The sequence below is a fragment of the Polyangium sp. y55x31 genome, assembly GCF_029946505.1.
In the GTDB taxonomy this organism is placed as follows: domain Bacteria; phylum Myxococcota_A; class Polyangia; order Polyangiales; family Polyangiaceae; genus Polyangium.
The window spans coordinates 345,837-461,179 of record NZ_JARZHG010000001.1; the positions used below are offsets into that span (position 1 = coordinate 345,837).

At 69.3% G+C, this 115,343-nt stretch carries 86 protein-coding genes (2 of these 86 cut by a window edge); 45 read left to right on the plus strand and 41 right to left on the minus strand.

All coding sequences use genetic code 11. The features are described 5' to 3' along the window. The 4 genes from QHF84_RS01045 to QHF84_RS01060 form a co-directional block, all read right to left on the minus strand. On the minus strand, positions 1–129 hold the 5' portion of the coding sequence (locus tag QHF84_RS01045) for a hypothetical protein (RefSeq protein WP_281311235.1). Its footprint begins 15 nt before the window's first position; the window shows 129 of its 144 coding nt (coding positions 1–129); its start codon is at positions 127–129; the stop codon falls past the left edge of the window. Positions 130–620: 491 nt separating this feature from the next. After that, on the minus strand, positions 621–2,945 hold the full coding sequence (locus QHF84_RS01050) for a PAS domain S-box protein (protein WP_281311236.1): 2,325 nt from the start codon (positions 2,943–2,945) through the stop codon (positions 621–623). Positions 2,946–3,027: 82 nt separating this feature from the next. Then, positions 3,028–3,453 (minus strand): hypothetical protein, encoded by a 426-nt coding sequence (locus tag QHF84_RS01055; protein WP_281311237.1) that lies wholly within the window; start codon positions 3,451–3,453, stop codon positions 3,028–3,030. 49 nt (positions 3,454–3,502) lie between these two features. Then, the gene (locus QHF84_RS01060) at positions 3,503–4,276 is read right to left on the minus strand and encodes a YoaK family protein (protein ID WP_281311238.1); all 774 of its coding nucleotides are present in this window, start codon (positions 4,274–4,276) and stop codon (positions 3,503–3,505) included. A 277-nt stretch (positions 4,277–4,553) separates the two neighbouring features. Between QHF84_RS01060 and QHF84_RS01065 the strand changes: the two genes are divergently transcribed. Together QHF84_RS01065 and QHF84_RS01070 are read left to right on the plus strand one after the other, a co-directional pair. Continuing rightward, positions 4,554–6,047 carry a HAMP domain-containing sensor histidine kinase gene (locus tag QHF84_RS01065; RefSeq protein WP_281311239.1) on the plus strand — a complete coding sequence of 498 codons (1,494 nt, stop codon included), beginning with the start codon at positions 4,554–4,556 and terminating at the stop codon, positions 6,045–6,047. Positions 6,048–6,069: 22 nt separating this feature from the next. Next, complete coding sequence (locus QHF84_RS01070) at positions 6,070–7,542, plus strand: sigma-54 dependent transcriptional regulator (protein WP_281311240.1); 1,473 nt, start codon at positions 6,070–6,072, stop codon at positions 7,540–7,542. Here the strand turns inward: QHF84_RS01070 and QHF84_RS01075 are convergent. Then, entirely contained in the window at positions 7,532–8,512 is a 981-nt protein-coding gene (locus QHF84_RS01075) for a PAS domain-containing protein (protein ID WP_281311241.1), read from the minus strand. The genes QHF84_RS01070 and QHF84_RS01075 overlap by 11 nt on opposite strands. A gap of 135 nt (positions 8,513–8,647) precedes the next feature. Between QHF84_RS01075 and QHF84_RS01080 the strand changes: the two genes are divergently transcribed. Both QHF84_RS01080 and QHF84_RS01085 read left to right on the plus strand, forming a co-directional pair. Then, a complete protein-coding gene (locus QHF84_RS01080) occupies positions 8,648–9,610 on the plus strand; it encodes an MBL fold metallo-hydrolase (protein WP_281311242.1) in 963 nt (320 codons plus the stop codon). Between the two features lie 141 nt (positions 9,611–9,751). Further along, positions 9,752–10,966 (plus strand): ammonium transporter, encoded by a 1,215-nt coding sequence (locus tag QHF84_RS01085; RefSeq protein WP_281311243.1) that lies wholly within the window; start codon positions 9,752–9,754, stop codon positions 10,964–10,966. Between the two features lie 375 nt (positions 10,967–11,341). On the opposite strand, the gene QHF84_RS01090 is transcribed toward QHF84_RS01085, so the two are convergent. The 4 genes from QHF84_RS01090 to QHF84_RS01105 all read right to left on the minus strand — a co-directional run bounded on the left by QHF84_RS01090 (position 11,342) and on the right by QHF84_RS01105 (position 18,287). Continuing rightward, positions 11,342–13,960, minus strand: a complete 2,619-nt coding sequence (locus tag QHF84_RS01090) for a PAS domain-containing protein (protein WP_281311244.1) — start codon at positions 13,958–13,960, stop codon at positions 11,342–11,344. A 135-nt stretch (positions 13,961–14,095) separates the two neighbouring features. Next, complete coding sequence (locus tag QHF84_RS01095) at positions 14,096–16,135, minus strand: cation:proton antiporter (RefSeq protein WP_281311245.1); 2,040 nt, start codon at positions 16,133–16,135, stop codon at positions 14,096–14,098. Positions 16,136–16,150: 15 nt separating this feature from the next. Then, entirely contained in the window at positions 16,151–17,356 is a 1,206-nt protein-coding gene (gene secF, locus QHF84_RS01100; RefSeq protein WP_281311246.1) for a protein translocase subunit SecF, read from the minus strand. A gap of 412 nt (positions 17,357–17,768) precedes the next feature. After that, complete coding sequence (locus QHF84_RS01105; protein ID WP_281311247.1) at positions 17,769–18,287, minus strand: hypothetical protein; 519 nt, start codon at positions 18,285–18,287, stop codon at positions 17,769–17,771. A 139-nt stretch (positions 18,288–18,426) separates the two neighbouring features. On the opposite strand from QHF84_RS01105, the gene QHF84_RS01110 reads away from it, so the two are divergent. Further along, positions 18,427–19,236: an alpha/beta hydrolase gene (locus QHF84_RS01110; RefSeq protein ID WP_281311248.1), complete on the plus strand. Its 810-nt coding sequence runs from the start codon at positions 18,427–18,429 to the stop codon at positions 19,234–19,236. Between the two features lie 48 nt (positions 19,237–19,284). Next, on the plus strand, positions 19,285–21,384 hold the full coding sequence (locus QHF84_RS01115; protein ID WP_281311249.1) for a hypothetical protein: 2,100 nt from the start codon (positions 19,285–19,287) through the stop codon (positions 21,382–21,384). A 24-nt stretch (positions 21,385–21,408) separates the two neighbouring features. Here the strand turns inward: QHF84_RS01115 and QHF84_RS01120 are convergent, their stop codons facing one another. After that, positions 21,409–21,600 carry a hypothetical protein gene (locus QHF84_RS01120; RefSeq protein ID WP_281311250.1) on the minus strand — a complete coding sequence of 64 codons (192 nt, stop codon included), beginning with the start codon at positions 21,598–21,600 and terminating at the stop codon, positions 21,409–21,411. A 44-nt stretch (positions 21,601–21,644) separates the two neighbouring features. After that, positions 21,645–23,450, minus strand: coding sequence for a S53 family serine peptidase (locus QHF84_RS01125; RefSeq protein WP_281311251.1), 1,806 nt, complete (start codon positions 23,448–23,450; stop codon positions 21,645–21,647). Between the two features lie 97 nt (positions 23,451–23,547). Between QHF84_RS01125 and QHF84_RS01130 the strand changes: the two genes are divergently transcribed. From QHF84_RS01130 to QHF84_RS01165, 8 genes are all read left to right on the plus strand, one after another. After that, positions 23,548–24,099 carry a YkgJ family cysteine cluster protein gene (locus tag QHF84_RS01130; protein ID WP_281311252.1) on the plus strand — a complete coding sequence of 184 codons (552 nt, stop codon included), beginning with the start codon at positions 23,548–23,550 and terminating at the stop codon, positions 24,097–24,099. Between the two features lie 50 nt (positions 24,100–24,149). Further along, entirely contained in the window at positions 24,150–24,539 is a 390-nt protein-coding gene (locus QHF84_RS01135; protein ID WP_281311253.1) for a metalloregulator ArsR/SmtB family transcription factor, read from the plus strand. Continuing rightward, positions 24,536–25,180: an SRPBCC family protein gene (locus tag QHF84_RS01140; protein WP_281311254.1), complete on the plus strand. Its 645-nt coding sequence runs from the start codon at positions 24,536–24,538 to the stop codon at positions 25,178–25,180. Before QHF84_RS01135 ends, QHF84_RS01140 begins: the two co-directional genes overlap by 4 nt. A 240-nt stretch (positions 25,181–25,420) precedes the next feature. Continuing rightward, positions 25,421–26,413, plus strand: a complete 993-nt coding sequence (locus QHF84_RS01145) for a LysR family transcriptional regulator (protein WP_281311255.1) — start codon at positions 25,421–25,423, stop codon at positions 26,411–26,413. Positions 26,414–26,428: 15 nt separating this feature from the next. Further along, entirely contained in the window at positions 26,429–26,833 is a 405-nt protein-coding gene (locus tag QHF84_RS01150) for a hypothetical protein (RefSeq protein WP_281311256.1), read from the plus strand. 99 nt (positions 26,834–26,932) lie between these two features. After that, positions 26,933–28,759, plus strand: coding sequence for a sigma 54-interacting transcriptional regulator (locus tag QHF84_RS01155; RefSeq protein ID WP_281311257.1), 1,827 nt, complete (start codon positions 26,933–26,935; stop codon positions 28,757–28,759). 230 nt (positions 28,760–28,989) lie between these two features. Next, a complete protein-coding gene (locus tag QHF84_RS01160) occupies positions 28,990–31,530 on the plus strand; it encodes a C-type lectin domain-containing protein (protein ID WP_281311258.1) in 2,541 nt (846 codons plus the stop codon). Positions 31,531–31,745: 215 nt separating this feature from the next. Beyond that, entirely contained in the window at positions 31,746–32,018 is a 273-nt protein-coding gene (locus QHF84_RS01165) for a hypothetical protein (RefSeq protein ID WP_281311259.1), read from the plus strand. Positions 32,019–32,023: 5 nt separating this feature from the next. On the opposite strand, the gene QHF84_RS01170 is transcribed toward QHF84_RS01165, so the two are convergent. Further along, complete coding sequence (locus QHF84_RS01170; RefSeq protein WP_281311260.1) at positions 32,024–34,687, minus strand: serine/threonine-protein kinase; 2,664 nt, start codon at positions 34,685–34,687, stop codon at positions 32,024–32,026. Positions 34,688–34,955: 268 nt separating this feature from the next. On the opposite strand from QHF84_RS01170, the gene QHF84_RS01175 reads away from it, so the two are divergent. The 4 genes from QHF84_RS01175 (at position 34,956) to QHF84_RS01190 (ending at position 40,126) form a co-directional block, all read left to right on the plus strand. Beyond that, positions 34,956–35,441, plus strand: a complete 486-nt coding sequence (locus QHF84_RS01175) for a hypothetical protein (protein WP_281311261.1) — start codon at positions 34,956–34,958, stop codon at positions 35,439–35,441. Positions 35,442–35,847: 406 nt separating this feature from the next. Next, the gene (locus QHF84_RS01180; protein WP_281311262.1) at positions 35,848–37,374 is read left to right on the plus strand and encodes a GMC family oxidoreductase N-terminal domain-containing protein; all 1,527 of its coding nucleotides are present in this window, start codon (positions 35,848–35,850) and stop codon (positions 37,372–37,374) included. Positions 37,375–37,579: 205 nt separating this feature from the next. Beyond that, positions 37,580–38,512, plus strand: a complete 933-nt coding sequence (locus QHF84_RS01185) for an NmrA family NAD(P)-binding protein (RefSeq protein ID WP_281311263.1) — start codon at positions 37,580–37,582, stop codon at positions 38,510–38,512. Positions 38,513–38,833: 321 nt separating this feature from the next. Next, positions 38,834–40,126 carry an aminotransferase class I/II-fold pyridoxal phosphate-dependent enzyme gene (locus QHF84_RS01190; RefSeq protein ID WP_281311264.1) on the plus strand — a complete coding sequence of 431 codons (1,293 nt, stop codon included), beginning with the start codon at positions 38,834–38,836 and terminating at the stop codon, positions 40,124–40,126. On the opposite strand, the gene QHF84_RS01195 is transcribed toward QHF84_RS01190, so the two are convergent. After that, the gene (locus QHF84_RS01195; RefSeq protein WP_281311265.1) at positions 40,113–41,117 is read right to left on the minus strand and encodes an NAD-dependent epimerase/dehydratase family protein; all 1,005 of its coding nucleotides are present in this window, start codon (positions 41,115–41,117) and stop codon (positions 40,113–40,115) included. The two genes, QHF84_RS01190 and QHF84_RS01195, sit on opposite strands and share 14 nt — an antisense overlap. Positions 41,118–41,171: 54 nt before the next feature. Beyond that, positions 41,172–41,930 carry a hypothetical protein gene (locus QHF84_RS01200; RefSeq protein WP_281311266.1) on the minus strand — a complete coding sequence of 253 codons (759 nt, stop codon included), beginning with the start codon at positions 41,928–41,930 and terminating at the stop codon, positions 41,172–41,174. A 412-nt stretch (positions 41,931–42,342) separates the two neighbouring features. On the opposite strand from QHF84_RS01200, the gene QHF84_RS01205 reads away from it, so the two are divergent. Then, complete coding sequence (locus QHF84_RS01205) at positions 42,343–43,170, plus strand: hypothetical protein (RefSeq protein ID WP_281311267.1); 828 nt, start codon at positions 42,343–42,345, stop codon at positions 43,168–43,170. Here QHF84_RS01205 and QHF84_RS01210 read toward each other — a convergent pair. Beyond that, positions 43,167–44,189 carry a Glu/Leu/Phe/Val dehydrogenase dimerization domain-containing protein gene (locus QHF84_RS01210; protein WP_281311268.1) on the minus strand — a complete coding sequence of 341 codons (1,023 nt, stop codon included), beginning with the start codon at positions 44,187–44,189 and terminating at the stop codon, positions 43,167–43,169. The two genes, QHF84_RS01205 and QHF84_RS01210, sit on opposite strands and share 4 nt — an antisense overlap. A gap of 114 nt (positions 44,190–44,303) precedes the next feature. Here QHF84_RS01210 and QHF84_RS01215 point away from each other — a divergent pair, with 114 nt between their 5' ends. The 6 genes from QHF84_RS01215 to QHF84_RS01240 all read left to right on the plus strand — a co-directional run bounded on the left by QHF84_RS01215 (position 44,304) and on the right by QHF84_RS01240 (position 51,415). Continuing rightward, positions 44,304–44,951, plus strand: a complete 648-nt coding sequence (locus QHF84_RS01215) for a DUF2267 domain-containing protein (RefSeq protein ID WP_281311269.1) — start codon at positions 44,304–44,306, stop codon at positions 44,949–44,951. Positions 44,952–45,078: 127 nt separating this feature from the next. Then, a complete protein-coding gene (locus QHF84_RS01220) occupies positions 45,079–46,518 on the plus strand; it encodes a serine/threonine-protein kinase (protein ID WP_281311270.1) in 1,440 nt (479 codons plus the stop codon). A gap of 12 nt (positions 46,519–46,530) precedes the next feature. After that, the gene (locus tag QHF84_RS01225) at positions 46,531–47,559 is read left to right on the plus strand and encodes a carboxypeptidase-like regulatory domain-containing protein (RefSeq protein WP_281311271.1); all 1,029 of its coding nucleotides are present in this window, start codon (positions 46,531–46,533) and stop codon (positions 47,557–47,559) included. A 97-nt stretch (positions 47,560–47,656) separates the two neighbouring features. Next, on the plus strand, positions 47,657–48,757 hold the full coding sequence (locus QHF84_RS01230) for a hypothetical protein (protein WP_281311272.1): 1,101 nt from the start codon (positions 47,657–47,659) through the stop codon (positions 48,755–48,757). Between the two features lie 47 nt (positions 48,758–48,804). After that, positions 48,805–50,376 (plus strand): ABC transporter substrate-binding protein, encoded by a 1,572-nt coding sequence (locus tag QHF84_RS01235; RefSeq protein WP_281311273.1) that lies wholly within the window; start codon positions 48,805–48,807, stop codon positions 50,374–50,376. Positions 50,377–50,428: 52 nt separating this feature from the next. Then, positions 50,429–51,415: an NAD(P)H-quinone oxidoreductase gene (locus QHF84_RS01240; protein ID WP_281311274.1), complete on the plus strand. Its 987-nt coding sequence runs from the start codon at positions 50,429–50,431 to the stop codon at positions 51,413–51,415. 5 nt (positions 51,416–51,420) lie between these two features. On the opposite strand, the gene QHF84_RS01245 is transcribed toward QHF84_RS01240, so the two are convergent. The 3 genes from QHF84_RS01245 to QHF84_RS01255 are packed head-to-tail and all read right to left on the minus strand — an operon-like array spanning position 51,421 to position 57,091. Then, complete coding sequence (locus QHF84_RS01245; protein WP_281311275.1) at positions 51,421–52,569, minus strand: acyltransferase; 1,149 nt, start codon at positions 52,567–52,569, stop codon at positions 51,421–51,423. A 58-nt stretch (positions 52,570–52,627) separates the two neighbouring features. Then, on the minus strand, positions 52,628–55,501 hold the full coding sequence (locus QHF84_RS01250) for a TonB-dependent receptor (protein WP_281311276.1): 2,874 nt from the start codon (positions 55,499–55,501) through the stop codon (positions 52,628–52,630). A 12-nt stretch (positions 55,502–55,513) separates the two neighbouring features. Next, positions 55,514–57,091: a serine/threonine-protein kinase gene (locus tag QHF84_RS01255; RefSeq protein WP_281311277.1), complete on the minus strand. Its 1,578-nt coding sequence runs from the start codon at positions 57,089–57,091 to the stop codon at positions 55,514–55,516. A 129-nt stretch (positions 57,092–57,220) separates the two neighbouring features. Between QHF84_RS01255 and QHF84_RS01260 the strand changes: the two genes are divergently transcribed. Further along, positions 57,221–59,512 carry a GH92 family glycosyl hydrolase gene (locus QHF84_RS01260; RefSeq protein WP_281311278.1) on the plus strand — a complete coding sequence of 764 codons (2,292 nt, stop codon included), beginning with the start codon at positions 57,221–57,223 and terminating at the stop codon, positions 59,510–59,512. Positions 59,513–59,526: 14 nt separating this feature from the next. Then, entirely contained in the window at positions 59,527–60,561 is a 1,035-nt protein-coding gene (locus QHF84_RS01265; RefSeq protein WP_281311279.1) for a pyridoxal-phosphate dependent enzyme, read from the plus strand. Positions 60,562–60,587: 26 nt separating this feature from the next. Here the strand turns inward: QHF84_RS01265 and QHF84_RS01270 are convergent, their stop codons facing one another. From QHF84_RS01270 to QHF84_RS01280, 3 genes are all read right to left on the minus strand, one after another. Further along, complete coding sequence (locus tag QHF84_RS01270; RefSeq protein WP_281311280.1) at positions 60,588–62,231, minus strand: acyl-CoA synthetase; 1,644 nt, start codon at positions 62,229–62,231, stop codon at positions 60,588–60,590. Between the two features lie 17 nt (positions 62,232–62,248). Next, entirely contained in the window at positions 62,249–62,581 is a 333-nt protein-coding gene (locus QHF84_RS01275) for a DUF2325 domain-containing protein (RefSeq protein WP_281311281.1), read from the minus strand. Between the two features lie 672 nt (positions 62,582–63,253). Then, on the minus strand, positions 63,254–63,940 hold the full coding sequence (locus QHF84_RS01280; RefSeq protein WP_281311282.1) for a hypothetical protein: 687 nt from the start codon (positions 63,938–63,940) through the stop codon (positions 63,254–63,256). 676 nt (positions 63,941–64,616) lie between these two features. Here QHF84_RS01280 and QHF84_RS01285 point away from each other — a divergent pair. Beyond that, positions 64,617–65,492 (plus strand): hypothetical protein, encoded by an 876-nt coding sequence (locus QHF84_RS01285; protein WP_281311283.1) that lies wholly within the window; start codon positions 64,617–64,619, stop codon positions 65,490–65,492. Between the two features lie 416 nt (positions 65,493–65,908). Here QHF84_RS01285 and QHF84_RS01290 read toward each other — a convergent pair whose 3' ends face one another. Then, positions 65,909–68,437: a serine/threonine-protein kinase gene (locus QHF84_RS01290; RefSeq protein ID WP_281311284.1), complete on the minus strand. Its 2,529-nt coding sequence runs from the start codon at positions 68,435–68,437 to the stop codon at positions 65,909–65,911. A 122-nt stretch (positions 68,438–68,559) separates the two neighbouring features. On the opposite strand from QHF84_RS01290, the gene QHF84_RS01295 reads away from it, so the two are divergent. After that, positions 68,560–68,757 carry a hypothetical protein gene (locus QHF84_RS01295; protein WP_281311285.1) on the plus strand — a complete coding sequence of 66 codons (198 nt, stop codon included), beginning with the start codon at positions 68,560–68,562 and terminating at the stop codon, positions 68,755–68,757. Between the two features lie 134 nt (positions 68,758–68,891). On the opposite strand, the gene QHF84_RS01300 is transcribed toward QHF84_RS01295, so the two are convergent. From QHF84_RS01300 to QHF84_RS01320, 5 genes are all read right to left on the minus strand, one after another. Further along, positions 68,892–69,218, minus strand: coding sequence for a rhodanese-like domain-containing protein (locus QHF84_RS01300; protein WP_281311286.1), 327 nt, complete (start codon positions 69,216–69,218; stop codon positions 68,892–68,894). Positions 69,219–69,337: 119 nt separating this feature from the next. Beyond that, the gene (locus tag QHF84_RS01305) at positions 69,338–70,900 is read right to left on the minus strand and encodes a VWA domain-containing protein (protein WP_281311287.1); all 1,563 of its coding nucleotides are present in this window, start codon (positions 70,898–70,900) and stop codon (positions 69,338–69,340) included. 18 nt (positions 70,901–70,918) lie between these two features. Beyond that, on the minus strand, positions 70,919–72,493 hold the full coding sequence (locus tag QHF84_RS01310) for a hypothetical protein (protein WP_281311288.1): 1,575 nt from the start codon (positions 72,491–72,493) through the stop codon (positions 70,919–70,921). 146 nt (positions 72,494–72,639) lie between these two features. Then, on the minus strand, positions 72,640–73,488 hold the full coding sequence (locus QHF84_RS01315) for an HAD hydrolase family protein (RefSeq protein ID WP_281311289.1): 849 nt from the start codon (positions 73,486–73,488) through the stop codon (positions 72,640–72,642). A 307-nt stretch (positions 73,489–73,795) separates the two neighbouring features. Beyond that, a complete protein-coding gene (locus QHF84_RS01320) occupies positions 73,796–74,398 on the minus strand; it encodes a DUF4142 domain-containing protein (RefSeq protein WP_281311290.1) in 603 nt (200 codons plus the stop codon). Between the two features lie 226 nt (positions 74,399–74,624). Here QHF84_RS01320 and QHF84_RS01325 point away from each other — a divergent pair, with 226 nt between their 5' ends. Further along, positions 74,625–78,104 carry a hypothetical protein gene (locus tag QHF84_RS01325; RefSeq protein WP_281311291.1) on the plus strand — a complete coding sequence of 1,160 codons (3,480 nt, stop codon included), beginning with the start codon at positions 74,625–74,627 and terminating at the stop codon, positions 78,102–78,104. Beyond that, positions 78,101–78,901, plus strand: coding sequence for a dienelactone hydrolase family protein (locus QHF84_RS01330; protein ID WP_281311292.1), 801 nt, complete (start codon positions 78,101–78,103; stop codon positions 78,899–78,901). Before QHF84_RS01325 ends, QHF84_RS01330 begins: the two co-directional genes overlap by 4 nt. A 4-nt stretch (positions 78,902–78,905) precedes the next feature. On the opposite strand, the gene QHF84_RS01335 is transcribed toward QHF84_RS01330, so the two are convergent. Next, entirely contained in the window at positions 78,906–82,913 is a 4,008-nt protein-coding gene (locus QHF84_RS01335) for a M36 family metallopeptidase (RefSeq protein WP_281311293.1), read from the minus strand. 273 nt (positions 82,914–83,186) lie between these two features. Here QHF84_RS01335 and QHF84_RS01340 point away from each other — a divergent pair, with 273 nt between their 5' ends. The 4 genes from QHF84_RS01340 (at position 83,187) to QHF84_RS01355 (ending at position 89,687) form a co-directional block, all read left to right on the plus strand. Beyond that, positions 83,187–84,275 (plus strand): phosphodiester glycosidase family protein, encoded by a 1,089-nt coding sequence (locus tag QHF84_RS01340; RefSeq protein ID WP_281311294.1) that lies wholly within the window; start codon positions 83,187–83,189, stop codon positions 84,273–84,275. A gap of 280 nt (positions 84,276–84,555) precedes the next feature. Beyond that, positions 84,556–87,675 carry a DUF4215 domain-containing protein gene (locus QHF84_RS01345; RefSeq protein WP_281311295.1) on the plus strand — a complete coding sequence of 1,040 codons (3,120 nt, stop codon included), beginning with the start codon at positions 84,556–84,558 and terminating at the stop codon, positions 87,673–87,675. Positions 87,676–87,822: 147 nt separating this feature from the next. Beyond that, positions 87,823–89,064, plus strand: coding sequence for a hypothetical protein (locus QHF84_RS01350; RefSeq protein WP_281311296.1), 1,242 nt, complete (start codon positions 87,823–87,825; stop codon positions 89,062–89,064). Next, the gene (locus QHF84_RS01355) at positions 89,061–89,687 is read left to right on the plus strand and encodes an ABC transporter ATP-binding protein (protein ID WP_281311297.1); all 627 of its coding nucleotides are present in this window, start codon (positions 89,061–89,063) and stop codon (positions 89,685–89,687) included. Before QHF84_RS01350 ends, QHF84_RS01355 begins: the two co-directional genes overlap by 4 nt. Here the strand turns inward: QHF84_RS01355 and QHF84_RS01360 are convergent, their stop codons facing one another. The 4 genes from QHF84_RS01360 to QHF84_RS01375 form a co-directional block, all read right to left on the minus strand. Then, positions 89,688–91,166 carry an RtcB family protein gene (locus QHF84_RS01360; RefSeq protein WP_281311298.1) on the minus strand — a complete coding sequence of 493 codons (1,479 nt, stop codon included), beginning with the start codon at positions 91,164–91,166 and terminating at the stop codon, positions 89,688–89,690. Beyond that, entirely contained in the window at positions 91,132–91,560 is a 429-nt protein-coding gene (locus tag QHF84_RS01365; protein WP_281311299.1) for an archease, read from the minus strand. The genes QHF84_RS01360 and QHF84_RS01365 overlap by 35 nt, the downstream gene beginning before the upstream one ends. 31 nt (positions 91,561–91,591) lie before the next feature. Further along, the gene (locus QHF84_RS01370) at positions 91,592–92,947 is read right to left on the minus strand and encodes a tellurite resistance TerB family protein (RefSeq protein ID WP_281311300.1); all 1,356 of its coding nucleotides are present in this window, start codon (positions 92,945–92,947) and stop codon (positions 91,592–91,594) included. A 91-nt stretch (positions 92,948–93,038) separates the two neighbouring features. After that, positions 93,039–95,084 carry a DUF4139 domain-containing protein gene (locus tag QHF84_RS01375; RefSeq protein WP_281311301.1) on the minus strand — a complete coding sequence of 682 codons (2,046 nt, stop codon included), beginning with the start codon at positions 95,082–95,084 and terminating at the stop codon, positions 93,039–93,041. A gap of 206 nt (positions 95,085–95,290) precedes the next feature. On the opposite strand from QHF84_RS01375, the gene QHF84_RS01380 reads away from it, so the two are divergent. Further along, the gene (locus QHF84_RS01380; RefSeq protein ID WP_281311302.1) at positions 95,291–95,770 is read left to right on the plus strand and encodes a Mut7-C RNAse domain-containing protein; all 480 of its coding nucleotides are present in this window, start codon (positions 95,291–95,293) and stop codon (positions 95,768–95,770) included. Between the two features lie 10 nt (positions 95,771–95,780). Here QHF84_RS01380 and QHF84_RS01385 read toward each other — a convergent pair whose 3' ends face one another. Then, the gene (locus QHF84_RS01385) at positions 95,781–96,356 is read right to left on the minus strand and encodes a hypothetical protein (protein WP_281311303.1); all 576 of its coding nucleotides are present in this window, start codon (positions 96,354–96,356) and stop codon (positions 95,781–95,783) included. Between the two features lie 188 nt (positions 96,357–96,544). Between QHF84_RS01385 and QHF84_RS01390 the strand changes: the two genes are divergently transcribed. Both QHF84_RS01390 and QHF84_RS01395 read left to right on the plus strand, forming a co-directional pair. Further along, positions 96,545–97,327, plus strand: a complete 783-nt coding sequence (locus tag QHF84_RS01390; RefSeq protein ID WP_281311304.1) for a peptidoglycan-binding protein — start codon at positions 96,545–96,547, stop codon at positions 97,325–97,327. 63 nt (positions 97,328–97,390) lie between these two features. Next, entirely contained in the window at positions 97,391–99,028 is a 1,638-nt protein-coding gene (locus tag QHF84_RS01395) for a hypothetical protein (RefSeq protein WP_281311305.1), read from the plus strand. Positions 99,029–99,055: 27 nt separating this feature from the next. Here the strand turns inward: QHF84_RS01395 and QHF84_RS01400 are convergent, their stop codons facing one another. From QHF84_RS01400 to QHF84_RS01415, 4 genes are all read right to left on the minus strand, one after another. Then, positions 99,056–99,772 carry a hypothetical protein gene (locus QHF84_RS01400; RefSeq protein WP_281311306.1) on the minus strand — a complete coding sequence of 239 codons (717 nt, stop codon included), beginning with the start codon at positions 99,770–99,772 and terminating at the stop codon, positions 99,056–99,058. 194 nt (positions 99,773–99,966) lie between these two features. After that, on the minus strand, positions 99,967–101,235 hold the full coding sequence (locus QHF84_RS01405; protein WP_281311307.1) for an acetyl-CoA acetyltransferase: 1,269 nt from the start codon (positions 101,233–101,235) through the stop codon (positions 99,967–99,969). Between the two features lie 177 nt (positions 101,236–101,412). After that, complete coding sequence (locus tag QHF84_RS01410) at positions 101,413–101,895, minus strand: hypothetical protein (protein WP_281311308.1); 483 nt, start codon at positions 101,893–101,895, stop codon at positions 101,413–101,415. A gap of 344 nt (positions 101,896–102,239) precedes the next feature. Then, the gene (locus tag QHF84_RS01415) at positions 102,240–103,724 is read right to left on the minus strand and encodes a multicopper oxidase family protein (protein WP_281311309.1); all 1,485 of its coding nucleotides are present in this window, start codon (positions 103,722–103,724) and stop codon (positions 102,240–102,242) included. A gap of 219 nt (positions 103,725–103,943) precedes the next feature. Here QHF84_RS01415 and QHF84_RS01420 point away from each other — a divergent pair, with 219 nt between their 5' ends. Genes QHF84_RS01420 through QHF84_RS01430 form a run of 3 tightly spaced genes read left to right on the plus strand, consistent with a single transcriptional unit; the run spans position 103,944 to position 108,685 of the window. Next, positions 103,944–105,767: a MopE-related protein gene (locus tag QHF84_RS01420; RefSeq protein WP_281311310.1), complete on the plus strand. Its 1,824-nt coding sequence runs from the start codon at positions 103,944–103,946 to the stop codon at positions 105,765–105,767. A 30-nt stretch (positions 105,768–105,797) separates the two neighbouring features. Further along, positions 105,798–107,624, plus strand: a complete 1,827-nt coding sequence (locus QHF84_RS01425; RefSeq protein WP_281311311.1) for a hypothetical protein — start codon at positions 105,798–105,800, stop codon at positions 107,622–107,624. Then, positions 107,621–108,685 (plus strand): multiheme c-type cytochrome, encoded by a 1,065-nt coding sequence (locus QHF84_RS01430; protein ID WP_281311312.1) that lies wholly within the window; start codon positions 107,621–107,623, stop codon positions 108,683–108,685. The genes QHF84_RS01425 and QHF84_RS01430 overlap by 4 nt, the downstream gene beginning before the upstream one ends. Before the next feature lie 3 nt (positions 108,686–108,688). Here QHF84_RS01430 and QHF84_RS01435 read toward each other — a convergent pair whose 3' ends face one another. Next, positions 108,689–110,119, minus strand: coding sequence for a carotenoid oxygenase family protein (locus QHF84_RS01435; protein ID WP_281311313.1), 1,431 nt, complete (start codon positions 110,117–110,119; stop codon positions 108,689–108,691). Positions 110,120–110,281: 162 nt separating this feature from the next. Here QHF84_RS01435 and QHF84_RS01440 point away from each other — a divergent pair, with 162 nt between their 5' ends. The 4 genes from QHF84_RS01440 to QHF84_RS01455 are packed head-to-tail and all read left to right on the plus strand — an operon-like array spanning position 110,282 to position 114,369. Then, on the plus strand, positions 110,282–111,601 hold the full coding sequence (locus tag QHF84_RS01440; protein WP_281311314.1) for a MoxR family ATPase: 1,320 nt from the start codon (positions 110,282–110,284) through the stop codon (positions 111,599–111,601). 2 nt (positions 111,602–111,603) lie between these two features. After that, the gene (locus tag QHF84_RS01445; RefSeq protein ID WP_281311315.1) at positions 111,604–112,818 is read left to right on the plus strand and encodes a VWA-like domain-containing protein; all 1,215 of its coding nucleotides are present in this window, start codon (positions 111,604–111,606) and stop codon (positions 112,816–112,818) included. A 4-nt stretch (positions 112,819–112,822) separates the two neighbouring features. Then, positions 112,823–113,806, plus strand: a complete 984-nt coding sequence (locus QHF84_RS01450) for a hypothetical protein (RefSeq protein WP_281311316.1) — start codon at positions 112,823–112,825, stop codon at positions 113,804–113,806. Beyond that, a complete protein-coding gene (locus QHF84_RS01455) occupies positions 113,803–114,369 on the plus strand; it encodes a hypothetical protein (RefSeq protein WP_281311317.1) in 567 nt (188 codons plus the stop codon). Before QHF84_RS01450 ends, QHF84_RS01455 begins: the two co-directional genes overlap by 4 nt. Positions 114,370–114,381: 12 nt before the next feature. Here QHF84_RS01455 and QHF84_RS01460 read toward each other — a convergent pair whose 3' ends face one another. The 3 genes in view from QHF84_RS01460 to QHF84_RS01470 are tightly spaced (at most 27 nt apart) and all read right to left on the minus strand, a layout consistent with a single transcriptional unit that may run on beyond the window. Beyond that, entirely contained in the window at positions 114,382–114,684 is a 303-nt protein-coding gene (locus QHF84_RS01460) for a DUF5985 family protein (protein ID WP_281311318.1), read from the minus strand. A gap of 27 nt (positions 114,685–114,711) precedes the next feature. Beyond that, entirely contained in the window at positions 114,712–114,975 is a 264-nt protein-coding gene (locus QHF84_RS01465) for a DUF5985 family protein (RefSeq protein ID WP_281311319.1), read from the minus strand. 9 nt (positions 114,976–114,984) lie between these two features. Then, positions 114,985–115,343 carry the 3' portion of a hypothetical protein gene (locus QHF84_RS01470; protein WP_281311320.1) on the minus strand. 82 nt of this gene lie beyond the right edge of the window, so the window shows 359 of its 441 coding nt (coding positions 83–441); its start codon lies off the right edge, out of view; it ends in the stop codon at positions 114,985–114,987.

Consider the following 115,343-nt stretch of genomic DNA (forward strand, 5'->3'; position numbering starts at 1 on the left):
CCGACACGCAAAACACTTGTACGCCTGCTGTCCGGACAGCGCGTCGAAATGCCGGTCGTCGATGAGCACGTTCGCGGGCTCGTACCGCGGCAGCCCGAGATCGTCGCCGACCTTCTGCGCCGGGCGCATTCGGCGTGAAGGCGAGCGGGGAGCCGCTGTTCACGCCCGAAGCGCGCTGACGAGCTCACGCAAGGAGCTGTCATCTGGGAGGCGTCGCGCTGGGGCGTTGCCCCAGGCCCCACCAGGGGCTATCCGCCCCTGGACCCGGACCAGCGCAAGCGCTGGACCCGGGGTCGATGAACTGCGCGCTGCGCAGTTCATCGAACAGCCGATTCAAGACCGGCGAGCGGTCCTGCCCATCAAGACCGCCGCGCGGACGCCTCGAGGGGCAACGCCGTCTCTGGCCTCGCCACCGGCCTGTGGGAAGAACTGCGCATCGCGCAGTTCTTCCCCAAATGGTCCAGCGCTTGCGCTGGTTCGGGTCGAGGGGCGAACAGCCCCCGCGGGGCCCGGGGCAGCGCCCCGGCGCGACGCCTGAGGGCGATTTCCGTCAGGCTCATCGCGTCGAAATCGAGCTTCCTCGTGGGCCGAAGCAGGGTAGCCCGAAAGATCCGTCCCGCCTAGGTCTTTGGGGGGAGGCGCGCGCCGGAGTTCGCTCCGACCGACCCGAGGACCGCCTCGAGCGCCACGAGATCCACCGGCTTCACCAGGTGGGCGGAAAAACCTGCTTCCTTCGTGCGCCGGCGATCCTCCTCGTGGCCATAACCCGTCAGCGCGACGAGAATCGCCTGGCTCTGATCGGGGTCCTGGCGGAGTTGCCGGGCGACTTCGTATCCGTTCATTCCGGGCAAACCAATATCGAGGAGCACGACCTCGGGCCGGAACGTCCGCGCCGCTTCCAGGGCGGCGCTGCCGTCGTGCGCCGTGTGGACCTCGTGCCCCGCGATGCGCAGCAGCATGGAGAGGCTCTCCGCGACGTCGGCATTGTCGTCCACGACCAGGATGCGGCGGGGCGCCGCGGGGCGACTGCCCGAGGCTCGACTCGCGTCCGCCTGCGGCTCCGTCTCCGGCAAGACCGGCAGGCGGACGATGAATTCGCTCCCCTTCCCTCGCCCCTCGCTGTGGGCTTCGACCGTGCCGCCGTGCATTTCGGCGATGTTCTTCACCAGCGTCAGCCCGATTCCGAGCCCGCCCTCCGACCGCGCCAGCGAGCGATCCACCTGCGTGAAGAGGTCGAAGACCCGCGTCAGCATTTCCTTGGGAATGCCGACGCCGGTGTCCCGCACGCGGATCGACACCGTATCCCCTGTGCGTTTGACGGCAATCGTGATCTGCCCTCGCTCCTCGGTGTATTTGGCCGCGTTCGTCAGGAGGTTTTCGACCATCTGCGTGAGCCGCGTCGGATCGGCGTAGACCCAGACCGGCTCGGGCGGCAATTCGACCGAGACGTGGTGCTTGCGGGCGTCGAGCAGCGGCCTCGCCGTCTCGAGGGCCCGGAAGACGATCGGCGCGACGTCCACCCGCCCCTTCTGCAGCTTGATTTTCCCGCTCGTGATGCGACTGACGTCGAGCAGATCGTCGACGAGCCGGGTCATGTGCTGGACCTGGCGCTCGATGATCGCCGTGGATCGCTCGATCCGCGGATCGGCGATGCCGACGAGCCGGAGGATCTGGGCGGCGTTCCGGATCGGCGCGAGGGGATTGCGCAGCTCGTGGGCGAGCATGGCCAAGAATTCGTCCTTGCGGCGATCGGCCTCGCGCAGCGCCTGCTCGGCCTCCTTGCGGGCCGTCACGTCCATGAAAATGCCTTCCCACATCATCTCGCCCGTCGGCAGGGGGCGGACGCCCGAGCGGCAATGAATCCAGACGATGCTGCCCCAGCGCGTCCACAATCGATATTCACAATCGAACGGGGCGAGGCCACGGACGGCAGCGGACTCCAGCTCGACCATGCGGGCGCGATCGTCCTCGTGAACGAGGTCGTAGAGGGCGGAGGCGTCCGCCAGGATCTCCGCCGGTGTGACGCCGAGGAGCGGCTCGACGCCCGCGCTGACATAAAGAAATCGCCTGCGCCCCGTGGTTTCGGCGAGGAGCTGGTAGATGGCTCCCCGCGGCAAGTTGTCGCTGAGGGTCCGCAGCCGCTCCTCCGTCTCGCGCAGGGCCTTCCTCGCCCGCTGGGACTCGGTCACGTTGACGATGGCCGCGACGAACCCCGTGACGTGGCCCTCGTCGTCGACCTCCGGGTCGTACGCGGTCCGCATCATCTGCAGGCCCTCGCCGTCTTGAGAGACCTCGACCTCGAACTCCACCCGCTCGCCGCGGAGGACGGCCTCCACGCGCGGCGCGATGGAGGCGTATGCAGCTTCGCCGAGCACGTCGCGGATACGTCGACCGAGCAGCTCGCTCGGCGTCCGACGCAAACGCGCGGCGTAGGGCCTGTTCACGTACTTGTAACGACCCTCGGTGTCGCAATGGGCGATGAGGACGGGGACGTGGTTGGTCAGGAGCTCGAGCTGCCGTTCGCGCTCGTGCGCCGCTTCCTCGGCCCGCTTCATCTCGGTGCGGTCGCGCATGATCTTCGCGAAGCCGCGAAGCCTGCCGCCCTCGTCCCGAAGCGGCGTCGCGCTCCCGCTCGCCCAGAACCTCGTGCCGTCCTTGCGGACGTGCCACCGGTCGTCGCTCCCTCGGCCCGTGGCCAGCGCCTCGTCGAGCTCGCGCTGGGGCACGCCGTTCCGCGCGTCCTCGGGGGTGAAGAGGAGGGCGGACGGCTGGCCGAGGACCTCGTCCTCGCGATAGCCGAGGAGCCGCTCGGCTCCCTTGCTCCAGCTCAGGATGGTGCCGCGGGAGTCGACGATGAAAATGGCGTAATCAACGACGTTCTCGGCCAGGAGCCGGAACATCTCGCCCTCCCACGACGCCTCTTTCGCTCGCTCGTGCCCGGTCACGAAGCCCCACGTCGAATCTAGGTGGAGCGGCGTGAACTGTCAGGACGCCGCGCGGAAGGAGCACGCGGGCGGGCGCGGCGCTTCACGTCTCGGCGTCGAGCGCGTCCTCTCCGTTCGCGCCCTTCGCCCGGAACGCCGCGGTCCTCGCGGTCGCCACGCGCTGCACGGCGTCCTCCGCCAACCCCTGCGCGCGCGCCGTTCGTTCGATTTCCTCACGAAATGCGCGCAGGGCGAGGATCCGGCTCGTCACGGACACGATCACGGCGAGCGCGAGGAAGACGATCATGAACGTCGTCGAGATCTGCCAGACGGCGAGCCCCGTCGCGACGAAGAAGCAAACGGCCGAGAGCAGGCGCGATTGCTGGATCATCTGGTCGTGGACGCCCTGGGCGCGCGCCGCCACGAGCTCGGCATTCACGAGCGTGGTCGGCTTCTCCCTCTTCGCCGCTCGCTCGGGGCGCGCGAATGAAAGCTCTTCCCGCGTCTGGTAATTCGGCAACGTCGTCATGAATTCCTCGTTCGTGCCATCGTGGCAGTTCTCACGCGAAAGCTGATTTCTATGCGATGCGGTGATCTCGGCTCAGCGCCGGTTCCCGCGTCGAGGGGATGTCGACGCTGAGGCCGGGGATGAAGCTGAGCACGGTCGCCGTCAAGATGAACGCCCCGGGGATCAGGAACGCGAGATAACCGCCTGCGCGCACGGCGGGCACCATCAGGGCCGCGCCCGACGCGAATGCGATGATCTTTCCTCCACGCAGCATCACACCTTGCAATGCCACGCGCCGGGCCTCGCCCTGCGTGGCAAACGAGCTCCCGAGCTGCACCCCGAGCTCCGTCGCCGGGCCCGTCATGTGCGTCGTGCGGACGGCGCCCCCCGTGGCCGTGGAGACCGTCGCATTCTGCAGCCCCATGGCGAAGCTCAGGAGCGACAGGAGCAAGAAGTCCGAGGGTTGCTCGACGGACGCGCCAAACTGCCCGAAGAGCCCCGCTTGGCCCGCGACCGCGACGCCCGCGAGCATGACCGACACGAGGATGAGCGGCGCGGCGTGCAGCGGCTGCTTGCCGCGTTGCGCGCGCCGCTGCAGCGCGATCACCGACGACATCGCGCCTGCGATGAAGCAGAGCACCACGAGCCCGTATTCGGCCATGAGGCTCCATAACCCCGCATCGATCCCGAGCTGGGTCGTCAGGCCCGTGACGTGCGTGACGAAGCGCTGGCAGGCGAGAAACGCGCCTGCATTGACGCTGCCCGCGGCGAGCGCGAGCAAGAGCCAGCTCGGCGCGTGGCGCATCGAAAAAATCGTGGGAGGCGTGTGAAGCGCGACCGACATCAAAATCCTTTCTTTTGATGGAGGATCACTCTCGGACCCGGCGCAGATGTTCATGGAACGTGCCAGCGCCGATCTCCCGCAAAAACCGGGGTGCTCGGGGCGCGATCGTGGTCCCTCGTCGGGGCGCGCCGACGCCGGATCGACGGCCCTCACCGACAGTGTCGGGAATCAGCGACAATGGCGCGGCGCCGCGCGCCGTGTCAGCTCATGCCCGGCACGATCCATCACGATCCACGATTCCCGGTTCTCGCCCTCTTCCATGTCCGGAGCTCCCTCGATGCGGCTCGTTTCGCGGCTCGTCCTCTCGCACGCGCTCCCTGTCGGCCTCATGGTCTGCGCGCTCGTCGTCATGCTCGGCTCGCTCGCCCAGATCAGCTCGTCGCTCAAGGAGGTGCGTGACGCCGAGCTCGGCTCGCTGAACACGGAAGAGGCCGTCCACCGCGCCGCATGGGCCGTCGAGATCGCCGTGCGTCACGGCGCCGTCGACTGCGAGAACGGACAGTCCTCCGAGAACGCCGCGCGCGTCATCCAGCAGCGCCTGCGGGATCTCGACGCCGTGCTCCAGGCCGCGGAAAAACCCGTGCGCGAGATCATGCTGGAGCCGGTCCGCGGCTACCAGGCGCTCGCCACGCGCGTCTCCACGGGCGACACCTGCGCCCACCTGGTCACGACCACCACGCGGCTCGAGCGCGAGCGGCTCGACGAGAAGCTCACGGACGCCTGGATCGCGCGCATGTTCGAGCTCCACTCGGCGCTGCTCCGCAAGGACGAGGAGTCGGGCCGCGCCGCCGGTTCGGCGCTGTCGAGCGGCATCGTGCTCGCGCTCGTGGCGTGCGTCGTGGCGGTCCTGCTCGCGCAGCGGATCTCCCGCACGGTGACGCAGCCGCTCGCCTCGCTCTCGTCGAGCGTGCGCAGCGTGGGCCGCGGCGACTTCACGGTCACGATCGAGGCGCAAGGCCCGCGCGAGGTGTACGAGCTCGCCGAGGAGATGGAGGTCATGCGCCGCCGCCTCGCCGAGCTCGAATCCCTCAAGCAAGGGTTTCTCGCGTCGGTCTCGCACGAGATGCGCACGCCGCTCACGAAGATCCGGGAAGCGCTCGCGCTGCTCTCCGACGGCGCGGGCGGCAAGCTGAACGAGCGGCAGGCGCGTATCGTGCAAATCGCGCAGCTCGCCTGCGAGCGCGAGATCCGCACCGTGACCACGCTCCTCGATCTCTCGCGCCTGCGCGCCGGCGTGCCCTTGCAACGCAAGCCCGGCGCGTCCGTCGACGAGGTGCTCTGGAGCGCGGTCCGCGACGAGGAATCCGAGGCCCGCGAGCGCGGCGTCACGGTCGACGTCGAGACGCCCGGCCAGGCGGCCAAGGCCTGCCTCGACATGGTGCTCGTCGAGCGGGCGATCGCGAACATCGTGCGCAACGCCGTCGCCGTCTCCAAGAAGGGCCAGCACGTGTACGTCCGCCGCGACCTCGTGCCCGAAGGACCGGGCGGGCACGCTGGGACCTGGGCCCAGATCAGCGTCGCCGATCAGGGACCGGGCATTCCTCCCGAGATCCGTTCGGTCATTTTCGATGCGTTCGTGACGCACAGCGTGGAGAGCTCGCCGAAGCGCGTGGGCATCGGGCTCGGCCTCGCGCTCGCTCGGGAGATCGCGCGGGCGCACGGGGGCGACATCGAGGCCTCGGACGACCCGTCGGGCGGGGCGGTGTTCCGCATGTGGCTGCCCCTCGACGAAGAGCCGCCGTCGCCGCGCGCCCTGCCGGCGCACGTGTGATAAAACCCGACGAACCAGCCCCATGCGGAAGGACGAGCTCGACACCACCCCGCGCCCGCACGTTCTCGTCATCGACGACGAGCCACACCTCTGCGAGCTGCTCGCCTACCGGCTGGAGCACCACGGCTACCGCGTGAGCACCGAGCTCTCGGCCCGCGGCGGGCTCGAAGCGCTGGAGCAAGGGAGCATCGACGCGATCATCCTCGACCTGCGCCTCGAAGACGCCGACGGCATCGAGGTGCTCGGCGAGGTGCAAAAACGCTCGCCGGATCTGCCGGTCATCATCCTGACGGCGCACGGCACCATCGAGACGGCGGTGCTCGCGATCCAGCGGGGCGCATACGGGTTTCTGACGAAGCCGTTCCAGGACTACGAGCTGCTCCAGAAGCTCGCGCACGCCATCGAGAGCGGGCGGCTCAAGCGCGAGGTGGCGGGCCTCCGGCGCATCGTGGGGGACACGTCGAGCGACAACCGTCTGCTCGGGACGAGTGATGCGATCGCGGCCGTTCGCGAGCGGATCACGCGCGTTGCGCCCGCGGACGCGACCGTGCTCCTGCTCGGCGAGTCCGGCACGGGCAAGGAGCTCGCGGCGCGGTCGCTGCACGCGCTCTCGGCGCGCAAGGGGCGCCCGTTCATCGCCGTGAACTGCGGGGCGCTGCCGGCGGAGCTTCTGGAGAGCGAGCTCTTCGGACACGTGCGCGGCGCGTTCACGGGCGCGAATCGCGACAAGGACGGGCTCTTCGCGGCGGCGCGCGGCGGCACGCTCCTGCTCGACGAGATCGGCGAGGCCCCGGCGCCGGTGCAGGTAAAACTCCTCCGGGTGCTTCAGGAGAAGCGTTTTTCGAAGGTCGGATCGGCGACCGAGGAAGACGCGGACGTGCGTATCGTGGCCGCGACGAACCGCGATCTACGCGCCGAGGTCGCCGCGGGCCGCTTCCGCGAGGACCTTTTTTACCGGCTGCACGTGGTGCCGATCGTCATGCCGCCGCTCCGCGAGCGCAAGGACGACATCCCGCTGCTCGCCGAGCTCTTCTTGCGCCGCTCGGCCGCGCGTTACGGCCTGCCCGAGCCGTACCTCTCGTCCGAGGTGATGCGCGTGCTGCTCGCCCATTCCTGGCCGGGCAACGTCCGCGAGCTCGCGAACGTCATGGAAGGCGCCATTCTGCTTTGTCAGGACGAACGTATTCGCCCGCAGCACATCCTCGCGACGCTGGCGACGCCCGCCCGGCCGCCCGCGACGATTTCGAGCGAACCGCAGGCCGAGCCGGCCGAGGAGGAGCCGCCGCTCGGCCTCGCGGTCCTCGGCGATCCCGAGGCCCCGTTGCCGCCGCTCCGCGCCGCGCGCGACTCCTTCGAGCGCGCGTATCTCGTCGAGGTGCTCCGCCGCGCCGGCGGCAACGTCAGCGCCGCGGCCAAGCTCGCCGGGCGCAATCGCACGGACTTCCACGACCTGCTCCGCAAGCACGGCCTCTCGGGCGCCGACTTCAAGGCATGATCCTCGCGCGGCGGGGGTAAACGCCGGACGACGCGCTCGCCCGCATCCCCGAGGGTCGCTCGCGCGGCGCGCTGCGGCCGAGCGCATACTCGACGCCGCTGCGCAAGCTGCCGAGGAGCACGATCGAGCCGAGATCCGCGCCGATCTCCACGAGCGTCCGCGCGACCTCGGGCCGCACGCCTGTGATCACGACCGCGGCGCCGAGCAGACCCACGGCGCGGGAGGCGCGGACGAGCGCGTCGGCCACGGCGGCGTCGACGACGCGGACGCCGGTCACGTCGAGGATCACGGTCTTCGCTCGATGTTTTCCTACGCCGGCGAGCAGCGTCGGGAGGAGGTGCTCGGCGCGCGCGGGATCAACGGCGCCGATGAGCGGCAGGAGCACCACGTCCTCGGCGATGGGGATGAGCGGCGTGGAGAGCTCGCGCAGCGTCGCGCGCTGGGCCTCGATGAGGCTCTGCGACAGGCGCGCGCGCTCCTCCTCCATTTGCTTGCGCTCGGTGATGTCGCGGAGCGTGCCCGTCATGCGGATGGGTTTGCCCTCGGCGTCGTGGGCAAACACCTTGGCGCGGCTCATCACCCACACCCAGCCGTTCGATTTGTGCCGCATGCGATACTCGAGGTGGTAGATCGGGATGCTCCCGTCGAGGAAACGTTGCAGCGTCTTCCACACCGCCTCGGCGTCGTCGGGGTGCATGAGCGAGCTCCACGTCTCGGCGTTGCAGGGCATCTCGCCGGGCGCGAGGCCGAGCATCTCGAACCAGCTCGGGCTCATGAAGGCCTCGTTCGTCCGGAGATCCCAGTCCCAGCCGCCGTCGTCGCTTCCATCCACCATCCAGCGCCAGCGCTGTTCGCTTTCCCGAAGCGCCTGCTCACGCGCTCGGGACGCCGCGAGCTCGCGCTCGAGCTCGGCGACGCGCGCTTCGAGCCGTGCAATGTCCGATCGCACAGCGGTCTCGGACCCATCCATGGCCACCTCCCCCCGTTTGCCCCGGAGCCATGAAATGCGTTCTCGGGCGGGAGGTCAACGGGAATACGATTGCGAAACACCACGAAACACGTTCCGTCTTGCACGGCGTCCCGCGATATCGGATACCCTCCGCCCATGCGTCTTTCCCGTTCCGTCTCGAACCTCCTCTGCGTGCTCTTCCTCGGCGCGTCCCTGACGGCTTGCGGCGGCGCCGCGTCCACGTCGGAGACGGCCGCGTCGGGCCGGGCCAAACCGACCAGCAAGATCACGCGCATCGAAGCCGATCCGCGCATCGGCGTTTACACGTCCGTTCCGTGGGGTTTCGAGACGAACTCGTTCTGGATCGAGGGCCCGAAGGGGCTCATCGTCATCGATACCCAGTTTTTGCCCTCCGCCGCGGCGGAGCTCGTCGAGCGGGCCGAGGCCCTCACGGGCAAGAAGGTGGAGCTCGCGATCGTCCTGCACCCCAATCCGGACAAATTCAATGGCACGTCCGTCTTCCAGAAACGTGGCATCCGGGTCGTGACGTCGGCGCAGGTGCTCGCGAAGATCCCGCACGTCCACGAGATCCGCACGCGTTCGTTCGCCGAGCGGTACGCGCCCGATTACCCGACGGAGCAGCCGAAGCCGGAGAGCTTCGGCGACGCCGCGCAGGAGCTCTCGGCCGGCGGGGTGACGGTGAAGGCGCACGTCCTCGGCGCAGGTTGCTCCGAGGCGCACGTGGTCGTCGAATACGACGGGCACGTATTCGTCGGGGATCTCGTGGGACAAGGCACCCACGCCTGGGTCGAGCTCGGCGAGGTGGAGGCGTGGATCGAGCGGCTCGGGGAGATCGCGGCGATGAAGCCGAAGTTCGTGCACCCGGGCCGGGGCAAGACGGGCGGGGCGGATCTGCTCGAATGGGAGACGGGATATCTGCGCCGGCTGCTCGAAGAAGTGGCCAAGGAAAAACCCACGATGCCGCCGCCGGCGGGGGCGATCGATCGGATCAAGGACCGCATGATGAAGGCGTATCCGGGGCTCGATTACGACGTTTTCCTGGACGTCGGCCTCGAAGAGGTCTGGCGGAAGCAGGCGGCAAAGGCGGCCGCGAAATAGCCGTCCGGGAAACGCGGCGGCAGGGCAGTCCTACAAGGACGTACATGTGCTGGGCGACGTCTCTCCGTCCCAGCCGGAGAGCGCGCATCATGACGCACCGCGGAAACATTCGCGAAACATGCGTGGGTGTATCGATCGAGCATGAAGGTCGATACGGGCGACACCGCCTGGCTCCTCGTCTCCACGGCCCTCGTGCTTTTCATGACGCCGGGCCTCGCCCTCTTCTACGGCGGGATGGTGCGGCGCAAGAACGTGCTGTCCACGTTGATGCACGCCTTCGCCGCACTGCCGATCGTGACGCTGCAGTGGGTCCTCTTCGGCTACTCACTCGCGTTCGGGCCGTCCATCGGCGGGCTCGTGGGCGGCCTCGGATACGCCGGGCTCGCCCCCCTCGCGACCGAAGCGCGCGGGACCGTGCCACACCTCGCGTTCTGCGCATTCCAGATGATGTTCGCGGTGATCACCCCGGCCCTCGTCGCAGGCGCCTTCGCCGAGCGAATGCGCTTTCCAGCATACGCCGTGTTCGTCCTCCTCTGGTCGACGCTCGTCTACGATCCCGTCGCGCACTGGGTCTGGAGCGAGAGCGGCTGGCTCTTCAAGATGGGCGCACTCGATTTCGCAGGCGGCACAGTCGTGCACCTCTCGGCCGGCGCCTCGGCGCTCGTCTGCGCGGTCGTCCTCGGCAAACGCGTCGGCTATCCACACGAGCGCCACCAGCCGCACAACCTCACGATGACCCTGACGGGCGCAGGCATCCTCTGGTTCGGCTGGTTCGGCTTCAATGCCGGCAGCGCCCTCGGATCCGGCGCGCTCGCCGCACTCTCGCTCGTCACGACGCACGTCGGCGCAGCCGCGGGCGCGCTCGGATGGCTCGCAGTAGAATGGTGGCAACGCGGCAAACCCACGGCACTCGGCGTCGCCTCGGGCCTCGTCGCAGGGCTCGTCGGAATCACGCCCGCAGCCGGATTCGTCTCGCCCGCCGCCGCAGCGATCATCGGCGCAGCCGCAGGCGCAGCGTGTTATTTCGCGGTCGTAGGAAAAGAGCGGCTCGGCTACGACGACGCCCTCGACGCCTTCGGCGTGCACGGCGTGGGAGGCGCAATCGGCGCGCTCCTGACAGGCGTCTTCGCGCAGAAGGCCTTGAACGAATCCGGCCGAGACGGCGTGATCGCAGGCAACGTCGCGCAGCTCTGGCCGCAGTTCGCCGGCATCGTGGTCGTCGGCCTTTATGCGGCCATCGTCACATGGCTCCTGCTCAAGGCCATCGACAAGGTCATCGGCCTGCGCGTCGCCGCAGACGAGGAGCGCGAGGGCCTCGACGCGACCGAGCACGGCGAGACGGGCTACGCGTCCTGACTGGCTCGCCGTTGAGGCGTTTCGCTGGGGCTTTGCCCCAGACCCCACCGGGGCTGTCCGCCCCTGGACCCGGACCAGCGCAAGCGCTGGACTCGGGGTCGATGAACTGCGCAATGCGCAGTTCATCGAACAGCCGGTGCAAGACCAACGACGACCCTGCCAACCAAGACGGCAGCGCTGACGTTTCAACCGACAACATGCCGCTGCGTGCGACGACCTTCACGGTCTTGCCACCGGCCTGTGGGAAGAACTGCGCATTGCGCAGTTCTTCCCCAAATGGTCCAGCGCCTGCGCTGGTTCGGGTCGAGGGGCGAACAGCCCCCGCGGGGCCCGGGGCAGCGCCCCGGCGCGGCGCCTCCCCGATGAGACCCACGCTCAGCGCGAGAGGGGCAACGTGAATGCGAATGTGCTGCCCCTCCCCATTTCGCTCTCGACCCAGATGCGTCCCCCGTGCGCCTCGACGAGCTGGCGGGCGATGAAGAGCCCGAGCCCGAGGCCCTCGATTTTTTTGCCTGTCCTCGCGCGGTAGTACCGTTCGAAGAGATGGGGGAGCTCCTCGGGCGGCACGCCGTAACCGTGATCGCGCACGGCCACGACGAGCTCCGTGTCGTGCGCCTTGATGTCGATCGTCACGTGCTCCTCGGCTGGTGAGTATTTGAGCGCGTTGCCGACGAGGTTGACGAAGATCCGCTCGAAGCGCGCCGCGTCGAGGAGCACGGGCGGCAGCGCCTCGGGTGGGCGCTCGATCTGCAGGCGCGCCTGGTCCTGCGTGGTCCATGCGCGCGAGACGATGTCCTGGATCAGGGCCAGGAAATCGCAGGGCTCGGTATGCAGGAGGAGCTGGCCCGAATCGAGCCGCGCCGAGTCGACGAGGTCGTCGATCATCGAGGCCATTCGCTTGGCGCTGCTGACGACGCGGTCGACGATGCCCACCTCGTGATCCATTTTGGCGCGGGAGAGCGTGCGCCGCAGCATTTGCGCGGCCGACATCATCACTGTGATGGGCTGGCGCAGGTCGTGCGAAATGGCGTGCAGCACGTCCTCCTTCGCCTTCTCCAGCCGCCGGAGCTCGGTGATGTCGCGCCCGACCACGACACCCAGGGCAATCGTGCCTTCGCCGTCCTGGACCGCGCTCGTGCTCACGAGGAAGTGATGGCGGGAACCGTCATGGCATTCGACGAGGTATTCGATGTCCGTGATGACCTCGCCTCGGAGCAGCCTCTGGGAAGGGTATTCTTCCCAGCGCAAGGGCGCTCCGCCGAGCGAGAGCAGGCGCATGTGGCGCAGCACCTCGCGGACGTGGGTCCGGATGTGGCCGCTGATTCCACGGCTCGCCTGGTTCTGCAGGATCACGTTGCCATCGCCGTCGATGACGAGCACGGATTCGGCCATGCTCCGGAGCAGCGCGCGGAGCTCCGCCGCCTTGCGCTCGGCCTCCGCGCGCGCGGTCGCGAGTGCGTGCTCCATTCGCTTTCGCTCGGTGATGTCGGAGAACACGCCCACGGCCGCGGCGATGCGCCCTTCGCGATCCAGGACCGGCGCCACGCTCATGCTGAGCTCGATCTTGTCGCCGCTCGGGCGGACGAAGACGTATTCTTCGTCTTGCAGGGTTTCTCCCCGGAGCGCGCGCATGAGCGGAAACTCCTCCACGTGACATAACTTCCCCTCGTGGAAAAAAGCGGCGCCTTCGCATTCGGCGAGGGTCGAGGCCTCCTGCGGGAAGCCGGCGATGTGCGTGCTCTTTTCATTGGTGAGGAGAAACCTGCCCTTCGCGTCGACGATGTTCACGCCGGAGGGCATCTGGCGCAGCACCGCTTCGAGGAGCCCGCGCTCGGTTTCGATACGCTCGAGCAGCCGCTCGCGCTCCGAGGCGGCTTGCCGCTCGGCCGTGACATTGCGGACGACCGCGATCACCTGGTCCTCGACGAGGGGCAACAAGCGCGCCTCGAAGGAGCACGTACGCTCGGCCAGCGTGAGATCGTATTCCAGCGTGGCGGGGCTCTGGGTGGAAAGTACCTCGTGAATCGCGGCCTCGCAACGGCGGGCGATCTCGGGCGGCAGCACCTCTCCGACCCGCTTGCCGAGGACCTCGTCGGGAGGCACGTAGAGATCGGCCATGCGTCCCGCCCTGCAATCGAGGTAGGTGCCCGTGGAATCGAACCGGAAATAAAGATCGGGCAACGCTGAAAAGACCGCCTCGAGCTCCTTCGTCTTCCGGAAGAGCTCTTCCTCGACCTTCTTGCGCTGCGTGACCTCCCGGGCAAACGCCGCGACCCCGATGATCCGCCCGTCGGCGTCGCGATGCGGCTCGAAGAACGTGTCGAAGCAGCGGCGCTCGTCGCCGAGCAGGAGCCAGGATTCGATCCGCGCGCCCTTCCCCGTCGCGAGGACCGCCTTCTTGACCGCCGTGAGCTCCTCGGCCGAGTCCGGCGGAAATACGTCGAAATCGGTCCGGCCGATCACGTCCTCCCGACGGATGGGCGGATAAGGATTGTAGACCTCGGTATAACGGAGCTCGAGGTCCTGATAAAATACGACGTCCGGGAGCGCGTCGACGACGTGGCGGAACCGTGATTCGCTCTCGCGCAGCGCCTCCTCGGCGCGCAGGCGGCGCGTGACGTCGCGGAGGAGCACGTAAGCGCCGGCGAGCTCGCCGGCTTCGTCCCGAATGGGGCTCGCCGTCACGGCGATCAGGCGCTCCCGAGCGCCCGGGACATCAAACGAGAGCACCTCGTCGACCACCGAAACGCCGCCGAGCGCCCGCGCGAGGGGGGTCTCCTCCCAGGCCATGGTTCGACCGTCCGGGCGGCGCACGGTCGTTTGTTCGACCACCTGCCGAATGTCCTCACGGATCACGAGCGGGCGCTGCGTGAGCGCTCGTATGAGGCCGCTCGCGAACCCGACGCGGAGATCGGTATCGACCACCAGCACCCCATCGGCGATGGGCGCGAGCGCGACCCCCAGGGAAGACAGGTGTTCGATGGTTCTTGGCAAGGCCCCCCCGTCCCGCGAGGCCCCTCGGGCACGCCCGCACGAAGCCCGCGGGAGCCCCAATACTTACCAGGTAAACCATCCGGCGAGTAGTCCGATTGGGAAGTCCCCCGTGCGCCGAGGGCTCGTATCGAGCGTTCAGGGCGAGAGCTCGCCTCCGGCCGCCGGCTGCGCCGCGGGCGAGGGCGGGCCCGTCAGCATTTCGAGCGCTTTCTTGACCGAGAAGACCGCCCCGGCGAGATACACGACGTCGCCGACCACGAAAGGCTCGTTCGGGTCCGTCTGTTCGAGGAGCTTTCCCCCGCGCCGCACGGCCACGATGAGCGCGCCCGTTTGCCTTCGGACCCCGAGCGCGGCCGCGGATCGCCCGACGGCCGCGCTCGCCTCGGTCACGAGCGCGCTCTCGATCTTCAGCTCGGCCAGATCCGCGTGCTCGCCGAGCGCACGCCGCGGAATCGTCTTGGCCCGCTCGGTCGTCTGCGTCGAGGCCCGCACCTCGTCGATTCGCTCGTCGATGACGTTGCGAGGGACCTCGAGCCAGCGCAAGAGCCGCGCGAGGATCTCCACGCCGCCCTCGACCTCCTCGGCGACCACGTCGGTCGCGCCCATGGCGAGCAGCGGCTCTTTTTCGAGGATGTATCGCGCCCGCATCAGGATCGGCACGTCCTTCGCGACACGTTTGGCCGTGTCCACCACGCGCTGGGCGGCTTGCGGATCGTTCATGAGGAGCAGGAGCGCGCGGGCTTTTTCGAGGTGCGCGTGGCCGAGCGCCTCCTCGCTCGTCGCGTCGCCGTAATACACCGGCTCGCCGGCCGCGCGCGCGATACGCACCGTCTCCGCGTTGAGCTCCAGCACCACGTACCTCGCCCCGCACGCGGCGAGCGCGCGCGCGACGAGCTTGCCCGCGACGCCGTACCCCACGATCACCACGTGCCCCGCGAGGGAATGCTCGTCGCCTCCGTCGGCCTCGTCGATGCTGCGCACCCCGATGAGCCGTTCGAGCGGCAAGAGCAGGCGCTCGCCGGCCGTCAAATGCGGCGCGACGCGCACGACGACCGGCGTGAGGAACATGCTCGTGATGCCGGCGGCGAGCAGCGGGCGCGTCGCCCCCGCGTCGACGACGCCCGCGCTCTCGCCGAGCCGCGCGAGCACGAAGCCGAACTCGCCGAACTGCGCGAGCCCGACGCCCGCGAGCCACGCGACGCGCGCCGGGAAACGCATGGCGAACGCCGCGAGCGTCGCGAGAAACCCCTTCGCCACGAGGAAACCCCCGAGCAGGAGCAACACGAGGAGCGGCTGCTCCAGCACCACCCGCGCGTCGAAGAGCATGCCGAGCGAGACGAAAAAGACGCTCACGAACGCGTCGCGCAGCGGCAACATGTCGCCCATGGCGCGGTGCCCGTATTCGGTATCGGCGACGACCATGCCGCCGAGGAAGGCGCCGAGCGCGAGCGAGAGACCCGCTTTCGCCGTGAGCCACGCCGTGCCCACGCAGAGGGCGAGGACGGCAAGCAGAAAGACCTCGCGGCTGCGCGCCGCGGCGACCCAGCGGAGCGCGCGCGGGACGACGAGGCGCGCGACGAGGACGGTCGCAATGACGAGGGCCGCCGCTTTTCCGAGCGCAATGCCGATGGATCGGGCCATGTCGCCTCCCGGCGCGGCCGTCCCGAGCATCGGCACGATGAGGACCATCGGCACGACGCAGAGGTCCTGGAAGATCAACGTGCCGACGATGAACCGCCCGTGCGGCGCGTCGAGCTCGCGCCGCTCCGCGAGGGCCCGGAGCACGATCGCCGTGCTGGAGAGCGCGAAGACGAACCCATAAAAGACGCTCCGCCCCGGGGTTTGCCCGAGCGCCGCGGCCACGCCGGCCACGACGCCCGTGGTCAAACCCACCTGAAGAATGCCGCCGAGCGCGACCTGCCGAAAGATGCTCTTCAGGCGCGCGAGCGAGAACTCGAGGCCAATGGTGAAGAGCAGGAGGACGACGCCCACCTCGGCGAGGATCTCGATCGAGTGGATCGAGTGGACGAGCTTGAAGCCGAACGGCCCCACGAGGGCGCCCGAGAAGAGCAAGCCCGCCACGGTCGGCAAACGCAGCCGCGAGAGGATGACCGTGACGAGCACCCCGAGCGCTGCAATGACGGCAATTTCATCGAGGAGGGGAATCTGTTCCATGGGCCCGTCTCCTTTTCATACGACCGCGTCCGGACGCTTCTGCAGTTTCGCGCGCGAGACCACGCGACGCTGGACCGCGCTGGAACCGAAGAACCGCTTGTCGATCCACTCCGTGAGCGGGGCGGCGATGTAAATCGACGAATACGTCCCGACGCCGATGCCGACGAGCAGCGCGAAAGCGAAGTCCTTGATCATGCCCGTGCCCCACCAGAGGAACGCGAGCATCGAGAGGGCCGTCACGCCCGACGTGATGATCGTGCGGCCGAGCATCTCCGAAATGGAGAGGTTGATGATCGCCGAAAACGAGAGCCCGCGGTGCCGCGGCAAATTCTCACGGATGCGGTCGTAGACGATCACCGTGTCGTTGATGGAGTAGCCGACGATCGTGAGCATCGCGGCGACCGTCGAGATCGTGATCTCGCGCTGCGTGACCGCCATGGCGCCGAGCGCGATGCCGACGTCGTGGACGAGCGCGACGATGCCGCCCGGCGCGAAGCGCAGATCGAAGCGGAACGCGATGTAGGCCATGATGAAGACGATCGCGATGAGGACGCTCTTGATGGCCGCGTCCCGGAGCTGCGCGCCCGCCTTCGGGCCGATCCACTCGACGCGGAGCGCCTGCGCGGGGACCTTGTCCGCGCCGAGCTCCTGGCGGAGGCCGTCGAGGAGCAGATCACCCTTCGATCGAAGGTGGATCTCGACCTTGTGATCCCGCTCGTTCGCCAGGACCACGCCTCGCTCGCGCGATTGCAGCGTGATCCCCTCGATGCCTTCGATCTGCTTTTCGATCGCGGCGAGGTCGGGGGCGCTCTCGTAGCGGAGCGAGATCTTGTCGCCGCCGGGGCTGAAGCGGATCTCCGTGGGGACGAGCGCGTTCGCGCAACGCGGATCCACATGGGCCGCGCCCTCCTCCGCGACGCAGAGGTGCTGCCGCAAGGCTTGCTTTTGCTCCTCCGAGAGCGCGTTGACCTCGAGGACACGAATCATCACCCGGTTCGGTGTTCCGGGGCTCGTGACTTCGATCACTTCGGGTGATTCGAATCCCGCGCGTTCCACGGCGGCCCGGATCTCGGTCGTGGGGACGCTCTGCATGAGCGCGACCTCGATCTCGGTGCCGCCTCGGAAGTCCGTGCCGAGCCGGAGGCCGGGGGTGAAGTACGTGACGATGGAGAGGAGGAGCAAGAGGACACTTCCGCCGATGAAGTATCGGCGCTTGCTCATGAAATCGAACTGACGTCCGGGTTTGATGAACTCCATGGCTCATGCCCCCGTCGGGGGCTCGGCCCCGCGATGCTCGAAAACCGCGCGGCCGAGACGGTCGGCCACGAGCCGGATCCCCACACCCAGAAACAGGGGGACCGACGCAAACAGGAGGAGCAAGAGCTCCGAGCGCATAACGACCGCAACCAATGTCGACATCTCTTCCTCGAACCCAAGCCTTTTGGGCACACGAAGGCCAGCACACGCCCGGGCACACGCGTCCCGAGGGCGTGCGTCATCGAAGGAGCCAGGCCAAACACCGCCCGATCCGCATTTCGGAGGGCACGCAGGGCCTTGGTTTCCGTGGCGATGAACGAGAAGGCGGAGCGGCGGCGACGCGAGGACGCGCGAATTCGCCGTTTTGCTCCGGCCTTCAGGCGTGGGGAGGACCGCGGGCTGGATTGACGGCCAGGTAATCGGAGGAGCGGAGCGCCCGCTCGGGGAGCTCCAAGGATTTTCGCCGCAAAGCCGGCGAACCCGCGAGCTCACGCGCGGCGGCGTCGCGGGCGACCCCCGCGGGCCAGCCGATCGTGCCGGGATCCAGCGACGTATCCCATCGAATCGGGCCACGCGGCCGCGCCCACGAGGGCGACGAGGGTCGGGAAGGACGATCCGCTTGATCACCCGGGCCCTCGGGCACGGGACGAACCCGGGTCTGCGCGGGGACGGGCGTCGCGACCTGCTGCAGGACCTCGACGACCGCGCCCATGGTCCGCAGCGCGGAAGGCGCTCCTGCCCCGCCCGGGCGCGCCTGCGCGAGCCCGAGCGAGCTCAGCACCAGCGAAACGAGGACGAGCAGACCCGCGACGACGCCGCGCGGAAGCGCGCGACCTTCGGGCGGGCTCCGATCACGGCGCCCTGTCGGGTCGTATGCCATCGAGGGGCGCTTCATGGAAGGTCGCGGGACGATTCTTCTCCCTCGGATCGTCCAGAAACTCAAGCCCAAAGATCACGAGGGCACGATTTGACCTGCAACGATGCACACGCGCCCCTCGACAACCGGGAGACCTCGGATATCCTCACGGCCTCGGATGTCTGCGTCGAAAACCGCACCGATCCACGGCGCGCGCCTCGAATACCTTCACCTTCCCTCGGCCGCGCCACGCGCGGGGGCGCCTTCCCTCGTGTTCCTGCACGAAGGGATTGGCTCGGTCGCGATGTGGCGGGACTTTCCGCAAAAGGTGGCCGATGCCACCGGATGCGAGGCCGTGGTGTACTCGCGCGCCGGGTATGGTGGATCCGATCCAGCGAGGCTGCCGCGCCTGCCGAGCTACATGCACGACGAGGGGTTTTTCGTCTTGCCCGCGCTGCTCGAGACGCTCGGAATCGAGCGGCCGATCCTGATCGGGCATTCGGACGGCGGATCGATCGCGCTGCTCTGCGCCGGCGGCACCGAGACACCACTCGCGGGCCTCGTCGTGATGGCGCCGCACGTGCTCGTGGAGGACATCTCGATCCGGAGCATCGAGAAGGCCAAGGTCGCTTATACGACCACGGATTTGCCGGCGCGGCTCGGCAAGTATCACGCGGACGTGGACCGAGCCTTCTGGGGCTGGAACGACATCTGGCTGCACCCGGATTTCCGCGCCTGGAACATCGAGGAATACCTGCCGCGCATTCGCTGCCCGATCCTGGCAATCCAGGGCGTGGACGACGAATACGGCACGATGGACCAGATCCACCGAATCGCCGCGCAGGCAAACGACGTGACGCTCGTCGAGCTCGAAGCCTGTCGCCATTCCCCCCAAAAGGATCAGCCGCAGGCGGTCCTCGACGCGGTGCGGACCTTCGTCGGGCGGATCGCGCCGAATGCGCTTGACGGTGCGGGGCCGCCCACGTAGCGAAAAGGAATGCGAGCGCTCGGGACCACGGCTTTCCTCTTCGCCTCTGTGTCGATCGTTTCGTGCGGCGGAGCCGAAGTCCCGCCGCCGAGCGCCCCGCCGGCGCAGGCTGCCGTGGCGACGACGCAGACCCCGGCGCCCGAGCGAAAGCCGCCGAGGCCGCCGAAGCCGGTCGCGGATACGTGTGCTCTGCCGACGACGCCCATCGAGGAGCTCACCACGGCCGAGGGCGCCGCGGTGTTCACGACCGACGGCGCGCACCTCGTCTGGTCCGACGGGCGCGCCATCGTGCGCGCCTCGCTGAACGGCGGGGATCGCAAGACGCTCGTCACGGAGGTCACGAAAACCGCGGTGGTCCGGGGGCTCGTTTTATCGAAGGGCGAGGTGTGGTTCCGGGCGGCGGAGCGGTACGATCAGGGCTGCGCGGGGCTCGTCGGGTTCGTCGGGCAAAACGGCGGGGCGGTCACGTCGGCGGCGCCGGAAGGGTGCATCACAGGGTTTGCCCTGACGCCCGATCGGGTCGTGTTCACGCGGGAAGAGTCGGTCCCGACGGTCACCGGCATTTCGGACGGGCTCTACGTGGCGCCCCGAAAAGGAGGGCCCGGAAAAACACTCCTGCGGCCGTTCGGCGGAGGGCGCGGCGTCGCGACGGACGGAGAATTCGTTTATTTCCAGGGCGGTTACGACAGGCTTCACCGCATGCCGCTCGGCGGCGGTGATGCCGTGGAGGTGTCGGACGGAAAGATCGGCAACACCTTCGGCGGGTACGACGGGCACCGCTTCACGGTCGACGGGGGCGACATTTTTGCATTGCACGGGCACCCGAACCTCGGCGGCATGAAAATGGCGCGGCTCGCGAAGGACGGCAAGGACCCGCGGCTCCTCGGCCCCGCGGTCCCCGAGCACCCGAGCGGCGGTACGCTCCCCGCAGGGCCGCTCGTCACCGACGCGCAATTCGTGTACTGGGCGTCGCCCCTTCGCGGCACGATCTTTCGGGTCCCGAAGGATGGATCCTGTTTGCCGTACGCCCTTGCGACGGAGCGCGAAAAGCCGGACTGGGTGGCGGTGGCGGGCTCGTACGTGTACTGGCTCGAGCTCGACGCCAAACCCCCGCGGATTGCCCGGCGCAAGCTGTACGAGGATCCCGAGCCGCCCGTGGACCCGGTCGTGAATGCGGCGCCGAAAGACGTCGCACCCACGCCGTCGCCTGCGCCACCCGAGCCCAAGCTCGCCGCGTCCGAGCGGCCGTTCGTCCTGGCGGGGGAATTCGCGGAGCCGACGACGCTCGCCTTCGCCGGCGGGAAGGTGTTTGTCCTCCTCGTGGAGGAGAGCCCCCAAAAAGGCAGGGACGAGGACGCCCCCTCTCCCTACTGGATTCACGTTCTCGAATTGCGCGGGACGAAGTTCCATCCCATCAAGAAGCACAAGATCGAAGGCCACCTCCTCGCCGAGCGTGTGGCCGAGAAAAACGGAAACCTTTATCTCGTGGTGCGAGACCCCAACGCGCGAGGCGAGGCGCATTATTACGAGCCGATCGCCGGGGGAAAGCGGCTCCCGGGGTACGACAGCGAGTGGGAGGAGCCGACGGGCCCGCACATGCCGCCCTCGTGCGAAACCTCGCCCCCGCCGGCCTCGAAGCTCGCGCCGATGCGTGATCTCTACGGCTGGCCGAAGCACGAGGGGGCGCGCTTCTTCATCGGGACGTCCTGCGACGGCAAACCCAAGATTCAGGTCCTTTACCAGGACAAATCACAGATGATCCCCATCGAGCCTTCGGACGAGCTGATGCACACGCAGCTCGGGATCGTCTGGAAGGGCGCGGCCGGTGTGTCGCTCTTCGAGAATGGGGCGTTCCGTCGAATCGCGGCCTACCTGCCGAAGCGCACGTGGGACCTGCTCCGCGCGCCCGACGGCACGATCATCGCGCGCGGCGAGGAGAACTTCGCCCTGCGCGGCGAGGAATGGGCGCCCTTTCGGCTCGAATTCGGGAGCGCACGGTTCACCATCGTGTCCGATGGCGTGGCGCTCTGGGCTTACGTCGGAGATTCGCCGGTCGTGGCGACCGACCTGCATCGGTACGCGCCCGGCGGCGCGAAGGACGTGGAGCGTATCGATACGAGCACGGCGCGGCTCCCCAAGAAGCGCTGAGGAGACGTCGCGCGGTCGCGTCGCTCAGAACCGGATCCCGTTCTCCGCCCGGTGCTTCCACCACTTCCAGCCGAGCACGGCCGCCGGGACCGCGGCGACGGTCGCGAGGACGGGCATGCCCGCCACGGCCAGAGCCACCGTGCCAGCCGTCACGACCCCCGCCTTGACGGCGTTCTTCTTGGACTCCTCGAGGACCTCTTTCCGGGACTTGCTCATGTCCGGATCATGACACGGGGCAGGCTGGATAGGTAGCCCCGCCGCTAGTGGCCCTTCCCCGCCCCCTCGTGAGGCTTACCCAGCGCGACGAGGTGCTCGACGAGGTTCGTCACGTGCGGCACGCCGAGGCCCGTCACCGGATCCCAGTCGGAGCACGCGCTGTAGCCGTCGACCCGCTGCACGACGGCCTTGCCCACGCTGTTCGCCACGCGCACGCAGACGTCGGTTTGTCCGATCGTGATGTCCCGGAACGCCGGGGGCTCGGCCTTGCGGAGCGAATACAGAGCGGGGTTCGCGAATCCGACCCGGCCCTTGCCCGCCCGGCGCCGGCCCTCGTTCGCGAGCGCGATGATCGCGGCCCAGATCGGCGCGGCCATGCTCGTGCCGCCCGCGTAATCGATCCAGTTGCGGCCGATCACCGCCTGATAACCGAGCGCCGAGAGCACCTCGCCGCGCTGCACCGAGGGGCCCGAGGCCATCAAGGCGACGTCCGGAAAACCGCGGCCATACGGGACGACCGCGGGGGTATTCGCGCCGCGCGCATACCATTTGCGCAGGCTGTCGCGCTGCCAGGCCGGAATGGGGACGTCCTCGCTGAAGCCGCCGCTCGAAGCGAGCTGCGTGAATTGCACCATCTTGGCGACGGCGACCGGCGGCGGTCCGCTCCAGGCGAGCTCGGTGAGCGGATCCAGGCAGGTGATCATCGTCCCGCCGACGCCGAGCACGCGCTCCTCGACCGCGGGAAAAACCCCGTGGGGCCAGGGCGCATCGCTCACGGCATACCCGTCGACCATGCGGCGCGGAATGCCGTCGAGCGCGCCCCAATCGCCCGCCGCGCTGACGACGGTGATGCCGAGCGCCGCCGCTTGATCGAGCAGGCCCGTCACGACGCTCGATCCGAAGATGCGATAATACCGCCGCTCGGGCGTGATCCAGCTCGTCGAGGCGACCGTGACGTCGCGCTCCTCGTCGCCGATGACCGCGAGCAGGAACATCGACCAGGGATCGGCCACGACCTCGGGGTCGACGAAATACACGACGAGGCGCGCCCCGGGCGCCATGGCGCCGGCCCAGGCGACGGTCATCGTGGCTTCGAGCCGATGAAGGGGATCGACGAGCCGGCCGCCGCGCGTGGGCCCGAGATCGATCATCTCCACGGCGGGCGGCGTGATGCCGTGGGAGCGCCAGAAAAGATGCAGGTCGCCGATGTCGATGGATCCGCCGAGCATGAGGAGCGCAATGGTCTCGCCCTCGCCCGTGAGGTGGTTCGGGAACGAATAAATGCGGCGGATGTCCGCGGGCGTGACGCCGGCGAGGCCGGGCGGGGGTTTTCCGGGTTCGCTGCGGACCGAAAAGGGAAATCCCTCGCGAAGCTCGAGCGGGACTTCCTCTTGCCTGGCGCGGGAGACCATGGAGCTGCGGGCCTCGGGGGCGTTGCGCAAGCCGTGGACGGCCTGGATGTAGCCGGCGAGATCGCGGGGGACGGCCGTGTCGACGCGCGGGGCGCGGTGCCCGGCGGGCTCGCGTAGCCAATCGGCGAGGTGGCGACCGAAGGCGCGGCGGATCGGCTCCTCGGGCGCGCGCACGACGATGAGCTGCCGGCCGACGGGCCCGGACCGGAGGGGTTCGAGGCCGGCACGCCGGAGCCACGTGTGCACGGCCTCGATCTGCACGTCGTGGAGCGCCACGAGGCCCGCGAGCTCGGCGCGCGAGAGGTGGCGGCCGTAACGCGAGCTCGCCGGGTCGGAGCACTCGCTCACGAAGTCCAAGAGCTCCGCGCGCGAGCGCTCGTGGAGGATCACCGTGATGTCGATCGGCTCGTTCGGGCCCGGCGGCGGCGTCATGGACATGCGGCGAGCCTACCCGAGCGGGCTCGTGTGAGGCAAACGGGGCTCGTGCGCCGAGGGACGGCTCGTGTTTGGCGCGGGCGGATGCTAGAGAGCCGGGATGTCCGAGGCCCGAACGCCCTCCCCCAGCGAGCGCTTGCACGAGCTCTTCCTCAAGCTCGACTCGTTTTTCGCGCGGGCGGTGAGCCGGAGCGGCGAGGCCATCACCTGCGCGGCGGGCTGCGACGACTGCTGCCGGCGGCGATTCTCGGTGACGACGATCGAGGCGGCGGCGGTGCAGGAAGCGCTCGATCGGCTGCCGGCCGAGGAGCGGCAGCGGGTCGCGGCGCGGGCGGCCGATGCCGCGGGGACGGCTTGTCCCGCCCTCGGCGAGGACGGCCGCTGCGCCGTGTACGAGGCGCGGCCCACGATCTGCCGGACGCACGGCTTGCCGATTCGTTTTACCGAGCGAAAGGGCGGGCGGTCGCTCCCGGTCGTCGATGCGTGCCCGAAAAACTTCGTCGGGCAGGATCTCGCGTCGCTCGATCCCTCGACCGTGCTCGATCAAGCGACGCTCTCCACGGTGCTCGCGGCGCTCGACGCGGCGTATGCGGACGCGGCCGGGCTGCCGCGCGGGCAGCGGATCGAGATGACGACGCTGTGCTCGTCCTGACAAGCACTTCAGTCTTGACTAATATAAGCAGACGATGATACTCATCCGTCGTGGAAGCGTTCGATGTCCTCGGGGATCCGGTCCGCCGCCGGATCCTCGAGCTGCTCGCCGACGGTGAGCAAAGCTCTGGGGCGATCACCGAGGTCATCCAGAGGGAGTTCGGGATTTCGCAGCCGGCGGTATCGTTGCACCTCAAAGTGCTGCGGGATAGCGGGTTTGCCACGGTCCGGGCGGAGGGGACTCGCCGCTTGTATGCCGTCGACGTCCGGCCTTTGCAGGAGGTCGACCTGTGGCTCGATCGCTTCCGCCGATTCTGGGAGCAGCGCCTCGACGCGCTGGCCACGGAGCTCGCGCGAGGCAAACGAGAACGTCGCTTGAAGGCCGAAGCGCGCGCGTCCACGAACGACGACACGACCACGAGGGAGAAGGACAAACCATGATCGACATCGTGAAAGAGCTCAACGCCGTCCACCGGGAGACCGGCCTCAAGACCATGCCCGGAGGAGAAGGCCGCACGGTGAAGCTACGACGGAGCTACGACGCGGCGATCGAGGACGTCTGGGAGGCGATCACGAACCCCGACCGCATCCGCCGCTGGTTTCTCCCGGTCGAGGGTGATCTGCGCCCCGGCGGGCATTACCAGCTCAAAGGCAATGCCGGCGGCAAGATTCTGCGCTGTGAGCCGCCCCGTGTGCTCGAAGTGACGTGGACGATGGGCCCGAAGGACGACGAGAACAGCAAGGTCGAGGTGCGGCTTTCGGTCGGCGAGGACGAGCAGACGATTCTCGATCTCGAGCACGCGGCCATCGTCCCCCCCGAGATGTGGTCCGACTACGGGCCCGGGGCCGTCGGCGTCGGCTGGGATCTCACGCTCCTCGGTTTGGCCTTGGACCTCCGCGGCATCTACATCGAAGACAAGGACGCCTGGGGACAAACCCCGGAGGCAAGGCAATTCATCATCGGGAGCAGCGTCGACTGGGGCGCCGCGAACCAAGCCGCCGGCGCATCCGCCGCCGACGCCCAGAAGTGCGTCGAGAACACGACCAAGTTTTACGCGCCAGACCCGCCCCCGGCGACCTGAACGCGGCGTCGGCGTAGCGCAGCCCACGCGAGAGCGCCTTGCTCCGAGGCCTCCATGTTTCTGCGCGACCGTCGGCGAGCCCGCCTCTTCAAGGGAGCGGGCGGCACGGGCGGATCGTCGGCGCTCAGGAGCCCGAGCATGTCGACGTCGCGGCGAGAACGGTCGCCCCTTATGGATGTACTTCCATAAGCGGTATGGGATTGGCTCCTCCGCGAGGATCGTGTAGCCCTGTTCGGGGCGATGAATCTTGCAGGCATCGACGTGAACCTCGTCGTCGCCCTGGACGCCCTTCTCCAGGAGCGCAGCGTCACGGAGGCCGCCAAGCGCATCGGGCTGAGCCAGCCGGCGATGAGCCACGCGCTCGCCCGGCTGCGCGAGACGCTCGGCGATCCGCTGCTCGTGCGCGTGGGGCGCGCCATGACGCTCACGCCCCGCGCCGAGGCCCTCGTGCCGCGCGCCCGCGCCGTCGTGGAGGAGCTCGAAGCGCTGCTCGCGCCCTTGCCCTCGTTCGATCCGATGACGAGCCGCCGCACCCTCAAGCTCGGCGCCACGGATTACGTGCAGCTCGTCCTTTTGCCCGCGCTCGAAGAGATCCTCTCCCGCGAGGCGCCGAACCTCACCCTGCACATCCTGCCCATCGGCGTTCCTCCGGCCGCCGAGTCGCTCTGCGAGGGCGAAATCGACGTGGCCGTGGGGCGCTTCGAGCACGAATCGATGCCGCTCGACGTGCGCCGCGTGCCCCTCTTTCAGGACACGTTCGTCGGCGTGGCGCGCGAAGGCCACCCGATTGCGCGCGGAAAGCTCGATCTCGCGACGTACGCAGAGCTCTCGCACGTGCTCGTGTCTCCACGCGGAAAACCGGGCGGGCTCGTGGACGGCGCCCTCGCGAAACAGGGGCTCGTGCGGCGCGTGGCCCTCACCGTCCCGCATTTTCTGGTCGTGCCCCACATCCTTTCGACCTCCAATCACGTGACGACGATGCTCGCCCACGTGGCCGCGACGTTCACCACGCTCCTGCCCCTCGCGACGTTCGAGCTGCCCCCCGAGCTCGATCTCGCGCCCGTCACGATGACGATGGTGTGGCACGAAAGGACGCACGAGGATCCCGGGGCGCGCTGGCTGCGCGACGCGCTCGTGCGGGCCGCGCGGCCGCTCGCCCATGCGCGAGGATCCCGGGGTGATGAAAAGGCCAAAAGCCGGAAAGCCCCGCTCGCCCCCGAGCGCGCCTCGTGACAGAGTAAAAACGTCATGAGCGACGCAAGCACGCAGGAGACGAAGGCGAACCTCCCCGCGATCCCCGAAGTCGAAGTGCCGCCCATGCCGGCCATTCCCGACGTCGAGGTGCCGAAGCTCGATCCGCCCGCCGGCGCAGGCGAAGGCCCGCGCGTCCCCGAGGCGCCGCACCTTCCCCCGCCGCCCGTCCTTCCGCCGTCGCCGCTCGCGCCGCGCCCCCTCGCCGCAGCACCCCCGCCGCCCGCCGCCGCCGCGCCGTACGTGCCGCCCATTCCCCCGGAAACCTATCCGGTGCCGGCCGCGCCCGAGGCCTACGCGACGCCCGAGCCGCCCGCGCCGTATCCCGTCCCCGAGCCGCCGGCCGCATACCCCGTGCCCGAGCCGCCCGCGCCGTATCCGGTCCCCGAGCCGCCCGCCTGATCGCAAGGAACCTCGCTGCGCCGAGCTCTCGTTGTGACACATACGAGATCATCGTTCAGTCGCGAAGAACGATGCTCTACGATGCACGCGAGGACCTTCATGCCCCACCTCGTCGTGCGCAAGCCGGGCCAGATGGCCTATTCCGTGCCGCTCCCGGACGTCCTGCGCATCGGACGGCACGAGCAGAACGAGCTCGTCCTCGATGACCACCAGGTCTCCCGCCAGCACGCGACGCTCACGCGCACCGAAAAAGGCTTCGAGGTGCGCGATCTCGGCTCGCGGCACGGCACGCGGGTGAACGGCGAGCCCGTCGCGGCGCACGCCCTCGCCGAGGGGGACCGGATCCAGATCGGCAACGTGCTGCTCGAGCTCCACGAGGAGGACGAACGGACGATCGTGCACCACCAGGTCACGGCCGCCGGGCCGCCGCCGCGCAAGGCCGAGGCCGATCGGCGCCTGTCGCTGCTCTTCGACGTGAGCCGCGCGATCGGGGCGATGGGCGACACCGAGGTGATGCTCGGCGAGATGCTCGAGGCGATCGTGGACGTGCTCGGCGGCGAACGCGCGCTCGTGGGGCTCGGCGACGCGACCCGCGGCATCGTGCGGCGCTTTTGCCGGGCGCGACGTGGCTCCTCGCCGGACGTGGTCCTCTCGCGCGCGGTGCTCGAAGCGACGCTCGGCCGGCGCGAGGCGGTGATCGTGCGCGACGCGCTGCGGGACGCGGGGCTCGAGACCATGCACCGCGAGCGAATCGTATCGGCGATGGCCGTGCCGCTCGGGCTCTCGGCGAGGCCGGTGGGGCTGCTCTACGTGGACGATCGGCAAGAGGCAGCGCGCTTCCGGCCGGACGATCTCGATTACCTCACGGCCCTCGGGCACCTCGTCAGCGCGGCGCTGGAGAGCGCGGAGCGTTATCAGCGGGCGGAGGCCATCGCGGAGGCGCTGACGGGCGGCGGCGTGACGGACGAGATCATCGGACGGAGCGCTGCCATGGCGCGGCTCCGGTCGCAAATCACGAAATATGCGGCCGCGGGGCACGCGAACGTGCTCGTGCGGGGCGAGAGCGGCTCGGGCAAGGAGCTCGTGGCGCGGGCCCTCCACGAGGCGAGCGCGCGCGCGGCGCGGCCGTTCGTCACCCTGAACTGCGCCGCGATCCCGGAGACGATGCTGGAGAGCGAGCTCTTCGGCTACGAGAAAGGCGCGTTCACGGGCGCGGTCGCGAAAAAACGCGGCAAGTTCGCGCTCGCGGACGGGGGGACCTTGTTCCTCGACGAGATCGGCGATCTGGCGCTGCCGGCGCAGGCCAAGCTCCTGCGCGCGCTGCAGGAGGGCGAGATCCAGCCGCTCGGCGCGGAGCGGACGCAGAAGGTCGACGTGCGCGTGGTGAGCGCGACGCACAAGGAGCTGATGAAGGAGATCGCGGAGAAGCGGTTCCGCGAGGATCTCTACTATCGGCTCGCGGTCGTGGAGATCGAGGTGCCGCCGCTGCGCGAGCGGGAGAGCGACGTCCTGCTCCTCGCCGCGGCGTTGATGCGCAGATCGGCGTCCGCCATGGGCAAACGAATCGAGGGTTTCACGGAGGCCGCGCAATCGGCGCTCCTCCGGCACGATTGGCCGGGCAACGTGCGCGAGCTCCGCAACGAGGTCGAGCGCGCCGTGATCAACGCGGACGGGCCGCTCGTGGACGCGCACGACCTCTCCCCACGGCTCGGCGCGGCGCGGCCCAAGCCGGGGCAGCCGCGCGGCAAGAGCCTGGCCGAGCAATTCGCCGAGCTCGAACCGACGGAAAAAATGCTCGTGGAAGAGGCGATGTCACGGGCGAAAGGCAACGTGAGCGAGGCGGCGCGGCTGCTCGGGATCACGCGCATCATGATGAAGCGGCGCGTGGATCGGCTGATGGGCGGCGCGGGCAAGGACGAGGACTGAGCGGATCGCGGGGGCCGGAGGACGGATGGATCAGGTGATCGATCGGTCGATCGACCGATCGACGATCCGATCGATCATCCGAAGGGCCAGGCGGGGCGACTCCCGAAAAAAACCCTCGATTTTGGCTCGATTCACTCCTGGCACGGTTCACGCAATCGCTCGCCGGCGAACGACGAGCCACCCCGCCCGATGACCGGCGCGGAGGCAGGGCTCCCCGGAGGTCTCTCGCCATGCTCTCGACGACGCGTCTCTACCGCTCCTCGCTCCGCTCGCTGCTCCTCGCCGCCCCGCTCGCGCTCGCGGCCGCGCCCCTCGCCGGCTGCGCCGCCTCGTCCGGCGCCGAGGACGAGAGCTTCACGGACGAGGATTCGCAGGCCCTCGCGACCGAGAGCTGCAATGGCATCGACGACGACGGCGACGATCGGATCGACGAGGACGGAGCCTGCGATTGCCAGACGTACGTGCACGGCGGCCACGAATACCGCGTATGCCAGGACCAGCTCGATCACGCGACCGCGCAGGCGATGTGCGAGGGTCGCGGCCATGGCCTCGCCCGTATCGAGGGCCTCGCCGAAAACGCGTTTCTGCAGCCGTTCGCCGTGGGCACGCAAGGGTTCTGGATCGATCTGAACGACCGCGTCACCGAGGGAAATTATCGCTGGTCGAACGGTTTTTCCCCCTCGTTCCTGAACTGGTCCGCGTACGAGCCCAACAATGCGGGCAACGAAGATTGCGGCATGATGTGGGACACGGGCAAGTGGAACGACCTCAATTGCGCCTGGACGAACAAGACGTTCTGCGAGCTCCAGGATCCCGTCGCCTGGGTCGAGCTCGTCAATGCGACGAACCCCTCGGGGACGCGCCTCGAAAGGGCAGCGGCGGGGGTGGGCGGCGCGCGTTCGTCGGGGAACATCGGCGCCGGGGATGGATTCGTGCAGTTCTCGCCGGGCGAGGTCACGTGGAAAAAGGCCGCGGGCCTCGGCGTGGGGAACACGAGCACGAACCGCAGCGACATCGAGTTCGGCATTTATTTCACGCATGACGCGAGCGGCGCGCCGCTCCTTCGTGTCCAGGAGGGCGCCTACGACAAAGGCAGCTTCGGGACGTACGCCTCGGACGACGTCTTCCGCGTGGAGGTCGTCTCCGGCAAGGTGCGTTATCTTCGCAATGGCCTTCCGTTCTACACGAGCGCCACGGCGCCCACGGCGGGCATGGTCCTCGACACGAGCCTCGAAGGGGCCGGCGCGATCCTCACCGACGCGCGCGTCCACGGCTGCGTGACGGACGAGCTCGGGTGCGTGAAGCCCGGGTTCTGGGACGACGTCGTGTATGCGATGGCGCGCGAGAACAACCTGCGTCGGGTCGGCAGCGCGGTCGCGGGCGCGGTCTCCCGAAAATCGATCCCGCTCGGCTCGAATGGATACGTGGAGTTCTCCACGGGCGAGATCAGCACAAAAAAGGCCGCCGGGCTCGGCGCCGGCAATACGAGCGCGAGCCGCAGCGACATCGAGTATGGCATTTACCTGACGCACGACGCGAGCGGAAACCCGCTGGTCCGCGTCCAGGAGGGCGCGTTCGACAAGGGCAGCTTCGGGACGTACACCGCGAACGACATGTTCCGTGTGGAGGTCCTGGACGGCAAGGTGCGTTATCTCCGCAATGGCGTGCCCTTCTACACGAGCCTCGCCGCGCCGAGCGCGGATCTCCGCCTCGACACGAGCCTCGAAGACGTCGGCGCCACGATCACGAACGCGGCGCTCGAGACGTGCAAGCCGAACGATGTGGCGTGTATCGATCCGGGCATGTGGGACGACGTGCGGTATGCCTTCGCCACGGAGGGCGAGCTCGAAAGCGTGTGGGGGACGAGCGCGATCGGTGGGGCGATCTCGCGCGCGTCGATCCCCTTCGGCGCGGAAGGGTACATGCAGTTCACCGTGATCGACACCGCCACGAAAAAAGCGGCCGGCCTCGGGGCCGGGAACAGCAGCGAGCATCGCAATGACATCGATTACGGCATTTACCTGACCCACGACGCGAGCGGCGCGCCGCTCCTCCGCGTGCAGGAAGGCGCCTACGACAAGGGCAGCTTCGGGACGTACGCCGCGGGCGACGTCTTCCGCGTCGAGGTCCAGGGCGGCGAGGTGCGTTATCTCCGCAATGGTGTGCCTTTCTACACGAGCCGCACCGCGCCGACCACGGATCTGCGCATCGACACCAGCCTGGAGACCCTCGGCGCCGTCTTCATGGACATGGACATCGTGACGTGCGCGGACGGCGATACGAAGTGCATCGATCCGGGCTTCTGGGACGACGTCCGTTACATCTTCGCCGACGGTAACGCGCTCGAAAGCGTGTCCGGGACGAGCAGCATCGGCGGCGCGGTGTCGCACCAGACGATCGCGGTCGGGCAGAATGGGTACGCCGAGTTCTCCGCGGCCGAGGTCGCCGCGAAGAAGGCCGCCGGCCTCGGAGCGGTGAACACGAGCGAGCACCGCAACGACATCGAGTACGGGATTTACTTCACCCACGACGCGAGCGGCGCGCCGCTCGTCCGGGTCCAGGAGGGCGCGTTCGACAAGGGCAGCTTCGGGACGTACACGGAAAACGACGTCTTCCGCGTCCAGGTCTCGGGGAGCACCGTGCGTTACCTCCGCAATGGGACCGTGTTCTACACGAGCCTGACGCCCCGGAGCGCGGCCCTCGCGCTCGATACGAGCCTGGAGAACGTCGGGGCCATCCTCGACGGAATGGCCGTCCTGATCACGCCGTGAAACGCGGGCCCTCGGGTGGATCGATCGAGTGATCGATCCACCTGCATCTTCCGATCGATCAACCGATCGATCGATCTTCCACCTCGCTCCTGCCCCTGCGCGAAACCACCAAGGATTTCCGCGATCAGGTGCCCTCCCCTCCCCTGGCACGCCGCCTGCTTTGACGTCTCCCCGAACGCGGCGCCCCGCATCGGCGCCCCAGAGAGGTCTTCCCCATGCTTCGCTCCACGTCGCTCCTCGGTCTCGTCCTCGTCTCGCTTTCGTCCGTCTTCACGACCGGCTGCATCGCCGAATCGAGCGAGCCTGCGTCTCTCATCTGGTACGACGACGAGTTCAACGCCTGCTATACCACGGGCAAGGATGGCAAGGCTGTCGAGGTGCCTTGCGACGGCGCCCTCGACGCGCCCTTCGAGACGCAGGAGGTCCCGCCGGATCTCGGCTGCACGACGCCCGACGATTGCGACAAATCGGGCAGCAGCGACGATTGACCCGCTCAGCGCGGCAGGAGCGACTCGATCCGCGAAACGCAGCGCTTCTCCCATTGCTCGGTCGCGCTGCACGCGGCGAGCGCCTCCCGCGCGAGCTTCGTTTTCCCCGCGGCGCGATACACGAGCCCTCGCCAGATCGCGTCCTCGCACGATCCCCGCGCCGACAGACGCCCGAGCCATTCGACCGCGGCCTCGGGATCGACCCAGAGATACGCGCCGACCATGGTCTTCGCGATCGACGGATCCGACGTGACCTTCGCGCGCATCTCCGCCTCGATCTCGGCGAGCCTCCGCCGGTGCTCCGGCAAGATGGCCTTGCCCCGGGCCTTTCCGACCCGCAAGAGCCCCCGAATGGCCGCGGCCTCGGCCCACGCGCTGCCGGCGAGCGCTTCGACGTCCGTGATCTCCCGCTCGAACGCCTGTGTCGCCTCGTCGAGCCGCCCGACGCGGAGGAGCACCACGCCGCGCCGGAAATACACGCCCATCTGCTCCGGCGGAATGCCCGCCCGCCGCGCGATCGACCGGGCGCCGAGCCGCCGCTCCTCCTCGTGAAACGCGATCAACGCCTCGGACTTCTTCTCGGCGACGAGCATGCGATCATTCGCCAGCGCCAGGCTGACCGAATACTTGAGCACCCGCCCCGAGAGGCTCCGATCGAGCTCGAGGACCCGTTCGAGCGAGAGCATGGCCTCCTCGTCGCGACACGCGCGATCCTGGAGGCGCGCGAGCGACAGGTACACGTCCGCGAGCGCCGGAGCGACCCCGAGCGCCGCGTCACACGCGGCCTTCGCCCGCTCGATCGAGGCATCCGTGGGTTTGTCGCCGCCCACTTCGAGCGCGACCTGCATGAGCCGGCAGCGCGTGACGAGCGCCGTCGGATCCTGCGGCCGAATCGCGAGCGCCTGCTCGATCCCCGCATTCGCGTCGGCCATTCTCGAAGCCGGCGTCCCCTCCCCCGCGCCCATCGAGCGCAGATGCGCGCGCTCGACGAGCGCCGGGACGAACGCCGGATCGGCGGCGATCGCTCGATCGAGGAGCCGGAGCCCCTCGGAAAAATGCTCTTTCCGGGGCCCGGGCCCCACCATCTTGTAATAATCGAGCAGGCTCTCCCTCGCGGCCTCGTTTTCCGTGCCGAGCGTGGCCCTGCGGCGCTTGACCCAGTGGCGCACGACGAGCCGCGCCTCGTCGAGGACACGTGCGCGCAGGATCTCCAGCGGCCGCGTGACGTCATTTGCGTCGGCGTCGACCTCGACGGGCTCGCCCGGCAATGCCTCTTTTTCGTCGCCCACCGGATCGAGCTGCGCCGAGAGCCGGAGCGTGCCGCCCACGCGCTGCACGCTGCCCCGCACCCAGAAGGCCACGCCCGCCGCGAGCGCCGCGTCTCGATCGGCCGGCGCGCTCTCGGAGAGCCGAACCTCCGGCATCGTGCGGAGCCCCGCCCGCACGACCTCGGGCGCGCTGAGGGACAAACCATTCCACGCCGCGTCGCCCGTGAGGTTTTCGAAAGGAAGAACGACGAGGGTCGCGCGCTCGTCCGCAGCCGAGGGCGACGCGGACGCGCTCGGCGAGGTTTGCGGTCCGAGGTCTTCGTCGCGGGAAAACGGCCTCCAATGGCGAAGATCGCCGCGCGGGAGCTGCGCCAGGAGAAAGAGGCTCAGGAGCAGCAGCGGCGGGACGAGGGAGAGCTTCCACCATTGAAATGGGGCGGGCGCGCGAGAAGGATCCGGCTCGGGTTCGGACAAACCGCGCAACGTGCTCCGGGCCTGCGTCGCGTCCCGCGCCCGCGCGAGCGCGGCCCCGAGCTCGCCTGCGGAGGCGAATCGACCGTCCGGATCCTTGGCGAGCGCCCGCGAAAGGAGCTCGCGAAGGGCCTGGAGAACGGGCTCGGCGAGGCCCGGCACCTCGAGCGTCGCTGGATCGCTGCGCAGGATCGCGGTCGAAATCGTCCCGGGCGAGCCCTGACCGAATGGAGATCGCCCCGTGAAGAGCTCGTATCCGAGGATGCCCAGGGCAAAGACGTCGCTGCGGATGTCGAGCTTTTCGCCCTTGAGTTGCTCGGGCGACATGTACGCGGGCGTGCCCGCCCCGCCCGCCGTCGTGGTCGCGACGCCAATCCCCGGCTCACGCGCGAGGCCGAAGTCGGCGACGAGGCAACGCCCATCCCGCCGAACGAGAACGTTTTCAGGCTTGAGATCCCGATGCACCACGCCGCGCTCGTGGGCCGCGGCGACGCCGTCGACGATCTGCTGGAACATGTCGAGCGCACGCGCGGGCGGTAGAGGCCCGGCAGCGAGCAGGTGCCGCAGCGTGCTGCCGGGGGCGAGCTCCATCGTGAGGAACGTGAGCGACTCGGACTCGCCGAGGTCGAAGACGCGGCAGACGTTCGGATGCGTGATCTTGCGGGCGATCTTGACCTCGTCGCGGAAACGCGCGAGCGCCGCGGGATCCCCGACGCGATCGGGCAAGATGACCTTGAGCGCGACATCCTCGTCGAGCGCTCGATCGTGCACGCGCCACACGGCGCCCATGCCGCCCGCGCCGAGGCGCGCCACGACCTCGTATCGCCCGGCCACGACCTGGCCCACGCGGAGCACGTCCCCAGACGCCGCGGAAATGACCTCCGGCGCTTCGGGCGCCGTGGGCAAACCGGAGAGCTCGGGCTTCACCATGGGACTTTCCTTCCGCTACCGCTATCACTACCGCGACCGCTCCCGCCACTGCTTCCGCTTCCGAAGGCGAAGGCGGACGTATGCGTCCACCACATGAATGGGAATCCAGTCGGATCCAGTGACGCCAGCGTGACGGCGGATGTGCCAGCTCTCGGGGTGACGAGGCAACGAGGGACGCGCTTCGCGTTCCGGGCGGCTGCGGAGCAAGCGGACGCGGTCAGCCGTAGGTGTTGACATCGTCCGAGACGGAAGCGACCATCACGCGCTCATGCAACCGCTGTCGCTGCTCTCCCACGACGACCTCTCCGTGCTGCGCGCGAGCGCGGGCAGAGGCGATGGCGCCGTGCAAGCCCACGAGATCGGGCGGCACTCGCTCATCTACGGCCGCGACGGCGTCTCCACCATGATCTACCGCGGCCGCGTCTCGTGCGACGAGATGCGCAAGATCCTCTCGACCGAGGATCTCTCGAACGTGCCCGACGTCGTGCTCCTGATCTGTGACATGCGCGCGTTCGAGGGGATGGACGGCGAGACGCGGCGGCTCGGCGCGACGAACCCCAAGCCTGCAAAGCGGTATTTCACCGCATACCTCGGCGCCGGCTTCAGCCTGCGGGTCTTCGTGAACATGTGGAATCGGGCAACGAACTTCATCCACGGCGAGAAGTACGTCGCCGCGTTTTTCGATGACGAGGCGTCCGCGCGGGCGTGGCTCCTGGCGCAAAGGGAAGCGTTCGAGCGCGAGGAGAAGCGCTGAACGACCGGTCCAGGTTCAGCGGAAGCGGCAGCGCGCCGCCCCGGCTCGCAGAATACGACCGCAACGCCGGGGCATCACCCGTGTCAATGGCCGCGCGCGCGACGGGGCGATCACGCTCCGATCAGCGCCCCACGAATATCCCGCCGACACATCCATTGTTGCCATTCCGGTATCATCGATTCGACAAATCATTTGCCCAGGACGCCTCGACCGCCCACAACGTTTGACGTCCACCCCATTTCCACACTGCGTCGCGCTGGAAGACCAGGGGATCTACGCCGATCGTCGCATGCCCTCGCGATGCGCGCGTGGTGCGGGTGAGGCGCCGGTGCTAGGGGCGACAACTTGGTTGGATGCTCAGCGCATGCGGCCGTTTTGAACGAACCGTCCCCACGCAGGAGCACACATGAGCCCATTTGAAACCAACTTCGATTATATCATTCTCGGCGCCGGCTCTGCCGGCTGTACCCTTGCCGCCATGCTCGCGGAGCATCTCCCCGACGACCGGATTCTCTTGCTGGAAGCCGGCGACGACATTCCTCCGGATCATGAGACCGTCTGGGATCCCGCCAAATGGTTGCTGATTTCGCGTGATCGAACGCTGGAGTGGGGCTACCGCTCGGTCGCCCAGCCGGAGCTCAATGATCGCGAGATCCAACTCGGCCGGGCCAAGGCGCTGGGCGGCTGCAGCGTACACAATGCCATGGTGTACGTGCGCGGTGGCGCGTACGGCTTCGACCGGTGGGCCCAAGAGGGTTGCGTGGGCTGGAAATACGATGAAATCCTACCCTATTTCAAGCGGGTGGAGGAGCGGATGCACGTCACCCAGGCGGAGGCGGATCCGTTCATCGAGGATCTGGTGGTCGCCTGCAATGACATGGGCATCCCCTACAACCCCAACTACAACGCCTCCCCTCACGCGTTCGGCGTCTCCCCATTTCAGTTCCTCATCAGCCAAGGGGGGCGGCGGGAGACAACGTTCAAAAGCTTCCTCGGCACCCGCAGGCATACCAACCTCCACATCACGAGCGGAGTCCGCTTCGATCGCATTCTCTTCGATCACGAGCGTCGCGCCGTAGCCGTGGAGGCCACCGACTTGCGCACCCAGCGCCAAGTGGAGATTCACGCGAGCCGAGAGATCCTGGTCGCAGCGGGTGCCATCGGCAGCCCGCATCTCCTGCTGCTCTCCGGGGTGGGCCCGGAGAGTCAGCTCCGGGACTTGGGTATCCCCGTGGTGTCAGCGCTCCCCGGCGTCGGCGAGAACTTCCAAGACGACCTCTTTGTCACGGCCATGTTCCTTGCCAGCAAGCCCATGCCAAAACAGCCCTATGGCCTCATGGGTGCGGTGATCTTCACCTCCACGGATCCCTCCACCCTCCCCTACCTCACCGACGTGGAGTGCTCCCTGGCCAGCGGCACCATGGAGGGGTTGGAGTTGCCTCCAGACAAACGGCAGAGCTACTTCATCTACCCGAACCTCCAGCTCCTCAGGAGCCGTGGCACGATCAAGCTCGCGAGCATCCATCCTGCCGAGCACCCCATGATCGATCCTCGCTATCTCGAGGCCCCCGAAGACATCCAGCGCTGCATCTTCTGCATCAAGCTCGCCCGCGACATTGGCCACAACCAAGGCCTGGCCAACTGGTTCGCCGGGGAGATCCTACCCGGGCCAGAGGTGCAAACGGATGCCGAGATCGAAGCCTACATTCGCCGGACAGCCGACACCTGCTACCACTATGCGGGCACCTGCAAAATGGGCGTGGATGACATGGCCGTGGTGACGCCCCACCTCGAGGTCAGAGGCACCCAGCGCCTGCGTGTCGTCGACGCCTCCATCATCCCCACCACGGTCTCCGGAAACACGGCCGCGGCCACCATGATGATAGCGGTCAAGGGCGCTGAACTCGTGCTCGCGAGCCGTCGGAGCGCCTGAGCCCGGTAGGGGCCGGCAGAGGAAAGGTTGGTGACGTCGAGGTCGCGTACGACTGCTCTTGATCATATGATGGTCATCATATATGATGACCATCATACATGTTGCACCCCGCATCCGAGGCTAGCGTCGCCGCACGGTATGGATCGGCGGCAAGGCCCCTCATTGCCAGCCGTTCGAACGGCTTCCCACGACAAGGAGCAGCACCATGACGAGCAAGACGACTTCTCCAGGGATCCTGGTCACCGGCGCCACCGGGCGACACGGCGGTACCGGCGCCCATGTGGTGCGTGCCCTTCGCGCCGCTGGGCGACCGGTCCGCATCCTCGCACGACGAAAGAGCCCGCGGACCGAAGCGCTGGAGGCGCTTGGCGCCGAGATCGCGCTCGGCGACTTGCACGACCGCGCGAGCCTCGTGCGGGCCTTGGAGGGCATCGGCACCGCGACCTTCACCTATCCAATCGGCGCCGGCGTGGTGGAGGCCGCGGCAACCTTCGCGGCCGCAGCCCATACGCACGAGGCCCCATTGCGTGTCGTCGTCAACTCGATGGGCCCGGCCCACCCGGAGAGCCCGAGCCATCTTGGCCGCGCGCAATGGCTCGCGGAGGAGGTGCTCGGCTGGGCGGGTCTCGATCTTTGCGTGCTGCGCATCACGGCACTGTTTTTCGAGAACATCCCCACGCTGCATGGCAGCACCATTCGCCGCGAGGGCGTGATCCGCAACTGCTTCGGTTCCGTCGACGCGCCGTGGATCAGCGGGCTGGACGCCGCCCATCTCGTCGTCGCGGCCGTGCTCCATCCCGATCGGTTCGCGGGCAGCAAGGTCCACCATCCGCCCGGCGCCGAGCACCTGAGCCACGCGGCAATCGCGGAGATCCTCACCCGAGAGCTTTCGCGGCCGGTCCGATTCGAGCCGATCTCGCAGGACGCGTGGATACGCGAGCTTTCCGACCTCGCGGCGCGCGACCCCGATGGCCCCGTCAACCCGGATATGGCGCGGCATATCGCGGCTGTCGGCGCCGCCATCGCCACGCGAGGGCCGACCCGGCGCCCCGACGCCGCGGCCCTGAGGGGGCTCACGGGGAGCGAGCCACTATCGTTCGAGGCGTTCGTACGGCAGGGCCGCGATCTCTTTGCTTGAGCACCAAGGACAGGTCGCGAAATGCCGGATTCGCGGAGACCTCCAGCGGCGCCAGATTGCCTGGCTCGTGCACCGCGCGCAGCCGCCCGGAGCGCGAAGCGCGAGGACGACCACGATGAGGCATGGCCTTGAAGAGCGCGAACACGACGGTGCGATCGCCGTCCCCGAGCGAGATTTCCTGATTACCGCTCCCGCTTCCTCTTCCGCTCGCGCTCCCGCTCTCGCTTCCGCTCCCCTGCCCCGGACGGATTACCGCCGAAAAATGTGCGCGCATTCCGCCATTCCCCACCCTGGGATCCGAGGGTATGCTCCGCGTCCCCCATGGTTACGGCCCTCGAATTTCCCACGCTCGAGGTCGGTGATGCCGGCCTCTCGGCGCTCGCGCGCGGCGTCATCGGCTCCGAGATCTTGAAGATTGCCAGCGAGATCCGGGCGATGAAGGCCAAGGGCGCCCAGATCTGCAACCTCACGGTCGGCGACTTCGATCCGGCCTACTTCCCCATCCCCGCCGAGCTCTGCGAGGGCACGCGCGCCGCGCTCGCCGAGGGCCACACGAACTACCCGCCCTCCGACGGCGTGCTCGTCCTGCGCGAGGCGCTCGTGCGCTTCTACGAGCGCGAGCTCGGCCTCAAGTACCCGCTCGAGTCCGTGCTCGTCGCCGGCGGCGCCCGCCCGCTGCTCTACGGCGCCTACCGCACGCTCATCGATCCCGGCGACGTCGCCGTCTACCCCGTGCCGTCCTGGAACAACAACCACTACGCCTACCTCTCCGGCGCGAGGGCCGTGGAGATCCCCGTCTCGGCCGCGTCGAACTTCTTCCCGACCGCCGACGATTTCCGGCCGCACATCGGCGCGGCGCGGCTGCTCCTCATCAACTCGCCGCTGAACCCGACCGGCACCGTCATCGCCAGGGACGAGCTCCAGCGCATCGCCGAGCTCGTGCTCGAAGAGAACCGAAGGAGGCAGGCGGAGAACCTGCGCCCGGTGTTCCTCGTGTACGACCAGGTCTACTGGATGCTCACGCACGGCGACGCGCGCCACGAGACGCCCGTCTCGCTCGTGCCCGAGATCGCGCCGTACACCATCATGCTCGACGCGCTGTCGAAGTCGTTCTGCGCGACGGGCATGCGCGTCGGCTGGGGGTTCATGCCGCCCGCGGTGCGGCGGCGCATGGCCGACATCCTCGGGCACGTGGGCGCCTGGGCGCCGAAGGCCGAGCAGGTGGCGACAGCCGCGCTGCTCGACACGCCCGACGCGATGCACACGTTCCTCTCGGGCGCGAAGGCGAAGGTGAAGGAGCGGCTCGACGCGCTCTTCGCCGGGTTCTCCGCGATGAAACGCGAGGGTTTGCCCGTGGACGCGATCGCGCCGCAAGGGGCGATCTACCTGTCGGCGCGGTTCGACTGGATGGGCAAGACGATCCGGGGCCGTACGATCCAGACGAACGACGAGATCCGCAAGGTGCTGCTGGAAGAAGCGGGCCTCGCGGTCGTGCCCTTCCAGGCGTTCGGGCTGCGCGAGGAGAACGGCTGGTTCCGGCTGAGCGTGGGCGCGGTGTCGATGGACGACATCCAGGCGGCGTTCCCGCGCCTCCGTTCGCTCATGTCGACCTGAGTTTTCCCGTCTCGCGGAGCCACACCTCGCTCCGCCGCATGCCCTCGCCGAGCGGCACGCGCACCTGCCAGCCGAGCAGACGCTCGGCCTTCGTCGTCGGATACTCGAGCTTGCGCACGTACCGTTCGAGCCGCTCCGCCGTGAGCGGGATCCCGAGCTTGAAGAGCTCGTTCGCGCGGGCGATGAGGTACGCGATGGGCATGGGCACGCGGCGCGGGCGCTTGCCGCTCATCGCGCCGTAGAAGCCGAAGAAGCGCTCCCACGTGACGGCGGCGTCGCTCGCGTTGAACGCCTCGCCCCGGGCCTCGGGCCGCGTCGCGGCGAGGCGAACCATGTCGACGACGTCGTCCACGTAGACGGGATACGCATGGCCCTGGCCGTCCCCGAAGATCACGGGCACGCCCTTCTGCACGAGCCGGAGCATGCCCACCGTCCACCCGCCCGATCGCGGCCCGTACACCATCGCCGGCCGCACGATCGAGATCACGAGGTTCCCCTTCGCAGCCTCCTCGCGCGCCGCCTCCTCGCCGAGCGCCTTCGTCCGGCCGTAGAGATCCGCCTGCGCGACGTCGATCGGAACCGACTCGTCCACGTGGTCCGTCGACGGGAGCCCGTAGGCCGAGATGGTGCTCACGAGGACGAACCGCTCGCACCCCGCGCGCGCCGCAGCCGCGACGAGCGCGCGCGTCGCGTCCACGTTGACCGCATACGCGTCCGCCTCGCCGCCCTTGCCGCGCTCGAGCCACGCGGCGAGGTGGAAGACGACACGTTTGCCCTCGCAGAGCCGCTCCATCGCGCCGGTGTCGCGCACGTCGGCCCGGTGGATCGTCACGCCCGCATCACGCAGCCGCGCCTCGTCCGAAAAGGACCGTCCGGCGCCGACCACGCTCGCCTTGTCCTCGGTCGCGAGGCGCTCGGCGAGGCGCCCTCCGATGAACCCGCTCGCGCCGGTCACGAGGACCTTTGCATCCGTCAACGACACATCACTCATCGGGACGCGAGTCTACTTCCCCGCGCCCCGCCTGGGGAGCGCTGCTCGCTCGCTTCAGGGCACCACGCCGCTCGTCACCTCGAGCGCGACCTCCGGCGAGACTTTCACGGTGGCCTCGCAGCTCTCCGTGCCGTTGCAGGACGCGGCGGCCACGTGGACCTCGGCGTCCACGCGCAGCGTCGCAGGGCCCGGCGGCGAGCCCTGCGGGATCCGCACGACGATCTCCCGGTCCACGACGCTCACCTGCGGCGGCGCCGGCAGCTCGAGCGTCGCGTCGTCGTACGTGAACACGACGTCGATGTCGTCCTCGGCGAACTCGTCGCCGGGCGCAGACCACGCGAGCGCGAGGTCGACGCCGGGCTCGATCTTGTCCTGCGGGTGGCTCGGGGCGATCGTGCGCTCGGCGAGCAGGTCCTCGAAGTCGAGCGCGATGCGGGCCGACTCGTCCGAGACCTCGAAGTGTGTCTTCTCTTTGCCGAGGTTCTCCTCGGCGAGCGCCTTGCGGAAGGTGGGCGCGCCGCAGACCCAGCCGTCTTGCGTGGGCGTCTCGCCGCCGCGGATGAAGAGATCCATCTTCCGATCGTCCACCTTGGCCTTGACGTCGTCCGTGATCGCCTCGCACGTCCCCTCCTTGGCCACGAGCACGAGCGAGACGCGCGGCGATTCGCCGAGCTCCACCTCGACCCGCGCGATGGCAGGGTCGAGGTCGGCGAGGGTGGTCTCGGGCTCGAGCAGATCGAAGAGGCCACAGCCAGAAGATCCGAGGGCGAGCGTCGCGAGAAACGGCAAGGTGAGGATTCGAGGGAGGATCACGCGGGCGGGCATGTTCGGCGCCAAGGGCAAACGGCGTACCCGGCGCGGACAAACGCCCACGACGCGATTTCGCTGCGAAATGACGCGGCGCGCGCAAATGGTTTTTCGCGGCTCGTGACGGGAGCAGGTCTGGATTCGGTCGAGAAGCTGGCCAAACGGGGCGGTCGCGAGCACGCGAGGGCGGATTCGGAGCGACCTCGACATGGAGGCGAGGTGCGTCGGACGGTACGCACGCGTGCGGCACGTGCTCCGCATGCGGCAATGGATCCGCAGGGGGGTGCGCGGCCCATGCGCAGGTCCCCATGGGCGGACGACCGCCGTTCCCAGAAAATTTCGAGCTTTGCAGATTCCTCGCGGGCCGTCCCCAGGCCCGCGTTGACCAACGCGCTCCCCCTCGCCTAACCTTCCCCCGATGGTCCCGGATCCGCGGCTGGGCCCTTTGCACGACGCACGCCCCCGGCTCGTCGCGTTCGGAAACGTCGCGGTCGGCTTCATCGCCATCGGCAACGTCGCCGTCGGCGTCGTGGCCATCGGCGCGAGCGTGGCCGTCGGCCCCATCGCGATCGGCATCAACGCCGTGGGCATCCTGCTCGGGCTCGGGATGAACGCCGCCGGCACGGCCGCAATCGCGCTGATCAACGGGCTCGGGCTCTACACGTTCGCCGGCGTGAACGGACTCGGCGCACGCGCATTCGCCTACGTGAACGTGGGGCAGAGCGTGGTCGTCGCGCTGGCCTGGTTCGGCATCCAGCTCGTCGCCGCGCGCATGGTGAAACAACGGATGCCCGCCGCGAGCGCGGAGGCGCTGCCGCAAACAGTGCCGCTCGCAGAGCTCACGTCAGGCGCGCGCGACGAGGGGCTCATCCGGGCACGGCTCGTCGCGATCACGGAAGAGGGCGTGATCATCGAGGAGGACGCGCCGGGAAACACGCACACGCCGCTCGCCCTCGCAGGCCCAGCGCGCACGTCGCTGGAAGCAGCCGAGCGCGTGCCCAACTCACCCGCGATGCTCGTGACGGTGCGCGCCCTGCGCGAAGCCGAACAGCAAGCGGTGGAGGCAAACTACCGAAGCGCGCCGCAGGTAACGCGCGTGCTCTGGGCCGAGCATTTCGAGGCGATCCCGGCGCCGCCGCCCTTCTGGGCGCGGCCGGGCGTGGTGCACCGGCTGTCGCGCACGAGCATGTTCGTCGCGGCCGCGATCGCGCTGAGCGAGCTCGTGCTTCAGGTCTTTCTGCGCTAGCGCCGCGCCGCCGCGATCCGCGCGAGCGCCCGCACCTCGGCCACGTCCATCGGCGTACGCCCGGTCGCCCTTGCCTCGTCGAGCACGAGCCGCGCCGTCTCGCCGAGCCGATCGATGAGCGGCGTGCGGTCCGGCAGGCCCATCACGGAGAGGCCGATCCCATCGATCACCGCGCCCGCCGAGGCGATCGGATCCGGCACGTGGAGGACGCCGCGCGAAGCGAGAAGGCCCGCGATCTCGGGCGAAGCGAGCGAGTTGTTCGCCGCGCCGCACACGGCCCACGCGCGCATTGCGTGGGCGACCTCGGCCGTGACGACGCCGCCGACGGCGCACGGCGCGACGATGTCGACGTCCTCGACGAGGACACGATCCGCCGGCGTGACCCGCGCGCCGTGGATCTTCCGAGCGACCTCCTCGGCGCGGCGCGTGTCCACGTCCGCGAGTACGATCCGAAGCCCCGCCTCGGCCAGCACCTCGGCCGCGCTCGCGCCGATCGCGCCCGCGCCTTGCACCGCCACCGAGAGCCCTTCGAGCGGTACGCCGCGCACCGCTGCGCAGGCCTCGATGCATCGGAGAAGCCCACGCGCGACGGCCGCCGCGAGGCCACGTTCGTCCGTGTGCACGTACTGCGTGTGCTCGGCCATCACTGCGAGATCTGCGGCCGTCGTCCCGAGATCGCCGGCCGTGCGGAACACGCCGCCGAGCTCCTCGACGACCTGCCCGAGCCGCGCGAACGCGGCCTTCCGATCGAGCCCGTCTGCCAGGAGCACGACGGCCTTCCCGCCGCCCGCGTCGAGCCCGGCGAGGGAGCACTTCCGCGTCATGGCTCGCGCGAGCGCCAGCACGTCGGCGAGCGCCGCGTCTGCCGACGGGTACCGCATCGTGCGCACGCCGCCCACGGCGGGCCCGAGCGTCGTGTCGTCGAGGGCCACGATCGCGCGCAGGCCGGAGCGCGGATCCGCCACGAAGATGCACCGCGGGCCGCCCGCCGCGGCCACCTTGGGGAAGAGTTCCTCCATAGATTGCAAAGACGCACCGATGGCCCCGCGACGCAAGCGTGCGCTTCGCCTGCCCGTGCTGCGCGCGACGTGGCGCGGGCCTCGCATGCCCCTCGGCGCGCGGGAGGTGCGGGCATGGACGAGTCATCCTTCCTGGACGAGGTTGCGTGGCGTGGTGGGCTCGGAGAAACGTCGCTCGCGCGGACGCTGACCGAGGCCGTCTTCCGCTCGTTTGCCGAGACGCTCGTGCCCGACGAGGCCCGCGCCCTCGCGCATGCGCTCCCGGCGCCGCTCGCGACCTTCATCCTCGACGGTCCGCACCTCGGCGACCTCTCCGAGGACGCGCTCTACCGCCGCGTCGCCGACCGCGAGGGCACGCTCATCGGCTTTGCCATCGAGCACACGCGGCTCGTCCTCGGCGTCCTCGGGGATCACTTGCCCGAGACCACGCGCGTCCGCTTGCGCCGCCATCTCGAGCCCGATCTCGGCGAGCTCCTTGCGCCGCACGAGCCTGTCCCGCCGCCTCCGGTCCACCTCCGCCGGCCGCACGAGCCCGAGCTTGGCAAGGGAAACACCCTCGCCACGGGCCGCCCCGGCAGCCGCAAGCCGCTCAGCGAGGCCCGGCCCGAGCGTGCTCATGCGGACTCGGTCGTCCGCGCCGAGAACCCCCACGAGGAGACAAAACTCTCGTCGAGCCGCGGACTCACGCAGGAGCGCGAGCACGAAACCCTCGCCGAGGGCGAACCCGGGCCGCTGCGGCCCGTGAGCGAGAAAGGCCGCTAGAAGCGCGGCTTTCGTGGTTCGTTGGAATCCGGCACGAAGCTACGATCCCGATACGAAATCGTGTACCTTCCGACCGAGCCGCCCTCGGCAATGGCCAGGGACGGCTCGCGCGGAAAGGCTCGGGCGGATGCAGGCTGGCCAGCAAATCACGCCGACGCTTCGGCTCCAGCGCCTCCTCGGAAAGGGCGGCATGGGCAGCGTGTGGGCCGCCGACCACCTCGCGCTCGGGACCCAGGTCGCCGTCAAGTTCATGTCCCCCGCCTACGTCGAGAACCCGTCGCTCGTGCAACGGTTCCGCACGGAGGCCATGGCCGCGGCGCAGATCAAGAGCCCGCACGTCGCGCAGGTCTTCGATCACGGCTTCACCGCCGACGGCACGCCGTACATCGTGATGGAGCTGCTCGAAGGCGAGGACCTGAAGCGCCGCATCCGCCGCGAAGGGCCGCTGCCGCTCAAGGACGTGGCGCTCGTCGTGTCGCAGGCGTCGAAGGCGCTCTCCCGCGCGCACGCGCTCGGGATCGTCCACCGCGACATCAAGCCGGACAACATCTTCCTCTGCAACATCGACGGCGAGACCTTCGTCAAGCTGCTCGACTTCGGCATCGCCAAGATGGGCCCGGACAGCGCGCTCGGCGCCACGACCACGGGCTCGATGATGGGCACGCCGCTCTACATGAGCCCCGAGCAGCTCCTCAGCGCGAGGCGCGTCGATCACCGCTCGGATCTCTGGTCGATCGCGGTCGTCGCCTACCACGCGATCACCGGCCGCGTGCCCTTCCACGGCGAGACCGTCGGCTCGCTCGGGGTCGCCGTGCATACGGGCGCCTTCCATCTCCCGAGCACGCTCCGGCCCGACGTTCCGCCGGCCGTCGACGCGTGGTTCCAGCGCATGCTGCGGCGTGATCCGGCAGAGCGCTTCGGCACGGCGAAGGAGATGGCCGAGGCGCTCGAGCAAGCGATCCTCGGCACGCCGTCGCCCCACGCGGTGACCGGCGGCTTCCCCCGCGGCTCCTTGCACACGCACCCCGAGCCGACGCCCGCGCCCTACTCGGGCGGGCCGATGGCCGCGACGCCGGCCCCGAGTTCCACGCACGGCTACACCTCCTCGCCGTACAGCGCGCAGCAAGGCCCCGCGAGCGCGCCCCAGACGCTCATCGGGACCTCGACCACGGCCGCGCGCGCCGGCGGCGGCAAGAAGCCCGCGATCATCGCGGCGAGCGTGGGCGTGCTCGTCCTCGGCGCCGCCGCCGTGTTCTTCGCCGTCGGACGAAGCGACGACGCCGCCGCCGTGTCCGCCGCGCCCGGCGAGGCCTCGACCGCACCCGCCGTCGCAGCGCCCGCGCCCTCCCCGTCCCCCACGCCCGTCGTCGCCCCCGCGTCCGCGCCGACCACGAGCGCGCTCGCCGAACCGACTGCGCCCGCCTCGCCCGCGACGACGTCCGGGGACAAACCCACGACCCGCAAGACGGCGTCCGCGCCCGCGACGACGCCCCCCCCTCCGACCGCGACGACCACGAAGACCGCGACCAAGCCCCCCAAGGGTGGCAAGGACACGATCGGGTTCTGAACCACGGCTTCCATGCGCCACACGCAAGCTCGACTCGGTGCCACAGCGACGATCGTCGCGCTCGGCCTCTCGCTCTCCGGGGCGGCAGAGGCCCAGGGAAAACAGCCCTCGGCCGCCGCCAAGCAGACGGCGCGGCAGCTCCTCGTCGATTGTCGCGAAAAGCTCGCCGCGAAGAAGCTCCCCGAGGCGCTCAAGGATTGCCAGGGCGCGCACGCGATCATGGGCGTGCCCTCGACCGGGCTCGATCTCGCCCGCGTGCACGAGGCCATGGGTCACCTCGTCGAGGCGCGCGAGATCGCCCTCGAAGTGACGCGCTTCGACAATTCGGCCGGCAACGCCGCCTTCGCCACGGCCATGACCGAGGCCGAGGCCCTCGCGCAGAGCCTCGAGCCGAAGATCCCGTCGCTCGTGATCAACGTGAGCGGCCCGCCCTCCGGCGCCGAGATCGCCGTGAAGGTCGACGCCGAGGTCATCCCACCGGCGGCCGTCTCGCTCCCGTACAAGGTCAACCCCGGCGAGCACACCGTCGTCGTCTCGGCCACCGGCTTCGGCCAGCGGGCGGAGAAGGTGCAGGTCACGGCTGGACAAACCCGCACCGTCGACATCACGTTGCGCCCGGCGTCGGCCGGCGGCGACGTCGTGGATCCGTTCGGCAACGCGGAGTCTCCGGGCGAGGAAGCAGGCGGCCGGCAGATCCCGGTGTGGGCGTGGATCGCGGGCGGCGTCGGGCTCGTCGGGGCCGGCGTGGCCGTGGGCTTCGGGCTCGACTTCGGCGACGCGCAAAAGACCGTGCGCCGCGATTGCCCGAACAACGCGTGCAACGAGAGCTACACGCCCGCGGAAGCGCAAGCCCTGCAGGCGCGGTGGAACCGCTCGCTCGGGCTCACCGTGGCGGGCAGCGTCGTCGGCGCCGCGGGGATCGGCGCGGCGATCTTCGGCATCGTGACGGCGCCGAAGAAGGGCGCGCCTGCGCCTTCCACGGGGTTCGTCCCGTGGATCGGCCCGTCCGGCGTCGGCGCTTCGGCGTTCGGCCATTTCTGACGCGCCGCGATCCGTCGCGCACGCGCGTGCATGTCCTGCATGAAAGCCTGCGCGCGCCGCGCCTCGGCCGCGCCCTTGTGGTACAAACGACGCCATCGTGCTGCTTGCTCGCATCCGCCTCGTCGGCCTCGGCCCCTTCGGCGACATCACGCTGCCCTTCTGCGACGCGGATGGCTCCCCCCGGCGCCTCTGCGTCGTCTTCGGCGGCGAGGGCGTGGGCAAGACGGCGGTGCTCTCCGCCATCGCCACGACCCGCCCGGGCCACGCCGTCGCGCAGCTCGTGAACGCTCGCGGCTCCGGGTCGCCGTCCGGCGCCCTCCGCCCCGAAATTCAGCGAGAACCGCGCCCCGACGCGCCCCCGTTCGTCGTCGCGGACTGGCTCCTCGGCGACGACGACCCCGCCCGCCCGCACCCGCTCTGCATTGCGAGCCCGAACGCGCGCCTCGACGAGCGCGACGACGAGGCGCTCCTTCGCCGCCGTGAGCAGGCCCTCTTCGATCGCCGCGCGGGCGAGCGGGGGTTCGTCCTGGTCTCCCTCTCGGGCGCCCGCTGGTTCTCGCGAACGCCCGTGCTCCTCACGACGCCCGAGCGCACCCTGCTCCGCTACGACGTCCGCGCCTCCACGAGCTTCGACGACGCGAGCCGCACCGACATCGCCCGCGAGACCAAGCAGATCCTCTCCTTCGCCTGCATCACGGCCGCCCTGTCCCGCAAATCGGACGACGCGCCGGCCGTCGCGGCCCGCCTGGAGTCGGCGCTCATGGGCGTCCTCGCCGCGCTGCTCGAAGAGGACGGCGTTGCCTTCGTCGGCGTCGATCCCGTGCGCCTCGAACCCCTCTTCCGCGACGCCGACGATCGCCTGATCGAGTTCGACGACCTGCCTCGGAGCCTGCGCCACCTCGTCGCCTTCGGCGCGCACGCCGTGCGCTCGCTCGCCGCCGCCTTCCCCGACCGGGATCCCCGCGAGGCCGAGGGCGTCGTCCTCATCGACGACGTCGAGATCGAGCAGCCCGCGCATCGCCTGCGCACCCTCGTCCCGCGCCTCCGCCGCGCCTTGCCGCGTGTGCAGTGGATCCTGACGTCGAGCTCCCCCGACGTGGCGCTCGGCTGCGCGCCCGGCGAGATCATCGCCTTGCGCCGCCTGCCCGGCGCCGCGGCCATCGAGCTCCACGACGGCGAGGACGCGGTCCTGCATTAGGGACGCCCCGTCCGGCGGCCTTCAATGGTACGCTCGGGCCCCTGCCCATGCTTGCACGACTTCTCCGGGGAACCGGAATCCTCCTTGGTTTGCTCGTGGCCGGCGGGACCCTCGTCGCCTCCGGCGCATGCTCGCTCGGCAACGTCGCGCAGGACGACTGCAAGAGCGACGACGAGTGTGTCCTCACGATCGGCCCGAACAGCACGTGCGTCGAGGGGTACTGCACCGATCCCCCCGCCTGCTCCACGGGCCACGATTGCCGCAAGATCGGCGGCGGCGGCGCGTGTGTCGACGGCGTCTGCGTCTCGGCGTTCCCCAAGCACCCGCAGTGCAGCACGATCTTCGAGCCGACGGACCTGTCCGACCTGCCCCTCGCCGGCCCCGACGCGCCGCTCGTCATCGGCAGCATCTTCTCGATCGGCGAGACGAAGGACGAGGTCCTCACGCAGTCGGTCCGCGTCGCCGTCCGCGAGATCAATGGCAGCGACAAACTCAACCGCGGCCAGCGCATGGCCGTCGTCGTCTGCGACAACGGCGGCGAGAACAACACCGCGACCGGCGAGGCGCGCGACGCGTTGAACCAGGCCGCGCTCGACTACCTCGCGGGCACGCTCGGCGTCCCGTACATCGTCGGTCCCCTCTCCTCCTCGGACTCGCTCAGGCTCATCGCGCGTCTCAAGGAGAAGCAGTATCCCACGGTGATCATCTCGCCCTCGGCGACGAGCCCGGCGCTCACGGACGCCGACGATCGCCTCGCGATGAACGAGCCGGGGCTCTTCTGGCGCACCTGCCCGAGCGACACGCGCCAGGGCGTCGTCATGGCGAACGACGTGATCGCGCCCGACCCCGTCGTCGCGGGCGGCAATGTCGCCGTGGCCTACGTCAGCGATGCCTACGGCCAGGGCCTCGCGACCGTCTTCCGGGAGGCCTACGGCCTCGACAAATCCCAGCTCTTCCCGATCGACGAGGCCAAGCTCTCGGATGCCGCGGCGCTCGCCAAGCTCGCGGGCGACGTCGACCTGTACAACCCCGCCGGCGTCCTCGTGGTCACGGTTCAGGCAGGACAAACCGTCGAGATCTTGAAGGCGATGGTGGGCAAGCCGGTCGCGGGGCGGAAGTTCTTCTTCACGGACGGCGCCAAGGACGCGACGAAGCTGCTCGATCCCAATCTCTCCGCCGAGGTGAAGCAAATGATCGCGGGCTCCCAGGGCACCGCGCCCGCGAGCCCCTCGGGTCAGATCTACGAGACCTTCCGCGCCAACATGAAGTCGCAGTTCGACACGGATCCGGCCAATTTCTCGTTCACCGCGCACGCGTACGACGCCACGTACGTCGGCGCGTACGGGGTCATCTGGGCCTCGCGCCAGGGGACGGACTACGACGGCCGGCAGGTGGCCGAGGGCATGGGGCGCCTGTCCGCGGGGGACGCGATCGAGATCACCTCGACCGCCTGGCCCAAGGGAAAAAGCACGCTCTCCGCGGGGGGCACGATCAACCTCGCCGGCACGTCCGGTCCGCTCAATTTCGATCCCGCGACGGGCGAGGCCCCGGGTCGCATCGAGATCTGGGCCGTGTCGAACGATCAGTTCGTGACGGTCACGCTCAAAGACCCCCCGTGATCGGACGCCCGCGCGGCTTGCGTTCCCGTCCCGGCCCGCTTACACGCGGCCCATGCGCGCCGTCGTCATTCGTTCTCCCGGGGGACCCGAGGTCCTCGAGCTCCGCGACCTGCCCGATCCCGAGCCGCCTTACGGCCACGTCCGCATCCGCGTCCACCTCGCGGGCGTCAATCGCGCCGACCTCCTCCAGCGCGCCGGCTTCTACCCTGCCCCGCCCGGCGTCCCCGCCGACATCCCCGGCCTCGAATACGTCGGCACGGTCGAAGCCGTCGGTCCCGGCGTCACGCGGTATTCGGGCGGCGAGCGCGTCTATGGCATCGTCGCGGGCGGCGCCTATGCCGACAAGCTCGTCGCGCACGAGCGCGAGGTCGTCCCGGCGCCCGCGTCCCTCTCCGACGAGGACGCCGCGGCCGTGCCGGAGGCCTTTCTCACGGCGCTCGACGCGCTCGTCGTGCGTGGCCGCCTCGTGCCCGGCGAGCGGGTCCTCGTGCATGCGGCGGGCAGCGGCGTCGGCACGGCGGGCGTGCAGATCGCCCGCGCGCTCGGCTGCTTCGTGATCGGCACGAGCCGCACCTCGGACAAACTCGATCGATGCCGCGATCTCGGCCTCGACGAGGGCATCGTCGCCCCGGGCGGCGTGTTCGCGGCCGAGGTCCTCGCTCGCACGGGCGGGGCCGGCGTGGACGTCGTGCTCGATCTCGTGGGCGGCTCCTACGTGCCCGAGACGATTGCCGCGGCCGCGAAAAAGGCCCGCATCGTGCTCGTGGGCCTGACGGCGGGGGCGAGCGCGCAGGTCCCGCTCGGCATGGTTTTGCAGAAGCGGCTGGAGATCATCGGCACGGTGCTCCGATCGCGGCCGATCGAAGAAAAGATCGAGGCGGCGAAATGGCTCGATCGCACGATGGGCCCGTGGCTCTCGCGGGGCATCGTGCGGCCGGTGGTCGATCGCGTTTTTCCGCTCTCGGAGGCGGCCGAGGCGCACCGGTACGTCGCGTCGAACGTGTCGTTCGGCAAGGTCCTACTCGACGCCCGCGTTTGAGCGGATCACGACACGAAGAGCGCGGACGCCGCGGTCGTCGCTTTTGCGCGTTTCGGCAGGAACGGCGCCTCGCACACCCGGAAAAACAGGGCGGAGCAGAGCACGGACAGGACGATGAGCACCAGGATCCGGACAATTCCTGGCAGCCCGGCCGTTGCCTCTGCGCCGAGGGCCAATGCGACGGGGTGGATGAGGTACAGCGAATAGGAAATCAGGCCCGCCCGCGAGAGCGCGACGCCGAGCGGGGTGGGGTTCCACGGCCGGATGACCACGGAGAGCAGGAACATCGCGCAGAACAGCGGCAAGAGCCAGTACCGGACGTGCAGGCGAAGGACGACGATATCGGCGAAGGCGAGGGCGAGCGACGAAATGCCCCACACCCAGGGCGCGGCGCGCGTGGTGAAGAGCGGCGCCCACGAGGGCGCTCGGCCCGAGGCGTAAATCTCTGCCAGCGCCGCGCCGAACGCCCATTGCCACCAGTACACGACGAACAGGTTCTGACCGACGCCCCGGCTCTCGCTGCCGGCGAGCAGCACGGACGCGGCACCGTACACGGCGAGCCCCACGACGAGCAGGGCCGCCGTCGTGCCCATCGGTCCGAGCTTTCGGCGCAGCGCGAGGAAAACGGGATACGCGAAGTAGAAATGAAACTCGATGGCGATCGTCCACAGGACGCCGTTGATGCTGTGGAATGCGACCGCCCACCACGTGTGGACCATGAACACGTGGGCGAGGAACGTGGGCGCGGCCGGCGGATGCACGAGGTTCGCCTCGAAGCGCAGCCCCACGAGCGCCGAGAGGACGAGCGCCGCGTAATGCGTCGGCAGGAGCCTGCGGCACCTGCGGGCATAAAAACCGCCCCACGCGGGCGAACGGAGCTCGCCATGCGCCGCGAGGCCGGCGGCCTGTGGCAGGTGAATGCAGAACCCGCTCAGCACGAAGAAGAGGGCCACGCCCCACGATCCCAGCCACGAAAAGAGCACCTGCACGGGCGAAACTACGGCGCCCTCGACCGTGGGATGGACTTGCCCGATGGCGTGGCCGACGATCACCGACAGCGCGGCCACGCCTCGTAATGCCTCGATCGCCGGGATCCAGCGCACGACGGCCCAGCCGCGAGAAGTCTCCTGAAACGTCGGATCGGGGCTGCCCATCGACCTCGAACTCTCCGTTGCATCGGTCGAGGGCACATTCACCCGCGCGGGGCCCGGATCAGTACGTTCCAACCAGATCCACCAGGAACGTCCGACCATTCTGGGGCATCGTCCGGCTCTGGAACGTGTCCGTCACGGGCACGAGCACGCGGCGGTCGGCGATGTTGTAGACCCCCACGACGTACCGGATTCCGTACGGTTTCACCTCGCCCGACACCGTCAAATCCGCGACGACCTGGGTCCCCGTCGCGCCACCGCCCACGAGCAGGCGCGGCGCCTCGAGCGTCATACGCAGCCCGAGCGACGCGATCGAGGGCACGACCGGAATCACCCCACGAAAGCCGGCGAGGTGCTCCGGCACGTTGCGCACGCGCGGATCGTCGAGCGTGTCGTCGAGGTACGTCGCGTGTTGATACCCGTACGTCGCGGCGAGCATCCATCCTTTGCGCCATTCGCGCCGGATCTCGGCGTCCGCGCCGAGCACGAGCATGCCCGTCTCGCTGTTCGCGTACGCCACCGTCGTTCGTCCGGGAATGGGCTTCGTGAAGATGAGACCGTCGATGTGGCTCCCGTGCACGGCCACGAGCGCCGCCCAGTCTTCGAGGAAACGTTGCGTGTACTCGATCTCGCCCGACCAGATCTTCTCGGCGTCGAGGGCTTTCGTCGGTTTTTCCTGGGACTGGCCGTTGTCGTTGTAGAGCTGCTCGTAAATGCTCGGGGCCCGGAACGCGCGGCCGCCCATCAGCTTGAGGGTGCCGCCTTTCACGGGCCGCGTGATGATCGCCGCCCGCGGCACGAACACCGCGCCGAACGTGCTGTACACGTCGATACGCAGGCCGCCGGAGAGCCGGAGCCACGAGAGCGGCGCGCCCTCCGCGAGCGCATACCCCGCGGCGAACTGATAAGGCCGACGTTCATTCAGGTATCGCACCGTGGTCACGCGATTGACGTCCTCGCGGCCCTGGAGCGTCGCCTCGGGGTGCCATTGCCCCTCGCCGCCCACCGTGACGCGCAGCCGTGGCCCCGGCGAATACACGAGCCGCGCCTCGCCGCCCATCCACGTCCCCGCGAAGCTCTCGACGTTGTCGAGCTCCCCGTCGAACGCATACAGCCCGTCGTACGTGTAGCGGTTCGCGTGCGCGCGCACGAGCAATTGCAGCGAGCGCGACAGGCGCGGCTCGAAGCGCGCCTCCACCATCATGCGCGTATCCGCGAACGAGGTCCGCGGGTTGCCCGCCTGCGTCGCGTACGCGCCCACCGGCGTCGCCTGCGTCCGGTGGTTGACGAACCATTGCAGCGTCGCCGGACCAAAGTACACGCGCCCGGCCGTGCCGCCCGCCTTGAAGGCCTCGACCCCGCGCACCCGGAACGGCTCGGTTTGGCCCGTGATCGGCACCTCCAGATCGAAGCCGTCCGATTGCGCGCCCCACCCGCTCGCCCAGATCCCCTTGTCTTGCCCCTTCCGCAGGTGAAACCCGCCGCGCCCGCGCAAGACCGCGCCGTCGTAGCTCCCGATGCCCACGTGTACGCCCGTGGGCTCCTCGCGCGAGCGCGTCACGAGGTTCACGATGCCCGAAAACGCGCCCGCGCCGTAGAGCAACGAGCCCGGGCCACGCACGATCTCGATGCGATCCACGTCGTGCAGATCGCCCCGCCCGTCGGAGCCGATGTACGAGCTGTTCAAAAGATTGTCGTTGAGCGCCTGCCCGTCCGAGAGCACGAGCACGCGGCTGCCATAATCGTTTGGCTGGCCAATCGCGCGGATCGAGGCCGACGCGTACGCCCTGTCGTTTGCCATGGCCACGCCGCGCACGCCGCGCAGCGCCTCCGCGATCGTCGGATACCCGAACGCCGAGAGCTCGCGCCGATCGATCACCGTGACCGAGCTCGGCGCGTCCTCGATCCGCTCGGCGAACCGCGACGCCGCCGTCACTTCGCGCAGCGGGACGAGGTCGAGCGTGCCGAGATCCACCTGCTCGCCCTGCCGCACCACGATGTCGCGCACCACGGGCGCGTGCCCGGGCAAACTCACGCGCACCTGCCGCGCGCCCGCGGGCACCTCGCGGATCACCGCGGGCGAAAAGCCGGCCGCGCGCCCGTCGATGGTCACGAGCGCGCCCGGCTCCGTCGTCCCCACGACGACGACGCCCACCGGCGGCCGCAACGTGAGGTTCACCTCCGTCGTCTCGTGCGCCACCACATTCACCGGTCGCGCCGGCGCGGAGGCGCCCTCGGCCGACACATAAAGCTCGTGCTTGCCGGGCGGGAGCGCGAGCTCGCACGGCGCGTAACACGCGGGCGGGCCCGTCTCCTCGTCGACCCGCACCGCCGCGCGTTGCGCGCCCGTCACGGCCACCTTCACCTTGCCGACGATACGCACGAGCGAAAGCGAGACACGCGTCTCGCTCCCACGCTTGGCCACGACCTCCTCGCTCGCCTTGGGCTCGTAGCCCGGGAGCTCGGCGATGATGCGGTATTTCCCTTCATTGACCGCGAGCGGCCGCGGCGCGTGGCCGCGCGAGCCGAGATCCTTTCGATCGATGTAAATCGTGGCGCCGGGCGGATCCGTCACGACGTCGAGGATCGCCACGTTCGGCGCGAGGCGCGTGATCGCTGATTTCGAGGCCTCGATCGCCGTGGGATCCGTCTCCCCGGCGAGGGCGTCGACGTAATAGCGGTGCGCGTCGGGCCATTGCCTGAGCTGCTCGAACGAGCGCGCGATGTTGAAGACCACGCGCCGGTTCGGGACGAGCCGGTTCGACAGCAAGAAATGCTGGAGCGCGCCGGTGTATTCGCCCTTCTGGTAATCGGCGGCGCCGAGCTGGAAATGGAGCTCGGCCTCGTCGGCGAGCCCGTCGGCCGAGGCGCGCGCCGCGCCGAGGAGCACGAGCGCGGCGGCGAGAAAGGGTCCGAGGACGCGAGAGGGCCTCATCAACGACACGCGTCACCGGCCCAGGTAAATGTCGCTCTTGCCCGGGGGCTTCGGCGCTGCGGATCCACGCGACGAGGCGCGGGGCCAGGGCGCGAGACCTCGGGAGGAGCCGCTCGCGCTCGGCGCGGCCGTTGCGGCGCTCGGCGCGGCCGCCGCCCCCGTCTCGACCGCCCCCGTCGTGGCCGCCCCCGTCTCGACCGCCCCCGTCGTGGCCGCAGGCTCCGCGACCGGCGTATTCGTGGGCGAAATGCCGGGCGCGGCCTGTCCCGGATTGGTTTGTCCGGCCGGGGTTTGTCCCGTCGTGGTTTGTCCGGTCCCCTCGGGCGACCGCAGCCCCACGAACGCGACGCTCCCGCCCACGACGAGCGCGAGCGCCGCCATGGCCACGAAAACGAGTGCGCCCGAGCTGCGCTTCGGCGGCGTCGCCTGCGTGATCGCCGTGGGCGCCGACGAGGGCGCGCCGATCTGCATGGCCGCCGGCGTCTCGGCCGAGATCCCGAGCGCCGCGCCCGACCAGCGTTGCGTCGGAGGATCCGCCATCGTGTGTGATCCTGCGGCCGAGGCCCCCGGGGCTTGTCCGGGCGGAGCCCCGAGCCGTGGAGGCGGCTCGGAGAGCGTCGCCGCTCCGGTCGGCGGGCGCGGCGCGACCGAGAGCCGCGCCCGCTCCGGCTCCGGCAGCGGCACCAGCATTCGCTCGTGGATCGCGGCGTTCGCCTCGCCGGGCGGGAGCAACGCCGCGAGCGCCGCGTGCATCTCGCCGGCGCTCTGGAAGCGCTGCGTGGGATCGAGATCGAGGGCGCGATGCACGACCGCCGCCACCTCGGGCGGCACCCACGGCGCGAGACGCTCCACGCGCTCGGCCGGCTCGGTGCAAATCGAGATGATGAGATCACCGAGCGCGCCGCTGTCCTGGTGCGGCGTCACGCCCGTGAGGGCCTGGTAGAGCACCACGCCGAGCGACCAGAGATCGGCGCGCCCGTCGATCTGCTTGTGCCCGCGCGCCTGCTCCGGGGCCATGTAAAGCGGCGATCCGAGCATGCTGCCGGTCTGCGTCAAGCTCGTCAGCTCGCCGGCCTCGGCCAGGCTCTCGGGATCGGGGGCGAGCTTCGCGATGCCGAAATCCAGGATCTTGACCGTGCGCTCGCCGAGCCCCGGCCCACGCGCGAGGAACAAATTCGCCGGCTTGACGTCGCGGTGCACGATGCGCTGCGCGTGGGCCACGCCGAGCCCGCGGCAAGCCTGGGACACGATACGCACCGCGAGATCCGGGCGGATCGGGCCGAGCCGCTTGAAGAGCGCGCGCACGTCCTCGCCTTCGAGCACCTCCATCACGAGGAACGGCAGGCCCGAGTAGACGTCGCGCCCCGCGTCGATCGCGCGCACCACGTGCGGCGTGTCGAGGCCTCGCGCCGCGCGCACCTCGCGCTCGAAGCGCCCGAGCAGCACCTCGTTCCGCGCGACCTCCGCGGTCACGACCTTCACGGCGACGCGCGCGCCGCCCTGCGTATCGGTGGCCTCGTACACGGCCCCCATTCCGCCTGCGCCGAGCCTGCGTTCGATCCGGTATCGGCCGCCGATGAGGTCATTCATGCCGAGCGCGAAATCCACGCTAAGGGATCTCGCGCGTCGTCGCAAGGCTCGGGTTGACGGCCCCGTCTCCTTCGTGTTCGCATCGCGCGTATGCGGCCTCGCCTCGCTCGATCCCTCGCGCCCCTCCTCATGATGCTCGGTCTGACGAACGTCCTCGGCGGAACGGGATGCACCCTCGAACCGCAGGACGTGCCTGCGGAGAAGGCGGAGCTCGTCGAGGATCCGCTCGTCTACGCGGATCCGCGTGTCGGCAGCGGCGGCTTCGGCTTCGCGAATGGAAGCGCCTTCCCCGGCGCGGCCGCGCCGTTCGGCCTCGCGAAGGTCGGCCCCGATACCCGCGGCCCCTACGATACCATCAATTTTTTGCATTACTCGGGCTACTGGGCCGGCGACGATCAGGTCCGGGCCTTTTCGCACCTGCACCTGCACGGCACGGGCGCGACCGATTACGGCGTCCTCGGGGTGATGCCGATCGACGCCTTCGAAGCGTCGCGCTTCACGGCCCCCGGCTACGAATCGCACTTCGACAAGGCCACGGAGACGGCCTCGCCCGGGTATTACGCGGTCACCCTCGATCGGGGCTCGATCCGGAGCGAGCTCACGGCGACGAGGCACGCGGCGCACCACCGTCACGGGTATCCGACCGGCACGAAGGAGGGGCACGTCGTCTTCGATCTCGACCATCACCTGAGCGGGGGTGAGGTCACCGAGGCCGAGTTCACGCTGGAGCCCGAGGCGCAACGTATCCGGGGCAAACTGCATCACGTGGGCGGGATGTCGGGCGGCTTCGGGGGCTACGACGTCTTCTTCGACGCCCGGACGCGCGCGCCTTGGAAAGCGGCCGAGGTCTGGTCGAACGGCGACGCGCCCGCCGAGGGGACGACGGGCAGCGGCACGAAGGTCGGCTTCGCGCTCTCGTTCGACCTCGGCGCGGACGCGGCCGTCGAATTGAAGATCGGCCTCTCGTTCGTCTCGCTGGAGAACGCCACGAAAAACCTCGAAGCCGAGATCCCGGACTGGGACTTCGACGGCACGCGGGCGAAGACGGCCGCGGCGTGGAGGGATCTCCTCGGCCGCATGAAGCTCTGGGGCGGCACCGAGACCGAGCGGCGCATCTTTTATTCAGCGCTCTACCGCGCGTTCCTCATGCCCACCGCGTCGAGCGACGTCGACGGGAGTTACATCTACGGCGGCGAGCAGCGCACCGCGGAAGGTTTTTCCTTCCTGACCGATCAATCGCTCTGGGACACCTACCGCACGGTGACCCCGTTTTATTCGCTCGTCGCGCCCGAGGCCGCGCGCGACACGGTCCGATCGCTCCACGCGATGGCCGAGATCTCCGGCTTCTTCCCGAAATGGCCCATCGCCACGGGCGAAGCGGGCACGATGATCGGGGCGAGCGCCGACGTCGTGCTCGCCGACAGCTACATCAAGGGCGTGACCGATTTCGACGCCGAGGGCGCCTACGCCATCGCGCGGCGGGCCGCCGTCGATCCGGTCGATCCGCCCGGCGGGCGTGGCGGGCGCGGGAACGTCGTGCCGTACATGGAGTACGGCTACGTGCCGGCGAGCATCGGCCGCTCGGCCTCGCACACGCTCGAATACGCGCACGACGACCTCGCGCTCGGCCTCTTCGCGAAGGCGCTCGGCAAGGCGGACGACGCGGCCATGTTCACGGAGCGCGCGAACAACCACCGCAATCTCTTCGATCCCGTGACGGGCTTCATCCGCGCCAAGGACGAGGCCGGCCATTTCGTCGAGGACCCGTACAACCCGTACTCCATCTCGGACCATTACGCCGAGGCGAACGGCTGGCACAGCCTGTGGGCGCAGCACGACATCCCCGGCATCGCCGAGCTGCTCGGCGGGCAAGCGCCGTTCGTGGAGAAGCTCCAGCGCTTCCTCGATGAAACCGTCGCCGACCTCGAAGAGCGCCCCATCGAGGACAACTTCGCGTCGGCGGCGCCGCGGAATGCCTACTGGCACGGCAACGAGCCGGACATCCACGCGGCGTATGGATTCGCGCAGGTCGGCCGCGCGGACCTCACGCAGAAATACGTCCGCTGGGTGGCGAACGCCCATTACACGGACAAGCCCAGCGGCCTCGCCGGCAACGACGACGGCGGCACCCTCTCCTGCTGGTACCTCTTCACGGCCGCCGGCTTCTATCCGATCCCCGGCACCGATCGGTACATCCTCGGCACGCCCTTCTTCCCCCGCCTGGAGATCGCCGTGAAAGGCGGCACGATCGTCGTCGAAGCCCCCGCGGTCTCGGCCCAGAACATCTACGTGCAAGCCGTCACCTGGAACGGCGTCGCGCTCGACAAACCCGAAATCCTCCACGGCGATCTCGCCCAGGGCGGCACGCTCCATTTCGAGATGGGCCCCGCCCCCGGCCCCTTCGGCGTCACCACGCCCTGACAACCCATTTCAATATGAACGATTCCCTCCCCTCGGTCTCGCCCCGGCACGTGCTCGCCGCGGCGAAGAGGCTCGCGCCGAGCGGCCTCATTCGCAAAACCCCGCTCGATCCGAGCCTGCCGCTCTCGGCCTCGATCCCGGCGGACGTCTACCACAAGCTCGAGCTCTTCCAGCCCACGGGCTCGTTCAAGGTGCGCGGCGCGGCGAACAAGCTCCTGCGATTGCGCGACGAGGAGCAGGAGGCCTTTCGGCGCGGGTTCGTGGCCGCGTCCGCGGGCAACCACGGCCTCGGCCTCGCGCACGCCGCCTCCGCGCTCGCCGCGCGCGCGACGCTCGTCGTGCCCCGCACGGTTTCTCCCGCCAAGCTCGAATCGCTCTGGCGTTACCCCGTCGAGCTCATCGTCTCCGTGGGCAATTACGACGTCGCGGAGGCCGACGGCCGGCGCATCGAGGCCGAGCGCGGGCTCACGTTCGTCTCACCGTACAACGACGCCGACGTCATCGCCGGCGCGGGCACGGTCGGGCTCGAGATCCTCGCGGACCTGCCCGACGTGGACCTCGTCGTCGTCCCCGTCGGCGGCGGCGGGCTCGCCGCGGGCATCGCGCTCTACGTGAAATCGGTCGCGCCCCGCACCCGCGTCGTCGGCGTGCAAAGCGAGGCCTCACCCGCCATGCACAAGAGCCTCGCCGCGGGCCACGTCACCGAGGCCGAGGAGCTGCCGAGCCTCGCGGATGGTTTGTCCGGGAATGTCGAGCAGGGATCCATCACGTTCGATCTCTGCCGGCGCTTCCTCGACGATCTCGTCCTCGTCACGGAGGCCGAGATCGCCGAGGCCATGCGCCATTTTTTGCGCGAGGAGCGCCTCGTCGTGGAGGGCTCGGCCGCGGTGGGCGCCGCGGCGCTGCTCGCGGGGAAGATCGACCTCGCCCGGACGGGCGTGGCGCGGCCGCGTGTGGTGAATGTCGTCACCGGCCGCAACGTATCGGAGGCAACGCTCCGATCCATTCTTTCCCCTCCGGAGGCAGGCCAAGCGAAGCCCGAGCCTTGACAGGCTGCGCGCCCCCCTCGGAGGCTTCATTCGATCGCGTCCGTCGACCGCGCGCGCTCGCGCAGCAAGAATTTCTGGATCTTGCCGGTCGAAGTCTTGGGGAGCGGGCCGAAGACGACCTTCCGCGGCGCCTTGAAATGGGCGAGGTGCGACCGGCAAAACGTGATGAGATCCGCCTCCGTGATGGCGGCCCCCTCCTTCGTCTCGACGAACGCGAGCGGGGTCTCGCCCCATTTCGGATCCGGCGCGGCCACGACGGCCGCGGCGAGCACGGCGGGGTGCCGATAAAGCGTGTCCTCCACCTCCAGCGAGGAGATGTTTTCCCCGCCCGAGATGATGATGTCCTTCGAGCGATCCTTGATCTTCACATATCCGTCCGGCTGGAGGACGGCGAGATCGCCCGAATGGAACCAGCCGCCCCGGAATGCCTCCTCGGTGGCGCGCGGGTTCTTCAGGTATCCCTTCATGACGATGTTGCCGCGGAACACGACCTCGCCCATGACCTCCCCATTGGCGGGCACGCGCTCCATGACCTCGGGATCCATCACGGTGAGCCCCTCCTCGACGAGGTACCGCACGCCCTGGCGGCCCATGCGCTCCGTACGATGGCTGATGTCGAGCGCCGCCCAGTCCTCGTGCTTCTCGCAGACGGCCGCGGGCCCGTAGGTCTCGGTCAAACCATAGACGTGCGTGAGATCGAAGCCCATCCGCTCCATGCCCTCGATCATCGCCGCCGGCGGCGCCGCCGCGGCCACCATGGCGCTCACGCGGTGCCGGATCCCCTCCCGGAGCGCGGGATCGGCGTTGACGAGCATCGCGTGCACGATCGGCGCGCCGCAATAATGCGTGACGCCGTGCTCGCGGATCGCCTCGAAGACGTGGCGCGCGTCGACCTTGCGAAGGCAAACGTTCGTCCCGGCGTTCGCCGCCACCGTCCAGGTGAAACACCAGCCATTGCAGTGGAACATGGGCAACGTCCACAGGTACGTGGCGTGCTTCGGCATGCTCCAGGTGACGATGTTGCCGATGGCATTCAGGTACGCGCCGCGGTGGTGATACACGACGCCCTTGGGATCTCCCGTCGTCCCCGAGGTGTAATTGAGCGAGATCGCCTCCCACTCGTCCTCCGGCATGCGCGGCGAAAAGGCAGGATCCCCCTCCGCGAGGAAGGCCTCGTATTCGAGCGCGCCGATGCGCTCGCCCGGCCCCTCGTACATCGGATCGTCCACGTCGACGACGAGCGGCTTCGATTGCGCCTGCGCGAGCGCCTGCCGCGCCATCCCCGAGAGCTCCCGATCGACGATGAGGACCTTCGCCTCCGCGTGATCCAGCATGAACGCGATCGTGGCCGCGTCGAGGCGTGTGTTCAGCGTGTTCAGCACGGCGCCGGTCATCGGGACGCCGAAATGCACGTCGAGCATGGCCGGGATGTTCGGCAGGAGCACGGCCACCGTGTCCCCCACGCCGATCCCGCGCCGCGCGAGCGCCGAGGCGAGCCTGCGCGCGCGCTCGTACGCCTGCGACCAGGTAAAACGGATGCGGCCATGCACCATGGCGACGCGCGTTGGGTAGACGGCCGCCGCCCGCTCGAGGAACGTGATGGGCGTCAGCGGCGCGTAGTTCGCCTTCGTGCGAGGCAATTCTTCGTAAGGGTTCGGTCTCGTGCTCATGCTCGCGCGGGAGCCTATCACGTCTCCCACTGTTCGAGCGCGCCTCGTAGCGCCGAGACCGACGCGCTCCGCAGATACACGACGGGCGCGTCGTCGATCCCGAGGTTTTGCACCTGATCCCGGAGGGCGTGCGAGACCATCGTCACCATGATGATGACGAGCGCGACCTTCCCCACGTCGCGACGCACGCCTTTCGGCACGCGCGTCTCGTAGTGCTTGAGGGTCAAGCCGTGCTTCTCGGCGACGTCACGGTACCTGTCCGACATCCCGCCGCTGCCGCCGATCACGAGCACGGTCCGACCACCACGCGAATCCTTCTCGACCTCTCTGGCAAGGGCTTCTCGGCTCATGCCAGACGTCCATCGCAAGCCCCGGGCCAGCGCGGACGATCGCGATTTTCCCGCGATTTGCAGGGGGAGACGCTTTATTCCCGGTCAAAATGTCGACCCGCCCGAAGCGGGGTCTGACAAGCTGGCAAGGAGGATGTCTCCGTGGCGGACGATACGACAGAAGAGCAGGAGGAGGGCGGGGGGTGAAGGGCGGGCGGGCAAGGCGGGCGCGTCGGCCGTCTCGCTGTGCGGCCCTGAGCGCCTCTGCCCCACGGCCCCTGCGCCTCACCCCGCGACACGTCGTACGGGTGGTTCCGGGATGAACGCGCTCTGGAGGCCCTGCACGACAGGCCGGTGCGTTCCTCGGACCTGCCACGGGGCCCGAGCGGCAGCTTCATTTGAAGCTTGGAAACATAAGATCTTCCCCTCCAAGGAATGTGACCTTGCCGCCCGTCAACATTTCAATTCCTCGCACGTCGACGGGCACGCTTCCCATTGCCATGTGAAGCGCTTGCATTGAATCGACCCCCCAAACTTTTCGCTTTTCTCGCCGCTTACCGGGCCCGCGTATCTCGTACACGACGGACCAATCGTTTCCTTCTTTTTGAGGTGCGCCGATTCGCACCCTGACATTTTGGAACTTCGACTCCTGGGACTGACGAAATTCAAGTATCCTCTCGGCAACGACCCTTTTTATCGTGGGCATTTGTCCTTCATCGCCTCTCGTTCGCAAGCGCGCCGACAGTTCGCCCGGTCCTCGTTCGATTGCGCCCAGCAAATGGCCCTGTCCCTCGCACTTCGTAACTTGCGGCAGCGCGCGTTATCCATGTTCCAAATGGCTTCGCACGCATTGTAACATGCCTCGAGTGGGGTATAGGCCGCATTCTTGCACCGTTCCTTCTCGGCTTGCTCGTCAGTATCATCCTTCAACGACACGGCCGCGACCACCACGAGCACCGCGACCGCGACGACGATCATCGTCCCAGACGACCCGACGACCACCGGGATCAACCTGATCACCTGCGGCAGCGCCCACGTGTTCGCCAGCAGGCCTCGCGTAGGCAAGAGGCCGCCGCGCGAGACCAGCTCGTCGCTGTCCGGCGAGAACCCCGCGTCCGTCATCGCCCCCAGTGCTTCAATCATGCACTGTTGGACGCCGGCGTCGTCGAGCCGCGGGCCCTTGGGCTTCACCGCCGTGACGCGGTCGCCCGTCAACTCGACCGCGAACTCGATCTCGTACGCGTTGTGCCGAAGCCGCCGCTCCCCCTCTTTGACGCACGCTTGAAGCGCCTGGACCGTCATCGGAGGGAGCGCGAGCCCGCTGCCCTGCCTGGGCGCGACAGCGTGCTCGTCGCTCGCCCCGCATCCCATGGGCATCATGGACACCGCCATGCACATAGCGACGAAGGTCACCCCCGCCAGTCGCCGCTTCCTCATACGCCCACCTCCCCGCCCGGTGTGTAACCCGTAACGCAGGTGGGGCAGGCTACGGGGGCGCCGATGCTTCCGTCAATCGTGTTCTAGGCGTTTTCCCGCTGTTTCACGCGCCGACATGCCGCAAGTCGTTCCGCAACGGCTCGACGTCCCATTCGAACCGTTCGAACCGCATTCGCCACGAGGCTCCATCCCTGCCTCCGCCCACCCTTCTTCACAGGGAGAGCTCCGCAGGCGCTCTCGGGGGCCGAAACCCGAACGTCGACGCGTCGCCACCTCGCGCGCTTCGTCCCAAACTGCTTTGTGTAGCGTTGGCATGCGGGTTCGAGCCTCGAGCGCCAGAAGGCGAAAAGCGTGCACCGCGCGCCTCCGGCGTCCCGAGCGCCCACACAACCGCTCGCACCCCGGCTCGTGTTGCCCCCGCCGTACCCGTCGACGTTGCGACCCCACTTCCGGCGCCCGAACCACCCCCGCGACGCGTTGCAATGCCACTTCGGCCCCCTCGAACGCCCCCGCAAGCCGTCTCCGACGCGTTCGAGCTCTCCCGCGTAAGGGCCACCGGTGTCCCCGGACGCGTTCCGTTCTTGACGCCCGGTACGGGCCCCCTCTAGCCTCCGCCACCATGACTGGAGTCAAGACCCTCCCCGATACCGCGACCACGCCGACCGGCGAGACACATTTTCGCTTCACGGCGGTCCGCATCCGGCGCAACCCTCACACGCAGGCGCTCGCCGCCGAGGTGGATGCATTCGAGCCACGAATCGAGGCCGCCATCGCCGAGGAGAGGAACCTCCTCGCAGCCGAGGCCTCCGCCGTCGCAGCCGTCCAGTTCGCGGATCACGACCTCGATGATTCAGTCGATTTCGTCTGGGCCAATGTGGAAAAAGGCTCGCTCCTCGCGCAGCGGCTCTTCGGGGACCTCCGACCGAGCGAATTGAAGCGCCCCACGCTCGGCGGTCAGCTCGATATCATGAAGACCTGGCCCGAAGCGCTGGCGGAAGCCAACAAAGGCGTGCTGAAGGACCACGCCCCCGTGGTCGCCGCGCGCGCGCAGGCAGGCATGCAGGCGGCAGACGAGAAGAAAAACGCCACGCAGAAGCTCGTCGATTTCCGGACAATCGGCACGCGCGTCAAGCTGAACCAGGACCACAACAAATTGCGGAAGTCCCTTTATGGCAAGCTGGGCGAGATCCAGCACGAGCACAAGCTCGGCGCCGGCTGGGCGGAGTCGTTCTTCCTGCAAGACTCGGCCGAGGAGCCAACGCTGAGCCAGCTCGACAAGAAGATCGGCGCAGCCACGGCAGAGCTCGACGCATTGAAGAAGCAGCGCGAAGCGCTCGCCGCCCAAGAAGCGAAGATCGCAGCCCAGCGGGCGCAAGCCGCCCAGCAAGAAAAGAAGGCGAAGCTCGAAGCGCTCCAGAAGCTCAAGGCCGAACTCGCGGCGCAAGAGGCGGCGCTCCTCTCCGAGCTCTCCGAGACCGACGCGACGAACTCTTGAGGTCCAGGGCTGGCCCTGGTCCTGAGCATTGGTCTCATCTAGAAGCCGCTTCGCTGGGGCGTTGCCCCAGGCCCCAGCAGGGGCTGTCCGCCCCTGCACCCGGACCAGCGCAAGCGCTGGACCTTTTGTGGAAGAACTGCGCTCCGCGCAGTTCTTCCAACGGGCCGGTGGCAAGACCAAAGACGGCGCTGCCAATCGAAATGTCCGCGCCGCTGTCTTGACTGGCAGGGTCGTCGCCGGTCTTGAACCGGCTCGTTCGATGAACTGCGCATCGCGCAGTTCATCGACCCCGAGTCCAGCGCTTGCGCTGGTCCGGGTCGAGGGGCGGACAGCCCCTCGTCGGGTCCGGGGTGAAACCCCGGCGCAACGCTGTGGAACCCCCTCTTAGAACCCCTCGCCTCGCATACCTCGCCGCCTCAGGGGGCCCCGAGCCATTGCGCCGCGGTTTCGAGCAGCCGCCGGTGGTCCGGCACCTGCTCCAGAAAGCTGCGGCGGAAGCGTCGATCGCCGATCTTGTCGGCCTTCTCCAGCAGGCGCCGCCGCGCCTCGCCGAGGCGGCGTTTGGCGTCGGCCTCCTGGCCGGTGGTGTGCAATGCGAGGGCCTGCACGAGCCGCGTCAATGCCTCGCCTTCCTCGATGCCGCCGATCCGGTCGAGGTGGCTCGCCGCCTCGCTCGCGGGCGCCAATGCGGCGACCGCATGCCCCTCCGCGAGCAGCGAGCTTGCCAGCACCGCGAGCGCATAGGCGCGCTGGGCCGGGATGTCCTCGGCCTCCTCCGCCGCCGTGCGCGCGAGCGTCACCGCTCCGACGTGATCGCCCCGCATCGCCTGGATTCGCGCCGCGTGCACGAGGAGCCCCACCTCGCGGCGCCGATCATTGCGCGCGCGCGACGTCTCGAGCGCCGTCTCGATGAGCGGCAGCCCCTCGGCGTCGCGGCCGAGGTGCGCGAGGCAATACCCGAGCGCGCCCTGCGCGAACGGCACGAAATCGAGCTGCATGGGCTCGGCCACGGCGACGGCCCGCCGCAGGCCGAAGCAGGCCCTGTCGTAGGCGCCGAGGTGCATGTACGCGAGCCCGACGTTCGTGCGCTGCAAGCAGGCGTTCCGGACGTCGCTCGCCTCGGTGAAGCCGTCCACGGCGGCCTCGACGCGGCGCAAATACGCCGCCGGATCCCCCTCGAAGATGGCGATCTCGGCGCGCGCCGCGGCGAGCCACGCCCGCAGGAAGGGGCCCACGGCGCCCGCCCGCGCGACGCGGCTGTGGGCGTCCCGCGCGAGCTTGCGGCCGAGCTGCGGGACACCCGCGCGGATGACGAAAATGGCGAGCCGGCATGCGCTCACGAGGTGCGCCTCGGTCGTGATGCCCTCCTCCTCTTCGAGCTGGACGAGCTCGTCGACGCGCGCGAGCAGGCGATCTTTGCGTCCGAGGTAGCCGTACGCGATGACGAGGTGCCCGAACGCGGCATGCCAGCCGTTCGATCCACGCGCCATGCGGGCCATGGCCTCCTGCGCGGCGCGCGCGGCCTCGCTGTAATGGCCGAGCCACCGGTGCGCGATGGCGAGCACGAGCCAGGCCTTGCCGCGGACATCCTCGCTCTCGCCGGGGACCTCGAGCGCGATCTCGGCCCAGCGAATCGCGTCGGCGAGGGCGTTCACGTCGAGCGCCTCCTCGGCGAGCTTGACGGGCGCCTCGTCCGATGGGCTCCCGCTCCCGGGGCTGCCCCATTCGGTCCGGGACGCTGGCAGCGGGGTCAAGACGGGCACGCGCGGTCGGTGCGGAGCGGCCCCGAGGCGGTGCGGCATCGGCGGCGGAGGACGGTTGACCCGGACGTACCCCCCGCCGTCGTCGTGGTGCTGCGCGGAGAACCCGTCGGCGAGGTCGTGCACCGGCGCGTCGAGCACGGGGTCTTCGATCGGGATCACGTCGACGAGCCCCGGCGCCGCGAGCTGCCCCGGGTGTGGCGCCGCGTGCCCGACGAGAAGGCGCGTGCCGCCGTGGGCCTCGCAGAGGGCGTCGCGAAAATCGAGGATCGAGGCGAAGCGCTCCTTGAGGTCGCGGGCGAGCGCGCGCGCGACGACGGGCGCGAAGGGCCACGCGGCCTTGGGCGCGACGAAGTCGAGCGAGGGCGGCGGCTCGGACGAGACGATCTTCGCGAGCAGCCTGGCGAGGCCGTCGGCGCCGAACGGCTGCACGCCCGAGAGCATCTCGAACGTGACGACGCCCATCGCCCAGACGTCCGCGCGCGCGTCGACCTTCTCGGCGAGGACCTGCTCGGGGGCCATGTACTGCGGCGTGCCGAGCAACATGCCGAGGCGCGTGAGGCTCTGCTTGCCCGGGTCGTGGAGCTTGGCGAGGCCGAAGTCGATGATCTTCGGGATGATCTCGCCCGAGGGCGAGCGCGCGAGGATCACGTTCTCGGGCTTGAGATCACGATGGATGATGCCCGAGGCGTGCGCGGCCGCGATGCCGCTCATCACGGGCACGAGGATCGCGAGGGCCTCGTCCGGTTCGAGCGGCCCGCGCGCGTCGAGGTGCTCGCGCAAGGTCTGCCCGACGAGCAGCTCCTGCACGAGGTAAAACGCGCCGTCGCGGCGACGGCCGACCTCGAGCACGTTCACGATGTTCGGGTGCTGCACGCGCGCCGCGGCCTGCGCCTCGCGGCGGAAGCGGGCCACCATCGAGGGATCGCTGGCGTAGTGCGGGTGCAGGAGCTTGAGCGCGACCTTGCGCTCGATGAGCGTGTCCCACGCCTCGAAGACCGTGCCCATGCCGCCGGAGGCGATGACGCGCTGCAGGGCGAACTTGTCGGCGACGACGGTGCCCAGGGAGAGCGGGATGCTGCTCGGCGGCGCGATGGATCGCGGCTCGGGATCGAGGTCGGGCAGCGCGTCGTCGTGGTGCATCCCCGGGGCTCTTCCGTCCTGCTCGTTCCGATCGTCGCCCACGGACGTGCTCCTCTCGGTTTTCCCCGCGAAACGCGCCGCGTCGTTATACCCACGCCCGAGCGGCAGGGGAAGCGCCCCTCGCTCCGTTGACGACGCGTGATCCGTGCCCCACGGCTCCGTCCATGGGGTGGGAGATCGCATCGGCCAAGCTCATGGCTCTCCTCGCGCAAGAGCCTCCCGACGTGACCGTGGACGCGCCCGAGGACGCGCAGGGCTTCTGGATCTGGCTCGTCGTGGGGCTGTTCTTCGCGGTCGTGCTCGCGTGGTTGCTACGAACCTGGCACGTCGGCCGGGGCAAGAGCGGGCCGTGGACGCGGTGACGGGGAAGAGTCCGTCAGGACGAGCTCTCGATGGGCTTGCCGGCCTTCTTCCAGCCGGCGAGGCCGGCGGGCATGATGAAGACCTTCTTGTAACCGAGCTTCAGGGCGCCGACCGCGCCCTCGTGGCAAGCCGTTCAATGATCGTTTGCGCAATAGAAGACGAGCGTGGCCTCCTTGTCCGCGGGGAGGTCCTCGGCCCGTACGTTCTCGTGATCGACCCATTTCGCGCCGGGCAGGTGGCCCTTGTCGAAGACCTTTCGCGCGTTGTTGTCGATGACGTGGAAGGCGAGCTTGCCCTCCTTCGCCTCCTTCATCTTGGCCTCGACCTCGTCGACCGAAAGCCTCCCGAACGCCTCGGCCTCAGCGCCGTGTTCGCCCGCGGATCCGCCGGGCTTTTTGCACCCGGGCATCGCGAGGAGCAAGGCGGCCGCGAGCGCGACGAACATGTGCCTGTGCTTCATGATCCCTTCTTGCTTGGTTGGGCGCGCCGGAGCGCGCACCTTCGAGCGTAAGGGAAACCGAGGCGCCGCGCACCGGCGCCTCGATCCAGAGGCAGGATTACGCCTGTGAGCGGGCCTGGTCAGTCGGCGGGCCAGGGCGGCGGAGGATCGGCCGGCTCGTAAGGCGTGGTGCTCGCCTCGACGACCTTCAGGTTCTCGATGAAGAGGTCGATGTACTTGAGATCGTCCTGGATGTCCGGGTCGGGGTGCTCGGCGAGCCACGTGTCGACGTTCGGCCGGAGCGCCTCCAGCGTGCGGCGCGCGGTGCGCGGATCGCTGTCGGCCGTGAGCTCGGCGGCGAGCTTGAAGCCGGCGTAGATGTTCAACATGACGAACCCCTTCTCGACGGTCTCGTCCGTGAAGAACTCTTGCGGATCCTCGTACACGTGCGGGGCTTTGATGTCCGTGAACTGGGTCTTCGTCTGGCCCGTGAGCGGATCCTTGAACGAGAGGCCGAGCGAGCCGACCTCGTACGGATCGGGCACGCTGATCGCGTCGGCGCGCGGCACGAGCTCGAGGATCATCGCGCCGCCGCCGCCGCGCCGGCCCTCGGAGATGGGATCCTCGGAGCTCGTGCGGCCGGCGAGGAAGAGGCTCGGAATCGAGATCGTCCCGCCGCCCTCGGCCGTCTGCCAGCCGTTCGTCCCGTAGATCCCCCGCACGACGTAGCCGCCGCCGACGGTCACGTCGATGTTCACGTCGAGCGCGACGGGCACGAGGAAGGTATTCACCTCGTCGGTGAAGACCTCGACGACGGCCTTCGGATCTTCGAGGAAGTAGAAATTCCCCGCGCCGACCTCGCTGAGATCACGCATGACCTCGACGTCGAAGTCCTCGCCGACGCCGATCGTGGTCACGCCGATGCCCTTCTTCGCGTACGCCTCGGCGAGCGAGGTGAGCTTGCTCGGGTTCTGCAGGCCCGCCGTGGCCACGCCGTCGGAGAGGTAAAGGACGCGGTTCTGGTACGTCGGATCGAAATGCTGATCGGCGACGGAGAACGCGGTGAAGAGGCCGTCGTAGAGGTTCGTCGAGCCCGCGGCGAAGAGGCCCTGGAATGCGCTCTCGAGCGCCTGGGTATCGGACGCGCTCACGTGATCGAGGACGAGCTTGGCGCTCGTCGAGTACGTCACGAGGGAGATCCGGTCCGTGGGCTTCAGGGCCGGAATCATCTCGACGAGGCCCGCCTTGACGTAATCCATGGGCTGGCCGGCCATGGAACCGCTCACGTCGACGGCGACGACGAGGTGGAGCGGCGGGCGCGCGATGTTGCCGACGTCGATCGGCGAGTTCATGCCGATCTGGACGAGGGTGCAATTCGAGCCCGTGATCATGTTGCCCATGACGCCGAGCAGGCCGTGCATGCAGACGTCGTTGCCGCAGTTCGGCGCGGCGTAATCGAGCTTGTGCTCGGCGAAGAAGCCGAGGTCGTCGAGCGCGCCGGGGCCCGGGATCTTCCCGTCCTCGAGGATCTGGCGGAAGAGGCCGAAGTCCTGGGCGCCGCCCTGCGAGACGCCGGTCGCGCCGGGTCCCGGCACCTCGGCGCTGCCGAAGCCGCCCGAGTCCGCGCTGCCGTCCGCGCAGCCCGTGAGCACGAGCGAGGCGAGCAGGGTCGAAAGGAGCGCTGTACCGATTCGATGGTCCATGGTGGTTTCCTCCCGAAATCAAGGCCCCGCGGGGATGACGAGGACGGATTCGTAATGACGGCTGGAGCGAGCGTAGGGCGGGCATTCCGTGTCGCGGATGGGCATGGCCTCGGCGCGCACGAGGTGCAGCGTGCCGTAGCCGTCCACGAGATCGATGCTCTTGCCCGCGCGCAGGAAGGTGATCGACGGGACGTGATCGCCGAGCAAGCTGAGCTCGAGCGGGACGAGCAGGCTGCCGCATTCGTCGTGCGCGCCGGCGCAGCCCTCCGCGAGGTCGGACTCGACGGTGGGCTCGCCGAGCGGCGCATCCGTGCCCGTGAGCTCGTACCGCGCGAGGACATTGCCGCGCGTCGCGACCACCGTGTGCGTGCTACTGCTCAGGATGAGGGTCCTGCCCTCGGGCGCCTCGCCGTCCATCTCGGGATAGGAGCCGCCGAGGATCTCCTGCTCGTCGATCATGAGGCTGTCGCCGACCTTGAACGGCATGGCCGCTCCGGGCACGCAGACGTACATCGTCGATTTGTTCTGGAGCACGATGGCGTGGCAATCGTCGGGCGAGGAGATGACGGATTCCACGATCCAGGGCCCGCCGATGGGGACCGGCGTGGACCACTCGATGCCGACGGTCTCCTTGGGCGCGGCGCAGCCGGGGGCGACGGGCGGATCTTCGAGCGCGGGCGCCTTGAAGACGACCTGGTGCGGGCCAAGCGAGAGTTTTCCATTCGAATCGAGCGAGAGCGGGATCATGAGCCGATCGTCCGAGTTCGTCGCGGTGGAGACGAGCTGGGTCGGGAACGCCTGGGAGGACCAGGCGAGGAGGGTGGGCGAGAGGCCGTCGGCGTCGACGAGGTAGGCGACGCAGCCCGCCGTGTCATTGTTCTGGAGGGGCAAACCTCGACCCGGCTGGAGGAGCCACGTCTCGGCGGGCGCGAAGAGCTCGCGCGAGAGCGCGGACTCGGGATCGGCGAGCAGGGTCTCGCAATCGACCTGGACCGAGTCCTTGAGGGGACGCAGGCGCACGAGGCGCTCGCCCTCCGTGGTATTGCCGAGGGAGAGCGCGCCGGCCTCGGTGGGCGTGACGCCGCAGAAATCGGGCCCGCAGGGCGGCGGCGGCTCGACGGGCTCGCTGGTCGCGGCACACGCGAGCGATCCGAAGACGACGGCCGTGCGCTGCGCCAGGGGGCGCTCCGGGAGCGGGCGCTGCATGGCCGGGAGGAGGACACGCCACGCGAGGGCGAGCGCGGAGAGCGCCACCAGATCGGTGGGATCGACGGTGATTTGCCAGGGGAAAGGCGTGAGCGCGGTCAAGGCCTCGAAGGCGCGCGCCGCCGCGGGGAAAAGCTTGATGGCGGCGAAGACGGCGCCCGTGGCGAGGTGCGCGAGGAAAAGGCTCCGGCGGCTCTCGAGTCGGAGGAGCGCCGCGAGGAGCGCAGGCGCCACCACGAGCCCGGCGAAATCACTCAGCTTGCCCGTGAGCGCGCCCGGGAGAATGCCCGCGCCCTTGAGGACGTGGTCGTTCAGGGCGAGGAGGGCGAGGGATCCGAGCCACAAGGGATGGAGCAGCGCGCGACGCGCCGCATAAGGTCGTTCCATCGGCATTTCTTCTCCTGCGTGAGGGAAAGGCGAAGGCTGGGCACGGCCAGCAAACCATGTGCCATACACGTATTCCCGGCATTCGAGAAGGGATCGTGCTGCCAGGGCCAACACGCGGCCCTGACAGCGGTGTCGCGGAGGTGGAATCAGAGGCGAACGCGCTCGATGCGTCGCTCGATCACGTCGAGGATCCCGCGGGCATAACTGGCCCCGGCGGTGCGTGAGAAACGGCGGCGGGCGTCGTCGGTGGCGTTGTCGACCAGGTAACCGTGCTCGACAGCACAGAGCATGTCGACATCCCCCACGTCATCACCGAAGCCAAAAGCCCGGGTGCGCGGGATGCCGAGGCGCTCCAGGACGAAATCGGCGACCTGGCGTTTTCCGACGCCCCGCGGCACGAAATCCACGTCGTAGGCGCCCTCGGGCTCGCCGAGCGCGGGGTGACAAGGATAGACGTGGACGCCGATCCCGTGGCGCTCGGCGACCTTGTGGAGGATCGAGACGATTTCGGGGTGCCGGCCGCGGCCGCTCGGTTGAAACATGTAACTGTCGATGCGCCTGCCCGCTTGCTCGCGGCGGATCAGGTGAACGCCGCGGCGGAGGAGATCGTCGAGCGCGGCGGCGACGCGGGCCCTCGAAAAGCCGCTCTGCGCGACGCGGGCGTCCCATTCGGCGACCGGGCGGCGGCCTTCCTCGCGGGTGAAAAAATCGAGCTCGGCGCCCCAGGAGCTCGCGATGAAATGGGGCACGACGCGCAGGCCGTGGGTGCCGACCGTGGCGGCGACGACGTCGATGGGCCCGTCGGCGACCCAGCCGAAGACGAGGCCGAGCGCCGAGGCGTCTTCGAGGAGGAGCTGCTCGAGCGAGCGCCGATCGCGGCGGCGCTCGGGCGATCCGTCGTGCGCGAGGTACGTCTCGTCGAAATCGGCGAAGACGACCCAGCGCGGGGCCGCGATACGCGGCAGATACATCCGGCGATCACCGAGCGGCGGCATGGCGCGTCCATCGCACGGCCGAGAGGAAATGGCCGGGGTTCGGGTTTTTCAAGACAAGCATGGGATCCATTCCTTCGCGAACGAGGCCAAAGCCGGAAAGAAAAAGGTGGCCCCCGAGGCGCGAGGACGAGAGGCCACGATCGGCCGCGGCGAGCCCATCGGCCCGAGGCTCCCCCGTCCATGACGCCAGCCGTCAGCGAGATTATCATGCAATGGCAGGGGGCCGACGGAAATCGACGCCTAGATCGGACGTATCCTGTCCGATCTAGGCGTCGCACGTCATTTCGTGATTTTCAGGCCGTATCCGTCAGATCCCGCCGCCCGGGGGCGTCGGGAAGCGGCTGCGGAGGCGCCGCGCCTGCGCGAGGTGCTGGGCCAAGGAGCCGCGTATGTCGCGCAGGAAGGTCTCGAGCTCCGTCGAATCGGCGTTCGGGATGAGCTGCGCGTCGAAGAGGGTCAGCGCGCGCTGGTGCATGGCGATCTGCGAGTCGAGGTAGGTGACGTCGAACTTGTTGGCCGGCACGGTCCGGAGCTGCTCGGCCGTGCGGTCGGCCTCGCGGCGGAGGTTCGACTGCATCTCGCTCTCCTCCTGCTTGACCCGGAGCTTGGACTCGAGCTCCTGCAGGCGCGTCTCGGTCTTCTGATGCTCGGCGGCGAGGCGCTCGGCGTACTTCCGGATGTCGTCGTTCGTTGTCCGCTGCCGCGCGGTCTCCGCGTTCTTGATCTCGCCTTGATCGATGGTCGACACGACGGCCAGAATTTGTCCGTGCGAGAGCGGCTCCGAGGGCTCCTCCGTGGCCTGACCCGGACGATGCTGCCCCGCCTCCGTGCCGCAGCCCCACACGCCCGCGGACGCGAGCGCGAGCAACGTGAAAGCGCGGCCGAAGGACCGATGGAATGCGTGAGCCATGCGTCGTCTCCTCCTCAAAGGCGCCGCACGCTCGCTTCGGCCAAAGCCGAGACCCACGCGTCAGCGCCCCCATGGCCATGCAGCCCCACGGCGCGCGGCGAGAGCCGGGCGCACCGTCTCCCGACGTCGGGGAGCCCCGGACGGCAAAATGCTTTCCGCCCGGGTCGTTGTGCCTCCGCGCTGCGTGGTGTAGAGGGGCACGAGCGCGGCGCTCGGGATCCTCCCCGTGCCCGCGGCCCCGCTCTTCCGCATGGACACGACCCCCATCGAGCGAAGCCTGCGAAGCGCAGAGACAGGGACGCTCGTGGTGGACAGCCGCCTCGTCGCCCGCGTGATCAAGCGTCACCGGCGGATCGTGGGCATCGGGCTCCTGGTGCCGCACGCGTCGTGTTACGCGCTCGGGCGAGACGAGCTCCTCGCGCTCGTGCCGGCCGCAGAGCTCGGCGAGGCCGGAAAGAAGCTGCCGGAGCACGTGGTGCTCCTGCCCCGGCCGAAGGGATCGGAGATCCTCGACGCGTCGCCGGCCGAGGTGCTGACGCGGCTCTGGCGTGGGGCGTTCCACGGGCGCGTGCACCTCGCGCTCGAAGCCGCGCGGCGCCGCGGCGCGCTCGACGAGGCGGCGATCCGGGCGCGGATCGATCGGATCGGGCAGACGGAGTTCGACGAGATCCGGCGCGTCTTGCGAGCCGACGATCTGCTCCTGCCGCCGGCCGACGACGCCGAGGTGTACACGGAGTTCGCGGCGCTCTTCCTCGAGCTTCACCACTTCGCCCCGCGCCTCGTGGCGAGGACGTTTCCGACGCTGCGAGACACGTCACGGGCGCTCGCGGTGATCGGCGAGGATGTGGACGCGCGCGCGCTGCTCGCCGCGTGCCGGCCCGAGGGCGCGGCGGAGCCTTCGGAGACGCCGTTCGGCAAGGAGTCGACGACACCGACGTACTCGGCGCTGCCCGCGCTCGACGTGCTGCCCGCGTTCCTGTCGCGGCGCGCGACGACGGTCACGGAGGCGCAGAAGCTCGTGGCCCAGGCCGAGAAGGCGCGCGCCGAGGGGAACCACGTGCGGGCCGCGCTCTCGCTGCTCGCGGCGATGCCGGCGGCGGGCGAGGATCAGCAGGTGAAGCTGCGCGCCCAGGTGCAGCGGGATCTCGACGCGCTCGGGGCGCGGCTCGACGCGGCGCTCGTGGGCCCAGGCGAGAGCGCCGAGGGCGCGCCGCGGGTGCCGTGGACCTCGTCGCTGATGCCGCTCGCGGTGACGGCGAGCGAGAGGCAGGCGCTCCGGTATCCGGTCGAGGCGCGGCTGCTCTACGACCTCCAAAGGGCGTGCGTGGCGCACGAGCGCGGGGCGTCGGCGGTCGACCTCGTGACATGGGCGCTCTCGCTCGGCGATCGCCCGATCGTGCGGAAGCTGCCCGCGACGCGGCCGCTCAAGATCGCGCGGCACCTGCGGAGCGCGCTCCAAAAGCTCAGGCACGTGGAGATGCCGTCCGCGGATCGGCGGCTCATCGCGCGGCTCTTGCGCATGGCGGTGCGGCGGGCCGAGGAGAACGTTCGAAAAACACTGCGGCCGGTCATCGAGGGGACGCTCGACGGCGTGGGCCTCAGGCCCGCGAGCGTGCCCGAGCGCGTGGCGCGGAAGAAGCTCGTCGAGGAGCTCTGCGATCAGGTGGTGGCGCGCGGGTTCTTGAGCATCGGGCAGCTCCGCGACGCGCTCTCCCGGAGCCAGCTCAAGATGGGCGACGTCGCAGGTCCGGGCGAGCTCGTGCGCGGCGATCCGCTGCTGCTCGCCGATCGTGCGCTCGACGTCTCGCTCGACGGCGTCTACCGCCGCGGCGAGGTGTACCTGCGCGCCTTGCAGAAGGTGTCGAGCGTGTTCTTCGGCACGAAGGTCGGCCGGCTCGTCACGCTCTTCGTGATCCTGCCAGCCGGCGGCGCGTTCGTGGTGCTGGAGGGCCTGCAGCACATGGTCGGGCCGGCCGCGAAGGCGCTCGGCTTTTTGCCGCCGCACCTCGTGAGCACGCCGTCGCTCCTCGTGACGACCGTCGTGCTCTTCGGGCTCATCCACAGCGACGCGATCCGCGCCGGCGCGATGCGTCTCCTGTCGATGCTCGGCCACGCGCTCGCGGCCGTCTTCGTGCGCCTGCCGCGGTGGGTCTTCTCGCTCGGGCCGATCCGGCGCGTGCTGGAGAGCGGGCTCGCGCGAGCGCTCGCGCGGTACGTGCTGATGCCGCTCGTGGTCGCGACGATCCTCTACCTCGCCACGCCGCTGCGCGACGTGCCCGGCGTGATCGGGCCCCTCGGCGCGGCCGGGGTGTTCGTGGCGGCGAGCGTGCTGCTCAACACGCGGGCAGGGCTCGTCGCGCAGGAGGTCGTGTTCGACCAGATCGCGCTCGGCTGGGAGGCGCTGAAGGGGCGCGCGCTGCCGGGGCTTCTGCGGCTCGTGATGAGCATCTTCCGGGCGATGCTGGAGCTCTCGGAGCGCACGCTCTACCGGGTCGACGAATTCCTGCGCTTCCGCGAGGGCGACAAGCGCGCCACGATCCCGCTCAAGGCCGCGCTCGGGCTCGTGTGGTTCTTCGTGGCGTACGTGATCCGGCTCTACATCACGCTGCTGATCGAGCCCGAGATCAACCCGGTGAAGCACTTCCCGGTGGTCACGGTCGCGCAGAAGATGCTGATCCGAGAGCTCGCGGAGATGCTGACGGTCATGAACCACGCGCTCGCCCCGCTCGGCCCGGTCATCGGCGGGACGATCGCGGCGACCACGGTGTTCCTCTTCCCGAGCGTGTTCGGCTTCCTCGTGTGGGAGTTCAAGGAAAACTTCCGCCTTTACCGTGAGAACCGCGCGAAGAACCTCGGGCCCGTGCCGATCGGGCATCAAGGCGAGACCGTGGGCACGCTCATGCGCCCAGGCTTTCACTCCGGCACCTTGCCGAAGCTGTACGCAAAACTCCGGCGGGCGGCGCGACGCGCAGATCTCGACGAGTCGCGCGGCATCGAGCGCGGGCACGGCTCGCTGCGCGGCCTGCAGGAGCAGCTCGACGACCTGCGCGAGACCGTGCGGCGCGCCGTCGATCGCGAGGTGAGCGGCCTGCTCGCGGCCTGCCCCCGCTTCCGCGCGGGCGCCATCACCGTGCAGAGCGTCGAGCTCGGTTCGAACCGGCTGCGCCTCGAGCTCGCCTGCGACGCGCTCTCGAGGGCGAAGACCGTGATCGCGTTCGAGGAGCAGAGCGGGCTCGTCGTGGCGAGCGTGACCGAGCCGGGGTTCGTCGATGCGCTCGACGGCGCGGATCGGATCCTCTTCGAGAACGCGATCGCCGGGTTTTACCGCATGGCCGGGGTGGATCTCGTGCGCGAGCAGATCCGCGCCGCGCTCGGCGAGGACGTGCCGTACGACATCGCCGACGAGGGCCTCGTGCTCTGGCCGGGCGAGGGCTACCGAACCGAGGTCGTCTACGCGCTCGACGCCGGGTTCAGCGGCCCGCTCGTGGCGCCCGTGGTGCGCGGCGAGCGTCCGGCGAGCGAGCCCAAGCCGCTCGATTTGCGGAAGATCCTGTTCCGGGATCAGCACATCCCCTGGGCCGAGTGGGCGCTGTCGTGGCGCGAGGAGGTCGCGGGCGAGGCGCCGCGGCGGGTGCTCTTCGGCGCGTCGATCCTGCCGCCGCCGCGACCCGCACGAGAACGCGCCGCGCGCCTGGCCTCGGCATGAACCACGCAAAGCTCGCCGCCCTCGTCGCGCTCGTGCTGCTCGCGCCCGCGTGCGGGCGGGACACGCCGCCCGAGCCTCCGCCGGGCAATGCTGCCCCGAGGGTCGAAACGAAGGCCACGTCCGGGCCGCCGGAGGCCGCGGGGATCCGGTACCTCGAACGCGTGACGGGCGGCGCCGCCGCGACCGAACGGCTGCCGCTCGTGGTGGCGATCCACGGGCTCGGGGATCGTCCGGAGTCGTTCGTTCGGCTGTTCGATCGGATCGAAGGGCGCATGCGGGTCGTCGTGCCCTACGGGACGACGCCGCACGGAGACGGCTTCTCGTGGTTCCCGCTCGCGCGTCGAGATCCTGCGAAGCTCGCGGAGGGCACGGCGCTCGCGGCCGACGGGCTCGCGGCGATGCTGGAAGAGCTCGAACGGACGCGGCCCACGCGCGGCCGGCCGATCGTGACGGGGTTTTCCCAGGGAGGGATGTTGAGCTTCACGCTCGCGGTGAAGCACCCCGAGCGCATCGGCGAGGCGCTCCCCCTCGCCGGCCTGCTCGCGCCGCCGCTCTACCCGAGCTCGTGGCCGATGGGAAAAGTCGCGCCGCCCGTGCACGCGTTCCACGGCGACGCGGACACGATGGTGCCGCACGACAGCGCAACCGAGACCGTGCGCGCGCTCGTCGCGGTGGGCTTCTCGGCGGAGCTCACCACCTACCCCGGCGTGGGGCACACGGTGAGCGCATCGATGCGGGGGGACTGGCAGAAGGCGCTGGAGGCAGCGGCCGCGCGGGCCGCCGCCTCCAGTCCGTGACGGGTTACTTGCGGTTCCGACGACGCAGCCGCGCGAACACCGCGCCGAGCAGGCCGAGCGTCGCCGCCGCCGGCACGACCGGGCTCTTCTGCTCGTCACCGACGACGGCGCAGCCGCAGCCGCCCTCGTCGACGATGATCGGGCCGCCGCCGGAGCCGCTCGTGTTGCCGCCGACGCCCGCGCCGCCGTCGCCGCTGCTCATGCCCGGCCGAACGGCGACCTTCACGAGGTCGCTCGCGAGGCCCTTGCCGTCGGAGACGGTGAGCTGGAACGTGAGGACCGTCTCGGCCTGAACGTCCGGGGCGATGAACGTCGGCTTCGGCCCGTCGGCCGGCATGAGCGCGACCTCGGGCCCGGTCGTCTGCGTCCACTTGTACGTGAGCGCGTCGCCGTCCGGATCGATGCTCTTCGAACCATCGAGCGTGACCTGATCACCGCTCGACACCACGAGATCCGCGCCGGCGTTCGCCACGGGCAGGCCCACGCAGTTCGTGCTGTCCTCCACGATCGACGCGAACGGCTTGTTCACCGCGCCCTGCACGTCGATGTCGTCGATCTCCCAGCCGTACGCGCCGGCCGCCGGATCGGTGCCGATCCGGAAGCGCAGCTTGAACGACTTGCCGGAGAGGGAGTTGCCGAAGTTCAACGTCATCGTGTTGAAGCCCGGCCACGCCGCGTTCTGGTTCGTGAACCCTTGCCGGTTGCCGAGCGGGTTGTCCGAGATGTTCGTGATCGTGCCGGTGTAGGGCACCATCGCGAACTGGCTCGCGTCCTGCCAGCTCGCCCCGCCGTCCGTCGAGATCTCGATGACGGCGCCGTCGTAGTTGACGGTGCCACCCCCCTGCGGCGGCGGACCCACCTCGAACTGGTGGCGGTGCTTGAGGGTGATCGTGACCGGGCCGGGGCCGGCGACGATCATCGGCGACTCGAACGAGGTGTCGCTGAGCGAGCCGAGATCCACGCCGTGGAAGACGTGGTTCGGCGGGCCGTTCTGGATGCGGCTCCAGACGCGATCCGCGTTGTCACCCGACTTCGTCCACGTCTCGAGGTCGCTCTCGGCGCTCTCGATCGTCGCCGAGTCCGGCACGTTGTCGTAGTTGAGGTACGGCACCTCGACGAGCGTCGACTTGGGCTCGCAGGTCTGGGCGCTCGTCACCGCGATGTCGAGCTTGACCGAGCTGATGCCCGCGACCGAGCCGTCGAGCGCGACGTCGATCGTGGCCTTGGCCGTCCCGAAGGGCGGGACCGTGCCGAACTGCACCTGCGTGCCGTTCGGGAACGAGATGCCCGCCTGCTGCGCCGACACGCTCGCGACCGCGTCGGTCATGGGCGCGACGCCCGTGTTCTTGAGCTCGATCGTCACGCGGCCGGCCTCCTGGGCGTCGAGGCGCCCGTCGGAGTCGCAGGACTGGATGGCATCGTCGAGCCCGCCCGTGAGGTCGGAGACGAGTGCTTTGACCTCGAAGCTCTCGACCACGCCGACGTTGTCGTTCGAGTCGCGCGGCGGCGAGACCGCGCACGAGCCCGCGCCGCGCTTGGCGAAGGCCTGGGCGAGGATCTTCATGTCCTCCACGTCGACCGCGGCCGCGGCCGCGAGGATCGCGTCGCGCTGCTCGAGGTACGTCGCGTCCGGCGGGACCATCTTGAGCGATGTGACGATGTAGTCGGCCATGCGGCGGCGAGCCCCTTCGAAGTCGTAGGGCGCGCCCGGCTGCTGGCTGCGCTTGAGGAGCGCGACCGTCGACTCGAACATCATCGTCGCCCACACCTCGCCGGCGTTGTGCGACTCGGAGTTCGGCGCGGGGATCACGACCATCGGGTGATCGGGCAGCGCCTCGCCGTCGGCGATGTGCCGGTAGGTCAGGCCGTTCTTCGTCATGTCGGTCGTGTACGGGACACGCCGGATGCCGTAGTAGCCGCTGTCGCCGAGCGACGCCGTGGCGTAGACGCTCATGGCGAAGACGCCGTCGAGATCGTCGCCCTCGCGCAGGGTCATGTGGAGCGCGACCGTGTCGCCCCAGCCCTCGCCCATGCCGGCGCACATGTTGGCGCCGCAGTACGCGAGCCGGTTGTGCAGGTAGTGGCCCCACTCGTGCGCGACGATGTGGTTGTCGATCGTGCCGTCACGCTCGACGCCTTCGGCCGAGCGGACCATCGTGGCCGTCACGTCGCCGCCCATCATGGCCTGCTTGATGGCGTTGCCCGAGTCGAGCGTGACCGACAGGACGGGGATGTTCACGGCCTGGTTCGGCTGCCCGTTCGGCATGTACGGCGGGGCGGGCTCGTTCAGGTGGTTCGCGAGGATCATGCCGATCGCGCCCGCGGCCTGCGCGTTCACGGCCTTCTGCTTGAACGTGCAGGCGCCGCGATCGATGACGACGATCTTGCCGGCCACGTTGTTCTTGATGGACTGGCAGCCGTCGCCGAAGGTGCCCGGCGTCTCGTTCGTCGTGGTCGTGGACTGGTCGTCGACGAGCGAGAGCGAGCCGGTCGTGTTGAAGACCTGCAGCCCGAACTCGGCCACGTCGGTGCCGTAGTTCTTGCCGCCGGGGTTCGTCGTGAGGCTACGCGCGCTCGCGCCCGACCAGAGGTACATCTGCATGATCGGCGACTCGCCGTCCGCAGGCGTCTGCATGTTCGCGTTGTTGCGGCTCTGGTTGTTGAACGCGTCGTCCTGGGCCTCGGCCCGGAGCGCGTCGCCCTCCTCGCCGCCGCGGCCGTAGTTGCTCTTCTGCGCGTTGCCCGCGGCCTCGTCGAAGCCCGAGTCGTACCAGTAATCGTGCAGCCAGTTCGTCACGTAGAAGAGCTGCGTGGCGGCGGCCATGATCTGGTTCGGGCTCGACGTCGGCGCGGCGTTCACGTCGTAGGTCCGATCGAACGTGGCCGGCGCCGTGACGCTCGGACGCGTGTCGCCATTGCCGAAGCCGTCCGGCTGGTAGTGGTCGGCGTACGCGTCGACGTTGTTGCCGGAGGTCGAGGTCGCGCCCGAGGGCAGCCACGGATCGAACGTACCCTCGGGGTTCTTGTTGAAGCCGTCCATCGAGACCAAAACCGGCGCGATGAACGGGGGCGTCGAGCCGTCGGGCTGGCCCGTCGGGTGCGGGGTGAAATCGGCCTGCGGGCCGTCGAGGGGGCGTTTGTCGCCGTCCGGCTCGGCCCAGACCCTGTAATTGAAGACGGCGTCGTGCGATAGGTTCTGCCGATAGAGGACGCGCCCGTCGTCGGCCGCGATCACGTAAGCGTAGAGCCCCGCGTCCTTCTCGCCGACCTCGCGCGGGCGAATTTCGAGGTAGTAAGCGGGAACGAGGCGATCCGGCAACGGGAAAAACACCTTCTTCACGCGCGCGGGGCCGGCAAACTCGTGATCCTGCGTGGGCAGGAGATCGAAGGTCTGGTAACGGCCTTTTTCGCCGCGCGGCAGGAGGTTCGCCGCGGGGAGATCGGTCCCGTGGAAATCACGGAACGCGCTGGCGAGGGCGCCCTGGGGCGTCACGACGAACGTGCGCGGGACCCGCTTGTTCCCGGCAAACCCGGACGGGTGGAGGTTGTTCGACGCCGCCACGAGGCGATGGCCGCGATCGAGCATGACGCTCGCGCCGCCGCGGAAGACCTCGATGCCGTCGATCTCCTGGCCGAGGCGCACGACGACGCCGCCCGCGCCGCGATCGTGAATTTCACGCACGACCGTGGCCTGGATGGCGGCCTCGGGCAGCTTCAGCATCTCGGCCGCCGAGACGAGCGCCTTGCGCGCGGCGACGTCGGGTTTCGTGGACGCCACGAGCGCCTTCGTGCCGCTCTGATCCCGCGAGGCCCAGAAAAAAGTGGGGGCGCCGGTGTGCGGATGCACCGACGTGACGTGTCCGCCGATGGGGGACCGCAAGACGCGCGCGCCCCCGGCGGGAGTCGGCTGCGCGCGATAATAAGCATCGAAGTTCGGCAGATCCTTCGCATGAGCGAAGGAAGCGCCGACCAGCGCCGTGAGCATGGTGAGACAACGAACGGAGCGCTTCATCGAAATCCTCCACCAACGGAGATACGCCCGCCCCCTCCAATAGCGAAGCGGGCGGGAGACGGGCCAAGACGGAGGCCTACTCGCTTATCGTGCGAGAGGGAAGCAGAATTGCGCAGAATGTTATGGTCTCCCCGCGCACCGGCGCGCGCTTGCGCACGTATTCGGACGATGATGCAAGATTCCGTCGACCACGGCTTGGAATTTCCCGCGGCGCTGCTGTTCTTTCGCAATCCGAGGTGCTCGGCGCGCGACTTGTGCTAATGGCGGCCCCGCATGGTCCGTCGGTTCTTCCCGTGGTTCCTTTCGATCCTCGCCTCCGGGTGCGGCGGGACGCCCCCTGCCCTCGACCATTCGGCGCCGCCGCCGCGGATCACCGCGATCCCCGCGGCGCCGCCCGTCGTGACGCCGCCGCCGAAGCCCGCGGAACCGAGCCCTCCGGGGACCGCTGCTGCACCAAAGGTTCCTGCTCCCACGAATTCGGGTCCTCCTTTTCCGCCGCCCACGTTCCCAGCGCCTCACGCCCGCACCGCCAAACCCGGCGACGGCGTCTTCACGCTCCTCGAGGAGGGCGCCGCGCGCGGCACCGGCGCGATCGCGCGCACCACGGTCCACCCGCACCCGATCAAACCCCACCCGTACGTCGTCGTCGTGGCGATCGATCTGCGGAAGGTCGACCTGCGCCTCGTCGCGGGCACGGAGGAGCCCACGTCGACCGTGGTGTCAACGGATCGACGCCCCGGCCTCGTCCCCGCGGCGGATCTGCCCTCACTGATTGCGGTGTTCAATGGCGGGTTCATGGCGAAGCACGGCAAGTGGGGGATGATGGTCGACGGCGACGTCTTCCTCCCGCCGCGGGAGGACGGTTGCACGGTGGCGCTGCTCGGGGACGGCTCGGTGCGTATCGCGAGTTTTCCAGCGCTCGCGCCCGTCACCTCCGCGCTCCGGTCCTACCGGCAGACGCCGCCTTGCCTGATCGAGGGCGGCGCGCTCCACCCGCGCCTTCCGGCCGAGGATACGGCGCGGCTCTGGGGCGCGGCCGAGGGCGGCGATCGCGAGATTCGCCGCACGGCGATCGGATTGCACGAGGACGGAACGACGCTGCTCTTCGCGATCGGCGAGTGGGTATGGGCGCGTGATCTCGCCGCCGCGATGAAATCGGCCGGCGCCGCGTCCGCCGCGGAGCTCGACATCAACTGGTCCTATACGCGGTTCCTCCTGTACGACCATTCCACCCCGCCCGCGGTCGTATCGACGCTGATCGAAAAGGTCGAATACTCGAAGAGCGGATATGTATCGAAGCCTGCACCTCGGGACTTTTTCTACCTGAAGCAGAAACAATCCGGCGCCCCCGCGCCGCGTTGACCCGGCGCCTTGCGTGCCCCGCCTTGCCCAAGGGGTTGGGTAGGGCAGACCGCAGAGTTCACGGCAAGCGGGAGCATGCGGTGGAAGGAGCGTCCTCCATAGCCCCGAAAACGGCTTGCGGAGGGTGCTTCCGGGCCGATCTCCCCCTTGACCCGTTTTTTCGCATGTGGTGAGGTCTCTCGTTGGCAAACACCGGAGAGGCCGGCGTCCCCTGGGCCGGCGGGCCGCTGAGGTCCCTCGCGCCGGCATGGCGCCGACGGGGAGAAAGGGCATGTCGCCCATGAGTCGATGGAGAAGGTTCGGAATCACAAAGTTCGCCGCGGCGACCCTCGCGCTCCTCGTAGCCGTGAGTGCGGGCGCGGGTTGCGAGGGCACGGATCCCCCGGGCAACGCCGGCGGCGCCGGTGGTGAAGGCGGGACCGGCGGCGCGGGCGCGTGCAGGACGCCCGAGGATTGTCCCGGCGCCGACACGGTCTGCCGGACGCGCACCTGCACGGAGGGCGTCTGCGGCGAGACGTTCGCCCCCAAGGGCACCGCGAGCGATACGCAGATGCCCGGCGACTGCGCCCGCGAGATCTGCGACGGCCAGGGCAAGCTCACGCTCGAGAACGACGACACCGACATCCTCGACGACCAGAACGATTGCACCCAGGACGTCTGCAATGCGGGGCAGCCGGAGAATAAACCGCTCGCGGCCGGCGACGCCTGCACGATGAACGAAGGCAAGCTCTGCGACGGCGCGGGCACCTGCGTGGAGTGCCTCGCGCCTTCGGACTGCGAAGACAATATCTGCACGGACAACGTCTGCGTGCCCGCCGAGTGCGCCGACACCGTGAAGAACGGCTCCGAGACGGACGTCGATTGCGGCGGCGATCTCTGCGCCCCCTGCGCCGACGGCCTCGTCTGCAAGGTGTCGTCCGATTGCCAGAGCGGCGTGTGTGACGCCGGCGTCTGCCAGGCGCCCGCCTGCATGGATACCGTCGAGAATGGCGACGAGACGGACGTCGATTGCGGCGGCGGCACCTGCAGCCCCTGCGGCCCCGGTCTCGGCTGCACGCAGGACAGCGACTGCGCGGGCGAATCTTGCTCGGGCTCGGTTTGCTTGCCGACCTGCACCGACGAGGTCGAGAACCACAACGAGACGGACGTCGACTGCGGCGGCCCGAACTGCTCGCCCTGCGGCGACGGCCTCGTCTGCTCGGTGGACTCGGATTGCGTGAGCAAGATCTGCCCGAACGGCCTTTGCCAAAAGGCTTCGTGCATGGACACGGTCCAGAACGGGAACGAGACCAGCGTCGACTGCGGCGGCACGGACTGCGCCCCCTGCGGCGACGGGCTCGTCTGCAATGGGCCGACCGACTGCCAGAGCAGCGTCTGCACGGGCAACGTCTGCCAGGCGGCGACGTGCACCGATACCGTGAAGAATGGCGCCGAGACGGACGCGGATTGCGGCGGCGGCACCTGCACGACCTGCGAGCTCGGCAAGAGCTGCCTCGTGAACGGCGACTGCACGAGCAACATCTGCGCGGGCAAGGTCTGCGTGCTCTCGCTCTGCGGCGACGGCATCATCACGGGCCCCGAGACCTGCGACGACGGCAACGCGGTGGCCGGCGACGGCTGCGACGCCGCATGCGCCCTCGAGGTGGGCTGGCTTTGCGCCGGCACGCCGAACGTCTGCAACACGATCTGCGGCGACGGCATCATCACGGGCCCCGAGACCTGCGACGACGCCGACACGGACGCCGGCGACGGCTGCTCCGCGACCTGCAAGGCCGAGCTCGGCTACGTGTGCACCGGCTTGCCGAGCGTGTGCAAAACGGTCTGCGGCGACGGCATCCCGGCCGGCAGCGAGCCGTGCGACGACGGCAACATGAACGACGACGACGCCTGCCTGCCCGGCTGCGTGGCGGCGACGTGCGGCGACGGCTTCGTGAACCTCGCGGCCGAGGGCTGCGACGACGGCAACAAGACGCCCGGCGACGGCTGCAATGCCACCTGCCAGGCCGAGCCCTTCTTCGCGTGCTTCGGCGCGCCGAGCACCTGCGTCCTCGTCGAGTCCGAGCCGAACCCCGCGTGCGCGACGGCGAGCGGCCCGCTCAAGCCGCCCTTCGTGGTCACGGGCAAGATCACGCCCGTCGGCGACATCGACTACTACTCGTTCACCGTGCCCGCGGTCGCGGACGTGAAGATCGAGAGCTTCGTCACGTCGGTCGGCTCCTGCGCGACGGGGAACGACACCAAGATCTGGCTCCACGCACCGGACTGCACGACGGTCGTCATCGAGGACGACGACGACGGCATCAACAACTGCTCGCTGATCGATCCGGCGGTCGACACGGCGGCGCGCAAGCTCGCCCCGGGCACGTACTACGTGCGCTTCGAGGAGTACGGCAACAACGCGGCCATCGCTGCCTACCAGCTCCAGGTGCAGTTCATGGCGCTCTGCGGCGACGGCGTGGTCTCGGGCAGCGAGACGTGCGACGACGGGAACAAGGCGGCCGGCGACGGCTGCTCGGCGACCTGCGTCGTCGAGCAGGGCTACCAGTGCACGGGCGCGCCCAGCGTCTGCGTCACGAGCTGCGGTGACGGCGTGATCAACGGCGCCGACGTGTGCGACGACGGCAACAAGACGGCCGGCGACGGCTGCTCGGCGACCTGCACGATCGAGTCGGGGTATAGCTGCCTCGGCAGCCCGAGCTACTGCGCCCTCATCGGATGCGGCAACGGCATCATCGACGGCACCGACGTCTGCGACGACCACAACAAGACGGCCGGTGACGGCTGCTCGGCGACCTGCACCGTGGAGGCCGGCTTCAAGTGCTCCGGCAACCCGAGCGTGTGCGTCCCCTTCGAGACGATCTGCAACGACGGCGTCGACAACAACGGTAACGGCCTCACCGACGCCGCCGACCCCGACTGCGTGCTGCCGGCCTACTTCCCCGCTTGTGCCGCCGGGCAGAAGCTCCACATCTACAGGTCGACGCACGCGGCGATCAGCATCCCGGACTTCAACACGACGGGCATCACGAGCACCCTCGCGGTGGGCAACGTGGGCACCATCCAGCGTGTGGCGCTGCTCCTGAACATCACCCACGGCTGGGACGGCGACGTCGACGTGTTCCTGAAGCCGCCCGCCGGCGCGGAGCTCGACATGACGACGGACAACGGCAGCTCGGGCGACAACTACACGAACACGATCCTCGACACGACCTGCAGCACGGCCATCACCGCGTCCGCGGCGGCCCCGCCCTACTCGGGCTGCTACCAGCCGGAGACGTCGCTGGCGTCGCTCAATGGCACGTCGCCCCAGGGCAACTGGCAGTTGCACGTCCTCGACGACGGGAGCGCGATCACGGGTACGCTCGACAAGTGGGCGCTGATCCTCTGCGCCACGCCCTGACCCTTCCGCATCGGGCCGGCCGCGCTCTCCCCGCGGCCGGCCTCCCCCTCGACATCCCCTGACCTCGCGTATCGTGGGATCTCCGCGCTTCTCCAGCCCGGAGCTCCCCGGTATCCTGCCGCAGCGCGCACACGGAAGGGGCGTGCGATGCGACACCTCGCTCTCGCGAAGATCCTCGTCGTCCTCTCGATCCGCGCCGCTTATCCCCTCGCGGCCCCGCTGCTCTTCGGCATCTTCCTCGTCGCCACGGTTCTTTTCGGCCCCAACGGAATGAGCCCGCCCGAGGCGCTCGTCGTGATGCGCGCCTCCCCCACGATCATGACCGTCCTCTGGGCCGGGTGGCTCGTGCTCGGCTTGCCCGCCGCGCGCGCCGCGCTCGTTCCTCCGTCTGGGACGTATCTTCGCTGGTTGCCCTCCCCGCGCCTCGTGTTTCACCTCGCGGGCGCCACGTGCGCGCTCGTCGTCGAGGCGCCGTGGATGCTCCTGTTCGGGCGCGGCGAGGGCCTCCTGTCCGCCACCACGGCCGGGCTCGCGGCCCTCGCAGGGCACGCGCTCGGCGCCACGCGGCCCTGGGGCGCGCGGGAGGCGTTCGCGGCGGCCGGGGTGGGCCTCGCCGTCTTCGCTCGGGTCCCGCCGCTCGCGTTCGGGGCGGGGCTCGTCGCGGCGTGCCTGGCCGTCCCGGCTGCCTTCCGCCGCGCGCCCGAGGTTTCGGCCGGGGTGAACCGGGGCTTCTCGGGTCGAACCCCGCTCGGCGCGCTCGCCTCGACGTTCCTGCTCGGCGTCCTTCGCAACGAACCAGCGGTCGCCTCACGCGCGCTCGCCCTCGCAGCGCTCGCCGGGCTCGTGCTGCCGCTCGCGGCGCGGGGGCACGATCTCACGGCGGATGCGTCCATCGGCGCGCTCGCCCTCGGCCTCGCCGCCGTCGCGCTCTCGCCGGGCCTCTCGGGGGCCGCGGCGGCCGTCGTGCGGGCGGAGCGCGCTACCGCCTGGCTCTGCGACGCGACCGGGACGGCGCCGGCAACACGCGCGCTCGCCGCGGCCATCGCGGGCGGCGTCCTCGGGGCAACGAGCGGGCTCGTGCTCGCGACCGTCGCGGCCCTCGGCCTGCATGCGCCGCTCGTGCTCGCGGCGCGGCTCGTCGTGCTCTCGGTCGCCTCCGGCCTCGCCACGGGCGCGACCCTCGTCGGCGGCGCGCGCGAGGCCGAGGCCTCTCCACGGCGCGGTGATCGCGGCATGCTCGAGGCGCTCGTCTGGGCTGCGTTCGGCGCGACGGCGGCCTCGTTCGCGGGGGAGCTCTCGCTCGCCGTGATGCTCACCGTCGGAATCGTGCGGGTCGGTTCGGCCGCGCGTCGCGCCGAAGTGCTACGCAGGCTCCGAGGTGCGGCGTGACGCTCTCGATCGTGGACTTGAACAAGTGGCTCGGCGGGCGGCGCGTGCTCGACGGGGTGAGCTTCTCGGCTGCGCGGGGCGAGGTCGTGGCGCTCTTCGGCGACAACGGCGCGGGCAAGTCTACGCTCCTGCGCATCCTCGCGGGCGTGCTCGACGCGGATGGGGGCCACGCGACCCTCGACGGCGCCTCGATCCTCGGCCCACGCGCCGCCGCGCGCGCGCACGTGGGTTACGTGCCCGAGGCCGCGGATGCGCCGGCCCACCTCTCGCCGCGCGAGCTCGCCGCGCTCGTCGCCGCGCTGAAACGTGTCCCGCTCCCGGACGAGGCGCTCCTCGAACGGCTCGACCTCCGCGCGTACTGGGATCGCCCCTTCGGCGGCCTTTCCCTCGGCCAGCGACGCCGGAGCTGCCTGTGCGCGGCGATCCTCGGCGACGTACGTTTGCTCCTGCTCGACGAGCCCACGAACGGGCTCGACGCGGCCGGCGTCCGCGAGCTTGGCGCGCTCCTCGAAGAACGTCGCGCGGCGGGCACGACGATCCTCGTCGCGACGCACGATCCCGCGTTCGCCCAGGCGATCGGCGCGACGCGAATCCGGCTCCTGGCCGGCAAGCTCCAGGCCTGATTACCCTTTCACGACGCCGATCGGCCGCAATCGCGCGACCTTTTTCGCGATCCCCGCCGAGGCCACGACGTCGACGACCCGATCGACGTCCTTGTACGCCGCGGGCGCCTCCTCGGCGAGCTCCGCGTTCGACGCGCAACGAATGACGATCCCGCGCGCTTCGAGCTCCTTGCGGAGCGCGTGCCCCGTCACCTTTTTCTTCGCGGCGGCGCGGCTCATTTGCCTCCCGGCGCCGTGGCAGGTGCTCCCGAACGAGGCCTCGCTCCCGTGCTCGGTCCCCATGCATACGAACGACGAAGTCCCCATGCTGCCCGGAATGAACACCGGCTGTCCGATGTCGCGATAGGCCGCCGGCACGTCGCGGCTTCCCGGCCCGAAGGCGCGTGTCGCGCCCTTGCGATGCACGCACACCTTTTTCCCCTCGTATTTCTCGATCTTCGCCGTGTTGTGACCCACGTCGTAGATCAACCGCAAAAAGCCCTCCCGCGCCCCGAACATCCGCCCGAACACCTCCCGAATGATGTGGGCGATGAGGTGCCGGTTCGCGAACCCGAAATTGGCGGCGGCGCACATGGCCGCGAAGTATCGCTGTCCCTCGGGCGAAGAGAGCGGCGCGCAGGCGAGCTGCCGGTCCGGCACCTGGATGCCATACCGCTGCATCACGCTGTCCATCAGGCGCACGTGATCCGTGCACACCTGATGCCCGAGCCCGCGGGATCCCGAATGCACGAGCACCGTCACCCGCCCGATGGAGAGCCCGAGCCGCCCGGCCAAACCCTCGTCGAACACCTCGTCGACGACCTGCACTTCGAGGAAATGGTTCCCGCTGCCCAGCGTACCGAGCTGATCGGCGCCGCGCTGCCGCGCACGCTCGGAGACCGCGGACGCGTCGGCGCCTTCGAGCGCGCCGCCCGATTCGATGTGCTCGAGGTCGGTCTCGGTCCCGACCTCGTGATCCCGGACGAGCGCCCCCGCGCCGCCTTCGAGGATCTTGTCGAGCTTCTTGCCTGAAAACGACCACCGCCCGCCGCGCCCGGCGCCCGAGGGCACGCTGCGCGAGAGCTCGTGCACGAGGCCCTCCAAGCGATCGCCGATGTCCTTGCGTTCGAGGTTCGAGACGAGCAGCCGCACGCCGCAGTTGATGTCGAATCCGATCCCGCCGGGGGAAATCACGCCGTCGGGCAGCGCCGTCGCGGCCACGCCGCCGACGGGAAAACCGTATCCCTCGTGCATGTCGGGCATTCCGCAGGCGGCGCCCACGATGCCGGGGAGCGTGGTCACGTTCACGAGCTGCTCGACGGAATGGTCGGAGAGCAAGCCGGGCAAAATCTCCGGGCTCGCGAAGATACGCGCCGGGACCCGCATGTCGCTGCGGTAGGACGTCGGAATCTCGTAGACGCAGGGAGCGACCTCGACGAACGGCGGAGGCGGCGCTTTCGGGGGTTCAGATGTCGAGGACGACGTGGACCGAGTAGCCATGCGAATCCTCCGTGATGTGGACGTCGTGCAGGGTGGCCGCCTTGACGAGGGGCCGGAGGTCCGGGACGACCGCGCCGCGAATCCGGGCCACGAGGTGATCGGGGGCGAGCTCGTCGAAATGGAAATCGACGTAGACCCGGCCATCCACCTCAGTGTGAAAGACGAGCTCGTTCAGCCAGTCGACGAGGAGCGCCTCGCGATCGACCGAATGCAGCGAGATCGCGACCGCCTCGCCGGAGGCCTCGGGCAGCGGCCCCTCCCCGACGGCGAGCTCGGCGAGCGCGCGGCCGGCCTCGGCGAAGAGCTCGGGAAAGGTGGGCGCGAAGAGGCCGAGCCGCAGCTCGGCCGTGTGGTCCTCGAAGGAATGGCGCGGGCCTTCCGGGCCGGACGTCATGGAGGGGAATATCGTCGCCGGCGGGACGACGTCACGGGAGGGGTGGAATGCCGAGGCCACCATGCAGGCGTGCGACGTCCTCGGGGCGGAGGCCGAGCATGGACGGCAGGCCTTTGAGGTATGCGCGCTCGGCCTCGGATTCGGTGCCCGCGGAGAGCAGGGAGACCACGTAGAATTGCTCGGCGATCTGGGGAGAGCGGATCTGCCCGACGAGCGCGAAGGGCGGCTGCGGGGCTTCGAGCTCGCGGGCGAGCGCGGCGCGATCCTCGGGGCCGAGGCCGGCGCGCGCGAGGCGATCGAGGATACGCGCGCGCTCATCGGGGTCGATCTGGCCGTCGATGAAGGCGGCGGTGATCATGGCTCGCACGAGGAGCAGGGCGTCGGCCTGGGCGTCCGCCGCGGGAGCGGGCGCGGGCGCGGGAGCCGGCGCGGGCGCGGCGGCAGGAACGGCAGCGACAGCGGGCGCAGCGGCGACCGCATTCGGCGGAGCCCCCCATTGCGCAGGCGGCGCAGGCGGAGCCGCATTCGGCGGAGCCCCCCATTGCGCAGGCGGCGCGGCGGGGGCCGGCGGCGCCGCATTCGGCGGAGCGCCCCATTGCGACGTCGGCGTCGTGCTCGGCTGCGCGTTCCACTGCGTCGGCGCGGGCGGCGCCGCGGGCGGAGGCGCCCCCCATTGCGACGTCGGCGTCGTGCTCGGCTGCGCGTTCCATTGCGCCGGCGCCGGCGGCGCCGCGGGCGGAGGCGCCCCCCATTGTGCTGTTTGCGGCGCGCTCTGCTGCGCGCCCCATTGCGTCGGCGGCTGCACGGGTTGCCCCGGCGGAGGCCCGCCCCATCCCGCTTGTGGCCCCGGGTTTGGCGGAGCGCCCCATTGCTGCGGCGGCTGCGGCGGTCCGCCCTGCGGGCTCCCCCAGGGCGCATGTCCCTGTGCAGGCGCCGCGGGCGCGCTCGTCCCCCACGTCGACGGATCGTTGTGGTAGACCGGCACCCCGAAATTCGTCCCGCCGCCTCCCTGCGAAGCCCCCGGCGGAATCGGCCCGGACGTCGACCCCATCAATTGCCCGAAAAACCCTTGCTGTTGCGGTGTAGGCGCCCCCGGCATGGCCTGCATCCCCGGCGCACCCGGCATGGCCTGCATCCCCGGCGCACCCGGCATCCCCGGCGCCGTCGGCTGCTTGAAGTGCTGATACGCCATGTACGCGAGCCCGCCCGCCGCTGCGACCCCGGCCGCGCCCGCGAGCAACGTGCCTGCGCCGATCCCGCTATCGTCGTCGCGGCGCTCGTACTCGTCGTCATCGCGGTCCCGCCGACGACGGCGCGAATCGCGGAAGCTCCCGCCTTCGACTCCATCCGAGACCAGCGCGCCCAGGATCCTCTGCGCATCGAACATGGACCGCATGTTCGCCGAGGATGCGCGCTGCTTTCAAGACCGGCGGGTGGGCGAGCCTCCACGCCGCCCACCCGCCGCCTCCCGCGCGCCTTCAAATCGACAGATTCGCGATGTAGTCCGCGAGCTCGTCCCGCGCGACACGCACCGCCGCCTCCGCCGCGTCGATCGACCGATCGGTCTCGCCGATCCGATCCTCCGTCGACGCGAGCGCCGTCAGGTACCGCGTGTGCAGCTCACTCCCTTGCGGCGCCGACGCCAGGTTCTTCCGCAGCCGCTCCTGATCCGCCACCAGCGTCTGCCGCTCCGTCCGCAGGAGCGCGAGCGCCTGCTCGCGCGATGCGAGCGTCCTCTGCAGCTCCGCCACGTGCTCGAGCGCGGCCCGCACCTCCGCCGACATCTCCGTCGACGCGAGCAACACCCCGAGCTCCTGCGCCGTGATCGACCCGATCACGATGCTCTGCTCGATCGGCCGTTCGAGCACCGCGTCCAAGCGAACGGTTTGTCCTTTTGGAACCTCCCGCCGGATCCGCACGTGCGTATCCGTCGTCCCGATCACGCCCTCCGTCGGCGCTGCCAGGGAAAAACCCTGGATACGCGGGTGCTCCACGACGAGCACGCGATCCTCGTCCGCCGCGCCCTTGATCGTGTACGTCGTCGTGCGCCGCTCCACGCGACGCACCTCCAGCACGCCCCGCGCGATCTTCGCGCCCGTCACCACCTGCGCGGTCTTCTCCTCGCGATCCACGCCCACGTCGAGGTCCACCGCGTAACTCACGAGCCGATCCTCGCCCGCGGGCAGCGCCCCGAGCCGCGCGTCTCCGACGAACGAGATCGGCTCGTTCGCCGCCGCGTTCTCGTAAATCGACAGGATGCCCGGCGGCAAACCCGTCTCGGTCTCGTTCATGAGCCGCACCGACGCGAGCGGGTTGCGCGCGTCGACGTCGTAGCGGTACCAGGAGACCCGCTCGATCGGGATCGACTCGCTCACGATCGGCACGAGCAGCGATTGCCCGCGCGGCAGATCCACCGGCTCCGGGAAGTGGAACACGACCTGCGTCGCGCCCTCCGTGGGCTCGGCGATCGGCGGCGCCTCGGGCGCCCCCGCCCCCTCGGCCGGTTGCGCCTCGAAGTTCAAGGCGTCCGCGGCCGACGGCGCGGCCATGAAGCCACGATGCATCACGCGCCCGTCTCCGAGCGCGCCGCTGGAGATCTCGGCCTCCGGCACGGCCCCCACGTCGACCGGCGGCAGCCTTCGCCCGAGCACCTCCACCGGCACCTCCGGGCGATTCACGAAATACGCTTCGTAGACCGCTTGTCGCAACGTCACGGGGTTGCCCGACGCCACCGACAGATCCACGTGGTTCCAGTCTTGCCCGCTCATGTTCTCCAGCAAGGCCCACCCTTCGAGCCGCGCCTCGCCCTCGCGCTCGGGCAACACGAGCCGATACGTCGCCTTCCACAGCGGCGCGCCGACCACGTACCCCACGCGCACCGTCCGCTCGCCTTGCCCGTGCACGTCGATCGTGATCGTGCGCCGATCCGCCGCCGCGTGCGCCGCGAGCGCGGCCAGCGCCTGCTCCACCTGGCTGCGCAGCCGCGCGTCCACGATGTCGATCTGATCCGCCTCTTCGAGCACGATCTGCCGCATGCCCGTCGGCGTCAGCAACGACAAACGGTGCCGCACGATCGTCCCCTTCCCTTCGCCGAGCGAGACCGTCTCGTCCGTCACCGAGACGATTCGCCCCTCCACGGTCGCGCCGTGCACCGACACGCGCACGAGCTGCCCGCGCAGCGCGCGCAGCAGCGACACCGTGGAGGACAGGTCCTCCTGCGAGAACGGCAGATCCCGGAAGAACTCGGAGAGCGGCGCGCGCCCGGGCAGGCTCGCTTGTCCGAGCCGCCCTTGCGGATCCACCGCGAGCAGGCTCTTCAGCACGTCGCTCACCTGATCGAGCCGCACGTCGAACGTGAGCTCGGCATCGCCGGAGACTTTTGCTTCGTGCTCGAAGTACCCGACGCCGCCCGTCGACAGCATCACGCGCCGGAGCGCGAGCTCCTCGGCCGACGCGGAGCCCGTGACGAACGACGTGGCGATGAGCCCGAGAGCCCACGCGGCCCCGATCCTCGATTTTCTCATGTGCCCTCCCCTTTCGCGCCTCTCGGCCCTGCCCGTCTCACCGAGCTCCCCCCGGAGGCCCGCGCTCGGCGGCATGCCGCTCGCGCGCTGCCATGTTCGTCGAGCGCGCTGCGGGGCACGTCAATGCGCCCGAGCCCGCCTCCCCGTTTTCCGTGCTGTCCCCCATGGCCTTTCGCTCGGCCGATGCCTGCATACAATCCAGCTTCGTGGAGCCGCGATTCTTCTGCGACGCGATGCTGGGAGGGCTCGCGCGGTGGCTACGCGCCGCGGGCTACGACGCCGCGTTCGAGCAAGGCATCGACGACGCGGTCCTCGTCGCGCGGGCCGGCGAGACCGGGCGCATCCTTTTGAGCTCCGACGGAGGCATCTTCGAGCGCACGCCCGTCCGAGAAGGGCACGTCCGCTCGCTCTTCGTGCCGCGCGCGCTGGGTTTGTCGGGGGAGCTCCGGTTCGTCCTCGGCGCGTTCTCGCTCCCGCTCCTGCCGCCGCGGTGCATGACCTGCGGCGGCGCGCTCCTCGAGCTCACGAAGGACGAGGCGCGCGCCGAGGCGCCGCCGAAGACGCTCGACAGGATCGAGACGTTCTACCGCTGCGAGGGCTGCGGCAAGCTGCTCTGGAGGGGCTCGCACTGGGAGCGCATCGCGCGTGTGCTCGCCGAGGCGGAGGCGGCCGCGCGGAGGCGCTGAGGCGGCGCGATCAAGGCGTGCCCGGGCGAACCTCGACGTTCGTGACCTTCGCGCTCCACGGGCAATATTGCCCGACCTGCGCGATCCACTCCGCCGTGTGCTCCTCGACGTACTCGGGCGTCCCGTCGCAGAGCTCGATCGTGAAGTCCGCGAACGCGACCTTCTCGGGGTCGACGTGGAAGGTCCACTTCGGATCGCAGTCCTGCCCGTCGATGACGACCTCGAAGTTCGGGATGCGCGCCGTGCCCATCTCCTTCAGTTGTTTCGCCTCCTCGATGAAGGCCTGGTTCGTGATCCAGACCGTGAACGGCTGATCCACGACGTCGAACGTCACGAGCGCGCCGCCCGTCCGATCCGCGCAAAGCGCGCTGCCGCCACCCGCGCCGCCCTGCCCTCCGGCGCCGCCTTGACCACCGGCGCCGCCTTGGCCGCCCTGCCCACCTGCGCCGCCCTGCCCGCCCTGCCCTCCGGCGCCGCCTTGACCCCCCTCACCACCCTCGCCACCCGCGCCGCAGGCGGCATCGCACGTTTGCCCCTTGTCGCAGCCCTGGAGGAACGCAGTCGTCGCCACAAGTGAAAGAACCATTGCAAGTGAGTGTATCCGTTTCATGCCCACCCCATCCAGCACGCTCTGTGCCAGCGGAAAAATCGATTCTCGATACACCCTCGCCGCGCTGCGTCTGGCCTCGGCGCCGCGCCTGGCACAACCTGGGCCGGAGCGAAGGCATCTCGACGTCTTGCGGTGCGGGCGGGGGTTTCGTTTAGAATGCGCTCATGCACCCCACGCTTCGGCTCTCGGCAGGTTACGCCGACAAATCCCCGCACCTCAGGGACGAGGTGAAGATCCTCCAGCGCGCGCTCGCGGGCTGGGGGTTCGACGTGAAGCCCGACGGGCAGTTCGGCCCCGGCACCGAGAGGGCCGTGCGCACCTTTCAACGACGCCAGGGGCTCGTCCCCGACGACGGCATCGTGGGACCGAAGACGTGGGAGGCCCTGCTCCAGAAGAAGGCCACGCCCGTCGGCACCTCCGTGCGCGACACGCCCATCGTCACGGGCAGCGAGTGCTTCCCGTTCAGCAAGCTCCCCACGGTGAACTGGACGAGCTCGCCGCGATCGTTCGGATCACGCCGGAGCGGCGGCACGCGCGCGCATGCGGGCTGCGACCTTTACGCCTCGCTCGGGACGTGGATCCACGCCATCGCCGACGGCGAGGTCATCCAGGGCCCGTACCCGTTCTACTGCGAGACGTACGCGCTCGAGGTGCACCACGGATCGTTCGTCATCCGGTACGGCGAGATTCAGAGGTTCACGACGGTGAAGGCCGGCGACAAGGTCAAGGCGGGGGACCGAATCGCCAAGGTCGGGCACCTCGTGGGCATCAAGGTGCCGAGCGACATGCTCCACCTCGAGATGTACAAGGGCAACCTCTCCGGGCCCCTCACGCAACGCTCGGGCGGCGCGAAAACGGCAGACGGCGCGGCCTTCCAGCGCCGCGCGGACCTCATGGATCCGACCCAGCACCTGCACCGCTGGGCGAGCAATTTGCCCCACGATTGACGCTCGTTCGCGGGGCGGACGCGCCGCTTGCCAAGCGCGGCGGATTCGCTGTACCAAACTTCCATGCGCCCGCGTTTCTCGTCCTTCGCCCTCCTCGTCGCGTCGCTCCTCACCCCCACGCTCGCCGGCTGCGGCGGCGAAGAATCGAAGCCGCCCGCCACGCCCACGCCCACGCCGATCGCCGACGATCAAGGCAAAGCGACGAACCTCTCGTGCCCCGGCGCGGTCGGGTGCGAAAAGGCCGAGGGCGACCTGCTCGTCGGCGCCTCGGCGCAGAAGATCACGCCCACGATCGAGACCTGGACCGATACGAACCAGAATGGCCAGTGGGACGAGGGCGAGGCGTACGAAGACGCGAACGGCAATGGGACGTGGGACGGCATCTGGCTCGCGGGCTTCAGCAATGGCCGCGCCGCGACGGGCGTGCACGACGACGTCTGGGCGCGCGCGGTCGTCCTCGAGCAAGGCGACGTCTCCGTGGGCATGGTCTCGCTCGACCTCGTCGGGTATTTCCAGCAATACGTGCTCGACATCCGCAGGGCCGCGGCGGCCGAGGGGCTCGATTTCGATCACATCCTCGTCGCCTCCACGCACGTGCACGAGGCGCGCGACACGATGGGCATGTGGGGCCGCAGCCCGAGCAGCACGGGCATCGATCCGGCCTACATGGATCTCATCGTCAAGCAAGCCGTCCTCGCGCTGAAGGAGGCGAAGGCGGGCCAGAAGAAGGCCAAGCTCGTGACCGCGCAGGCAGAGGCGCCGGAGCTCGTGAACGACACGCGAAGGCCTTTCGTGATCGATCAGAACATCACGACGCTGCAGTTCCGGGACGAGAGTGACGCCGTCCTCACGAACGTGGTGTTCTGGGGCAATCATCCCGAGGCGCTCGGATCGGACAACACCCTCGTCACCTCCGATTACCCGCATTTCCTCCGCGAGACGATGGAAGCGAAATGGCCGGGGGCGCCGACGGTCTTCTTCAATGGCCCGCTCGGCGGCCTGACGACGACGATCGGGATCGTCGGCTGCCCGGATTTCAGCGGGATGGAGACGTGCAAGCAGGGGACGTGGGAGCGCGCGGAGTACGTCGGCAAGGGCGCGGCGGAGGCGGCGATCGCGGCGCTCGAAGGCGCGAATACGACGAAGGACGAGGCGCCGTCGCTCGAGGTGCACCGCCGGGCGTTCCTCATGCCGGCGACGAACACCTCGCTCGCGATTGCGGTCCTCTCGGGGCTCATGCCGCGCGAGGTCTACTGGTCCGACGGAAAACGCGTGATGGAGGAGGAGCGCCCGGGCATCGGCGTCGGCCTCTTGTTGAACGGCGACGTCGTCATCGCGACCGAGGTGAACGGCATTCACATCGGCCCGGTGGCGATCGCCACGGTGCCCGGCGAGCTTTACACCGAGCTCTGGCTCCAGAAGCCGGACGGGACCTCGTACATCGAAAAACCCGAGGGCGCCGATTATCCGGACGCGGTCCCCGAGACGCCGATCCAGGCCATCCTGCCGAAGGACTCCATCAAGGTGATGGTGAACAACGCGAACGACGCGGTCGGCTACATCGTCCCGCTGCCTCAATGGGACGCGCTGCCGCCCTTCGATTACGGCGACAACGACGACGCGTATGGCGAGGAGAACTCGTCGGGCTACCAGGCCGCGCCGACGATCACGAGCGAATTCGGCAAGATGTACGGCAAGTGAGGCCGCGGGGGCGCGAGCGCCCGGGGCTCAGTTCAGATCGACGATCCCCCGGCAGCCGAGCTTGTCCCTCACCTTCCAGCAGTCCGGCATTCCCAGAGGCGCCGGCTCCCCCAGCTTGGTCCGGACGCACACGCCCGGATCTCGATCCGAAACCGAAATGAAAGAGATCTGCCTTCCCGGGCGCCCCGATGCCGAGCAGAGCTCCGCCCTCGCGGGGGAATCCAGGTCGACGATGTTGGTACAGCGTAACCCCTGGTTGTGAGCCGCGGCCCAGCAATCCGGAACCCCTGGAGGCGCCGGCGTATCGAGCTTGACGCGAATGCACATCTCCGGGTCGCGGGTCGATTCAGAGACCGTCGCGTTTTGCCTCCCACTCTCCCACGACGCCGAACAGGCCGCGGCCTCGGGGGTGTCCAGGGTGATGATCTTCCGACAGTTCATGCCGTGATTACGCGCCGCGCGCCAGCAATCCGGAGTCCCCGGAGCCACCGGGATCCCATGCGTGACCCGGAGGCAGACCCCCGGAGCTTGCTGCAATTCGGTGACCGTCGCGCCCTGCCTCCCCGCCACGTCCGACGCCGAACAGATCGCCGATTCAGCGCTCGCCGATCCGCTCATGAGGGCAGCCGAAGCCAGAATCGCGGCGCCCATCCCGAAGCGAAGGATCGTGGTGACTTTGCGAGATTTCATCATGTGCATCCCCCCCTGATTCCTGTTCTGCGCGGGTGCGCGGCGCGCGAGCACGGCGCCGCCGAGCGCGAGCCCATCCCACGATGGCTCGGCTCCGCGGATACATATTCGTCCTTGCTCCCATCACAAGGCCCGCGCGGGACGGCGTGCGGGCGTATGGGTCCCCGGCGCGCTCTCCTCCCTTTTCGCGCTTCCCGACCCTCGCCTTGCCGCCCGAGTGTACGCGCTTTAGCGTCTGCGTCGCGTGATCACGCCCGCCCGACGACGAAGACCACCGCCGTCGTCGCGCTCCCGCCGATGTTCAGCGTCGCCACGCGTTTCGCCCCCGGCACCTGATTCTCTCCCGCTTCGCCCGTCACCTGCTTCTGCGCGTCGAGCAGCATCCGAACGCCCGTCGCGCCCACGGGGTGTCCGATGCCCATGAGCCCGCCGCCGGGGTTCACGGGCAGCTTTCCGCCGCGGAGGACCGTGCCGTCCTCGATGACCCGGAACGGCTCACCCGCCGGGGCGAGGCCGAAATGGTCGATGCCCATGTAATGCGAGATCGTGAAGCAGTCGTGGACCTCGACGGCCGAGAGCGCGCTCGGCCCCTCGATCCGCGCCCGGGCGAACGCGTCGAGCACCGCGCCGCGCACGTGCGGGAACACGTACGGCTCGCCGCGGCTCGCTTCGAGTTTGTCCTTCATACCCATTCGCGCCGTCCGATGCCCGTACCCCTCGATGCGCGCGAGCCCATCCATCGACACACCGCGCCGGCGCGCCCATTCGGCCGCGTACTCCGCCGAAGCGAGCACCACGCAGGCGGAGCCGTCGGTCACGGGGCTCGCGTCGTAGCGGCGCGTGCGGCCGGCGATCACCGGGTTTTCCTTGTCGTCCTCGGCGAGCGCGCCCTCCGTGAGCGTCCACTTCCGGGTCTGCGCATGGGGGTTGTCCCGGGCATTCTCGTAGTTGTTCCGGGCCAGCGCCGCGAGGTGCTCGCGCCGGAGCCCGTGACGCCGATCGTATTCCTCGGCCACGTGGCTGAAGAGCTCCGGCCATGGATACGCGACGCCCTCCGTCTCGCGCGGCACCCACGCGGCCGCGCCGAGCTTTTGCTGGGATTCGAAGCCCGAGAGCGCCCGCATCAGCTCCACGCCGAGGACGAGCGCGACGTCGTATCGCCCGGCCTGCAAATCCGCCATTGCCGCGAGCGCGGCCACGCCACCCGACGCGCAGGCGGCCTCGTGCCGCGTGATGGGGATTCCCGCGAGGTCGGGATGCGCCTCGGCGAGCAGCCCGCCGAGGTGGCTCTGGCCCGTGTAGAGCTCGGGAATGAAGCTGCCCACGTGCCCCACCTCGACCTCACGCGCCTCTACGCCCGTGTGCTCGAGCGCGAGCGTCGCCGCCTCGCCGATCAGATCAAAAAGGCCTTTGCCCTCGCGCGTGACATTTCGAGCGAAATCGGTCTGGTAGCCGCCGAGGACGAAGACCGGAGGGAGCGCGCGATCACGCGGCGCGACGCGGGGGGAAGCCGTCATGGTGCGACGACTCTACGGCGCCCGCGGCCCCCGCGGCAAGGGCGTCAGGCGACGCCTCGCGCGTCTTGCCCGGCGTGGCGGCCGCCATCGCCGAAGATGGCGGCCGTCACGGAGGATCGATGAAGTGCTAGGCCATCCGCGCCCGTTTGCAATGACGCGCGCGATGGCGCCAGCGCATCACCAGAATCCGTCGCAGCCGCCGATGAAGCCGGCGCCGCCGCAGGGGCCGATTCCGCAACCTGCCCCGACGAGGCCGCCGCAGGGGCCGATGCCGCCGATGCCGCCGATGAAGCCGCCGCAACCGCCGCCGATGAAGCCGCCGCAGCCGCCCCAGCCGCCCCAGCCCCCGATCGCGCCGCCGCACGGTCCGCCACAGAAGCCGCCGCGGTAGCCATAGTAGGGGAAGCCGCGCCCCCACCAGTTCGAGAGCGCTGCGGCATCTTCCGCCGTGGCCTCGTCGCCTTCGTCCGCGACGTCGGCGTTTTCGTCCACTGCGGCCACGCTATTGTCCGTGGCTTCTCCGCTGGCGTCCGCGACGGATGCAGCCTCGGCGCCGGCGAGATCGTCCTCGGCGGCGTCGGCGAGCTCCGTAGCGCAGCCCGTGCATAGCATGGCAACCGAGGCAGACAGCGTGAGCAGCAGCGACCCGAGCTTCGACATGGAATGCATAGCTGGTGACCTCCCGTTTCTCTTGGCTCCCTGGACCTCTCCTACGAGGCTGATCCGCGAGGCTCAGCCGCGTACGGAGGTCGGCCAGGTACCAATTCCTTCGGGCCACTCGGTTCGATGTCCAGTCGTCAGGGCCACGCCCATTCAAACGGGAAATACCGACGACGGGAATGCGTAATGTCGGCGCGACGGCGGAAGCAGAAGCGGGACGGAAGCGGGAGCGGGGATCTGGGGAACACACTCGGGGACGGAGATCGTACCGCCGTGCTCGGCCTCTTCGAGGCCAAACCGTCCTCGCCGTCCTCGGGCGTGGCATTTCGATCGAAGCGACGGCTTCAGTGTGCGTGCGCCGCGACGGGCGTGCCGACCTGGATATCGGCCATCATCCCGTTCTCGCTGTGCTCCGAGATGTGGCAATGCACCATCCAGCGGCCGTGGTTCTCGAAGTACGTGAGAATCGTCGCGGTCTCGTTGCCGCGCACCTCGACGGTGTCGCGCAGCCCCGGCTCGAAGACGGGTTTTCCGCCGCGCTCGAGGATCTGAAAGAACTGGCCGTGGATGTGGAACGGGTGCCGCGGGCTCACGTTGCTCGACAGCGTGATCTTCACGGGCACGTTGGGCTCGAACGTGTCGAGTAGCACGTGCTCGTGCCCCTCCCCCACGTAGGACGGCACGCCATTGATGGTGAATTGCACCTGCCCGTCCACGACCCCGCCCGAGAGCTTCCATTCGTGCGGCGTCGCCTCCACGGACGTCGCGGGCAACGAGACCTTCGGGTAAACGGGCTCCGGCGTCACGACTTCGCCTTCGATCGTCCCGCGCGCGAGCTCGAACGGCGCCTCGACCACGTTGTCGTTCTCGTCGAGCACGAGGACGAGGGCTTCGAGCACGATTTCGGTGGCGTCCGGCTTCGGCCGCACCTCGAAATCGTACCGTTGTCCCGGCGCGATCTCGACACGATCGAGGGGAAATGCTTCCGGCAAGAGCCCGCCGTCCGTGGAGATCACGCGCGCGTCTGCGCCGCGGATCCGCAGCCCGTACGACAGCGCGTTCGTCGCGAGCACGAAGCGCCACCGCTCGATGGCCCCGCGCGGGATCGTGAACGTCACGGGGCCCTCACCTCCCTCGCCGTTGATGATCCGGCCATTGGAGAGAAGCCGGTTGCCCACGCGCCCGGCGCCGATGTCGGGTCCGCTCGTGAGGAAGCCCGAGATCTGGTTGTTCGTGGTCCGGAGCCGGATGTCGTCGCCGACGAAGATCCGCTCGGCCGAGAACACCGGAAAATCCCGCTCGTGGACCACGATGGCGCCGTAGAGCCCGTATTCGAGCTGCTGGATCTGGTGCAGGTGCGTGTGATACCAGAACGTGCCGGGGTCGGGGACGACGAAATCGTACGTGAAAGACGCGCCCGGCTGCACCGGGTTCTGGATGACGGGTGAACCATCCATTTGATCCGAGATCCGGAGCCCGTGCCAGTGCACGACCGTCTCCTCGGCGAGCTCGTTCTTGAAATGGACGATGACCCGATCGCCGGCCCGCGCGTGGAGCAGCGGCCCCGGGAATTGATCATTGTAATTGAAGAGCTGTGTCGGTTCGCCCGGGAGGAGCTGCACGGCGTGGGACCGCGCGACCAGGTCGACCTCCACGATGTGGGGGTCCGGATTCAGGTCCGGCAGGGGCGTGAGCCCCGATACATCGGGGAGCGGCGGCAACTCCGGATGAACGACCTCCCCGCTGAAGGGGCCCGGCGCGTTCGCGTCGTTCCCGCAGCCCACGAGGATCCCGACAAGGGCAAACGCGCCCATCGTGTAGCGACTCATGGAAAGTGAGGCTACCAGTAGCCGACGTTTCTGAAAATGAAAATCGTCATCATCATGATGGAGTAGCCGTGGTGATACACGCTACACACTACCCGCTCCCCCTCTGCCCCACGGGTTTTTCTGGTGAAACGTCGAGCCCGCGAAGCGGCAGCACCCGCACTTGCGGCCCTTGCCCGCCTTCCTCTTGACGTCCCGCGCGCATTCGTGTCCCGTCGGGCCATGCGCACTTCGCTGGTCCTTCCGCTGTGTTTTGGTGTGATCGTCCTTGGTTGTGGTGACTCCGGCGAGATCGGAGTGACCGGATCGGGCTCGAGCTCGGTCGGATCCGGCGGCCACGGGGGAATGGGCGGCGGCGCGACGGTGGGCCCCGGGGGAATGGGCGGCGTCGGGGGAATGGGCGGCGTCGGGGGAATGGGCGGCGCAGGCGGGAGCGGAAGCGGTGGCGCGGGCGGCAACGGCGGCGCGGGCGGCATCGGCGGCATGGGCAACGGTGGCGCGGGCGGAAGCGGCGGTGCAGGCGGCAACGGCGGCATGGGCAACGGCGGCGCGGGCGGCATCGGCGGCACCGGAGGCATGGGCAACGGCGGCGCGGGCGGCATCGGCGGCACCGGAGGCATGGGCAACGGCGGCGCGGGCGGTAACGGCGGCATGGGAGGCATGGGCAACGGCGGCAACGGCGGCATGGGCGGCTCCGGCGGCATGGGCGGCTCCGGCGGCATGGGCGGCGCCCCTCCGTTTTGCATGCCCGGCTCGGTCGAGCCCTGCTACACGGGCCCGCGCGGCACGCAAAACGTCGGCGTCTGCAAGGCCGGCACGAAGACCTGCAATCCCGATGGAATGGCCTACGGCCCCTGCACCGGCGAAGTGATCCCGTCCGCCGAGGTCTGCGCGACGGCCGAGGACGACGATTGCGACGGACAAACCAACGAGGAAGGCGCCGACTGCGTCTGCGCCCCCGGCACGTCCATCCCCTGTTATACCGGGCCCATGGGCACCGACGGGGTCGGCATCTGCATGGCGGGCATGAAGCTTTGCAACGATCTCGGCACGGCGTACGGCCCCTGCATGGGCGAAATCACGCCCGCGGCCGAGACCTGCGCCACCACCGTCGACGACGATTGCGACGGACAAACCAACGAGGAAGGCGCCGACTGCGTCTGCCCCCCGAACGCCGTCCTTCCTTGTTACACCGGGCCCATGGGCACGGTCGGAATCGGTATGTGCAAAGCCGGGACCGCGATGTGCGACGCGCTCGGCACCTCGCTCGGGCCCTGCATGGGCGAGGTCACGCCCGCGGCCGAGTCCTGCGCCACGCCCGGCGACGACGATTGCGACGGACAAACCAACGAGGGCTGCGTCTGCGTCCCGGGGACGACGCAGAGCTGCTACACCGGGCCCGCGGGCACGGCGGGCGTCGGCGCCTGCAAGGCCGGCACCCGGAGCTGCAATGCGCAAGGCACCGGATACGGGGCCTGCGTCGGCGAGGTCCAGCCGCAGCCCGAGAGCTGCATGACGGCCGCCGATGACGATTGCGACGGACAAACCAACGAGGGTTGCGCCAACCTGACCTGCGCGGTCTACCAGGAGAACTTCGACGACGGCACCGCGAGCTCGCTCAGCGCGGGCGTGTACAAGATCGAATGGTGCGACGACTACATCCCGATCGCCTCGAACACGCCGCCTTGCATGACGGGTCGCACCCTCCGGACGAACGAGTCCACGATCGATCCCACGATCTGGGTCTACAAGAGCGACGCGAGCTGCACCTCCGTGCGATTGAATTACACCTACTATCAGTTCGAGCTCGCGAACGTGAACGTCTCCTACCAGCAGAGTAACGACATCATCGAGTCCTGCGAGAAATCGGGCAGCTTCACCAGCGTCACCGGCCATAACGCGCTCAAGGCCTGCACGGCGCAGACGCAGATCACGATCCCGTTCGGCAGTTCGAAGGGCGTCTACATCCGCTTCGACCACGGCACCGGGTCGAACGCCCTCTGGATCGACAACCTCTCCCTGGAGCTCGTCGGCTGCGGCTGTTGAGCCTCCGCGCGAATCGCGTTATCGTCGGGCATGGTCTCCCGCGTCCGCCGCTCGCCCTCCCCTGCCCTCGCCGCGCTCCTCGCCGCCCTCCCGCTCGGCTGCGGCGCGCCGCAAACCCCCGCGAAGGTCGACGCGACCGCCTCGAACCCCGCCGGATCCTCGGCCCCCCTCGCGAGCACGGCGCCGCCCCCGCCCACGAGCGAATCGACGAGCCCCGCTCCCGCCCCTGAAAAACCCGCGCGACCGCCGAGCCCTTTCCACCCCCTGATCGTGCACGGGCAGCCGAGCTTCCGGATGATCGTGCTCCCCTCGTTCATCGCGGCGATCAGCGGTGAGTACCTCTCGACGCCCATTCGTATCGACGGAAATGGGGCGCGCGTGGATGGAAGCCTCTACGCCGGGCTCGAGGGCGTCGGCGAGCAAAATGCGTTTTACGTCATGTGGATCGCGGGGGATTGGCCGAAGCACGGAAAACTCGGGCTCAACCTGCCCGGCGAGCGCGGCGGTGAGGACGTGTTTTATTCGTGGAAAGGCTCGGCCTGGACTCGCGACCCGGACAAACCCATGCCGCCGGCGGTCTCGTCCGCTTATTACATGGGCGGGATCTATTCGAGCGCGCCCTGGGGGGATCGAACGCTGTACGAGATCAACGATCCGAGCCTCGACGTCTCCAAGCCCATCTTCGTGCTCGGCCCCGGCGGAAGCAGCCCGCCCGCGCCCGAAATCGCCAAGGGTACGGGGGGCTGCAAGACGAAGCTGCTCGGGCACGCAGACCTCCAGGCATTGGCTTCGGGGGAGCTCGTCGGCTTCGGGAAGGTGTGCCGCGAGGGAGACTCGCCCTCGTTTTTCGGACAATCGGGCGCGGGGCCGCTCGCCGTCGAACGCTGGCCCAAGGGCTCGCGCACGTCGATGATCGAGGAGCTCCCGGGCTCGGACGTCGTCACCTCGCTCCGGCCCGGCGCGCGTTTGTACGTGCTCGGCCCGAACGACGTCCTCGCCGTGGCCCTGCCCGGCGATCATCACGGGGCCTACGTCGCGCACTGGAATGGCAAGGCCTGGAGCGACATCTCGCCCGGCGGAAGCGAGGACGTGAACGACGCCTTCCGCACGAAGGACGGCGCACTCTGGCTCGTGCGCGAGAAGGTGATCGATCGATATTCGTCCGGGAAATGGACGACCTTCACGCCCGGCGGCATATCCCATGCGATCGAATGGGCGAAGGTCGGCCCGGACGAGAAGATCTGGGCCGGACGGAGCGAGGAGCTCTTGACCCTCGAAAAAGATGGCTTCCGCGTGATCCCCCTGCCCGAGCTCGATCCCGAGGAGGAAGGCACGCCGATCGACATCGTCTTCCGCGGCGACGAGACCCTCGTCGCGGCGCGCGCCGGCGGCCAGGTGACGGTGCTCTCCACGAAAAAGCCTGCGAAGGTGCTGGATCTCGACGCGCCGGAGGAGGCCGGCGAGGGCGCGCCGCCCAAAGCGCGCCCGGCGCCCAAGACCGATGTCCACGCATTCGCCCGCATCACGCCCGGGACGCCGGGCTGCAAGGAGCTCTTCGTCGTGCTCTACAAGCTCGCGAAGGTGGCCCCGCCCGATTACGATTTTCCCCTCACCCGCGCGGCGCTGAAGGGCCACACCGAGCTTTCGAACGTGAAGTTCGCCGAGACCGAGGAGGCGGGCCGCCGCTATTTCGTGGCCTTCGTGCCCAGTTTTTCCGTCGGCCAGAAGCTCGTGAAGACCGTGCAGGAAGGCGTGAAGGGCTCGACGCCGCAGCTCCTCTGCGGCAAACCCGCCCGGACGAACCGCGACATCCGCATCGACCTGCGCACCGGAGACATTGTCAAGGCGAACCCATGATCTCCGGAAGGATCGTCCTCCTCGCCACGCTCGCCTCCGGGCTCTTCGGGCTCGCGGCCGCGCAAAGCGCCGAGCCCACGAAAATGCCCGGGCCCGCGCCCGTGCCGCGCCGCGCCCACGCGGCCGAGGAGAACACCCGTTGCGAGGCCTGCCACGCGGACATCGCCGCAGAATGGCGCGCCTCGCTGCACAAGAAGGCCCACGACGATCCGGCCTATCAACGCGCCCTCGCCATCGAGCCCCTTCCCTTTTGCCGCGGCTGCCACGCCCCGGAGGCGGATCCGATGCGGGATCCACCTCCGGAACTCGGCTCCCTCGGCGTCGCGTGCACCTCGTGCCACGGCGACCTCTCGCGCGTGCTCGCCGCCCCGCAAAACACCGGACGATCCGCGCCGCACCCGGTCGTGCGCGACGCCGCCTTCGCCTCGGCCTCCGCCTGCGCGAATTGTCACGAATTCTCCTTCCCCGATCCCGATCGCCGCTTCGCGCCCCTCTTCATGCAATCGACGGCGAGCGAGCATCGCGCCTCGCCGTTCGCAGGCCAGAGCTGCGCCGAATGCCACATGCCCCTCGTCGGCGAGGGCGCGTCGAAGCACCGCAGCCATCGATTCCCGGCCTCGCGTGATCCCGCGCTCCTCCGCGCCGCGGCCCGCATCACGGCCACGCGCCCGAGCGCGGGCACGGTCGAGGTGCACATCGAGCCGCGCGCCCTCGGACACGCATTCCCCACGGGTGATCTCTTCCGGCGCCTCGCCGTCCGCGCCGAGGCCGTGGGCGCGGAGCAAAGCGTCCTTTCCGAGGACGTCCGTTACCTCTCGCGGCGCTTCGGCCGCGGCAAAGGCCGCGACGGCCGCTCGATCAAGGTGCTCACCGGCGACGACCGCGTCATGCCCGGCGCGCCGTCCGTCGTCACGCTCTCGCTCGGCGAAAACGCCGACGGCGCGCCGATCCATTGGCAAGTCGCCTACGAGCGGGTGGAGCACCCGATTGAGGAGAATTCGGATCAGGCCGTGGTGGAAGGCGAGGTCGTGCTCGCCGAAGGGACGCTCGCGCCGCCCTGAGCGTCAAGCCGGAATGTCCGAGCCGGGCACCCACCAAGCGTGATACCCGGTCGGCACGCGCTGCGGGAGTTTTACCCGCGCGAGGGGTGCACGCGTCACGTCCTTCGCGTCGAGCACATAAGCCTCGCTCTCGCCGCTCGCCTCGTCGACGACGAACGTCACCAGATAACCGTCGTCCTCGCCCGTCGAGCCCACGCGAGGCGCGAAGACGACCTCGCTCCCGAAGCGGCCCGCCGGATACGAATGCGCGGCGCTCGTCCCCGCCTCGTAATCGTACTTGACCACGCCGTCGAAGAGCAGCGTCGGCGCCGATGCGTGGAGCCGCGGGTTGTAGCTGTATCGCGTCTTGCGCCCGAGCGCGCGGTTATCCATGCGCGGAAACTCCGTGAGCACGTCGTCGAGGCGCGACTCCTTCACGGCCCCCGTCTTCATGTCGAGCTCCCATCGATACAGGTTCGGTTCGAGCCGCAAGAACCCGATCGTCGGCACCTCGCGCGCGGGGTTTTTCGGATCCCCGACGACGGGCGCGTCGATCTTGCACCCGACGAGCACGATCCGATCCCCCTCCTCCCACGCATTGATGGTGTGGTACATGTAAAACGGCTCGGTCTCGAACCAGCGAATCTCGGACCCGGGCGCGTGCCGCGGGAGGATCCCGATCCGCGCCGGTTTGTCCCGAAAATACTTGACCTTCGTCTTGCCGACGGCGAGGAGCTCCGGGTCCCATTGCATCGACATGTCGAAGAAGATCGTGAACCGCTCGGTGATCGCGAGATCGTGCTGGAGGCGCGGGCCGGGCAGATCGATCTCGGTCTTGTGCACGAGCTCGCCGGAGGGCGAGACGACGGCGTACGTGAGATACGGCGGGAAGGGCTTGTAATCGAAGAGCATCATCTCGCCCGTGACCGCGTCGACCTTCGGGTGCGCCGAGATCGTGGGCATCTTGCCGCCCCACGTCTCCGTGCCGCAGGTATCGAGCGAAAGCGGATTCACGACGTACGCCGCGCCGCCGAGCCACCAGAGCGAATACAGCCGGCCCCCGTGAAACACGAGGTCGGTGTTCGAGGTGTCCTTGAAGGGGCCGCGCGGATTCGTGAAATCGGGCCGCTCGGTGACGCCCGTCCAGAGCGACGCGCCCGCCTTCTCTTCTTCGAGGAACGCCCACGTGCGCACCCAGCGGTTCGCATACCTCGCGCGCCCGTCCTCGAAACGGAGCGCGTGGATCATGCCGTCGCCGTCGAACCAGTGGTAACGCCCCTTCTGCCGGAATCGCGGGTTCGAGCCGTTGCGCACGAACACGCCCGCGAGGTCCCGCGGGATCTCGCCGATCACGGGCAGATCGTGCGCCGTGATCTCGCGATCGATCGGCGCATAGTTGCCCGAAAGATAAGGCGGCGCGGGGTTTTCGGCGCTCGAAGTCACGGTCGTCGTCATGGCTCTCTCCGGCGTGGACGGGGCAGCTCGCGCGCCCCGTGTGCGCGAGCCCGTGAGGATAAGGAAGCACGTTTCGGGGCGCAAGGCCCCGGGTACCGAGGAAACGACGCGCACCGAAGGGGCGTGGCGGCGGCCCGCGCACGTGCTAGCCGAAAGCATCCCGTGGCCAAGTCTTCCCCCACTCCCGTCCTCGAAAGCCGCCCCGCGCACATCCCCGTCGGCCCCCGGCTCGAAGCCGTGCTCGAGCTCGCCTATCGAGCGCGCCGCCCCGTGCTGCTCGAAGGGCCGACCGGCATCGGCAAGAGCGACATCGTCAAGAAGCTCGCCGATCGCCTCGGTATCGCCCACGTGGTGCTCGACCTGTCGCTGCTCGAGCCGCCGGATCTCGTGGGCCTGCCCGTCATTCAGGACGGCCGCACGCGTTACGCCGTGCCCGAAATCCTGCCGCAGGACGGCGCGGGCATCCTGATGCTCGAAGAGCTGAACCGCGCCGAGCGCTACATCCAGCAGCCCGCCCTGCAGCTCCTCAGCGCGCGGCGCCTGCACGGATACGAGCTGCCGCCGGGCTGGGCCTGCTTCGCCGCCGTCAACCCCGAAAGCGAAGGGTATCACGTGACGCCGCTCGACAAGGCGCTCCGGGCGCGCTTTCTGAGCCTGCCCGTGCGCGCCGATCGACCGAGCTGGCTCGCGTGGGCGCAGGTGAACGACGTGCACCCGGGCGTCATCGCAATCGCGCAGGCCCACGAGCGCGTGCTCGACGATGTGCCGCCGCGGACCTGGACGTACGTCTCGCACCTGCTCAAGACGCTGCGCCCCGACGAAATCGAAAACGTGGGCCTGCTCCGCGACGCCCTCTCGGGGTATTTGCCGACCTCGTGGATCGAGCTCGTCGTTTCGAGCCGCGGCGTGTGGTCGAGCCGCCTGCCCTTCGACGTGCGCGCGCTGCTCGCCGACTACGATCGCCGCGCCGATCTCGCGCGCGCCGTGCGAGGCTTTGCCGAGGCCGGACAAACCGACAGGCTCGACGAGATCACGACGCGCCTCGTACGCCTGCTCGAAGGGCCCGAAGCTGGCGTGCTCGCGGGCGAGCGGCAAATCACGCTCGCCTCGTTCGAGGCGCTGCTCGCCGATCTGCCCGGCGATCAGCGTGACAAACTCGTCGAGGCGCTCGGGCGCAATCCCACGGCGACCTCGCTCATCGACGTGCGCCCCGAGGAGCTCTGCGAGCGTTACGCGAGTAGCCCCGCGCAACGCAAGATCCAGGGCTGGGCCGCCGATCCTTTGAAGCAGCACCGCGTGGGGCTCGCCGTGACGGCGCTCTCGTCGCACCTCGAACGACAAACCAAGCTCGCGGAGGTCAAGCGCAGCAACGTGGTCCGCGCGAGCCTCGGCGTGCTGCTCGCGGAGCTGCCCGAGCGCTGGGCGCTCGATCTCGTGGCGACCTGCAAACGCCTCGGCATCACCCCCATCCGCCCGGGTTGACCATGGTGGATCCCGTCCGCGCCTTCCTCGACGATTTCGTGCAAACGAGCGATTTCGCGCGGCGGTACCCGTATTACGCGGCCGTCCTCGCGAAAATGGTTCCGGTCGCCGATCCTTCCGTGAAGCGGATGGCCGTCTCGCTCCACGAAGGTCGGTTTTTCCTGCACGTGAACTTGGATTCGTTCCTGCGCGAGCCGCAATGGCTGCGCGGGGTGCTCCTGCACGAGGTGCACCACGTGGTCCTCGGGCACCTCTCGCACCCCAAATTCGCGGATCCGGCCGAGCCGGAGCTCCTCGAGCTGGCGCTCGAAATGAGCGCGAACGAGTTCATCGAGGAGCCCTTGCCCGACCCGATCACGTGGCAGAAATACACGGCGTTCGGCATTCGCGCGGGGCAGAGCAGCCTGGAGCGTTACGAAAAGCTGCTCGAAGCGGCGCGGGCCGGCAAATTCACGGCCAAGCACGCGCCCGGCGGCGAGACGGTCGACGAGCACAGGCTGCTCCGGCGCGCGGCGGGCGCGCCCGGATCGATGGAGCAAGCCCGAATGCTCGTGGCGCGGGCGATGGATGCCGCGGGCGACGTGGGGCCGGAGGGGCCGCCCGAGCGCAGGCTACTCGCGGGAAAGGAGCCGGGGCGGCTGCTCGCGGAGCTCGACGGCGTGCTCGGGCCGCCGGAATGTTTCGTCGACTGGAAGACGGCGCTGCGCATGTTCACGTCGCGGAGGCGCACGCCCGTGGGTACGTTCGCGCGGCCGAGCCGGCGTTTTCCCACGCGAATTGGCGAGGTCCCAGGGCGCGCGTGGTCCCCGCGCGCAATGGCGCGGCCGCGCGTGCTCGTGACGATCGACACGTCGATGAGCATGACCGACGCCGAGCTCGCCGAGATCGCAAAGCAGCTCGCGCTGATCGCCGAGGAGGCGCGGATCACCGTCGTCGAATGCGACAGCGAGATCCAGCGCGTCTACCCGTTCACCGGCGCGATCACCGACGTGCAAGGGCGCGGCGGTACCGATCTCCGCAAGGTCTTCGCCGAGAGTTTTTGGCGCCCGCACGCACCCGACGGAATCGTATATTTCACGGACGGCGAGGGGCCGTTCCCCGAGGAGCCGCCGCCCGTGCCGACGCTCTGGATCCTCACGAAGCCGCAGAATTTCGCATGTCCGTGGGGCGAACGCGCGATCCTGGAGCGCCGCCCGCGCGCGGTGACGCATAGGTAAAACCATGGGAGCCTTCGACGACGTCCTCGGAATGGTGTCTTGCCCCGCGTGCGGCTCGCGGTACGATCGCTGCGGCTTTCAAACGAAGCTGTTCGAGCCCAACGACCACGAGCGCCCCGGGGGGACGTTCGAGATCGGAGGGGCGCCGATCCGGGTGCACCTCTCGGTCGAACACTTCGAAGAGCGCGCGGGCCGCGAGGGCTGGGACGACGATTGGATCGCGCTCGCGCCGTGGCAGCGCGGTACGCCGCTCGTGATCATCGCCGAAGATCAGGCGTTTTATTGCTCATGTGCCGCGTTCGTCGTGCCGGAGCTCCGCTTCGACCTCGGCGCGGAGGGCGACCATACCAACGTCCGCCTCATTGGCATCGAAGCGGAGCTCCTCTCGCGCGAGGACACGCTCGCCGGCGTTCACTTCTCCGAGCTGATTCCGCCGGGGCTCGTCCCGATCGCGGAGCGTTCGCAATGGGCGAAGACCCTGAAGGACGGAACGCCCGAGGAGCGCCGGCGGATCCTCGCGGCCAAGTATCGAGAGCATGCGATCCTGCCGCTGGTCTCCGCGCCGCGGACGCCCTCGGCCGGGGGCTCGGACTTCCTCTCGGCTCCGATGCGCTGCAGGGCGTGCGGCGACCGCCGGACGCGATTTTGCCATACGTCTCTCTTTCAAGATCCGGAGGCGCCGTCCTACGCGGAATGGGTCGCGGGCGAGGTGATACCCGTCCCGATCCCGACCGGCAGCACGCGCCTTTACCATGCGAAACGGCCCGTCCTCCTCGGCGAGCGATTCGGCGTCCTCGAAGCCTCTTGCCACCGGTTTTGCGCCTGCGGCGCCGGGCCGGTCGTCCCGCTCCTCTGGTTCGCCGCCGGCCCGGAATCCGTGACGCTCATCGAGATGGAAGCGCTCGATCACGTGGACGACGAGACGCTCTGGCGCGTAAGCTTCGTCCACGTGGAGCATCTCTCGTCTCCGCGCCGAAGCTCCCCATGACGAAGCAATGCGCATGCCTCGGTTGCCGGTTGAACACGTTCAGCGATCGGGCCGGCATGTGCATGCGCTGCGACGACGCCCTCTTTTGCGTCCATTGCATCGAGTGCGGGGAGAAGAACTTCCAGATTTCTGATCGGAATCATCCACGCTGCCACGCGTGCGCCTCCGTGCGCGCCACCGACACGTGCACCGTGGTCGTCTTCGGACGCGACAACTCGGAAAGGTTCGCCTTGGATTGCATGAGCGCGGCGCAGGTCGATTGGGCGTCCCTGTCGAGGGGCGGCAACAGCGGCTACGTGCGCGGGCTCCGGCGTGACGCCTTCTCGCTGGCCCTTTATTTGTTCCCGGAGGGCGTGATGAAAGACGAACAGGAGGCGCTCGATTGGCGCCGCGAACGCACGGACGTCGTGCTCCTCGTCCGAGGCGCGATCATGCCGCTCGACCTTCCGCGCGCGCCGCAGGCGCAGCTCGACAAGGGCGCGACGGCCACGGACCTCGTGCGCGCGATCGAGCACGAAGCGGTGAGGAGCGGCCGCTTTCGCCGCCCGTGGATCTCGGGGTGACCCCCTCCGCCTTCAGGGAATCGGGCGAGGCGTCGCTCCGCTGTCGGATGCCGCGGAGCGCTTGTGCGCGCGATTCTTGTCGATGACCGCGTAAATGATGAGGGCGTTCGCGACGAGGCGAACGAGGTACACGTAAGGATAATTGTCCTCGGGGAACTTCGCGATCGCGAGGATCAGCCGGTTCACGGCCATGAGCGAGAACGAGAGCGCGAAGATCGCGAAGAGCCGATCCCGCGTGCTGCGCCAGAAGCGTAGGAAAAACAGCGCGATCACCGCGAATCCGAGGATCAGAGCTCCACTGATCAGATCGTTCATCTCCCCACGCCTCACCACACCGGCGCTTCATTCACGCAGGTCGTACACCAGACCATAAAGGAGAAACGTGACGCCCATCAGGGCGGGAACTTGCCGGACCGTGGAGAGATCGTGCTCGGGGATGACGATCAGATCCACGAACAGAAGCACGTTGTTCACGGCCAGCCCGGCGAAGCAAAGGCCGCTCCACAAAAGGAGACGCACCTTGCGCGCCGCATACGCGCGCAAAAGCAGCGTCATCGCGACGAGGCTGGTGAGCGAACAGAGGATGTACACGACGGCCGGTACCATGCGCCCCCCTCATTTCTTCTTCAGCATGAACGCATCCGAGAACGCGCGAAGGTCGCTCTCGGGACGCCCGTAGACGAGATCGATCACGGCGAGCCGTCGCTCCTTGTAGAGCCTCGCCGCCGCGTCGATCAGCGCGGCGATCTCCTCGGATTCGGGGCCGTGTTGATACACGGGCCCGCGCTCGGTGGGTCGGACCTGGATGAACCTCTGCGTCGCGAGGTGATCGAGGCGGCGGTCGATCGACATCAAGCTCGATCCGAGCTCGCGGCTCACCTCGTCGGCGCGCCATTCCCGCGGCGCAGTGTTGCGCAAGAGGCAAATCACCTCGAGCTGCTCGAGGGAAGAGACGTGCTCCTGGATGAATCGCA

Bases quoted from the DNA above. Each gene is read 5' to 3' on its own strand.
- QHF84_RS01105 (WP_281311247.1), bottom strand. From the start codon at position 18,287: ATGAAGCGCCCCTCGATGGCATACGACCCGACAGGGCGCCGTGATCGG.
- QHF84_RS01335 (WP_281311293.1), bottom strand. From the start codon at position 82,913: ATGAAGCGCTCCGTTCGTTGTCTCACCATGCTCACGGCGCTGGTCGGC.
- QHF84_RS01185 (WP_281311263.1), top strand. From the start codon at position 37,580: ATGACGAGCAAGACGACTTCTCCAGGGATCCTGGTCACCGGCGCCACC.
- QHF84_RS01455 (WP_281311317.1), top strand. From the start codon at position 113,803: ATGACGAAGCAATGCGCATGCCTCGGTTGCCGGTTGAACACGTTCAGC.
- QHF84_RS01225 (WP_281311271.1), top strand. From the start codon at position 46,531: ATGCGCCACACGCAAGCTCGACTCGGTGCCACAGCGACGATCGTCGCG.
- QHF84_RS01320 (WP_281311290.1), bottom strand. From the start codon at position 74,398: ATGGCTCACGCATTCCATCGGTCCTTCGGCCGCGCTTTCACGTTGCTC.
- QHF84_RS01235 (WP_281311273.1), top strand. From the start codon at position 48,805: ATGCTTGCACGACTTCTCCGGGGAACCGGAATCCTCCTTGGTTTGCTC.
- QHF84_RS01375 (WP_281311301.1), bottom strand. From the start codon at position 95,084: ATGAGAAAATCGAGGATCGGGGCCGCGTGGGCTCTCGGGCTCATCGCC.
- QHF84_RS01280 (WP_281311282.1), bottom strand. From the start codon at position 63,940: ATGATGCCCATGGGATGCGGGGCGAGCGACGAGCACGCTGTCGCGCCC.
- QHF84_RS01205 (WP_281311267.1), top strand. From the start codon at position 42,343: ATGGTCCCGGATCCGCGGCTGGGCCCTTTGCACGACGCACGCCCCCGG.
- QHF84_RS01240 (WP_281311274.1), top strand. From the start codon at position 50,429: ATGCGCGCCGTCGTCATTCGTTCTCCCGGGGGACCCGAGGTCCTCGAG.
- QHF84_RS01420 (WP_281311310.1), top strand. From the start codon at position 103,944: ATGCGCACTTCGCTGGTCCTTCCGCTGTGTTTTGGTGTGATCGTCCTT.
- QHF84_RS01415 (WP_281311309.1), bottom strand. From the start codon at position 103,724: ATGAGTCGCTACACGATGGGCGCGTTTGCCCTTGTCGGGATCCTCGTG.
- QHF84_RS01360 (WP_281311298.1), bottom strand. From the start codon at position 91,166: ATGGCTACTCGGTCCACGTCGTCCTCGACATCTGAACCCCCGAAAGCG.
- QHF84_RS01130 (WP_281311252.1), top strand. From the start codon at position 23,548: ATGTCCGAGGCCCGAACGCCCTCCCCCAGCGAGCGCTTGCACGAGCTC.
- QHF84_RS01405 (WP_281311307.1), bottom strand. From the start codon at position 101,235: ATGACGGCTTCCCCCCGCGTCGCGCCGCGTGATCGCGCGCTCCCTCCG.
- QHF84_RS01350 (WP_281311296.1), top strand. From the start codon at position 87,823: ATGCGACACCTCGCTCTCGCGAAGATCCTCGTCGTCCTCTCGATCCGC.
- QHF84_RS01075 (WP_281311241.1), bottom strand. From the start codon at position 8,512: ATGGATGGGTCCGAGACCGCTGTGCGATCGGACATTGCACGGCTCGAA.
- QHF84_RS01110 (WP_281311248.1), top strand. From the start codon at position 18,427: ATGTCTGCGTCGAAAACCGCACCGATCCACGGCGCGCGCCTCGAATAC.
- QHF84_RS01145 (WP_281311255.1), top strand. From the start codon at position 25,421: ATGAATCTTGCAGGCATCGACGTGAACCTCGTCGTCGCCCTGGACGCC.
- QHF84_RS01195 (WP_281311265.1), bottom strand. From the start codon at position 41,117: ATGAGTGATGTGTCGTTGACGGATGCAAAGGTCCTCGTGACCGGCGCG.
- QHF84_RS01210 (WP_281311268.1), bottom strand. From the start codon at position 44,189: ATGGAGGAACTCTTCCCCAAGGTGGCCGCGGCGGGCGGCCCGCGGTGC.
- QHF84_RS01215 (WP_281311269.1), top strand. From the start codon at position 44,304: ATGGACGAGTCATCCTTCCTGGACGAGGTTGCGTGGCGTGGTGGGCTC.
- QHF84_RS01315 (WP_281311289.1), bottom strand. From the start codon at position 73,488: ATGCCGCCGCTCGGTGATCGCCGGATGTATCTGCCGCGTATCGCGGCC.
- QHF84_RS01345 (WP_281311295.1), top strand. From the start codon at position 84,556: ATGAGTCGATGGAGAAGGTTCGGAATCACAAAGTTCGCCGCGGCGACC.
- QHF84_RS01395 (WP_281311305.1), top strand. From the start codon at position 97,391: ATGCGCCCGCGTTTCTCGTCCTTCGCCCTCCTCGTCGCGTCGCTCCTC.
- QHF84_RS01175 (WP_281311261.1), top strand. From the start codon at position 34,956: ATGCAACCGCTGTCGCTGCTCTCCCACGACGACCTCTCCGTGCTGCGC.
- QHF84_RS01245 (WP_281311275.1), bottom strand. From the start codon at position 52,569: ATGGGCAGCCCCGATCCGACGTTTCAGGAGACTTCTCGCGGCTGGGCC.
- QHF84_RS01365 (WP_281311299.1), bottom strand. From the start codon at position 91,560: ATGACGTCCGGCCCGGAAGGCCCGCGCCATTCCTTCGAGGACCACACG.
- QHF84_RS01270 (WP_281311280.1), bottom strand. From the start codon at position 62,231: ATGAGCACGAGACCGAACCCTTACGAAGAATTGCCTCGCACGAAGGCG.
- QHF84_RS01220 (WP_281311270.1), top strand. From the start codon at position 45,079: ATGCAGGCTGGCCAGCAAATCACGCCGACGCTTCGGCTCCAGCGCCTC.
- QHF84_RS01285 (WP_281311283.1), top strand. From the start codon at position 64,617: ATGACTGGAGTCAAGACCCTCCCCGATACCGCGACCACGCCGACCGGC.
- QHF84_RS01390 (WP_281311304.1), top strand. From the start codon at position 96,545: ATGCACCCCACGCTTCGGCTCTCGGCAGGTTACGCCGACAAATCCCCG.
- QHF84_RS01120 (WP_281311250.1), bottom strand. From the start codon at position 21,600: ATGAGCAAGTCCCGGAAAGAGGTCCTCGAGGAGTCCAAGAAGAACGCC.
- QHF84_RS01305 (WP_281311287.1), bottom strand. From the start codon at position 70,900: ATGGACCATCGAATCGGTACAGCGCTCCTTTCGACCCTGCTCGCCTCG.
- QHF84_RS01330 (WP_281311292.1), top strand. From the start codon at position 78,101: ATGAACCACGCAAAGCTCGCCGCCCTCGTCGCGCTCGTGCTGCTCGCG.
- secF (WP_281311246.1), bottom strand. From the start codon at position 17,356: ATGAGCAAGCGCCGATACTTCATCGGCGGAAGTGTCCTCTTGCTCCTC.
- QHF84_RS01465 (WP_281311319.1), bottom strand. From the start codon at position 114,975: ATGGTACCGGCCGTCGTGTACATCCTCTGTTCGCTCACCAGCCTCGTC.
- QHF84_RS01085 (WP_281311243.1), top strand. From the start codon at position 9,752: ATGAAGGTCGATACGGGCGACACCGCCTGGCTCCTCGTCTCCACGGCC.
- QHF84_RS01080 (WP_281311242.1), top strand. From the start codon at position 8,648: ATGCGTCTTTCCCGTTCCGTCTCGAACCTCCTCTGCGTGCTCTTCCTC.
- QHF84_RS01450 (WP_281311316.1), top strand. From the start codon at position 112,823: ATGGGAGCCTTCGACGACGTCCTCGGAATGGTGTCTTGCCCCGCGTGC.
- QHF84_RS01300 (WP_281311286.1), bottom strand. From the start codon at position 69,218: ATGAAGCACAGGCACATGTTCGTCGCGCTCGCGGCCGCCTTGCTCCTC.
- QHF84_RS01460 (WP_281311318.1), bottom strand. From the start codon at position 114,684: ATGAACGATCTGATCAGTGGAGCTCTGATCCTCGGATTCGCGGTGATC.
- QHF84_RS01430 (WP_281311312.1), top strand. From the start codon at position 107,621: ATGATCTCCGGAAGGATCGTCCTCCTCGCCACGCTCGCCTCCGGGCTC.
- QHF84_RS01170 (WP_281311260.1), bottom strand. From the start codon at position 34,687: ATGGTGAAGCCCGAGCTCTCCGGTTTGCCCACGGCGCCCGAAGCGCCG.
- QHF84_RS01255 (WP_281311277.1), bottom strand. From the start codon at position 57,091: ATGAATGACCTCATCGGCGGCCGATACCGGATCGAACGCAGGCTCGGC.
- QHF84_RS01150 (WP_281311256.1), top strand. From the start codon at position 26,429: ATGAGCGACGCAAGCACGCAGGAGACGAAGGCGAACCTCCCCGCGATC.
- QHF84_RS01160 (WP_281311258.1), top strand. From the start codon at position 28,990: ATGCTCTCGACGACGCGTCTCTACCGCTCCTCGCTCCGCTCGCTGCTC.
- QHF84_RS01295 (WP_281311285.1), top strand. From the start codon at position 68,560: ATGGGGTGGGAGATCGCATCGGCCAAGCTCATGGCTCTCCTCGCGCAA.
- QHF84_RS01445 (WP_281311315.1), top strand. From the start codon at position 111,604: ATGGTGGATCCCGTCCGCGCCTTCCTCGACGATTTCGTGCAAACGAGC.
- QHF84_RS01260 (WP_281311278.1), top strand. From the start codon at position 57,221: ATGATGCTCGGTCTGACGAACGTCCTCGGCGGAACGGGATGCACCCTC.
- QHF84_RS01265 (WP_281311279.1), top strand. From the start codon at position 59,527: ATGAACGATTCCCTCCCCTCGGTCTCGCCCCGGCACGTGCTCGCCGCG.
- QHF84_RS01190 (WP_281311264.1), top strand. From the start codon at position 38,834: ATGGTTACGGCCCTCGAATTTCCCACGCTCGAGGTCGGTGATGCCGGC.
- QHF84_RS01055 (WP_281311237.1), bottom strand. From the start codon at position 3,453: ATGACGACGTTGCCGAATTACCAGACGCGGGAAGAGCTTTCATTCGCG.
- QHF84_RS01125 (WP_281311251.1), bottom strand. From the start codon at position 23,450: ATGTCCATGACGCCGCCGCCGGGCCCGAACGAGCCGATCGACATCACG.
- QHF84_RS01340 (WP_281311294.1), top strand. From the start codon at position 83,187: ATGGTCCGTCGGTTCTTCCCGTGGTTCCTTTCGATCCTCGCCTCCGGG.
- QHF84_RS01370 (WP_281311300.1), bottom strand. From the start codon at position 92,947: ATGTTCGATGCGCAGAGGATCCTGGGCGCGCTGGTCTCGGATGGAGTC.
- QHF84_RS01180 (WP_281311262.1), top strand. From the start codon at position 35,848: ATGAGCCCATTTGAAACCAACTTCGATTATATCATTCTCGGCGCCGGC.
- QHF84_RS01140 (WP_281311254.1), top strand. From the start codon at position 24,536: ATGATCGACATCGTGAAAGAGCTCAACGCCGTCCACCGGGAGACCGGC.
- QHF84_RS01065 (WP_281311239.1), top strand. From the start codon at position 4,554: ATGCGGCTCGTTTCGCGGCTCGTCCTCTCGCACGCGCTCCCTGTCGGC.
- QHF84_RS01410 (WP_281311308.1), bottom strand. From the start codon at position 101,895: ATGTCGAAGCTCGGGTCGCTGCTGCTCACGCTGTCTGCCTCGGTTGCC.
- QHF84_RS01425 (WP_281311311.1), top strand. From the start codon at position 105,798: ATGGTCTCCCGCGTCCGCCGCTCGCCCTCCCCTGCCCTCGCCGCGCTC.
- QHF84_RS01310 (WP_281311288.1), bottom strand. From the start codon at position 72,493: ATGGAACGACCTTATGCGGCGCGTCGCGCGCTGCTCCATCCCTTGTGG.
- QHF84_RS01165 (WP_281311259.1), top strand. From the start codon at position 31,746: ATGCTTCGCTCCACGTCGCTCCTCGGTCTCGTCCTCGTCTCGCTTTCG.
- QHF84_RS01385 (WP_281311303.1), bottom strand. From the start codon at position 96,356: ATGGTTCTTTCACTTGTGGCGACGACTGCGTTCCTCCAGGGCTGCGAC.
- QHF84_RS01275 (WP_281311281.1), bottom strand. From the start codon at position 62,581: ATGAGCCGAGAAGCCCTTGCCAGAGAGGTCGAGAAGGATTCGCGTGGT.
- QHF84_RS01070 (WP_281311240.1), top strand. From the start codon at position 6,070: ATGCGGAAGGACGAGCTCGACACCACCCCGCGCCCGCACGTTCTCGTC.
- QHF84_RS01060 (WP_281311238.1), bottom strand. From the start codon at position 4,276: ATGTCGGTCGCGCTTCACACGCCTCCCACGATTTTTTCGATGCGCCAC.
- QHF84_RS01155 (WP_281311257.1), top strand. From the start codon at position 26,933: ATGCCCCACCTCGTCGTGCGCAAGCCGGGCCAGATGGCCTATTCCGTG.
- QHF84_RS01435 (WP_281311313.1), bottom strand. From the start codon at position 110,119: ATGACGACGACCGTGACTTCGAGCGCCGAAAACCCCGCGCCGCCTTAT.
- QHF84_RS01095 (WP_281311245.1), bottom strand. From the start codon at position 16,135: ATGGAACAGATTCCCCTCCTCGATGAAATTGCCGTCATTGCAGCGCTC.
- QHF84_RS01250 (WP_281311276.1), bottom strand. From the start codon at position 55,501: ATGAGGCCCTCTCGCGTCCTCGGACCCTTTCTCGCCGCCGCGCTCGTG.